The organism is Bacillus sp. PPSBB_11 (genome assembly GCF_038023285.1).
Lineage (GTDB): Bacteria > Bacillota > Bacilli > Bacillales > Bacillaceae > Bacillus > Bacillus altitudinis.
This window is the reverse complement of sequence record NZ_CP150633.1, coordinates 423105-519902: the sequence shown is the minus strand read 5'-3', so window position 1 is coordinate 519902 and position 96798 is coordinate 423105. Positions and strand designations below refer to the sequence as shown.

Here is a 96798-nt window from a genome sequence, read left to right as displayed (position 1 = left end):
ATCGTTCTGTCCATTTATTTTCTTTTTTGTCATTCCCTATGTGTTTTTTGATAAGTATTTGATAGATCCTTTTATTCTGACATCTGTTGTTTTGTTAATTCCTTTTTCACTTGTTTATCAATTCGTGACAAACAAAATTTATAATATGAACTTCTTGATCAGCAGACTGAGGTACTATGGATTTCTCGCCATTACTCCGACTATTTTTGTCGTTGTGATATTTTATATTTTACAGAAACCAGAAGACCTGAAGTACACACTTAAGCTCGCAATAATCACCTACACTTTAATGCTAGGAGTCTTTTACTTCAAAGAAATCATCGATTTCCGTTTTCGCCTGAAGCGTTTTTCGGAAAAGCATAACTATCAGGACAGTGTGTTTAAATTTACACAGCTTATTCGTGAGGCGTCGTCACTTCATCAAGTGCTGTTTCATTTGAAGTACACCATTTTGGAAGTGCTTGTGGTGAATAAAGCCTTTGTGCTTGAAGTGAAGGCAGATGGACAAATAGAAGAGATTGATGAATCGACAGATGACAGCAGCCTGTGGAAAGAGTATGTCGATCAATTTCAAGACATTTTAGGCGAAGTAGGGAAAATCATTGAGTTGGATAAAGGGTTTATGATGAAAATTGGTGAGCGGGGCGGTCACTCGTTTGTGATTTGCTGTTTATCTAATTTACGGACACCTAAGCTGACCCGCGATGAAATTTCATGGCTGAAAACATTGGCATTTTACACAAGTGTCAGTTTAGAAAATGTCGTCAAGATTGAAGAATTGATGGAGCATCTTGAGGATTTGAAACAGCGGGAAGCCAATCCCGCCTGGCTGAAGAAAGTCATGTTCGCCATGGAAGAAAAGCAGCGCTCAGATTTAGCGAGGGATCTTCATGATTCTGTGCTGCAGGATTTGATTTCACTGAAGAGACAGTCCGAGATGTTCTTAACCAATTTCCAAAACAACCAATGCCCAACATCTATTGAAAATTCGCTGATCTCTTGGAATGAACAAATGTCTAAGGTGATTCAAACCACGAGAGAAACATGTCATGAACTTCGGCCGCAGCTCCTCTATGACTTGGGGTTAGTGAAGGCAATTTCGAAGCTGACTTCGCAAATTCAAGAGGAAGCGCCATTTCATATTAGGCTGAATACAACCCGCTTTGATAAAGAACTGGACATTGATATTGACTCACAGCTGAATATTTACCGGATTGTGCAGGAGCTGTTATCCAATGCGTTGAAGCATTCTAAGGCCAGCCAAGTCTTAGTGATGCTCATTTGTATTAAAGATCAAGTTGTTCTCCATTATGAGGACGATGGAGTCGGATTTGATGCAAGCCAGCTTGATCAGCACACGATGAGCATGGGTCTTTCTGGCATAAGAGAACGAGTCAAAGCTCTAAATGGAAAGCTTCAAATTCACACAGCACCTGAAAAAGGGCTCAAGGTGAAAATTGAAATGGAATTGTAACGATTTCTTAAGGAATAAGACTTGGCATCTGCCAAGTCTTTTATATAAAATGGAAGTGAGTGATTTAAAGGGAGGAAGACATGAAGAAGATATTGGTCATTGATGATCATCCGGCTGTCATGGAAGGGACAAAAAGCATATTAGAATCAGATCAGCAGCTATCAGTCGATTGTTTAAGTCCTGATGCAGAAGGCGCCTTTTTAAAGACGCATGACTTTTCCATCTATGATGTGATCTTGATGGATTTAAATCTCGGGGATATCAATGGAATGGACATTGCCAAACAAATTCTAGAAACGAATCAACAAGTGAAAATTATCATTTATACAGGATATGAAGTAGATGATTATTTCGAAGAGGCCATTCGAGCTGGATTGCATGGTGCAATAAGTAAAACAGAGACAAAAGACAAAATTATTGAATACATACACCGCACATTGCAAGGAGAAGTTGTCATTCAGCTATCCTATTTAAAGAAATTAATTTCACAGCAGCAAGAGAAGCCAGAACAGGCGCAGCAGACGGATCATGAGCTGTTAACAGAGCGTGAATGCTTAATCTTAAGAGAAGTGGAAAAAGGGTACACAAACCAAGAGATCGCCGATGTGCTTCATTTGAGCAAACGCTCGATTGAATACAGTTTGACCTCCATCTTTAATAAGCTGAATGTTGGATCTCGAACAGAAGCGGTGTTAATTGCAAAATCGGAAAGTGTCCTGTAAACGTGTGAAGGGAGAGGGCCTTGATGGATGTGAGTGGTTCAAATACACTGCTTGAGGCACTGGGGATTGAGATTGTGGAATGCAATACGTCACGATGCGTGGCGACAATGCCAGTCGATCACCGAACAAAACAGCCATTTGGATTACTGCACGGAGGAGCATCAGCTGCTCTAGCAGAAACAGTGGCAAGCATGGGTGCTGCTGCTCATTTGGACTTAACTCAGCAGGTTTGTTCAGGTATTGAAATCAATGCCAATCATTTAAAATCTGTACGTGATGGAGTGGTGACAGCTACAGCTGTTCCTGTACATGTAGGACGGCGTACAATGGTATTCCAAATCGATATAAAAGATGATCGAGACCGTCATATCTGTACGTCAAGATGTACACTCGCTGTCATTGATCGCATATAAAAAAGCTCCCGGTGCAGCGGAAGCTTTTTTTAATACCCTTTTATGAACATGCGGGTAAAGTGAACAAGACCTGAATGTCAGGTTCTTCATTTATAAATAAGAGTCTTCTTTTCGTTTAATGACAAAGTTACGGAAACCGCCATAATCATCTTGGACACTTCGTTTGTCCATTTTCACACCAGTGTTGTAAGCGGCTCTTCCGATCAAATGAGCGCCGACTGGTGCGGTCAGAAAGATAAAGACAATCCCAAGCAGGATTTTCGCAGAGATGATCCCTGCAAGAAACCATTCATGAAAGAACACACCAACTAAAATGAGAACAACACCAAGTGTCGATGCTTTTGATGCAGCATGCATACGTGTGTAAACATCCGGCAGGCGAAGGACACCAATGGCTGAAATTAAACAGAGGATGGCGCCAAGCAGAATAAAGAAAATTACGATCGCTTTAGCGATGACGATCATTTTCAATCACTTCCCCTTTCTCAAGGAATTTGGAAAAAGCGACAGTGCCGATAAAGGCAAGAATACCGAGCAGTAAAATAATTTCAAAGAACGTCGTGGTTTTCAGTAAGATAGACACGATGGCTGTCATCCCAATTAAATTGATTCCTATCGCATCAAGCGCACTAACGCGATCAGGAATAGAAGGTCCTTTGATAACCCGTACGACAAAAAGCAAAGTAGACAGCGCAAGAATCCCAAGTGACATTTGCAAGATCAGTTCCATTACTTACCGCTCACCTCCTGAATCGCTTTTTCAAATGATACCCGAATATCGTGGATGGCTTTTTCAGCATCTTCAATATCCATCGCATGAATATATAAAATCGAACGATCATCCGAAATATCGATGACCAGTGTACCAGGTGTTAATGTAATCATATTAGCCAGTATGGTGATTTCCCAATCTGTTTTTAAATCTGTACGAAAGGCGAAAATACCAGGCTTGATCTTAAGCTTTGGAGATAACACCGTCTTGAGTACACTCAAATTGGCAAGAAGCAGCTCTCTGATAAAAATGATGACGAGCTTGAAAATCGCATAAAGGGCATAGCCGTAAAAACGTTGCGGGAAGAATCGCCGTAGCATAAAAATGGCGATCATCCCTAGTGCAAAGCCTGATACAAAGTCTGCAGCTCTGTATGTATCATTCATAAACATCCATGTAAAGGCGAGGAGAGCGTTTAATAATATTTGAAAGGCCATGTTCATCTACTCCTTCAGCACAGCTTGAATATATTTTTCTGGTGTTGATAGCATTTCCGCAGCTTGATTGATATAAGGTGCAATGAATTCTGTGCCTAATCCAATCGCAAGCGATAAGATAACAAGCAGTACCCCAGGATACACCATTCCTCTAATGGATGGCTTTCTTCTTCGCATATCCTGTTCCTCTCCCCAAAACGCGAGCATGAAAATCCTCATAACAGAATAAAGGACAAGAAGACTGGACAGTAAAACAAGGATAGAGAACGTCATGTACCCAGCAGAAAACCCACCTTCAACAATTTTCAGCTTGCCAACAAATCCACTTAGCGGAGGAATACCCGCAAGTGATAAAGCCGATATGAAGAACATCCAGCCGAGTAGAGGCTGGGATTGAATCAGCCCACCCATTTTTTTCAGATGATTGGTTCCAGCATACACAAACAGTGCCCCTGCGAGCATAAATAGAGCTCCTTTGATCACCATATCGTGAATGAGGTAATAAATGGCGCCTTGAAGTGATGCCGGTGTATTGGCCGCAATCCCAAACAAAATGACACCAACAGCTGTGACAATGTTATAAATCACAATTTTTTGCACATCAGAATAGGCGATAGAGCCAATGACACCGAATATAACCGTTAGAGCGGCTAGCCAGGCCATAATTGTATGTGTAAAACCTGTATCATGTATAAAGATGAGCGTAAAGACCCTGGCAATCGCATATAGCCCGACCTTTGTCAGCAGTGCGCCAAACAAAGCTGAAATCGCTGCCGGCGGTGCATGATAAGACCCTGGCAGCCAGAAATAAAGCGGGAAGACCCCAGCTTTTAAGCCAAATACAATCAGGAACAGAATGGCAATCACGGTGATTAACCCTGTTTGCCCAGATTCAGCTATTTTCACACTTAAATCAGCCATGTTCAGTGTGCCTGTGACTGCATATAAACACGCTACGCCAACAATAAATAATGCCGATGAGATAATATTAAACACAATGTATTTCAGTGATTCACGAAGCTGGGGCTTTGAACCACCCAGAACAATGAGCATATAAGATGCCATCAGCAACAATTCAAAGAAGACAAACAGGTTGAAAATATCTCCCGTTAAAAAGGCACCACTGACGCCAGCTAACAAGAATTGGACACCAGAATAATAGAAAAGCCGCTCTCTTTCTTTCCCAATCGTTTGAAAGGAAAAAAGAACTGTGACAAGTCCAACAATGGAAGCGGTCAGCACAAGAAGCGCAGCAAACTGATCGGCCACAAGGGCAATGCCAAACGGTGCTTTCCAGCCGCCCAAATAAAGGGTTTGTATGCCGTTTGTGAAAATCGTTTGGACCAAATAGACATTACAGATAATGGCTAAAAGAGATGCAAACACACTAAAGCCTCTCGACAGCATGGTGTTTTTATTCATAAAGATCAATAATGTAGCAGCTAGTAATGGTATTAATATAGGCAGGATCACGAGATTATTCATGCTGATCATTTCCTCTCATTTGATCCATGTCATCTGTTCTCAGCTCTTGGAAGGCACGGAAGGCCATCACGAGCAAAAAGGATGTTACACCAAAAGCAATGACAATGGCTGTTAAAATTAATGCTTGTGGCAATGGATCTACATAGGATGTGAGCCCCTCTTTCAAAATAGGAGGTGCTCCCTTTTTTAAGCCGCCCATTGTTAATAGAAGCAAATGGACGCCGTGACTTAAAACGGCAGTACCGACGATGACCCGCAGAAGGCTTTTTGAAAGCATTAAATAGGTCGCTGCCATAAAAATGATTCCGACGATAATAGACATTAGAAATTCCATTATTCCTTCTCTCCAATCGTTTGAATAATGGTCATGGTGACACCAACAACAACTAAATACACACCGATATCAAACAGGACCGCTGTCGCCAGTTCTGTTTTCCCTAGAAACGGCAGTTGGAAATAATCGAATGCATGGGATAGGAAAGGTGCTCCGAACAGAAAAGATCCCATACCTGTTAGGATGGCAACGAGCAAACCGACACCAGCCACATAAATAAAGTCAAATGGTAAAATGCGTCTGACTGTTTTAAGGTCGTAGGCTAAAAGCAGAAGAACGACAGCACCAGCACTCATCAAACCGCCAATGAATCCTCCGCCAGGATTGTTATGTCCTGCAAGAAATAGGTGAAGTGAGAAAAGCAAGATGATGAATGCTGTAATTTTAGTTGTGACTTGTAAGAGCATATCATTCGTATCAATCTTTCTCATCGCCGTACGCCTCTCTTCCGTTTTCCTTGTGCTTTTACCTTCAATAATCCATAAATACCGAGTGCCGCAATGGCCAGCACTGTAATCTCAAAGAGTGTATCAAAGCCCCTGAAATCGACAAGAATGACATTGACAATATTGTCTCCGCCAGCCAGTTTGTAGCTGTTTTCAATGAAGTACGTTGAAATTGTGTCAAGAGATTGCTGGCTTGTTGAAGCGAAAGCAAGACAGGTGACAACGACTCCAACACCTAATGAGATGATCAAATTTGTTAATTTAAATCTTCGTGTTTTTTGCTTCAGGCTCAGCTTTGGCAAATGATAGAAGCAAAGTAAAAACAGCGCGACAGAAATGGTTTCAATAATGAGCTGTGTCAGCGCAAGGTCAGGTGCTCTGAAAATCACGAAGAACAATGACAGCGTGTAGCCCATAACACCTAGCGCAATAATAGCTGTTAAGCGTGAACGAGCAAATACAGTAGTGACTGTCGCTGCGACCATCACAAGTGAAAGGATGACTTCGTACGTGCCGATTGAAGCAGCATGCTCAGTTTGAAATGAGAAGACTTGCTTGTAGAACATCACGCTGCCAAGCACGATAATCATAAACCCAAATACATAGACAAGATAGTCACGAAGGAATCCTGTCATATAGCTGTTTGTTAGGCGGTAAGCCCCTTTTTCTACACCTATAAGCGAACGATCATACAAAGCGTTAAATGACCATTTTTCCTTAAATATGTTGTACATTGGGCGCCATTTTGACAGCGTTAAATAGCCAATGGTACCGAGCGCAACTACACCAATTGTCATGTAAAGCTCTGGCTGGAATCCATGCCACGCTTCAATTTTTACGGCAAAGCGGCTTCCTGTTTGAATGGCTTCTGGAATGATCGCTTGAATGGCAGGTTCAATGACAGAATAGGCCAGAATATTAGGGAAAAAGAAGAACGTGACCACAAGTGCAGCTAAAATAATTGGCGGGATCAGCATACCAATCGGTGCTTCATGCGGTTTTTTCTCTAATTGATCGACATTCAGACGGCCTCTAAATGTTTTGAAGACGATCATCATACTGTAGATGAACGTAAACACACTAGCGAGCCAAGCGATAGCAGGGAAGACAGCCCCCCATGTTGACACATCCGTAAAGCTGATGTCAGAAATCCGGATCATACTTGTGAAAAATAGCTCTTTACTTAAAAACCCATTAAAAGGCGGGAGTCCAGCCATCGAGAATGTACCAATTAACGTAATCGTAAAGGTAATTGGCATGATGGTCATTAATCCACCTAATTTGCGAATATCACGTGTACCTGTTTCGTGATCGATAATCCCTGCTGCCATAAAGAGACTACCTTTAAAGGTTGCGTGGTTAATGAGATGAAAAATAGCAGCAAGAACGGCTGCGCCAAAAAAGGCAGGGTTGTTTTCATGAATGGCAGCTGCGCCTACTCCTAGCATGAGCATAATCATACCGAGTTGACTCACTGTCGAGAAGGCCAGAATGGCTTTCAAATCATTTTTCCGAACGGCGTGGAAAGATCCCCAGAATAGTGTGATAAGTCCGACAATCGAAATGGTCCAAAACCACACCTCTGATATAGCAAAAATCGGACTAAAGCGGGCAACCAGATAAATACCGGCTTTGACCATAGTAGCAGAATGCAGATAACTGCTTACAGGGGTTGGTGCTTCCATAGCATCAGGCAGCCAAATATAAAATGGGAACTGCGCTGATTTCGTGAAGGCCCCTAGTAAAATGAGAACCATCGCAGGGATGAAATAAGGTGATGCCATAATGAGCTGAAGCTGATTGACTGCTTCGCGAATACTGAATGAATCAGTGATCAGGTAAATGAGGATGAAGCCGCCAAGCATAGCTAATCCGCCAAACACAGTAATAAGCAGTGATTTGGTTGCTCCGTAACGAGAACGCTCACGCTTATACCAATATCCAATTAAGAGGAAGGAAGAGATACTCGTTAGCTCCCAGAACAAATAAAGTACGACCATGTTGTCAGAGAGGACAACACCAAGCATAGCGGTCATAAACATTAATAAATACGTATAGAAAGAGCCAAGCTGTTCTTTTTCCTTTGATAAGTAGAAAATACTGTACAGTACCACAAGTGCACCAATACCTGTGATGAGTAATGCAAATAACAGGCTGAGACCATCTACATACACAGTGAAATTCATCCCTAGAGAGGGAATCCATTCAGCTTGTGAGAACAACGTTCGTCCATTCGAGGTGATCTGGAGCATTTGGATGAAATAGGTAAATAAAAGAATAGGCAAGATGAGAACAAACCATCCTGTATGTATACGCCTTACGTATTTAAAGAGAAAAGGGACGACAAAGGCAAGTAAAAAAGGTGATAGGATGGCGAAGTGAATAAGCTGCAAGAAAATGAACCTCCTTTGATCAATATAAATTCACGTTCTAAAGAACTGGTAACTAAAATTATAGCGTAAATACAGACATAGTGCATTGGTTTGAACTGATTTACGGCAAATCGAAATTGTTTTGAGTTCTTTTGACCACAAAAAATATTTTATCAAAAATGAAACTCGTTGTATATTGTTTTGTATTTCGTACATGCTTTTCTTAAAGGAGCTGATCAAATGAAACGAAAGATCGCCATCAGCTTAAGCATATTCTGCACGATTTTAGGAGGAGCATTCTTGATTGAACGAAATGATCAAAAAAGGTGGCAGGCCGGGAGTGAATGGCCGCTATTTTCTGAACATCTCCTCCATATGACCTATCCGCAGGCGAAACAGTATCCTTTTCAGCCTCGGGAGTATATACGAATTGTATTAGCTGATGAATGAGGATGTATGGGAGAAAAGAAATATAAAAAAAGCATGTCCCTTATGAAAGGGACATGCTTTTTGTTTCTTTTTTAAGTAAACATTCTGAGTAAGATTGTTGCGCAAATAACGGTTGCTGCTCCGCCAAGACGTGTAGAGACTTGAGCGAAAGGCATAAGGCCCATTCTTCCAGAAGCTGAAAGAATCGCAACATCACCAGTACCGCCTAATCCACTGTGACAGCCCGTCACAATGGCAGATTCAACTGGATACATGTTCATGAATTTACCAACAAAGTAACCAGAACCAACCATGCCTAGAACAACAGCAATACATACACATACGAAAGGAATCGAAATAACAGTGGCCACATCATCAAGTGGAATGTATAGAATTCCTAAACCAACCATTAGAGGCCATGTAAAGCTTTTCGATACAAACTTGTAGAACTGCTGTGAGCCGTTTTGCAAATGCTGAGGCATCACGTTTAAGTATTTGATTAATGCAGCAAGAACAATCATTAAGATTGGACCTGGAATATGAACAAAACTTTCTAATAAGCCGCCAAAGATAAAAGTTGTACATGCAACAAGCACACCTGCACCCATTAAGCTGAAGTCAACTTTAGTATCCATTTCAGGCTGTTCAAAGATTTCATTTGCTTCTTTTGATTTAACAAGTCGTCCATTCCCGTTTAGTTCAGGACGTTTTTCACCAAGCTTTTTCATTGCGCCAGCACAAATGATGGCAATGACGTTCCCAATAACAGCAGCCGGAATCAATTGAGAAATTAATGACTCTGCTGATACACCAAGAATTTGTGAATAAGCAATTGATAATGGCAATATTCCTTCACCGACACCACCGGCAATAATCGGTACAATGATAAAGAAGAACGAATGATGCGGTGTGTAACCAACTAGAAGCCCCACTAGAATTCCAGCAGCCACAGCTGTAATTGTACCTGCAACAAGAGGAACAAACATACGAATAAGGCCTTGTACTAAAACAGTTCGTTGCATCCCAAGAATACTACCTACTACAAGAGCAGATATATAGAAGTATAGGAAGTTCGACGTTTTCATCAGAGACGTAACCGCTTCCAACGAGTTTGGATTCAGAACATGAAAAAAGACCAGGAACGATGGTACGAATAAAGAAAGAATCGCCGGTCCACCAATATCTTTTAAGATTGGAATACGTTGTCCTACATCTCCTAGGAAAATCCCCAAAATCATAATAACAGCGAAACCACCAAGCATATTTGCTGGAATTTTATTAAAATAAGCGGCAGTTAAAATAATCGCTGCAAGTACTATATACACAGGTAGATCAATAACACCAATTTTCCAAGAAAGAATTTTTCGGAAAACGCTTTTATTATTGTCAGAATCGTTTGTAATCGATTTCAATTGTTGTGTATTAGCCACATAAACACCCCCAAATGCTATTTGTCTCAATTGTAGAAGATTCTGTGACACTCATCTATTTATTAAACTAAATTAAGTGTAATAAAAGTAAAATAAACGGGGGTTTTGTCGTTTTTATCATACAAAAATCCCCTGAAGATAGTTTGTCCTTCAGGGGATTGATCATACATGGTATTTATTTATCGTTTTCCTTTTAAATAAGGGGTACCAAGTGCTTTTGGTGCGTCTGCTCGTCCAATGAAGCCAGTAAGAGCTAGGATCGTCAGCACATATGGTGCAATGAGCATGTACACGTTCGGGATATCTTGAAACAGCGGAAGCAGAGAGCCAATGATGCTTAAGCTTTGTGCAAATCCAAAGAATAAAGCAGCGCCCATAGCGCCAAATGGGTGCCATTTCCCGAAAACAAGGGCGGCTAACGCAATGAAGCCTTGTCCCGTAATGGTGGCGTGTGAGAAGTCAAGAGCGATGGTCGATGCATACACAGCTCCGCCAAGACCGCCAAATAGACCACTAATGAAGACGCCAATATAGCGCATCCGGTATACCTTGATTCCCATTGTATCAGCTGCCATTGGATGCTCTCCGACTGCACGAAGTCGCAAGCCAAACGGCATTTTAAATAAAACAAACCAAGCGACAACCGCAAGAACTAATGCGAGAATGGACGTATAATACACATCTTTAAAGAAAATATCACCAATGATCGGAATGTCACTTAAAAGGGGAATATCTCCTTTATAGAAAGGTTCTGTAATTTTATCCGTTTGTGCTTTGCCATAAATCAGTTTGACAACAAACAGCGTAGCACCAAGGGCAAGCATGTTAATCGCAACACCACTGACCGTTTGATCTGCTCTGAACGTAATAGTGGCCACAGCGTGAATGAGTGAGAACACGCCGCCAATGGCCATACCAACAAGTAGACCGAGCCACGGGGTCAAGGCACCAAACGTATCAGCAAACATTAAGTTAAAGATAATACTAGAAAATGCTCCGACGACCATCAAACCTTCAAGACCGATATTGACGACACCTGATCTTTCTGAAAAGACGCCTCCAAGAGCGGTTAAAATAAGTGGTGCAGCATATACAAGTGTAGCCGGGACGATGATTTCAAGAATTTGCAGAAATCCCACTTATTTTCCCCCCTTTTTCTTCAATTGTTGAATGACAAGACGGATGATATAGCTTGAGGCAACGAAAAGAATAATGATCGCAATCACAATATCAACGACCTCAGTCGGTACGCCAGATTCAAGCGGCATGTTTAAAGCACCGACTTTCAATCCACCAAGCAATAATGCAGCTAAGACGACACCAATAGCTGTGTTTCCGCCTAATAAGGCAACAGCGATTCCGTCAAAACCAACGCCAGTGAATGATCCTTTAATCGAAGCATATTCAAATGTTCCGAGTCCTTCCATCGCACCTGCAAGACCTGCAAAGGCACCAGAAATGAGCATCGCATAAATGATGTTGCGTCGAACGTTCATTCCAGCATAATGAGAGGCCTGCTGGTTCATCCCAACTGCGCGTAATTCAAACCCTTTAGAGGTTTTCTGGATAATAACCCACATGACAACAGCCGCAATAATGGCAACAAAAATCCCATTATGCATTCTTGAGAAATCAGTGATCTGCTCAAAAAAACCAGATCGAAGGGAAGCTGTTGCATCAATTTTTTCTGTTTTATCTTTATTGTTTGTTAAGACATTTGAAATCAAATAATTTGTGACATGAAGGGCAATGTAGTTCATCATGATGGTGACAATGACTTCATGTACGTAAAAACGAGCTTTTAAAAATCCGGGAATAAAGCCCCATATTGCACCAGCAACTGCTGCTGTGATCAGTGCAAGAGGCAGATGTATATACATAGGTGCATGGACAGTTGTGCCGATCCATACAGCAGCTACCCAGCCAATCAGCATTTGACCTTCTACCCCGATATTAAAGAGGCCTGTCCGAAATGCAAAGGCAACAGCAAGTCCTGATAAAATATAAGGCGTGACTTGTCGGATGGTTTCTCCCATATAATAGGTTTCACCGAAGACGCCATTCCAAAGGGCGCTATAACCTTCGATGACACTATAACCGCTTGCCAGCATAATGATGGCCCCAACGAAAAGACCAAGTACAATGGCTATAAGCGGAATCAGCAGATTTGTTAAGCGATTAGACATTTGCTTCTTTCCCCACTTCCTGTTGCGTACTTCCAGCCATTAACAGACCGAGTTCTTGCTCTGTTGTTTCTTTTGGATCAACAATGGCAATAATGCTGCCTTCGAAAATAACAGCAATCTTATCACTGACATTGATAATTTCATCAAGCTCAAAGGAGATGAGCAGAACAGCTTTGCCTGAATCCCTTTGTTCAATCAGACGTTTATGAACAAACTCAATGGCTCCGACATCAAGTCCACGTGTCGGCTGTGCGGCAATTAATAAATCAGGATTTCGGTCCACTTCACGGCCAATAATGGCTTTTTGCTGGTTACCGCCTGAGAGCGCACGTGCTTCTGTATATTCACTAGGCGTCCGTACGTCGTATTCAGCAATGATTTGTTTTGCTTTTTGATAAATATTTTTCATATTCATCAAGCCAAACTTCGAATATGGACGCTGATAATACGTTTGTAAGGAAATATTTTCTCCAATTGAAAAGTCAAGGACAAGTCCGTGCTTATGACGGTCTTGAGGAATATGACCGATACCAGATTCTGTGACCTTACGAGGCGGGAGATTTTGAATGGCTTTCCCGTTTAGCATGATCGTGCCAGATTCGGATTTTTTCAGACCTGTAATGGCTTCAATTAATTCAGATTGACCATTTCCGTCTACACCCGCAATTCCGACAATCTCACCAGCTTTCACTGATAAATTGAGCTGTTTCACAGCTTCAATTCCTCGCGCATCTTTGACAGTGAGATCTTGAATTTGCAAGACTTCTTCAGCAGGGGAGGCTGCTTTTTTGTCTGTTTTAAATGAGACTTCGCGGCCGACCATTAAGCTGGCAAGCTCGTCTTTGTTTGTGTGTTCCACATCAAGTGTACGAATACCTTGCCCTTTTCGGATAATGGTCACGCGATGACAGGCATCCATAATTTCTTTTAGCTTGTGGGTAATTAAAATAATGGATTTGCCTTCATTGATTAAGTTTTTCATAATTTGTATGAGTTCTTTTATTTCTTGAGGTGTTAAGACGGCTGTTGGTTCGTCGAAGATCAAGATGTCAGCGCCGCGGTATAGTGTTTTTAAGATTTCTGCTCGCTGCTGCATACCGACTGAGATGTCAGATACTTTAGCGGCAGGGTCTATTTTCAGTCCATAACGGTCAGAAAGTTCCTGCACTTGCTGAATGGCTTGTTCTTTGTCAATCTTTCCAAATTTCTTTGGCTCTTTTCCTAAAATGATGTTTTCAGCCACAGTAAATGTATCAACTAGCATAAAATGCTGATGGACCATTCCAATGCCTAAATCACTTGCATCATTTGGACTTGAGATTGTAACCGGTTTTCCGTGTACCTTGATTTCACCTTTTTCAGGCTGATAAAGTCCGAAAAGCACGTTCATAAGCGTTGATTTTCCAGCGCCGTTTTCACCAAGCAGCGCATGAATTTCGCCCTTTTTTAGCTGTAGCGTAATGTTATCATTTGCTACAATGCCAGGGAATTCTTTGCGTATATTCAACATTTCAATGACATAATCCACAGGTTTAACCGCTCCTTTTTTAGGGTGCTGATGAAGATAAAAACTAGCAAAAGAAAAGCTGCAAAACAAGGCTGCAGCTTTTCTTTTACCACCTTTTACGAATAAAGAGGAGGTAAAGGAGAGGCAAGGGGATAAGACGCGCTTATCCCGATGCACAAATTAAGCTTTAAAATCTTTTAGTTCATCACGTGTTGCAGGGATTTTCACTTCACCCTTGATGATTTTTTGTTTCCATTCTTCGATTTTCTTCAATACATCTTTATCAAGATTCTCTTGAGATGGAGAGATGTCAACGCCGCCTTCTTTCAGACCGTACGTGATGACTTCGCCACCAGGGAATTTACCTTCTTTTGCTTTTGTTGTTAAGTCTTGTACCGCTGTGTCTACTTTCTTAATCATAGAAGTAAGAGTGACACTTTGTTTTGTTCCAGGTACTTTACCTTCGTCATACTGGTCTTTATCGACACCAATGACCCACACTTTGCGGTCAGGATCAGCTTTTTTCAGGTTTTTCGCTTCTGTGAAGACACCAGTTCCAGTTCCGCCTGCTGCGTGGTAAATGACGTCAACGCCAGATTTGTACATACTTTCAGCTGTTGCTTTACCGATGTCTGCTTTATCGAATGCACCAGCATATTTCACTTCAACTTTTGCTTTTGGATTAGCTGCTTCAACGCCTGCACGGAAACCAACTTCGAATTTTCTGATTAATTCAGAATCAACGCCGCCAACAAAACCAATTTTGTTTGATTTTGTAGAAAGAGCCGCTGCAACACCTACAAGGAATGAACCTTCGTTTTCGTTAAATGTAATGCTTGCTACGTTGTCTTTTTTTACAACTGCATCAACGATGGCAAAGTGGTTTTTCTTACGTTGATTCGCAATTTCAGTAATAGAATCTTGCATTAAGAAACCAATTCCGTAAATCAAATCAAATTTCTCACGAGCAAGTGTGTTTAAGTTTGTTGTATAGTCAGCGTCTGATTTAGATTGTAAGTAATCAAAGCCGTTTTTACCTTTTGTTAAATTGTTGTCTTTCCCAAATGCTTGTAAACCTTCCCAAGCAGATTGGTTAAACGATTTGTCATCGACACCACCGACATCAGTTACCATTGCAACAGTGAATTGATCTTTATCTTTTTTGTTTTCACCGCTGTTTGAGCCAGAGTTGCCGCATGCTCCAAGGATGGTTCCTGCTGCTACGACTAAGGACAATGCAAGTCCAATTTTGCGCTTCTTCAAAACATAACCCCCTATAAAATTTAAAAGTTTCAGAAAAGTCTCGCGAAAAAAGACCGACTCTTGCCTTCTCCTATCCTTGTGAAAAGGGTATTTTATCCTGCATTCTTTTGAAATTGATGGAAACAGGAGAGAAGATGTAAGACATCAGACTTATATCTCGTTGAACTAATCAATCATAATTTATCATTTCCCATCGAATAAATAAATAGAAATTTGTTTTATTTTTAAAAAAATGTTAAAAGGCTAAATTCGATGTCTTTTTATGTGCTGAAATATGATATAATGCCGCTTTTATGATGTGCTCTACTACAGTGGAACCACTGATATCAAGGGGTTTGTGACATCGTATGCCATAAAAAAACATCTGGCCTTTGTGAAAGGTCAGATGTGTCAAATTAAAGATATTGCTGAATCAAATTCATGTTGCTTGTATTCAGTTTATATTGGAAAACAGGGCGGCCGATTGTCCCGTATGCCATCTCCACATCAACCACTTCGATATCCTCAAGAAATTTCAAATATTTTCTAATCGAAACTTGAGAGATTTCAGTATGATTGGCTAGGTCTTCGGTCGTGAAAGCCTGCTGACCGAATGATTGAATGCTTGTCCAGATGAGTTTGAGTGTGCTCTTCGTCAGGCCTTTTGGCAGCAGGACTTTTTCCGCCTCTGCTTTTTTATGAAAAAGCTTCGCGTCTAAATCATTTTGAGAGATGCTATTCATCGTTTGGTATAGGGCATGTTTTCTTTTATATTCTGCCAGTGCTGATTGGAAGCGTTCAAACTCAAAAGGTTTGATTAAATAGTCGACAGCTCCGTTTCGCATCGTTTGCTGTACGACATCCACTTCATTTGCAGCTGAAATGACGATGACGTCAACGGAATGATTTTGCTGACGAATTTCTGATAATAGGGCGAGCCCATTTTGTCCAGGCATATAAATATCAAGCAATACAAGGTGAATGATTTCTGATTTTAAGATGTCTAGTGCCTTTTGAAATGAGGTGGCAATCCCTTTTAATTCAAATCCTTCTATTTGGGTCAAGTAGCGTTTATTCAGCTCTCCGACCATTGGGTCATCTTCTACGATCAACACATTAATCATGTGAATCCTCCTTTTGTTTATATGGAATACGGAGACTAAAGGTCGTTCCTTCTCCTTTTTCGCTTGTGACGATCATATGTCCGTTCAGTTTTTTGATGCTTTGGTCAACAAAATAAAGGCCAAATCCTCTGTCTTCTCCTTTTGTTGAAAAGCCTTGATCAAACATAATGTCCTGTTCTTCTTTTGTCAGACCGACCCCTGTGTCTGTAATTTCAATATGAAGCTGCTCTTGGACATATCTGAATGAGATGGAGATATTTTTGTTCTCTGTATGGGAAACGGCATCGAGTGCGTTATTTAACAGATTACCGATGACCGTAATAAGGTCATGTGTGACTGCTGGGTCCTCCGAGTTTGGTACCTGTGTACTGCAATTGACTTCTAAAGCTGCGCCTTGTTCTCTGATGTAGCTTTGTTTTCCTAGTAAAAACCCGGCTAAGACTGAGTTTTTCACATGGTTGATGATTTCATTTGTTTCTGTCTGCTGATAAATCGCAATATCTTTAATATAGGTGCCAAGGTCATCATAGTTCTTTAGCTGGACCAATCCTAAAATGACATGGAGCTTGTTCATAAATTCGTGTGACTGGGCACGAAGTGCATTGGCATACATCTTCACCCCGCTCAGCTGCTCAGCCAGATGTTTGACTTCTGTTTTGTCACGGAAGGTTGCGATCGCTCCGACAATTTCCCCTTTTACCGTAATCGGCACCTCATTAAAGACCAGCTCCAGTCCGTTCATTCTGACATCGCGATCAAGCAGCGGTTTCCGTGTTTCGATTACTTGCTTTAAGCCGCTTGAAGGCAGAAGAGCCTGTACATCTTGTTCTCTAGGGTCAACCATAATGCCCATATTATGAAAAAGACGTTTAGCTTCTGCATTTGCCAGCTTGATTTTACCGTGCTGATCAACGGCAAGAATGCCTTCTTTTGTTGATTCTAGCATAGCGCTTCGTTCTTTTAATAATGTGGCAATTTCATCTGGCTCTAGTCCAAACATAATCTTCTTTACTTTACGTGCCACAATGAGTGCGCCGATAATGCCAGATAAAAGGCTTAGCGATGTGACAAAGTAGAGCGGGAGCAGGCTTTGATGAATAATTAAATCAATTTCCTTTAATGTAATCCCAACTGCCACAGCCCCGAGCTGCTTGCCATCTTGGTTATAAACAGGAACAAAGGCACGCATGGACTTGCCAAGTGTTCCAGATGCGGTACTAATATGTTCTTTACCCTGTAATGCCGGTTTTTCATCACCGCCAGCAAACCGCTTCCCAATCTTTTGCGGATTCGGATGTGTTTTGCGGATACCGTTCATATCCATGACGACAACGAATTCGGTTTTGGTAATACGCTGAACACTTGTTGTATATTTTCGCAGTGCTGTATATGATTGATCTTTTTCCAATGATTTTGCTGTGATCGGAGCCTCTGCGACCATTTTGGCAGTGGAGAGGGCGATATCACGTTCCTGCTGATGAATATTTTTGGCTGTTTCTGACCAGATCGTAAAGAATGTGATACAGAGGGAGATCAGGACAACAATACAGACAAAGATCGTCAGCCGTGTTTGCAGTCTTAAAGTTTTTTTCACGAGTATACCCCTAACGCGCAATTTTTTCGTAATAGTAATACTTTAACGGGAAAATGTAAGTTTGTGAAGGAATGTACGTGCAAAATCACAAATTTGATTTAGATTCCAGTTTACTTGGAAAGCATCTTGTCAATCCGTTTTAAGTGAGCCATAATAAAAATGAGCTTATGAGAAAGGATCTATTTATGAAAAATACATATTTGACTGGATATTTTCCGCTGATTTCGATTTTGCTATTCAGCTCTGCCTTTTCTATTTTTACAGTAGGTATCACGACTGACTTCTTGACCCAAGCAGGAATTTTAAAAGGAATGCTGGAATTTTTCTCTGAACAGGGCATTCGTCTTGCTTTATTTGCCGCATTTGCACTTGTTTATTTTATGATTTTATCTGCTTTAAAACTCATTGCAGATACGGTGTTAGAGTTGGCGCTGCTCTTTTTTGCAAAGGACCCTGAAGGGGAGAACTTAAAGAAAATTCGGATTGCATCGGTTGTCTATTTGTTTGCCAGCTTACTTGCATTTCTATTGACGCAGCAGCTCATTCTGCTTGTTGGACTTTTTGTTTTAGCAAGTCTCGTCTATTTTATCTGGGTTGTGGTACGCATTTATCAATCACTTTCCATGCTGAATTTAATTGGGTTTATGATGTTTATTCTGCTGTTTTGGGCCACGTTTTTGATCGGCATTTTGTACTTATTTATTAAGCTTTATAACAGTGTGATGGCGAGTCTGCCAGCTTAATCAGACGAAAGAAAGCATCCTCCGATGATGGAGGATGCTTTTTTTTATGGAAGAAACCGCTTCTGAATTTCTGGTGTAGGCATCATACAGGATGTTTTTTGACCAAACCATTTGTAGCGATTCTTTGCAATGAGCTGATAAAACCAGTCACGGATTGGACGAGGGATCGCGAGGAGTAAATAGCTCCATCTGTATATCCCTTTTAAATGCCGTGCAGCTTTTAAGATGCCTGTTGACTTCATATAAAGTGTCCCATTTTCAATATAAATGAATGAATTGAACTCATCTAAAGGCAAGCCGTTTTCTTTTAAAACACGCTGCCCTGTATCTGATTGTAAAGAAGCAAACATCATCCGCTCATTCGGGTCGCGCTTGATGATAAACTGAACAGCACCACTGCACACGTTGCAGACACCGTCAAATAAAATGAAGTGAGAGGGTTGTGTGGAATGCATCGCAATCAAACCTCCTGTTTATCTAGCGTATTGCATAGTTTGTTTCCAAATACGTAAGTGCGGGCTTGAACTATAAATCGATTCAACGGTTCCTCTATCTCTTCCGACCCATACACCCATTGTGTATTGATCTGTCAGGCCAACAAACCAAATGTCTTTGTAGTCATTGGATGTCCCTGTTTTCCCCCCAATGTAAGGAGAATTGAAATTCGCCTTTTTCCCTGTCCCACTTTTCACAACAGAGGCAAGCAGCTTGCGCATTGTTTCATTTGTACGCTGAGAGTAGATTTGCTTCGGCGACTCTTTCCACTTGTAAAGGGTTTTGCCGTTTAAATCTGTGACCTTTGTAATGGAGTGATTTCGCGTATAGGCACCTTGATTGCCAAACACGGTATATGCATCGGTTATTTCTAGCGGCGAGAAGCCTTTTGTAAATCCTCCAAGTGCAGAAGGGAGGCGGTAATCATCTGCGACAATATGTTCGAATGAGAACTTTTCTAAATAGCTGAAGCCTTTTTTGACACCGACTGTATCAAGCATACGAATCGCTGGTGTATTGTAAGAATTCTTAAAGGCTGTTTCAAGTGTTACAGTTCCATACGTTTTATGATTATAGTTTTGCGGGCAATATCCGCTACTGCAAAACTTGCCGGCACTGATTTTGCTTGATGCCGTGGCACCGGTTTGATCAATATAAGGGCCATAGTCTAACAGCGGCTTAATGGCGGAACCAGGTTGTCTTTGCGCTTGATAGGCGTAGTTGAAATCAAACTTTTTATAATTCTTCCCGCCAGCAAGTGCGACGATTTGATGGGTTTGGTGGTTAATGACTGCTGAACCGCCTTCCACACCTTGATAAGGCAATTGTGCATTGAGCTGATAAACCGCTCTTTGCTGTAAGGAAGGGTCTAGTGCTGTATAAATCTTCACACCATCTTGAAGCAATGCACTAACCTTTTCTGATAATTCTTTTTGAATTGCTTTTTTTGCGCCAGCTGTTTTGGCTTTTTTCAATCGTTTTGTAAAGCCTTCCTGATCAGACACCAGATCGGTAAATTCTTCATTGGCATATGTCACATAGTCAGGATAAAGATTTTTCTTTTCACTTAAGGACAAGCTGATTTTTTCTTTCACTGCTTTTTTGTATTGCTTCTTCGTAATGACACCATCTTTTTCTAAAATACCAAGCAGCCGTTCCTGGCGTTTCTTTGTATGTTTGAATTGTTTCAATGGGTCATACAGCGTAGGGTTGTTAGGAATCGCAGAAATAAATGCCATCTGTGCAAGTGTCAAAGAACTAAGCGGCTTATCAAAATAGTAATTAGCCGCAGAACCGACACCGTAAACCCCGTTACTGAAATAAATCGTATTTAAATAGCTTTCGAGAATTTCCTCTTTTGTAAATTTTCGCTCGAGCTCATAGGAATAGAGCAGTTCTGTAAACTTTCGGCTGAATGAACGTTCATGACTTAAATATAAATTACGGGATAACTGTTGTGTGATGGTGCTAGCGCCTTGGCTAATGCCATGGTTTTTCACATTTGCGGCAAGGGCACGAATCACGCCCATAAAGTCAATGCCTTTATGGTCATAAAAGTTGCGGTCCTCTGATCGGAGGAACAGCTCCTTGACGGAATCAGGAATTTTATCGTACTTCACGAAAACACGGTTCTCATCGTTTGATACGATCTCAGAGATAAGAGAACCATCTCGATCATACATATAACTGTTTTGGGAAAAGTCTACCTTTTCCAGCTTGATTTTTTGATCAAGCACTTCGTTAACAGGTTTTACACTTGCGGCTTCTTCCTTTGATAGATAAAAAGTCAGAACAAATAATGGAATGAGGGCAACAAGTAATAACCATCCAATGATTGCACGAAACATGAGGTCACTCACTTTCTTCGGATTTCTAGCCATATCGTACCATTCTTTTGCGATTACGAGAAGGTTATTTTTAGAAAAGAATAGACGTGAAGTCTAGTAAACAAGGCATTTAGACAGAAGAAAAGAGTATCTGATAATGGATCAGACACTCCTCTCTTTTGTCTTTGATTGTGAGCGGACCGCCCATAAAAATAATGCCCCGAAAAGGAAAATGCCGGCGGTGACATAAAAGACAGCTGGAATTCCGTAATGACTCGCCACAATACCGCCTATGACGGGTCCGACGACATTTCCAAGAAAGCGGAAGCTGACATTGTAACCAAGCACTTCCCCTTGCATAGAGGCAGGCGCTTTGATGCGAATATAGGCCGTCGTACAAGGAATGATGCCGCCTAGTGCCATCCCGTATAAGAAACGGAAGATCACTAACATCCCGTAGGAATCCGCCATCGCTTGCGGGATGAATAAAATGGAGGAGAGGATGAGAAGGGCTAGCAGCACCTTATCGTGACCAATTCGATCTCCAAGGTCTCCCCATTTCCGTGTAAACAGCAAATTGCCAAGCCCGGTTGCAGAAAACGCCAGCCCTGCATAAAAGGCAAGATTGACGGGGCCGTGTAAATCATGAATGTACAAGGCTAAAAGCGGCTGAATACTAAAGTTCCCGACTTGCGTAATAAATGTGAGCAGCATGGTGACGACCAGTAAAGGCTGTTTGAAAATATGGACAAGGACGTCCTTCCGTGAGTAAGAAACCCGTTTTGCTTCTTTTGAACGGATCGGCTGTTCTTTCACACCGAAGATAATGACAATCGCTGACACATATATGACAGCAGCTGTTAAGAAAAATGTATAAATGAATCCGACACTGTCTGCCATAAATCCACCCATTAATGGACCGAATAACCCTCCGGCGACATTACTCATCTGCATTGTACCAAGGGTCTTACCGGCTGTTGCCTTTTCGGTCTGTGCAGAAATCAGTGCCATCGAAGTCGAAATAAAGCCTGTCACAAGCCCCATGAAAAGCCGTAACGCAAATAGTTGATAAACGGTTTGAACAAGCCCCATTAATAAAATGCTTGTTGCAATCCCAATGCCGTTAATGAGCAAAATCTTTTTATAGCCATGCCGGTCACCAATCCGTCCCCAAATTGGAGAAATGAGAAAGGCTGTTAAAAACGTAACCCCAAAGACATAGCCGCTCCATCTTTGAACAAATTCATTCGAATAACTGCTATCAAGAGACTCTATGTAAAGTGATAAAAAAGGGACGATCATTGTAATGCTGGCAGATACAAAAAAGTTCACAAACCACATGATGTACAAGTTTTTCTTCCTGTTTGTGATAAAGACCACCTTCTTTATTTATTTCGTGTTCCTTAATAATTATAAAGGAAAATAAACGATCTTTCATCTGATGAATAGGTTGGGCATAGTGAATCTGCATTATTTTCACGAAAATGAAGTGATTTCAAAGTCCGTCTTAATATAATAGTAGCAGGATGGAAAACAGACGAGAAAGTGGGGTGAGACTGATGGAACAGAAGACGCTGCTTGTGGTCGATTTTGAATTTACGATGCCTGATGGGAAATATCATCCGCAAAATTTTTTCCCGGAAATCATTGAAGCTGGTGTCGTTAAAGCATCAAATGAAACGATCATAGACACATTCTCAAGCTATGTCAAACCGAAAAAGTTCCCGAAGCTGACAAAGCGCTGTAAATCGTTCCTTGGCATTACGCAGCAGGATGTAGAAAGCGGGATTTCTTTTGAGACGTTTATCGAGAAGCTCGTGTCACTCGATGGGGGAGAAGACTGTGAGATTATCACATGGGGAAATATGGACATGAAGGTACTGAAGCAAAACTGTATGCTCAATCATATTGGTTTTCCTTTTAAGGGGAATCAAAGGGATCTGGCTTTTGAATATAAAACCTTTTTTGGGGATAGAACACTCACAGGACTTCGGAAAGCAGCTAAGGAGTACGGCAGTGAAGGAGCTGGTAAGCATCATAAAGCACTTGATGATGCCATGACCACTTATCAGCTGTTCACCCTTTTTGAAAAAGATCGATCCTATGTGGAAAATCCGCAAACAACCAAAATTGGTGAACTCATTGACTTCTCTCACTTTTTTGATTCGGCAGATTAGCGGGCGTCTTCTGGAAAATAATCTTTTTCAAGAGAAGAGAGGCACGCTCTTGATTTTTCAGCCCACTTGGAATCATCCGCACTGAGCCCTTTTTTCAATTTGTCTACGGCGTCTTTCAGTGATACTTGATAATCAGGTATGTCGCCATCATAAGGCTTGACCATATGATGAGGGATGTTCGTCTGTTCCCTAAAGGCCAAAGCCCGTCTTTCCTGAAAAAAAGGTACGTCCGCTTCTTTTGGATGATGCAGGTCACCTTGAGTGGGGTGTGTTAAAACCGCTTTTACTTGAACGAGATAAGTAGATGGTTTAACGGCTGTCACTTCCCCAATGTAAACACCTGTTTTGTAAAAACCTTTCACGATTTGTCCAATCTGAATGTCTGTCATATGAAATTCCTCCATTTCCTTCGCATAAGAAGGTATTTCCTTTCTTTTAGCCAATATAGTGAAGTAAACGAGCAAAAGGGGGAAGAGCGGAACATGTCGTTCATCATATTCTTTCTACTGTATTTTCCTGAAGATAAAAGGGAGTATATCCCTGCGGCAATCACGACGGTGCTTTTCTTTGCTGCTGCATTTATTTGCTTTCGTCTGATCGTTCGTGCTTCTAAGAAGCAGGAGCAGATCGATGAAAAAAGGACAAAAAAAATGGATTGATCATTTTCTTCTTGTATCTTCAGGAAACTTCACGGTGACTGTTGTACCAGACTGCAATGAGCTTTTGAAACGAATCGTTCCATGATGATTTTCAATGATAGAAAATGTCACTGTCAACCCAAGCCCTGTTCCTTTATTTTTCAATGTGTAATAGGGTTCACCAAGCTTTTTCATTTGGCTTTCTGACATGCCTACACCGTTATCAACGAAATAAAGGCAGATTCGATGATTTTCTTTTGAAGCAAACAGTTCGATTTTACCTTCGTGTTCGGGCGCTGCTTCGATTGCATTTTTGATTAAATTAATCATGACTTGTTTGATTTTCGTTTCATCACCTTGGATGTATAAGTCTGGTTCAATCGATTGATGAATCGTGACCGACTTAAAATTCGCATAGGATGTCATCAGCGATGCACACTCTTCAAGTAATTTAGATAAATTGAGAGACTCTATTTGATAATAATTTTGTTTCGCAATATCAAGATAGCTCGTAATAATATCCTGCGCACGGTCAAGTTCAGATAAAACGAGATTTTTATAATCTTTATTGGTTGACGGCTCTTTCGTATTGTCACTTGAAAAGAGCAGTTGGATAAATCCTCTCACCACCGTCAGCGGATTGCGGACTTCATGGGCAACACTTGCTGCCAGTTCACTCACAATCGTCAGTTTCTCTGATTGGACAAGCTGTGTTCTCATTTGCGCATTCTCTTTCACAAACTCAATGGAATAAATACTCAGCACAAGAAAGAATATGTAGTAAAGAGTTGAGAAAAATAATTCGAGCAGCTTTTGTTGCATAATGAATGCAGGGCTGTACTCTATTAAGCTGACCACAAGCAGTCCAATGTAAATAAACATCCCTTTTGATAACGCAATCATGACTCCGTATAACAGCTTTCTCTGCTTAGAATATTGGCGCCATTTCCGGTAAAGCAGGAAAGGAATGAAAAAGTAAATCGGTACAACAATCAATCCAACCCATAAAAAAGAGCCATACATCACGAACTTTACGGTTGAACTAACTAAGATAGCGACGATTCCGGCGGTATATCCCCCGTATAAAATAGCCAGTACAAGGGGAATCGATTGAAGCCCAGTCTGCAAATCTAAAATCGAACCAACTGGATACATAATACATAGTGCTGATGAAATGGATGCAAATATGGTGATGAGCAGTTTATTCGTTTTAGGGAAATGAGCAGGGGTCCGGCTTAGCCATAGTGCATGATATAAAAAGATTGGAAATAGAATAAAAGATACATGGAGCAGAAAATCCTTGAACATTTCCATTTAAATGCTCTCCTCGTAAATAATTGTAATTCCTCTCATTATATCATTTCATGTACAAAGTAGATATGATAATAGGAGGGTTTTTTTCTTTAAAAAGAACACCCGTTAGGATGTTCTTTTGATAGAAATGGTTTTATTCGGATGATTGAGTGAATGCTTGATGAAGGCGCTTCAGACCTTCTTTCACTGTTCCGGCAGGACAGCCTAGATTCATTCGAATAAAGCCGTCTCCTTCGTGCCCATATACGTTTCCGAGCTCTAGTATGACCTTGCCCTTTTTCAGCAGATTACGTTTCAATTCTGCTTGAGTGAGCTCATAATTACGAATATCCAGCCACAATAGATAAGAAGCATCTGGTTTCATATAACGCATGCTCGGCAGATATTCATCAATATAATCCATTGCGATCTTCATATTATTTTCGAGATAAAGAACAAGTGAATCAAGCCACTCATCTCCGTGGCGATAGGCCGCCTCCATGGCAGGAATCGCAAAGGCATTCAGTTTAGACAATCCATTTCTTTGCACTTCATTGGTGAAAAGAGTTCTTTTTTCTTCATCAGAAATGATAATGGCAGATGCCTGAAGACCAGCTAAATTAAATGTTTTACTCGGTGCAATACACGTTACCGTGATGTTAGCTATCTCATCAGAAAGGCTGGCAAAAGGCACATGCGGCTGCCCGTAAAGCATCAGATCGGAATGAATTTCATCTGACACGACGGTGACACCGTACTGTACACATAGATCTCCTACACGCTTTAATTCCTCTTTTGACCAAGCTCTCCCTGAAGGATTATGCGGATGACAAAGAAACATTAGCTTTGCTTCTGGTCTGCTTAATTTTTTCTCTAAATCATCAAAATCCATCATGTAGCGGTTGTTTTCTATTTTTAAAGGATTGGTTGAGACGATACGTCCGTTTCTTTCAATCATTTGATAGAAGGGCGTATACACCGGTGACTGAATGACCACTTCATCATTCGGAGCTGTAAAGGCTTGTACCGCAAAACTAAGTGCTGTCACGATACCTGGTGTGAAGGTGACGGCATCTGTTTTTATCGTCCAACCGTGTCTTCTTTTGACCCAGTCAGCTACTGCTTGCTGCGTATCCTGATCCTGAAATGCATAGCCGAATACGCCGTGATCTAATCGTTCTTTTAAAGCATCAAGCACGACTTGGGGCGCTTTAAAATCCATATCTGCTACCCACATTGGCAGCGCATCTGTTGTCAGGAATAAAGACTCTGCTTGATCCCATTTGACTGATTTTGAACCTTTACGTATGATCTGTTCGTCGAAATTCATGAAACCCACCTCTAGCCGTTTTTCAACCATTCTTGGTTGTGCTAAAATAAACATCACAAAATTTATTATAAGCGGTGATCCCCATGAAAGATAGTCAAGCTGTAGAAGAGATGATTCAAATCATTAAGGCATGGGACCCTTTTCAATATGGAGAGGACTTTTACGAAACGGAGCCTGCTGACGTCATCAGTGCCTTATACGACGCAGAAGACCCATTATCTTTCGCGAAAGACATTCAAGCCATTTACCATCACTCATTTGATCAGCTTCTTCCGATGGAAAGCTGCCAGCATATCGCAAATCAGCTTTTTGTCATAAGAGAAGGTAACTCCTGCTCGCTTTAAGACAGGCTGAAATGACCAATTTGATCAGACACAAAGACCGGATTTTCCTCAGGGATGAGGTGCCCGGTTTTTTTTAATGCGTGCAAGGTTGAATGCGGTAGATCCTTGTGCAGTCTTTCGCCAATTTGAATAGGAACGATCCGGTCTTCCTCCCCCCAAATCAGCAGGACAGGTGTCTCCATTTTCTTTAAGACATCTGACGCTAAATCGCCTTCCCTGTGCCGAATCAAACGAAAAATACCTCTGAAAATTTGGTCATCTGAAAAAGGCTTTAAATATCCGTCCACCATCTCTTGATCAATAATCGAATGATCATGCACAACAGCGGTTAAATTCTTCATAATACCTTGCTTGAACAACTTTCTTTTTAAATAAAGATAAAAATAAGGAATATATGTGCTGTAAACAAGCGACTTTTTGGACTTATTCATATACCCTGAGCTGCACAAAAGAACAGCTTTTTCAAATAGGTCGGGACGCTCAGATGCAGCATATAAAGCAATTTGTCCCCCCATGGAATGCCCCACGAGGATCGCATGCTGAATCTGCAAATAACCAGCTAGTTCAATAATGATTTTTGCCATGTTGCGATAGCTGTAAATGAACGTATTCGATTTTTCGGACTGCCCGAATGGAGGCAGATCAATCGCAATTAAATTGAAGTCTTGTTTCAGAAGCGGGATGAGCTTTCGATAGCTGAAGGTAGATGAGAAAAGGCCGTGAATCAAAATTAATGTCTTCTTACCTTCATTTGGATAGTGTTCGTAATAGATATCTAAACCGAATTTACTTTTCATATAGGATGGCTGTACAATGTCCACACTCATCAACTCCGATATTTGATACTCACTCTCTGTTAGGTGACTGTATTGTACCCTAAAAAGTGGATTTTAGACTACGATTAGAATCTTTTCCCTGCTTAGCATAATGGGAAAAACGTGCTATAATGTTCAGAAGATTTTTTAAAACTAGCTTTTTACAATCAGAGGTGTGAAATCAATGAAACTAACCGAAAAAGAAACTGAAATATTAGAGATTTTAGATGAAAACAGCCGCGCCGATTTAAATACAATTGCAAAAATGGCAGGTGTGACATCAGAAGAAGCAGAAGCCATTATTCAAAAGCTCGAAGATCAAAAAGTCATTATTGATTATTCGACCATGATTGACTGGCGAAAAGTAGACGGACACGAAGGCGTTACAGCGATGATTGATGTGAAAGTGACCCCAAAAAGAGGCGTCGGTTTTGATGAAATTGCTGAACGCATTTACAGGTTCCAAGAAGTGGAGTCCGTGTATTTAATGTCAGGCGTGTATGATTTATCTGTTGTGATCAGAGGAAGATCCATGTCTGATATCGCCCGCTTCGTATCTGAAAAATTATCGACACTTGATTCTGTTGTTTCAACCACTACCCACTTTATTTTGAAAAGATATAAGCATGATGGGAAAGTCTTTGAAACAGGGGACGATGACAAAAGAATCGTGGTGTCTCCTTAAATGAAAAAGTCTTATTTATCTGAAACGGTACAAAGCATTCAGCCGTCAGGTATTCGGAAATTCTTTGATTTGGCAGCCACAATGGAAGGGGTTATTTCCCTCGGGGTCGGCGAACCGGATTTCGTGACAGCTTGGAATGTGAGAGAAGCCAGTATTATGTCTTTAGAGCAAGGACTGACCTCTTATACAGCAAATGCTGGGTTGCTCTCTTTGCGAAAAGAATTGAGCCATTATTTATATAAGCGGTTTCACATTGAGTACAGTCCTGAAGAAGAACTCATTATTACCGTTGGCGGCAGCCAGGCGCTTGATTTGGCCTTTCGCGCCATTTTAAACAACGGGGACGAAGTAATCATCCCAGAGCCTTGTTTCGTCGCATATGGGGCTCTTACGACACTTGCGGGCGGTGTACCGGTTTATTTAAGTACATCGGCTGAAAAAGATTTTAAAGCCGATTCTGCTGATCTTCGTACGAAGCTGACGCCGAAAACAAAAGCCATCTTGCTATGCTCTCCATCAAACCCAACAGGGTCTGTTTACTCGAAAGAAGAGCTTGAAGATATTGCTCAGTTTGCAAAGGAGCATGATCTTTTAATCATCACAGATGAGATTTATGCAGAGCTGACGTACGATGAAGCTTTTACGAGCGTAGCGGCGATTCAAGATATGAAGGAAAGAACGATTTTGATTTCAGGCTTTTCCAAAGGGTTCGCTATGACGGGTTGGCGCTTAGGCTATGTGGCAGCACCCCCAGTCCTCCGTGATGCCATGCTGAAAATACATCAATATTCTATGATGTGTGCACCGGCTATGGCACAATATGCCGCAGAAGAAGCATTAAAAAATGGACTTGAGGATGTGGAGAAAATGAAGAAAAGCTACAGAAGGCGCCGTAATTTGTTTGTCGGCTCTCTCAATGAACTTGGACTCACTTGCCACCAGCCAAACGGAGCGTTTTACGCTTTCCCGTCCATTAAAAGCACAGGCATGACTTCAGAACAATTTGCCGAGGAGCTGCTGCTTAGCGAGAAAGTAGCGGTTGTCCCTGGAAATGTATTCGGTCCAAGTGGTGAAGGACATATTCGCTGTTCATATGCATCATCACTCGATCACTTGCAGGAATCACTTTCAAGAATCCAGCGTTTTTTGCAGAATAGACAAGTGAAAGAAGAGGCACCTGCTATCTTAAAATAAAAAAAGGCATCAATCCATCTGGATTCATGCCTCTCAAATTAGGGGGGAATACTAGAAAGCATTCTTGTTTTCAGGTATTCCCCCTTTTGAACGGATCTAAACCCAATTAAAAAATATTTTGCGTAAAAGACCGTTCTGTGATATAGTTTTTAATTGCGTATAAACGAATATTAAAACATTTATTTAGGAGTTGTTATCATGGCGACAAAGTTTGAAGTAGGCAGTGTTTACACTGGTAAAGTAACAGGATTACAAGCGTATGGTGCGTTTGTTGCATTAGATGAAGAAACTCAAGGACTTGTGCACATTTCTGAAGTGACACACGGTTTTGTAAAAGACATCAACGAGCACCTTTCAATTGGTGACGAAGTACAAGTGAAAGTTCTTTCTGTTGATGAAAATGCTGGTAAAATCAGCCTTTCTATCCGTGCAACGCAAGAAGCACCTGAAAGAAAAGAAAGCAAACCAAAGAAACAAAGACCACAGCAAGTGAAAGAAGAAGCTGCTGCACCACAAGGTTTCAATACACTGAAAGATAAACTTGAAGAGTGGATTGAGCAATCAAACCGTAAAGACCTTATCAAGAAATAAAAAAAGCACCGCTTCAAACGGTGCCTTAGGCTGCCTCATAGGCAGTCTTTTTTTATGTCTTTTTCATTAGCGGACCTCTGGATTTGGCTCGTCACGGCGGACAGCTTCTTCACTAGGTTTGAACAACAGACCAAGATTGACAAGACCTGCAATTCCAACAAGACCATAAATAATACGTGATAATGCAGCACCTTGACCGCCAAAGATCGCTGCTACTAAGTCAAATTGAAAAAAGCCGATTAGTCCCCAGTTAATAGCACCGATAATCGTGAGCACGAGGGCAATACGCTGAATAGCACTCATCGTGATTCCTCCTTTCGCTACAGTATCAATACATTTATATTTTGCAGATTTTTAGCCAAACTATGCGTAAGAAAATGGATGAAAGCAAATTACTTTACTTTTGGAATGAAAGAGGCGCATAATGTAGCGCGAGGAGGAGATCACATGGATCGATTTACTTATTGGAACCCAACGAAATTAATTTTTGGAAAGGGAGAAGTATCAGCCCTTTCAGATGAACTAAAACACTACGGAAAAAACGTATTGCTTGTATATGGTGGAGGCAGCATTAAACGAAATGGCCTTTATGACCAAGTTGTCAGCATTTTAAAAGAATCAGGAGCTGCAATCACTGAGCTTGCTGGTGTTGAGCCAAACCCGCGCTTAACAACAGTTAGAAAAGGGGTTGAGCTTTGCAAAGAGAACCAAATTGATTTTATTTTGGCAGTCGGCGGCGGTAGTGTCATTGACGCAACCAAAGCGATCGCAGCTGGTGCGAAATACGATGGAGATGCTTGGGATATCGTCACTCGTAAGCATGTCCCAATGGAAGCCATCCCATTTGGTACAGTATTAACACTTGCCGCGACAGGTTCTGAAATGAACTCTGGCTCCGTCATCACAAACTGGGAAACAAATGAGAAATACGGATGGGGCAGTCCAGCTGTCTTCCCTAAATTCTCTATTCTTGACCCAGTCAATACATTTACTGTGCCAAAAAACCATACGATTTATGGCATGGTCGACATGATGTCTCACGTGTTTGAACAATATTTCCATCACACGGAGAATACACCTTACCAAGATCGTATGTGTGAAGGACTTCTTCGTACGGTCATTGAAACAGCACCAAAGCTGATCAATGATTTGGAAAACTATGAGCTTCGTGAAACGATTTTATTCACAGGCACCATTGCACTGAATGGAATGCTTTCAATGGGCGCACGCGGAGACTGGGCATCTCACAATATTGAGCATGCGGTATCCGCGGTGTATGACATCCCTCATGCAGGCGGACTTGCGATCTTGTTCCCAAACTGGATGAAACATGTCATTCAAGAAAACCCAGGTCGCTTCAAACAATTAGCAGTGCGTGTATTCGATGTAGACCCTGCGGGCAAAACAGACGAAGAAGTTGGCTTAGAAGGAATCGAAAAACTTTCTGCTTTCTGGACAAGTTTAGGAGCACCAAACCGTTTAGCTGACTATGACATCAACGATGAGAAAATTGATCTGATTGCAGACCGTGCAATGGCACGTGGTGAATTTGGCCAATTTAAAAAGCTGAACAAGGAAGATGTTCTAGCTATTCTAAACGCTTCTTTATAATCGAACATGGAAAAGATAGCTGCTTTTAAGCAGTTATCTTTTTTGAGTTCTGCATGTACATATGTTACAGTAGTCTTTCATGTTTTTGGATATATATGTTTTAAGGAGATGTAGAACAGATGGAGAACTTTATTTACTATAATCCAACGAAATTAATGTTTGGAAAAGGACAACTAGACGGACTAAAAAGCGAACTCGCTCGTTATGGAAAACGAGTGCTTCTTGTATATGGTGGAGGCAGTATTAAGAAAAATGGTCTTTATGATAAAGTAATCAGCGCTTTAAATGAAGCAGAGGCTGACGTATTTGAACTGTCAGGAGTTGAACCGAACCCTCGTCTCACTACAGTGCAAAAAGGGATCGATATTTGCCAAAATGAGAACATTGATTTCTTATTAGCAGTTGGTGGGGGAAGTGTCATCGACTGTACAAAAGCCATTGCAGCTGGAGCTGAATATGACGGGAATGTTTGGGATATTATTTCAAAGAAAACGACCGCTCAAAAAGCACTGCCATTTGGCACAGTATTGACACTTGCAGCGACAGGCTCAGAAATGAATCCGGATTCTGTGATCACGAACTGGGAAACAAATGAAAAGTACGTGTGGGGCAGTTCAGTCACGCACCCTGCTTTTTCAATTTTAGATCCTGAGCACACATATTCTGTGCCAGAGAATCAAACGGTGTATGGCATGGTTGATATGATGAGCCATGTATTTGAACAATACTTCCATAACGTCAAAAACACGCCTCTACAAGATCGGATGTGTTTTGCTGTTCTTCAAACAGTCATCGAGACAGCACCAAAGCTACTTGAAGACTTACAAAACTATGAGCACCGTGAAACCATCCTTTATGCAGGAACAATTGCTTTAAATGGCACGCTGCAAATGGGCTATTTTGGCGACTGGGCATCACATACGATTGAGCATGCAGTATCAGCAGTCTATGACATTCCGCATGCAGGTGGACTTGCGATCCTCTTCCCAAACTGGATGCGTCATACACTTGATCATAATGTCGAACGTTTTAAAAACCTCATGTTGAACATGTTTGACATTGAGACAGAAGGAAAATCGGATCGTGACATTGCATTAGAAGGAATCGACAAGCTGTCAGCCTTCTGGACAAGCCTAGGTGCACCGAGCCGTTTAGCGGATTATGATATTGGTGAAGATCAACTGGACAAAATTGCTGATATCGCAGCAAAAGAAATGGAATATGGCGGTTTTGGTAACTTTATGAAACTAAACCGTGATGACATTTTAGCGATTTTAAAAGCTTCTTTATAATTTGGATGGCCGCTTCTCTTTATGAGGAGCGGCTTTTTGCTGCATCAATGACGATCACTTGATTTCAATAGCTAGTTCCGCTAAAGTGAAAGGGACAGAACTAACGTAATGGAGGGCTTACAAGCGATGACACATATTCAATTTGACTACTCGAAAGCGTTACCTTTCTTTCAAGAACATGAGCTTACATATTTAAAAGATTTTGTGAAGGTGGCCCATCATAATATTCATGAACAAACGGGTACTGGCAGTGATTATTTAGGTTGGGTTGACTTACCGAAGCAATATGATCGCGAAGAATTTGCCCGCATTAAAAAAAGTGCAGAAAAGATTAAATCTGATTCTGATGTATTACTCGTTGTTGGAATTGGTGGTTCTTATCTTGGCGCACGTGCGGCCATTGAGTTTTTAAACCATTCTTTCTATAATAGTTTGCCAAAAGGCAAACGCAAAACACCGCAAATCATCTTTATTGGAAACAACATCAGTTCTTCTTATTTAACAGATGTAATGGATCTGCTAGAAGATGCCGATTTCTCCATTAATGTGATTTCAAAATCTGGTACAACAACAGAGCCAGCCATTGCGTTCCGTATCTTTAAAAAGCTCCTTATCGAAAAATATGGTGCTGAAGAAGCGAAAAAACGCATCTATGCGACAACTGACAAGGCACGCGGGGCACTCAAAACATTAGCAACTGAAGAAGGCTATGAATCATTTATCATCCCTGATGACGTCGGCGGACGCTATTCCGTCTTAACAGCAGTTGGTCTATTGCCAATCGCTGTAAGCGGTGCAGACATTGATCAAATGATGGAAGGTGCTGCGAAAGCAAGTGAAGACTTCGCTTCATCTGAGCTCTCAGAAAATGCGGCTTATCAATATGCGGTTGTCCGTAATGTTCTTTACAATAAAGGACGGACAATTGAAATGCTGATTAACTATGAGCCAGGATTACAATACTTTGCAGAATGGTGGAAGCAGTTATTCGGCGAAAGTGAAGGGAAAGATGAAAAAGGAATCTATCCTTCATCTGCCAACTTCTCAACGGATCTTCATTCACTTGGACAATATGTACAAGAAGGAAGAAGAGACTTGTTTGAAACTATCGTGAATGTAGATAAGCCACGACATGAACTTGTCATCGAAGCAGAAGAACAAGACCTTGATGGGTTAAACTATCTTGCAGGAAAAACGGTTGATTTCGTCAATAAAAAAGCATTTGAAGGCACAATGCTTGCTCATACTGATGGAAAAGTACCGAACCTGATTGTGACGATTCCTGAAATGGATGCTTATACATTCGGATATCTCGTGTACTTCTTCGAAAAAGCATGTGCGATGTCTGGGTATTTACTAGGCGTCAATCCATTCGACCAACCTGGAGTAGAAGCGTATAAAGTGAACATGTTTGCTTTATTAGGAAAACCGGGCTTCGAAGAGAAAAAGGCAGAACTTGAGAGCCGTCTCAAACAATCATAAGAATAAAAGGCACATCTTTGCATAAGATGTGCCTTTTTTTATGTTCTCATGGTGTCAGTGCAAGCCTCCCTAAGCTTTGTACATAGAATAATCAATGGAGGAGGTTGATGAAGCGATGAGAACAAATCATATTTATATCCATGACATTTCCGGGCAGGCCATCGTTAATTTTGGGAATGTTGGGCGGATTTGTCCAATGAGAGCTACGAAAGAAACATCAGGAGCGGGCAGTGCGAACGAAACAAATGCATCATCCAGCCAGGCCTTATTTGATGCTGCTTTTACAAACAATGTGCAAATCACGAAAGGCAAATGTATGAATTCCTCTCTTTAACGAACCCTATACAAAAAGGAGGGTTCTGTATGATTCATGTACCATCTAGGCTAACTGGTGAAAGCTTTTCACTGTACCATTTAGAAGAAAACATGAAGCCGCTCGGATATGTCATTAATGGGAATTGGGATTATGATCATGGATATTTTGATTATAAAATTGACAACCGTGACGGCTATACCTTTCTCAGAGTTCCGTTTACAGCCGAGAAAGGACAGCTGGATCAGCCAGGCGTTGTGGTGAAAATGGGACATCCATTTCTCTTAAAGCATGTCTATCAAGATAAATTAGATGACCATGCGATGGTTGGAAATGTAGGGGCATCTTTTAACCAATTCCAAGAACCGAAAGAGAAAGACGGAGATGTGTCAAAGGCTTATGCCGAAATTGGCTTTTCACTCGTCAAAGAATTAGAAGATGCACTGCTTTAAAAGCTGATCAGCTCATCCTCTGGATGAAGCTCATATCCAAAAGGAGGATTCATCATGGGTCCTTCTTTTTTTTGTACGCCTACAATGATGACATGGTGCTCTAGAAAGTGATGAAGTGCCGTTAAGAATGTCTCTCCAGCTAATGAAGCCGGTACTGGAATGATGGTGATCTGTTTATGGAGGGTCATGTTTCTTTTGATTTTTAACGCCATGAGCTGTTCTTTTAAAAGAAAATGCTCCACCATTAAATGATTCACGGCATCAGAAGTATGGATGACTTGATTGGCTCCAGCCCGCTCAGCATTTTTCACATAGCGATCGGTTAAAATTTCAATTAAACAATATAACGAAGGATTTAATCCTTTTGCCGCAAGCAAGGTTAAGACACTCTGCATATCAGCCGTCACTTCATTTTCATGCTGGTCGGCGGTAATCATCAATGTATCAGCACTCATAATATTTGCTCTGCGAAGTGTGGCATCCTCTGTACCATGGCCTTTAATAAAATGGACATTCTCTAAAAGAGGTCCTTCCTTTAAGGAATCATCAATGAGTACAATCGGCATGGCGGGATCAATGGTTTGAAACGATTGAAGCAGTTTGTTCGTTTTCTCATTCCAGCCGACAATGATGAGATGTCCCTTCCCCTTGAAAGCCACCTTCCCCTCTACATAATGGTGCTGTTTGCTAAATACAGCGGCAGCAAGCGTGGCAAAATAAGCCGTTACAAAGCTTGCCCCGATCAGAATTAGCGCCATACCTGCGATTTGTCCGGGCATGGTTTGCGGCACAAAATCACCATAGCCTACCGTCGCGACTGTAATGAGAGCCCACCAGATCCCATCAAAGATCGTATGATACTGCTTTGGTTCAAGTATGACGATTAATTGTCCAAAAAAGAGAAGCAAGAAACAGATGATGATCGCAATGCGAACATAAAGAGGCCATCTTAGCCATGAAATGAAGATACGGTTTGATTTCATCGAACTCGTCCTTTCAGGGAGACTGCTAATGTCAGTATGCCCGATTAGGAAACAATTTTTCATCATCGTCATGTATTGAAATAGAACCCATATCTTAAAATAAGAGAGAAGAAGGAGGGAATGCGAATGTCGTTTGTTCAAAAGACCGTACTTCTTTTTATCGGCGCCCACTTTTTATCATCTGCGGTGATTTTACTCGTGTTTGATTTAAATGCGGTGAACCATTTCATGAATGATTTCTCGTGGCTTCGTTTTTTTCAAGACCTATATGGAACGGTGACATTTTATACAGCATGCATCGGAATGTTCTTCTTTTTCATTGGTGTAGTGATTCCACTTAAAAAGACCTAGTGCTTTTTGCTGTACACGTTACATAAAAGTCATTAAAATTGTAAATAAATATATAAAATAAAAGGAAGCTGATGAGCATGCTGTTTTTTTATTTTTTAACATTTGCCGCATTGGGATTGTCTTTTTGGGCACAATTTAAAGTAAAGAATAATTTTGAAAAGTATTCAAAGGTTGAAGCTGCCAGTATGAAAACAGGTGCTGAAACCGCTCGATATATTTTAGATCGCAACGGGTTATACGACGTACCCGTTGAACCGGTAAGAGGAACTTTGACTGATCATTACGACCCGACGCAGCGTGTGGTTCGTTTATCTGAACCAGTGTATTATGGCCATTCCATTTCGGCCATTTCAGTCGCATCACACGAGGTTGGACATGCCTTGCAGCATCAGGAATCCTATGGTGCGCTTGTCTTGAGACATAAGATCTTCCCTGTCGTGAACTTTGCATCTGGTGTTGCCCCGCTTCTTTTCCTAGGTGGATTATTGCTCGGCAGCCTTAACTTAATCGGGCTTGGGATCGTTCTGTTCTCAGCTGCTGTGTTCTTTCAGCTAGTGACATTGCCTGTTGAGTTTAACGCAAGTTCTCGTGCAAAGAATATCATTGTTTCAGAAGGAATCATTAGAAGCAGTGAAGAAAGAGGCGTGAACAAGGTGTTAAATGCTGCAGCTCTTACGTACGTAGCAGCGGCCCTTGTCTCCCTGTTTGAATTGCTCCGTTTTGTAATGATCTTCCTAAATGGCCGTAATGATTAATTGACGCCAGAGGAGGTGAGCCCTTACCCGTGTTAGGTAAGGGTTTTTTTGTATATTTTAAACGTATTTTTAGTCCTATTACTCATTGCTGCGACAGCATTTTTTGTTGTCACTGAATTTGCGATTGTGAAAATTAGAGGCTCAAAAATCAATCAGCTGATTGAAAGCGGTGATAAGAGAGCCATTCATGTTCAAAAACTGACAACCAACCTTGATGAATATTTATCTGCCTGTCAGCTTGGTATTACCATCACGGCATTAGGCTTAGGGTGGTTAGGGGAGCCAACAGTGGAACATTTCCTGCATCCGCTTTTTGAAAAGGCAGGGCTTCATTCCGCTTTGACAGACATCATATCGTTTATCATTGCCTTTGTGATCATTACGTTTTTGCATGTTGTCGTTGGGGAACTTGCTCCCAAAACGATTGCCATTCAAAAGGCAGAAGCCGTCAGTCTTGTGACGGCAAAACCTCTTATTTTTTTCTATAAAGTCATGTATCCGTTTATTAAAGCATTAAATGGGGCTGCACGAGGCATTGTGAAATTATTTGGTTTTCATTCTGTCAAAGAACATGAAGTGGCGATCAGTGAGGAAGAATTGCGTCTCATCCTGTCTGAAAGCTACGAAAAGGGCGAGATCAACCAATCTGAATACAAATATGTCAATAAAATATTTGAATTTGATAACCGAGTGGCGAGAGAGATCATGATCCCGCGCACAGAAATCTCTGCCATTGAAATTGAACAGAGCTTGGAAGACGTGACGCATTATATGCTGAACGAAAGGTATACACGTTATCCTGTCATTAAAGAAGATAAAGATCATGTCATTGGTGTGATCAATAGCAAAGACGTATTTAAAGCAAGTTTTCTCAATCAAGAGGTGTCCATTGAAGACTTAATGCGCCCTGTTATTCGTGTCATTGAAAGTACACCGGTTCAAGAACTGCTGATTTTGATGCAAAAGGAACGGATTCATATGTCGGTGCTTGTAGATGAATACGGCGGAACAGCAGGTCTCGTCACAGTTGAAGACATATTAGAAGAAATTGTGGGGGAGATTCGGGACGAATATGATCAAGATGAAACCCCTCATATTGTGAAAAAAGGTGACTTTCATTATGTGATGGATGGGAAAGCCTTGATCGATGAAGTAAATGATTTATTGGATTTAGCGATTGAAAATGATGATGTTGATACAATTGCAGGGTGGATGATGACGCATAAAATTGATTTTGACATTGGAGATATCATTGAAGCAGAAGGCTGTGAATTTAAAATTGTCGATGCAGAAGATCATCATATTCGAACCATAGAAGTAAAAAAGGTTCACTTTTCCTAAAAACCTCGGAGCTATTGACGAGGTTTTTTTGCTTGGTAAACTTTAGGTAAGAAGATTTGTTTCTGCCAACCGGCAGTGATTGGTTTCACATAAAAAGGGTATGGTTTTATAGACATGATCAAAAGGAGCAGAGAAATGAAAAAAATCAACGTACAAACAGACAAACACGATGACATGATAGACATTACCCATGAAGTTCAGCAATATGTCCGGGAAACTGGGATTCAAAACGGAACGGTTATGGTCTATTGTCCACATACGACGGCTGGAATCACCATTAATGAAAATGCCGACCCAGACGTCAAACGAGATATGCTGCGCCGGCTTGACGAAGTCTTTCCGTGGGAACATCCAAAAGATCGTCATATGGAAGGCAACACAGCAGCACACATGAAAGCTAGTTATGTGGGGGCATCTCAGCACGTTCTTGTCCATCATGGTGATCTTGTGCTTGGAACGTGGCAGGGAATCTATTTTTGTGAGTTTGACGGACCGAGACATCGTCACTTTTATATACAGGTGTCAACTAACGAGTAAGGAGCGGGGAGAAGATGGGAGAATTCACAGCGTTACTTCAAATTGAACATGGCATCATCCAAGCACCAATGGCAGGAGGAGCGGTGACGTCGCAGCTTGTCGCCGCTGTTTCACAATATGGCGGTCTCGGTAGCTTAGCAAGTGGTTATGTACAGCCAGAAAAGATGAGGCAGCAAATCAGACAGGTCAAACAGCTGACATCTCGTCCATTTCAAGTGAATGTGTTTGTCCCTGAACCCATTTCAGAAACGAAAACAGAAGATGTATCATTTTGGACAGACCGGCTGCCTGTCATACAAGAAGCACAGATGATCCCTAGAGAAGAAGAATTATGGAAGGACTATGAACAAAAAATCAAGATTCTTCAAGAAGAAGAAGTCCCAGCTGTGTCGTTTACATTTGCCTGTCCAAACGAACAAACAATTCATCACCTGAAACAAAAGGGGATCTTTCTCATCGGAACAGCTACAACAAAAGAAGAAGCACTACTTTTAGAAGAAAAAGGAATGGATGCCGTTGTCCTGCAGGGAAGTGAAGCAGGAGGGCACCGAGGCACCTTCTTACCTTCAAAGGGAGATGCTCTGCAGGGACTTTTCTGCCTGATCAGTGATGTCAGATCCGTCTGTCATATCCCATTGATCGCCGCTGGAGGGATCACAGACCGGACCACTATGAAAGCAGCACTAGCACTTGGAGCGGATGCGGTTCAAATAGGGACACGATTTTTAGCGAGTCAAGAAAGTGCTGCGGCAGATGTTTACAAAAAGGCGCTGTTACAGGCAGAAGGCAGTGAAACAGCGATGACACGGCTTTTCTCTGGAAAAAAAGCCAGAGGCATTGTCAATCAGTGGATGGAGGAAGAAAGACGAAATGAAGACCGGGTTCTCCCCTATCCCATACAGCATGTATGGACAACACCGATGCGAAAAGCGGCAGCTGCTGCAGGAAACCGAGAACAAATGGCTCTTTGGGCAGGTCAGGGGGTTGGCCGCATTCTCTCGATTTTAACCGTTGAAGAGATCATGCATGAACTCACGCAGAAATAATTTGATAATGGGTGGTGTGACAGGATGGAAATCTTAAAACATTCATATCGGAAAAAAGGACAAATTGAATTTCTATTTGATGATTTTCCGCACTCCCCTGCCGTCCTTACCCCCATTCGTCATTACTATTTCGTTCGTTATGTCAAATGGAATCAGCACGACCCTCCAGTCACAAGAAACGATCTAGAAGAAATGGAAATCCTAGCAAACACAATGCTTGGCACGCTCCATGATTACCGCAAACGCAAGGCATACAAAGGCCCCTTGTCATAACCTATAGACAAGAGGCCCTTTTTAGCTACCAAACATTTGCCTGAGATAAATAACATCCATCCTAGTAGTCTGCGGCAGTAAATAAGCGGACTGAACAGCCCCTGGCCGTCTTCTGGCATTTAATTTATCGATAATCTCTGCAGCTGTTAAGATCCCAAGCCCATGCCCATAATATTGATCTTCCCCTAAGTAAATCACATTTTCTCCGCGCCATTGAGACTGTTGATAGCTAAACTCTGGATTCTCGAAATATAGGCAATCCCCATAAATAAAATCATTTCCGCGCTCTGTATAAATGGATAATGTATCATAGTGCCAGTCATACAGCGTTAAACTTCTAAGTCTTCGATTGAACTTCTCGTCTCCTACCGTTTGCAGGACTCCCATATAAAACACAATGACAATCGCTGTGGCACATTCAAAGGCATATTTTGAGCCATTTTCAAAGATGTCTTTAATCCCCGTAGATGGCTCGACTTGATAGCGCAGTTCTAACGCTCCGGCCTCTGATACACGCCAATAGGCGTCATTCGCACGGGACCTTTGAAAGATAGCAAATGAGGCACCGCTCTTGTTCAAATCTCTTGCCGCATTCATGATATTCGATCGTAAAGTCACCTCAAATAACAAATCAGATGCCTGCCTATAACGGAACGTATCATTTGAGGCTTGTAATTGCATCAAAATAATCCGCTTTTGTCCTTCTAGCTGAAACGATGCCAGCTGCTCATTTGTCACTGGCTGTCCTGAAAGGATAATCATATGAAAAGCGCCCCCTTTTGTATTAGCGTATGCGGGATGCTTGGGCAAGGAATCAATTTGTGAAAATAAACAAAAAGGCATCCTTTTTATTTGAAAAACATGAAAATAATATGAAGCTGTCCGATATAAAACATAACGTTTAAAAGGAGGAAAAACATGAAAAGTATCATAAAATGGTTGAAAAAACCATCGATTTCTAAAAGGCTGATTATTTCATTCACACTTGTTCTCGTCTTGCCTATCATTACACTCAGTACGATTTCATATCAGATTGCCAAAGAAGAATTAGATCATGAAATCATGTACGGAGCCAACGCAAGAGTCAATGAGCTGAATGACATGATCGAGCAAAAGCTCTTGAATAAGGAGAACGCAGTCAAACTGTTTACCGAAACATCCAGTGCTGCAGACTTTAAAAAGAAAAACCAGGACGAACTGTATGAGCATTTTGAGATATACAGTAAAATCAATGAAGATGATGTAGTTGGATTTTATGCAGCAAGTAAAAATCGTGATTTTATTCAGTTCCCTAAAGTGGACATGCCAAAAGGCTATGATCCAACAACTCGTGATTGGTATAAAGCGGCGATGCAGGACGAAAAAGGCGAACCTGTGGTCACCAATCCATACATCTCTGCCACAACAAACGGCATGGTTGTCACAATCGCTCAGCGTCTGAAGGACGGGTCGGGAGCCATTGGGATTGATATTGATGTTCAAGATATCGTCGATAAAATCAAAGATATTAAAATTGGACGAGAAGGATATCCAATTATTGCAAATAAAAACAAACAGATTGTAGCTCACCCAGAAGAAAAATCAGGCTCTGCAGTTACAGAAAATATTTCATCAATCCTTTACAGCGGCAAAGAAGGAACATCAACTTATGAGAATAAAGGAGAGCAAAAACGCCTCGTTTTTGTGACAAATGATTTAACAGGTTGGAAAATTGCTGGAACGATGTTTGTATCAGAAACAGAAGAAGCAGCACAGCCAGTTTGGAATTCTGCCATTATTCTTTTAATTTCTTCTTTTATCCTTGGCGGTATTGCGATCTTCTTTATCGTTCGCTCCATCACAATTGGACTTAGAAGGCTTGTTGATTTCTCAGAAAAGGTGAGTGAAGGGGATCTAACGGAAACCCTCGAAACCAAATCGAAGGATGAAATAGGAGACCTCACAAGAAGCTTTAGTAAGATGAGTGAATCTTTGCGTGAAGTTATTCGAGCGGTCCAGCAATCTGTCGACAATGTGGCTTCAGCTTCAGAAGAGCTGACTGCTAGTGCCAGCCAAACAAGTCAGGCGACAGAGCATATCACCATGTCGATTGAACAATTCTCAAATGGGAATGAAGCACAAAATGAGAAAGTCGAATCTAGCACGAATCAGCTTGTCGCAATGAATGAAGGATTACAAGGTATGTCACAAACTTCATCAGAAGTGACTGCTGTCTCCATTCAATCGACAGAAGCGGCTGGACAAGGCGGACGTATCGTTGAAAGCACAGCGAATCAAATGAAACATATCGACACATCTGTACAAGAAGCAGAACAAGTCATGAAAGAATTAGAATACAAGTCTAAAGATATTACGAGCATTTTAAATGTCATTAATGGCATCGCAGATCAAACGAATTTACTTGCACTCAATGCAGCCATTGAAGCAGCAAGAGCAGGTGAATCAGGGCGCGGCTTCTCTGTCGTAGCAGAGGAAGTCAGAAAACTAGCGGTCCAATCCGCAGATTCAGCGAAAGAAATTGAAAAGCTGATCCAAGAAATTGTGTTGGAAATTTCCAAATCTCAAGAGATGTTCAAAGCTGTTAACCGAGAAGTAAATGCAGGACTTGGGATGACAGAAGAAGCAAAAGAAAGCTTCCAAAACATCTATGAGGCGGCAGAAGGTATGTCGAAAAAGCTCACTCAATTAAATGATACAGCGGTTGACCTATCAAGCGGATCAAAACTTGTGTCACAAGCTATGCAGGAAATGCGTCAAGTTTCAAGAGAAAGTGCGGCGAACATTCAAGATATTGCGGCATCTGCTGAAGAACAATTGGCATCTATGGAAGAAATTTCGTCCTCTTCTGTCACACTTGCCAATATGGCTGAGGAGCTAAAAGAGCTGACAAGTCAATTTAAAATTGATTAAAAAACGATGAAAAAATATCCAGAATTGTCTGGGTATTTTTTTTATTTTTAAACGTCATTTCCAGCCCTCTAAAAATAAACCTTTCATCCGATAATAACTTTAGAGAAGTAAAGGGGGAAAGAGAAAATGGGAAAAATGATCCAATGGTTCAAAAAACCATCCATTTCTAAAAAATTAGTTATTGCCTTTTTGGTAGTCCTGATACTGCCAACTGTTGCACTGACCATTAGTGCGTTTTTCACATCAAAGACAGAGTTAGACAAACAGATTATGGGCAGTGCGATGAGTCAGGTCAATGCATTTGATACCTTAATCGATGAGAATATTGGGAACAAGGCAGAGGCTGTGACCCTGTTTACAGATGATCTCAAGGCGTCTAATCTTCAAGAAAAAAATAGAAAAGCTACCATTAAAGAATTGCAGCAATATGGAAAAATTAATGAAAAAGATGTCTCAGCCATTTATGCAGGTTCAGAAAAGGGCTTGTTCATGCAATACCCAGTTCAAAAAATGCCTGATGGCTATGACCCGCGAGAGCGTCCGTGGTATCAAGAGGCCATGAGTGCTGATGGTAAACAAGTCATCACGAAGCCATATGTCGCAGCATCTACAGGTAAAATGGTCATCACCATTGCCCAAAAAACGAAAGATGGCTCAGGGGTGATTGGTCTTGATATGGAAATTGACAGCCTCATTCAAAAGCTAAAAGAAATCAAAATAGGTCAAAAAGGATATGCTTTCATCATGGAGAAGGATAAAACCGTGCTAGCAGATCCAACCCAAAAGCCAGGAAGCAAAGTCAATGAGAATTTGGCGAACATTATTTTTAAAAACAAACAAGGAAACGGCAGCTATACACTCAATGGAACAGATAAAAAAGTGGCGTATGTCACCAATGAACTAACCGGCTGGAAAATCGGCGGCACGATGCTCGTATCAGAAGTAGAGGATGCAGCTAAACCCGTTTTCAATACAGCCATTATTGTGTTCAGTGTGACACTGATCGTAGCAGGAACCCTCATCTTCTTTATTGTCCGCTCTATTTCAAGTAGATTATCCAATCTGGCCCGTTTCTCGAAAAAGGTCAGCGATGGTGATTTACGTGATAAACTTCAGATTCAATCAGATGATGAAATAGGACAAGTTGGTAAAGGCTTTAATACGATGATTGACTCATTAAGATCCCTCATTGGTGCCGTCCAAACCTCCGTTGAAAATGTCGCTTCTTCATCAGAAGAACTGACCGCAAGCGCAGGACAAACAAGTAAAGCAACAGAGCATATTACATTAGCCATTGAACAATTTTCTACTGGTAACGAAAGCCAGAATGATAAAGTGGAATCAAGCTCAGAAGAGTTAGAAGAAATGAACAGAGGCCTTCAGCACATGAACGAGTCGGCTGAATCGATTACCGCTTCATCCATCAAATCAACAGAGATTGCAGGAGAAGGCGGACAGCTAGTAGAAAAAACCGCTTCTCAAATGAACGTGATTGATCAATCAGTGAAAAAAGCAGAGAATGTCATCAGTGCGCTGGAAAGCAAATCAAAAGATATCACCCAGATTCTTGGTGTCATTAATGGCATCGCAGATCAAACGAATTTACTTGCGCTGAATGCAGCGATTGAGGCAGCAAGAGCTGGCGAATCTGGTCGAGGCTTCTCCGTTGTAGCAGAAGAAGTAAGAAAACTTGCTGTTCAATCTGCCAACTCAGCGAAAGAAATTGAAAACTTAATCAAAGAAATCGTTCAAGATATTGATGTATCACAAGAAGTATTCACAGCAGTAAATCAAGAAGTTCAATCAGGCTTAAGCTTTACTGAACAAACGAAAGTCAGCTTCCACAATATTTTCGACATGACCAAAGAAATCTCAGATCAGCTCCAAACAATGAATCGAACAGTTGTCCAGCTGTCAAAAGGATCTGCACATGTTTCTGAGGCTGTCCGTGAAATTGCAGACGTATCACGTGAAAGCTCCGCCAATATTCAAGACATTGCCGCTTCAGCTGAAGAACAGCTGGCATCAATGGAAGAGATCAGCTCATCCTCTGCCACCCTTTCTTCAATGGCAGAAGAATTACGTGATTTGATTAGCAAATTTAAAGTTGAATAAACAAAATGAAAAGAACCTCCAGCTAGGGGGTTCTTTTTTGAACTGAACATAACGAAAGAAATAGGTAAATATGCTTATTTTGGTGAGTTTTCGAGCATTACACCTTGAAAAATAATCCGTATTACCTAAAAATAGAGGGGGATGATCCCAAATCATAAACCAAAAGGAGTAGAGTCATGAAAAAAATCAACTTTTTTAAGCACTTTACGATGTCAAAGAAATTAATTACTGCATTCTTAGCGATTCTCCTAGTGCCCATTCTTGTGTTGGCCGCATTTTCCTATGAAGTGGCGTCTAAGTCTCTCAATGATGAGATTATGTCTAGCGCTGCAAATGGTGTGAATCAATTAAATGAATTGATCAATAAAGATGTACAGCCTAAAATTGATATTGTTTCATATTTATCTAAATCGGTGAAAAAAAAGGAACTGGCCTCTAAAAATAAGGATTTACTTAAGGTGAAATTAGAGCAACTATCGGAAACAGACGACGATGTCGTAGAAGTATTTGTTGCAGATCAGAATGGTAAACTAACTGAATATTCCGAGATTCATAAAGGCAGTGCCAAAAGCGCAAAAAATGAACCATGGTTTCAACAATCAATGGGAGATGACAAACTCATCATTTCAGATCCTTTTACAGACAAGTCATCAGATGACCTGCTCATCACAATATCAGAACAGTTAGCAGATGGTTCTGGTGTCATTGGTATAAATGTACGATTGAACACGATTGTGAAAGATACAAACAGCATCAAAATTGGTCAAGAAGGTTATGCGTTTGTCGCTACCTCAGACCAACGTTACATTGCTCATAAAACGGAAAAGGCCGGGACGAAACTGACAGGCGATTTCATCGAAAAGATGTATCACAATAAAAAAGGAAGTTTCGAATATGAATTTAACGGACAGCCGAAGCAAATGTTTTATGACACAAATGAAGCGACAGGCTGGAAGCTTGCGGGAACAATGTATGTCAACGAAGTGAAGGAAGCCGCACAGCCAGTGCTTGACTTAACCATGATCATCCTAGCTGCTGCGATTGTCATCGGTGGAATCGCGATTTATTTTATTATTAAATCGATTCGAAAACCACTCATAGAGCTCTCTGAATCTGCTGAGAAAATCAGTCAGGGGGATCTCACCCAGCATATCGAGGTGCGCACACACGATGAAATCGGCAAGCTTGCACAGAGCTTTAACGATATGTCGGCAAAGCTGAAACAAGTCATTCAAGCCGTCCAGAATTCAATTGAAAATGTGGCTGCCTCATCTGAAGAATTAACAGCTAGTGCAGGACAGACAGCCCAAGCAACTGAGCATATTACCTCATCTATTGAACAGTTTTCAAACAGCAATGAACATCAAAATGAGATGATCGAAAAAAGCTCTGTCCAGTTAAACGACATGGATCGAAGCTTATCACATATGGTCAACACGACTTCTCATATGATGGAATCATCTATCGAGTCTAGCAAAACCGCTCAGGCTGGTGGAGAGCTCGTTCAAAAAACAGCAGGTCAAATGCAAACGATTGAACAAGCAGTGAAAGAAGCGGAGCTTGTGATTGCAGGGCTAGAACAGAAATCTAAGGACATTACAAGCATTCTTGGAGTTATCAACGGCATTGCAGATCAGACGAACCTCCTTGCTTTAAATGCAGCGATAGAAGCCGCACGTGCAGGTGAGGCAGGAAGAGGCTTCTCTGTGGTCGCTGAAGAAGTTCGCAAGCTTGCAGAGCAATCAGGCAGCTCTTCAAAAGAAATTGAAAGTCTGACGAACGAAATCGTAGATGAAATTGAAAAGTCGCAGAAGATGTTTAGACAAGTAGCAGGTGAAGTTCAATCTGGATTAAACATTACAGATGAAACGAAAGTGAGTTTTGAGAAAATCACCCATAAGACATCAGAAATGACAGAACAAATGAAACAAATGAATGGATCAGCCCAAGAACTTTCTCATGGCTCAAACGATATTTCACAAGCAGTCAATCAAATCAAAGAGCTTTCACGTGAAAGTTCCGCAGGTTTCCAAGATATTGCGGCTTCAGCAGAAGAACAGCTGGCATCAATGGAAGAGATCAGCTCATCTTCCGCCACTTTATCCCAAATGGCAGAAGAACTGAGAGAGCTCATCAAACAATTTAAAATATAAGAGTCATAGTGGAACACCTGACGTTTTGGCGTCAGGTGTTTCAGCGTGTAGACAAACCCTCGCATTCGGTGTCAGTCCTGCGTGCTGGTGCTCACGAATTCAAATTCGCTCCGCGCCAGTACTCGTCCTTCCTAGGGCTGGAAAGGTTTTCTATCACGCTGAAAAGAAGAAAAGGGCTAAAATCAAATTCATTTTAGCCCTTTGTCAATAATTTGGAACACCTGACGTTTTGACGTCAGGTGTTTTTCCGTTTTTTGCACATAATTTGGGTATTTTGGACTTATCTAGACTTTAATAAATTAAAAAAGTAAAGAACCTAGTAGTACTTCCGATATATATACTATCTTACTAAAAGGAGTTTTCTTTTTTATGAATTTCATACAGTATTTCAAAAAACCATCTATATCAAAAAAGCTCGTTTTCTCTTTCTTATTTATTCTTTTATGCCCAATTATCGTATTGGCATTCTCTTCATATCATACGGCGAGCACCTCTTTAAATGATCAAATCATGCAAAGTGCAAAGGAAAATGTAGAACAGCTGGACAAAAACATTACGAAGGTTGTGAAAGTAAAAACAGACGCAGCCGATTTCTTTAGCAAATGGATTACGAAGAAAAAGCTGGGGCAAAAAGGAACGACTGATATTCAAGGGCGCTTTGAGCAATTCATGAGCATGAATGATGACACAGAAGGCATCTTTGTTGCTTCAAGTGATGGAAAAGTGTTCTCAAGATATCCAAATCAAAAAATGCCTGCTGATTATGTCGCAACTGAGCGGGATTGGTACAAAGATGGCTGGGCGAAAAACGGTGAGCTGTCTGTTTCCGCTCCATACCCAACCGCATCAACTGGTACACTTGTTGTGACGATTTCTAAAAAACTAGAGGACGGTTCTGGTGTTATTGCCATGAACCTGGACATTGCGAATCTAGTAAAAGAGTCTAATAGTATCAATATTGGTAAAGAAGGTCATGCTTTTATCGGAAGCCCAGATCGAACATACGTGGCACATCCAACGAAAAAAGCAGGAACAAAATTAACAGGTGATTGGGTAGACAAGCTTTATACACAAGACAAAGGTTCAATGAGTTATATGTTTGAAGGGAAAGAAAAGCAAATGGAGTTCACAACAAACAAAGCGACTGGTTGGAAAATTGCCGGTACAATGTTTGTCAGTGAAGTAGAAGAAGCGGCGCAGCCAGTCTTCAACATGGCGGCCATTATATTAGCTGGTGCGCTCATCATTGGCGGTATTCTCATCTTTTTTATCATCCGTTCTATTACAAAACCACTTTCCATGCTTGTCTCCTCTTCTAAGAAGATTAGCGAAGGAGATTTAACAGAGAAAATTGATGTCCGGTCAAAGGATGAGATTGGTCAGCTCGGTACAAGTTTTAATGAAATGAGTGAGTCACTCAGAGATGTGATCCAAGCTGTACAGACATCTGTTGAAAACGTGGCGTCATCGTCGGAAGAACTGACGGCAAGTGCAGGTCAAACGACAAAAGCAACCGAACATATTACATCATCCATTGAAACATTCTCGAACGGAAACGAAAATCAAAGTGAAATGGTGGAACAAAGTGCAGCCCACTTGAAACAAATGAACGAAGGGCTAAATGAAGTTGCACAAACATCTGATGTCATTACAGAATCATCGGTTCAATCAAAAACAGTCGCAGAAACAGGCGGACAGCTTGTTGAACAGACAGTTGGCCAAATGAAAACGATTGATCATTCAGTGAAAGAAGCTGAAAGTGTGATCAACGGATTAGAGCATAAATCAAAAGATATCACCAACATTTTAGGTGTCATTAACGGTATAGCAGATCAAACGAATTTACTGGCTCTGAATGCAGCCATTGAAGCAGCACGTGCGGGCGAGTCAGGCAGAGGCTTCTCGGTTGTAGCAGAAGAAGTCCGTAAGCTGGCGGTTCAATCATCAGATTCTGCAAAAGAGATTGAAAAACTCGTCAAAGAAATTGTCTCTGAAATAGAAACGTCTCAAAATATGTTCAAATCTGTGAATGAAGAAGTAAAAAATGGCCTATCAATTACAGACCAAACAAAAGAAAGCTTCTCACAAATCAATCAGCAAACGGCAGAAATTGCGACAAGAATCAATGAAATGAATACGACAGTTCGTGAGCTTTCAAAAGGATCTGAGCAAATTTCTAAAGCAGTGAATGAAATTGCAGATGTATCGAGAGAGAGTTCAGCAAGTATTCAAGATATCGCAGCATCAGCAGAAGAACAGCTGGCATCAATGGAAGAGATTAGTTCTTCTTCGACGACGCTTTCCCAAATGGCGGAAGAATTGCGTGACTTAATTAAAAAATTCAAGATCAGTGAATAATGGAAAGTGGTTCTCCTCAAGGGGAACCGCTTTTCTTTTTAAGAGATGATCTCGTACAATAGAGGAAATCCGAAGAAAAGGAGAGATGTTATGCGTTTATCAAATAAGAAGGTCATTGCGTTAGTCAGTGATGATTTTGAAGATTTAGAGCTATGGTATCCCGTTTTGCGATTAAGAGAAGAGGGGGCAACTGTCCATCTCGTAGGCGAAAAAGCAAATCATGAATATATCGGGAAGTACGGAGTGCCAGCTGTATCAGATGCAGACTTCTATTCCATTCAAGCAGATGATTATGATGCGGTTCTCGTTCCTGGAGGATGGGCGCCGGATAAACTGCGCCGATATCCAGAAGTATTAGACATCGTTCGTACGTTTGATGCAAAGGGCAAACCGATCGGACAAATCTGTCATGCCGGATGGGTGCTCATTTCAGCTGGTATCCTGAAAGGTAAAAAAGTAACGAGTACACCTGGTATTAAAGATGATATGACGAATGCTGGAGCGGAATGGTTTGATGAAGCCGTTGTGACAGATGGTCATATTGTATCAAGCAGACGCCCGCCGGACCTTCCGCCATATGTGAAAGCATTTGCCGATGTATTAGCGGCAAACTAGTTTAACACGAACAAACAAAGGGCTGTAAAACGCCCTTTGTTCATTCAATGTCTCATTACATTTGTCTGTCGGCTGGATAGATAATGCCCATTTGTCTTCTCGCCTCGTCCATGACGGACATGGTTTGAACGGATAAGGCAAATGTATTGATTGGAGACTGTCCCTTTTTTTGCTTGATGCATTGAATGAAGTGATCGATTTCATAATACATAGCCGGTTGATCATCTTTGATAGAAATATCGGTTTGCTGTCCATTCCGATCATGGATGATGATACGAGAAGGGCGATGGAATTGATCAATCACCATCGTGGCATCCTCCCCTTGAATTTCAGCAGATACATGAGATGTTGAGATTTTTGAATGGAAAAGAAGTGCTTGATGTCCTTCATATTGTAAAAGTAATGAACCGCTCCCATCTACTCCAGAAGAAAGTGTATAGCCTCTCGCGGTGATTTGATGTGGCAGCCCGAATAAATAAATGATGGGAAAGACAAGATACACGCCGATGTCCATTAAGGAGCCATTGGATAATTCCGGCTTAAAAGCATTTGGAATCTCACCGTTTCGGTAGGCATCGTATCTTGAGGAATATTTACAGTAATGAGCGATCACTTGCCGAATGGGGCCTAGTTGATCAAGATGCTGTTTGATTTGAAGAAAATTCGGCAGAAATGTGGTCTTCATCGCTTCCATTAAGCACACCTGATATTTTTTCGCAGCAGCAATCATTTCTTCAGCCTCTTTCCGGTGAGAGGCCAATGGTTTTTCACATAATACATGTTTTTGATGCGCCATCATCAGCATCGCTTGCTCTTTGTGAAGGGCGTTTGGACTTGCGATATACACAGCATCAAACGCATCACTTGCCGCCATTTGTTGTAAATTAGTAAAGACGGTATCAATGCCATACTTGTCTGCAAATGCCTGTCCTTTTTCAGCAGACCGAGAATAGACGGCCGTACATGTAAAATCCGCCACTCCTTCACCAGCCTGTAAGAATCGATCTGTAATCCAATTCGTTCCGATGACAGCAAATCGAATCATCACATTCCCTCCTTCTGCTTTTCTCTGATTATACATGCTTTGAAAGCGTTTGTATGAAAGAATCTTCTTTTTTATTGAAAAGCGGATGAAACCTTTACCTTAGCTGATGCGTCTTACATAAAGAATATAAATGTACGAAAAGTGGATAGTTTCCTCCTTCATTCGGGTAATACTTGAGAAGGAGGGAGGAGGAAACGAACATGAAGCGCATCCTACATATAGGAAGTACATACGCATTCGCGCTTTTATTTATAGCAGCCGGTGTTTTTCATGTGATAGAGCCAAGCGGCTTTGCCCGCATGATGTCTGGATGGCCATTTCCCTATGGCATCATTTATGCCACCGCATGCTTGGAATGGCTGCTGGCCGTATTACTACTTCTTCCAAACGTAAGGATTGTGGCAGCAAAAATGATCGCTGTCTATCTGGTGCTCATTTTCCCTGCGAACCTATTTGCTGCGAGAGAAGGGATTTCATTTCCAGGGCAAGAGAGCACAGAACAAGCCTTGTTATGGATGAGGTTAATCGGACAACCGATTTTGATTGGATGGGCCATGTCCATTGCGAAACGTGAAAAAAAGCTAAAACAATGATCACAAAATGATGATCAAGTAGTGTACAATTTACTAATAAAATAGCCCGTGTTTGGAGGAAAGATATGAATTCTATGCAAATGTGGAGCAGTCGATTTAGAAAATTTTTTCTTGATAACAAGTTTGTTCTCTTTTTACTCATCCTGCTATTAATAGGGTTGAATATCCTTGTTTTCATGAAAGCATCTTTTATTTTCACACCGCTCATTGTACTCATCAAAACCATTGCCTTACCGATTATTTTAACGGGGGTTGTGTATTATTTATTAAATCCAATTGTGAATTTATTAGAGAGATTTAAGGTCAAACGGATCTTTTCGATTTTGCTTTTATATATCGTCATTATTGGGATCATTACAGTGACCATTGTATCTATTATTCCTTTTTTACAAGCACAAACGATGAGTCTGTTTCATAATCTGCCAAAATACGTTGATACGGTAGAAGAACAGATTAGACAATTAACTGGAAGCAACTTTATTAGTCAAGTGCAGAAAACGATGAACTTTAACGTCTCTGAATTGGTGAGTAAAGCGTCAAGTCAAGCGACGAAGATTTTGGAAAGTACTTTTACTGGAGTCGGCACTTTCTTAGGGGCGCTTACTGAAATTATCATCTCGATCGTGACGGTTCCGTTCATTCTGTTTTATCTATTAAAAGACGGCAAAAAACTGCCTGACTATTTCTTGAAATTTATCCCGAATAAGTTTAGAGACCATACTCATATCGTGCTTCACGAAATGAACCATCGTCTAAGTTCTTATATACGCGGGCAGATCATTGTCAGCTTCTGTATCGGTATTCTTCTTTTAATTGGCTATATGATTATTGGACTTGACTATGCGCTGCTGCTGGCGATTATTGCGGCATGTACAAGTGTAGTGCCATACCTTGGTCCAACCATTGCGATTACACCAGCGATTGTGATTGCGCTTGTGACATCACCAGTGATGCTTTTAAAACTCATCATTGTCTGGACAGTGGTTCAACTTATTGAAGGGAAATTCATTTCTCCTCAGGTCATGGGGAAAAACCTTCATATCCATCCGATTACGATTATTTTTGTTCTATTAACAGCAGGTAAATTGTTCAGCGTCGTCGGCATCATTGTTGCGATTCCGACGTATGCCGTTCTGAAAGTGATCACGACCCACCTGTTTGATTGGTTCAAAATGCGATCCAATTTGTATAAAGAAGAAAAGGTTTGATGTCATAATCTTTTTTAGAAAAAAATATAGTATCATAAAGACGAGCTTTCGAAAAAGAAAGCTTGTCTTTATGTGGACATAGATGTTTGCCTTCAAAAGATCAGAATTGAAAGGAAAGAAAATCATGAATCTATGGGATTTATTCGTGGCACTGGTTTTAGGAATTGTCGAGGGATTAACAGAGTATGCACCTGTCTCGTCTACAGGGCATATGATCATTGTTGATGATCTTTGGCTAAAATCAAAAGACATCATTACGCCAGAGGCTGCAAACACATTTAAAGTCGTGATTCAGTTAGGTTCTATTTTAGCTGTCATGATCGTGTTCAAAGATCGTATTTTGAACTTATTAGGCTTAAAGAAAAATATCACAGAAGAACAAAAACGCAGCGGACATAAGCTGACCATTGCTCAAATTGCTGTTGGACTCGTCCCAGCCGTCATTTTAGGATTCTTATTTGAAGATTATATTGATAAATATTTGTTTGATGTGAGAACGGTCGCCGTCGGTTTGATTTTAGGGGCTGTGCTGATGCTTGTCGCTGATTGGATCAATAAACGTAAAACAGAAACAAGCTCTGTGGATAATATGACGTACAGACAAGCGCTGTATATCGGGTTATTTCAATGTTTAGCACTATGGCCAGGCTTCTCGCGTTCAGGTTCTACAATAGCAGGTGGTGTTATTCTTGGTCTGAATCACCGAGCGGCGGCTGACTTTACGTTTATTATGGCCATGCCGATTATGGCGGGAGCAAGCCTCTTAACACTTGTTAAAAATGCCGAATATTTAACAACAGACATGCTTCCATTCTTTATTGTGGGCTTTGTGAGTGCGTTTATTGTGGCTCTCTTTGTTGTTCGATTCTTCCTAAAACTGATTAATAAAATCAAACTTGTGCCTTTTGCGATCTACCGAATCATCCTAGGTCTGATTTTATTTATCCTGTTTATGTAATGATGGAAAACTACTCTTTTAAAAGAGTAGTTTTTTTGTTGTTTTGCCCTTTTAAACAGTAAAAACAGCCTCTTAATTGGTAGAAAAAGAAGTTTTTTCTTAAATTAGTGTTTAAGTGACAAAGAAAAGGGTAGTACATAAACATACCAATTAAAGGAGGAGTTAGAAATAATGAGGAAAACAAGTAAATTTTTTGTTAGCTCTGTGATTGCTACGTCAATGGTTGCTGTCCCTTTATCTCTTACGACTTTTGGTCAAAAGGCTGAAGCTGCTACGACAACAGGTGTCGATGGAAGTGTCTCGATTGATCCAGTAGCCATTGCCGATAAAATTGAACAAGCAGTAAAATCATCTCAAAATCGTGATGGATTTGTAAAAAATGCGGCATACAGTGCATTTTATGAAGCAGGTCAAAATTACAACGTAGTTGTTCAAAACTTAAGCCAAGATCATGATTTTAGCGGACTGAACAATGTTGTCTATTATGATAGTGTTGAATATGACGGCATTACGTTTGGTATTTGGGTATTTGAAGATGGTACGTTTGTCAACAATGGTGACGGCGGCTATATTAACTGGACTTTTGTTGGCAGCTTTGACCGCGAAGAAGGAAGCGGTACTGTCGATTTCCATAAAAGATTCTAATCTCAACGTCAAAAGTCTGCCGATTCATCGGCAGACTTTTTTAAAGCGCACATTCTTCTATTTCAAAGCCTAAATCTTCAATGATGTGATGATCGGTTTGAACTTGCTGTCCTTTTGTCGTTAAATAATCGCCTACAAAAATAGAGTTCGCTGCATATAATGCTAGAGGCTGAAGCGTTCGTAAATTAAACTCTCTTCCCCCAGATACTCGAATTTCCTTAGCCGGGTTGATAAATCGCATCAGTGCCAAAACCTTCAACGCTTTGATCGGATGTGTGCGTTCTTGATGTTCAAGAGGCGTTCCTTCAATTGCATGGAGAAAGTTGACGGGAATCGAATCCGCATCAAGGGCTCTAAGCGCAAAAGCCATTTCGACAATTTGCTGATTGGTTTCGCCCATCCCAATAATAACTCCTGAACATGGTGACATCCCTGACTGTTTGACCTTCTCAAGGGTCGATACGCGGTCATCATACGTATGGGTCGTTGTAATTTGAGCATGATGATCTTGATGTGTATTGAGATTATGATTATACCGATGAACACCCGCTTCCTTCAGCCGCTTCGCTTTTTCTTCATTTAATAACCCAAGGCATGCACACACCTTCAAAGGCATCGTCTCAGTAATTTCCTTTACTGCTGCGGTGACTTCATCTAATTCACGGTGCGAAGGTGCTCTCCCGCTTGCTACAATACAATAAGTCCCTGCTTTTCTTTTTAACGCCTCACGCGCACCGGCCACAATGGTTTTTTGGTCAAGCATTGTATATCTCTCAAGCAGAGCTGTTGAAATCACCGATTGTGAACAATAACCGCAGTTTTCAGGACAATATCCGCTTTTGGCGTTAAAGATCATATTTAACTTCACCTTTTTTTGAAAAAAATGAAATCTCACCTGATAAGCTGCATGCATAATAGGTAACAACTCTGCGTCGTCTGCTTCAAGTATATTTAGACCTTCTTCCATCGTAATCGGTTCATGATTGATGGCTTTCTTCACGATCGTTTCCCAAGACAAAGACGTTATTTTTCCCATCATAAGCCCCTCTCAATATGTAAACTTATTTTTATTAAAAGTTAACATAATAGATAGAGATTGGCAAGCACTGGTAAGCAGCTTAAAAGTAAAAACACAAAAAGGCGATGAACATGTAGTCATCGCCTTTTCATATGAAAAAAATCGCTTAACGAACAGTAATATAGTTAATGACGAGCTCACCTAGTGAATTATAGTAAGAAACTGTAACAGAACCGCGTTGTACAGCACGGATCCAAGTGAAATTTGGAGCAGTTTGGTCTAATTGAATGGCATACGTTGCGCCTGATACAGAAATTTGGCTAGCTGGAAGTGAGACAGCAATTGAAGAACCTACAGTAAGTGTGCGGTTCACTGTAATCACTTTATTCATAATAGGAGCTTTTGCTATAACTGGTTCTTTAGGCTGTGCAGCTGCATGAGCACCTTCAGTTTGGAAGAACGTAAGAGCACCTAAAGCAGCTAAAGACAATGTACAAGCTTTCATTAATTTTTTCATCGGTAACACTCCTTTTTTTGGTATATACATATATTAATAATAATAGAATTATATGTCAATCAAAATAAGTGGAAAAATGAGTATTTTTGGTGAAAATTGTCACATATTATGTAGGGGAAGACGATTTTACCCAAAAAACACATGATTTTTTATTCATATGTCATTCTTTTTTAGGAGGAAAAAGAGACATAAAAAAAGCTGGGTATCTACCCAGCTATGTGATGCTTTATAAAAAGAGATCTTTTATTTGTCGTCTGTCTGTTTTGGCTGACGGCCTTTTTGTTTCTCTTTCTCTCTAATGTAGTTAATAAAGTCGATGGTTTGTCTTCGTGCTTCTTCAGAAAAATCGGAGGCAGCTTTAAACGCAATTTGCAAATCAGGATCATCTGCAAGATCGTCATCAGAGGCGTTTTTGTCTTTACCTGTGAGAAGATAATCTGTTGAGACCCCGTATAACTCGGCGATTTTCACAATCATTTCACCATCTGGCTTTCTCAATCCATATTCCCAGTTAGCATAGGTTGACATCGCCTTTAATCCGAGTTTTTTGGCAACGGTAGACTTACTCCATCCATGTTTCTCTCTTAATTCAGTTAGAATCTTTCCAGTCAAATTATCCATCGGAAACACCTTTTTTTCATATTATGTGTAAATTTTATCATGAATTACACGGAAAAGATAAATAAATACACAAAAAGAATAAAAATTTGATTGACTTACTCGTTTTGTGTATATTATCATAATAAATATAACTTACACATAATGAGTAAGAGGTGGAAACATGAAACTTGAAAATTTACGAGAAGAACGAATATTACAAGGAAAAACACAAACGTATATGGCGAAAAAACTTGGATATAAGTACACGAGTGGCTATGCAAATATAGAAAGGGGCCGAACAAAGCCCAGCTTAGAAATAGCCAAGCATATTGCAGATTTGCTAAATATCGGTGTTCAAGAGCTTTTTTTTGGTCAAAAGTTACACAAAAAGAGTAATAGTCGTAAGGAAGACCGTTCTTAAAAAGGGGAGACAAACAGAATGAATATCGAACATCCGATGGTGACACAAATGAATGATTTCGGCTATCCAAAACGTTACTGGCCATATGAAATGTCCCGAAATGGTTATCGATTAGAGGACGAGAACCGTGAGAAAGGATTTGATGATGATGAGACATCAGATGACATTTGATGCCCGAAAAGAAGCACAGCATTGCCTAGTACAAGCTGGCGGCTGGATCACTTTTCATCAAAAAGAGCCGATGTTTGCTTTCCCCACGGCAGAAGAAAAACGCACATACATGACCCTCATGGCAGAAAAAGACGTTGATGACAATAAGAAGGAAAGGATGAATGCGACATGAATCGATTGAAGCAAATCATGACATTCCTGAAATGTTTGCTCAATGCGGGTCAAAACGAACAAGACATTCGGCAGTGGGCGAAGGATGACGGGAGATCGTAGCATGGTCCTTCATTTTATCATTGAAAAAGAACATTTATGCAAAAAAGAGACATTGATAAACAGAATTCAAGCAGCCGCAAAAGCGCAATGCTCAAGCAGAATAAAAGGCGCATTATCACTCGACATTCGCTTATTTTACAATATGCCCATTGATCTAGCGAACAGCCAAGACACGCGTACATCTGCTGAAAAAGGCTTGATACGCCCAGTACACATCAGCATTCTTCAACCAAGTTTGCAGTATATACAAGAAGCACTTCATGCCATTGCCGATGACGCCTCTTTACAGATTGTAGAATTAAGAGTTTCACAGTTTTATAGCATGCGTCCTCGAATGGAAATCATCTTAAATACGATGGGTGATGATATGAGATCCTCACCACCAAATAAGGAGACAAGCATATGAACGAGCCAAAACAACTCATGATTCAAGAAAACCAGACATTTGTCGGTGAAATGGAAAAAGGAAAGATTCAAGTCATTGTGTTAGATGGAAACGTAGGAACGGCTTATATGATGGATGTACCTGAGCATGGAAAAACGATTATTCAAACAGCAAAAGGACATTTTGCAAGAGTCGATCACGAGATTGGTTTTAAAATCAGCTAGCCTGATGAACAAGAATAACTGAATAAGTCCAAGACGGAAAGCCTGCGGACACTGATCAAGACCCTATAAAAAGGGGCTGATTGGTGTCCGTTTTTTATTTTCTTAAAAAAGGGAGAGAGCACAGATGCAAGATTTACTGATCGAATATAAAAGAAGTTTAAAAGATGCCAGAAAACGATATGAACAATTGAAAGACAAAGAAGAGAAACAGATGTCAGATCAGGACAAACATGATCAAAAAATGATCGCCAGTATGGTCAGCGATCTAGAATACGTGGTGGAATGGCTTCAAATCGGTAGAGAGCCAGGCGCACGCAGAGGATTAGACAGAAGATCTGTGTATCAGCGCACCATTCTTGCCAATCCAGAAGTATTAGAGGCTTTATCACATGAATACACCCTCATTCAAGAGAAAGAAAGAGAGGTAAGTGAGCGAGACAAAAGGCGAATCGATGAAGCTTTGTCTGTTTTAACAGATCGAGAGAAAGACGTATTTTTTATGCACACAACGCAGGGTCTGTCATTTAGCGAGATTGCGATTATGCTAGATGTAAAAAAAGGAACAGTCCAAAAACATATGGAAAGAGCTCGGACCAAAATGTCCAAAAAAGTACAAGAACGCCTATTCAAAGCTGCTGAATAGGTGTTTTTTCTTTCATCACTCAATCTTCAAAAGCTTGTCTTACAGTTGCCACCTATAGTTAGAAAGACCAAACGAATGTTTGCTAGCCCGGCACAAATGATTCCTCTTCAGGGAATCATTCGAACTAAAAGGAGGCGGCAGGTGAATGTAAATGAAAGATAAACGGATAGAGGCTAAGCAGGATTATATGAAAGGGATGACGTACCAGCAGCTAGCGGATCATTACAACGTCTCCATCCATACCGTCAAATCATGGAAAAGACGATACGGCTGGCAAAGACAAAAAACACCGTCAAAGCAGGCGCACTCGATTTTTCATCAATTTCTTTCAGATGAAACGATTGAAATCATGGAAAAAATGGATGGGCGCACATCTCTTGATATCATCTGGGATCAAATTCAAATTCAATACGCAGCCATTATTCGAGCGCAGCGCATCATGCATGTAGCAGATCAAGATGACATGATCAAAGAACTGAAAAAGGCGACGTACTTGCCTTCTTCATTAGAGGAAGAAACAGGTGAAGGCATTCATCCAGAGCCAGAGATCACGGCAGAGGAATTTTCGTTTCAATTTTCATGGGATCGGCATGCTACTTTTTTAAATGCCCAATCTCGTGCAATGGGAGAGCTAAGACGGCTGATTAAACAGTTTGAAGAGCTCGCTCATGCGAAAGATGAACGAAGATTAAGGCTGAAGCAAATTGAGCTAACAATCGAAAAAACAAAAAAAGCAGTTCGTGAGGAAAAAGAAGAAGATCTTCATATCATGATCAAAAGAAAAGAGGACGATTCATGACGCCGTTGATTGAAAAAGAAGTCAATCCTCACTTTGAACACTTTTTGTTCGATTGGAATCAAAAGTTTCAGTTTTTAGTAGGCGGCTATGGCTCATCCAAAAGCTATCACATTGCTTTAAAGCTGATCTTAAAGCTGCTTGAGGAAAAACGGACAGCACTTGTCATTCGAGAAGTGTATGATACGCACCGGGAGTCGACCTATTCTCTTTTACAAGAAATCGTCAGCGATCTTGGCATCGATCATCTAGTAAAGTGCCGCAGTTCACCGCTTGCTCTCACTTTTCGCAATGGGAGCAGCATTTTATTTAAAGGACTGGACAAGCCTGAGAAATTGAAGTCGATCAACAACATCTCAATTATTTGGATTGAGGAGTGTTCCGAGGTTTCTTATGAAGGGTTTAAAGAACTGCTTGGAAGGCTGAGACATCCGGTTTTACCTCTTTATATGATGTTATCGACGAATCCCGTTGGTCAGGATAATTGGACGTACAGACATTTCTTTCGAGATGAGCAGCTGAAACGTTTTGTCCTTGATGACGAAACCTTATACAAACAGCGAACCATCGTGATAAAAGATACGTACTATCACCACTCAACAGCAGAAGACAATCTATTTCTTCCTAAAAGCTATGTCAAGCAGCTGGATGAGCTGAAAGAATACGATCCAGATCTTTATCGAATTGCAAGGAAGGGATACTTCGGTATCAATGGCACAAAAGTGTTTCCGCAATTTGAGGTCAGACAGCATGCTGACGTATTAGAAGCGATCGGGCAGATTGAAAGACCGCTGAAACGGGCGGGGATGGATTTTGGATTTGTCGAATCCTACAATGCGCTCATTCGGTTAGCTGTCGATCATGAAAAAAAGTACTTATATATTTATTGGGAATATTACGACCGCGGGAAAACGGATGATGAAACAGCTGTTGATCTGAAAGAATTTGTTGAATCAAAGGAACTCATTAAGGCAGACGCAGCAGAACCTAAAACGATTCACTATTTTCGGCAGCGCGGATTTCAAATGGTCGCTGCACATAAGTTCCAAGGCTCACGTTTGCAATATACAAAGAAAATCAAACGATTTAAGAAAATCATTTGTTCTGATGCTTGCCCTTATACCATCTATGAACTTCAATCACTAACCTATAAGGCAGATAAGAACGGCCGCTTAGAGGAAGATGAATTTCAAATCGATCCACACACATTATCCGCCATTTGGTATGCGCTAGATGATTATGAGGTGACCGATTTGAAACAGACTGCTTCAGAGCGTGTCCGTCCAAACCGAGAGAGGAGGTCCATACAATGAAACAATTAAAAGCAACGATTATGAAGGCCAACATGTCTGATCATACAAAACAAATGTATGAGGATGAATTTTCATACGAAAAAGATGACATTGTCCCCCCGCCCTACCATATCAATGAATTAAAAAGCATGGCAGAATACTCAACGATTCTTCAGCAATGTATAGATGCGTATCGAACAAACATTTTAGGTTTTGGATTTGGGGTGGAATACGCCTTTGATTTTAATGCGGAAGATGTGAAACCGGTCAAAAAGAAGACAGCCGAGAAGGAATGGACAAGACTCGAAGAGTTTACGAAATACATGAACTATGATGAGTCTGCTGACGTAATTCTTGGTTATGTCCTAGAAGACCGGGAGAAAACAGGAAATGGCTTTTTAGAGGTGCTGCGGGATGGACAAGGAAAGCCGGCAGGAATCGAGTATTTGGATGCACTCCATATCCGCATTTGCAAGCTAAGTGAGCCAGTCGACGTCGAATTCCGCTACACAGAAAACGGCGAATTAAAGACGATGAATCGCAAGAAACGATTCCGAAAATATGTGCAGGTCATCAATGAGAAGAAAGTCTTTTTCAAGGAGTATGGTGATCCGCGCATATTAAATTGTGAAACAGGCAAGTACGATGATGCTACACCAGAACCGCTTCAAGCAACAGAAGTCATTCATTTTAAAATTGGCAGTGGGACGTATGGGATTCCCCGCTGGATTGGCAACATCGTCAATATGTATGGCGCACGAAAAGCAGAAGAGCTGAATTATCTTTATTTTAAGCAAGGACGGCATGTACCTGGTGCCATCATTGTCGAAAACGGCATGCTGTCAGAGACTTCTTATCAGCAGCTACAAGATTATATGGATGATATTGAAGGCTCTGACCATGCGCATAAGTTTTTATTGCTTGAAGTAGAAGGGCTTCCGACAGAAAAAGGATTAACAGGTGAAGAAGATGTATCAAATGTCAAAGTGAACTTTAAATCCTTGGCGGAAATCCTGCAAGAGGATGCGCTCTTTTTAGAATACGATGAAAAGACGAGAAACAAAATCCGCTCCGCTTTTCGTCTGCCGCCTATTTACACAGGAGAGTCACAAGATTATAACAAGGCCACAGCAGATACCGCGCGTAAAACAACGGAGGAGCAAGTATTTCAGCCAGAGCGGCATCTTATTACAGGGAAACTCAATACTCTTTTTCTCCCGGATTTAGATATATGGCATGTCCGCTTTCTATTAAATGGCCCTGACTTTAGAGATCCATTAGAGATAGCGAAGGTTCTGACACCATTTATTCAGGCTGGGGCAGTATCGCCAAATGATTTACGAGATCTTGCGGGGCGTATTCTTGGCAAGACGTTAGAGGAATGGCCGGAAGAATTCTACCACCGACCTTTAGAAAGCCGCATAAAAACAGCTGATGGGCTGTCTCCATCTGAGCCAAACCGGCTAGAGAAATAGAAGGACGTGAGCTTTTTTTGAAAGGGGGTGAACATATGCCAAGGGAATTAAAAAACGCAAAAATTACGCATGTTTCCTATGTAGACAGGGCCGCCAACCAAAAGAAATTTTTCTTGATGAAAGCAAAGAAAAAGCAGCCTGACTTTCAAAAAGAAGTCAGTGTCCTGACGAAGGCAGAGGATGCCCATCGCCTCGTATATGGCGTCGTGTATGAACCAAATACACCTGATGCACATCAAGACTTTATGTCGGCCAAAGAAATTGAAAGAGCAGCACACGGTTTTATGAAAGATGCCCGTCACATTGATAAACAGCATGATTTTCAAGACGGTGTTGGCGAAGTCGTCGAATCATACATTGCCCCAGCGGATTTTGAAGTAGGCGGGGAGCTGATTCAAAAAGGATCTTGGGTACTTGTGACAAAGGCATCACAAGATATTTGGGACCAAATTCAGCAAGGCCACATTACAGGCTACTCAATGGCTGGAACAGCAGACATCATCGCAATAGAGGAACACGATCAGCTCCTATCTCAAGAAACGAACGAGAGAGGGCTTTTTTCTTTGCTGAAAAATTTCTTTTTGAAAGAGGAAGGTGCAAATATGCCACAACAATTTTGGAGCGTTTTAGATCATCTGCTGGAAACGTTGCAGTCAAGTGATGGTGATGAATCTAGCGTAAGAGCGGCACTTGAACAATTGATTCCAATTGTGCAGGATGTGTTGAAAACAAATGATGTCCTCCAAACGATTGGCGAAAGACCAGCATCCGTTCAAAAGCAAGATGCCGGATTAACGACTGATCAAGTACGCGAACTAGAAAAAGCAAAAATGGCCATCGACAACGTTTTACAACAAGCGGATAAACAAGGGACAGATCAAACAGGTGAAGAAGAACCTGTACAAAAAGTGCTGGAGCAAGTGGTTGCGCCAATTCGCCATCAGCTCTCTTCCTTAGAGAAATCAGCAGGCAGAGAAAAAGCAGCGATTCAGGATGTGCTTCAGCAACAGCTACTGCCTATTTCAGAGCGGATACACATGCTTGAAAAAGCGCGGGGCATTTCTAAACAAACAAATCACGATACACAAAATGATATGACAAAGCCCATATGGGATGGCTTACTATAAGCCTAAATAAGGAGGAAAAAGTGTGAGAAATCAAGAGTTGATTCGCAAGGCTGAAATGACACTTGCCAGCTTAAAAACAGGCGGTCTCATGAACGCAGCCCAATCCAACACATTCATTAGAATGATGCAAAATACACCAACCGTTTTAAATGATGCACGTATCATTCCAATGGAAAGTGATTCACAAAAAATCGAAAAAATCGGCTTCGGTCAGCGCATTTTACGCCCAGCAGAAGAAGGCAAAGCGCTTGATGCAAAAGACCGTGTTGTCCCAGCGACAAGCACTGTTCAGCTCAATGCAAAAGAAGTCATTGCTGAGATTCATATGACGTACGACAGCATTGAAAACAACATTGAAAAAGACGGGATTCAGCAAACCATTATGCAAATGCTGGCGGAACGAGCGGCAGTCGATATTGAAGAACTGATCGTCAACGGTGATACAACATCACAAGATCCATTTTTAGCTCAAATGGATGGCGTACGAAAACAGGCAGTTTCTCATATTGTCGATGCGAATGGAGCGGAAATTAGCCGTCAAATGTTCAAACAAGGCTATAAAGCGATGCCGTCAAAATATTTACGTGTACCTCAGGATTTCCGTTTTTATACATCCCCAAGTTTAGAGGTCGAGTGGAAAGACCAAGTAGCAAACCGTCAGACAGGTCTCGGAGATGCGGCGATTCAAGGCGGCCTTTCTTCTGCATTCGGTGTTCCGGTCAAAGGTCTTGCCAATATGCAGCCATATGATGAAGAAGGAACAGATGTATCAGATATTTTACTGACACATCCGAAAAACATTATCGTAGGGTTTTCTCGCAATATTCGCATTGAAGTAGAAAAAGATATTCGCAGCCGTAAGTTTATCATTGTTCTGACAGCGAAGCTCGACAGCAAATTTGAGGAAGAGGATGCTGTAGCCAAAGTCATGAAAGTGAAAGAGTAGGTGACAGCAGGCTATGATCATTTCTGCTGAGGAACTACAAGCCTATTCTGTATTTGATCGCGTGAAAAATCGTTCTGTAGAGAGACTAGCGGCAGATATTATTGAAGCAGAAGCAGCGGTATTTCAAATGGTCGGGCACGATTTTACGCATGAAAAATATCAGCCCATTCCTGAAAAAGCAAGGATCGCCTTATTAAAAATGGCCCAGTATTTTGCCATGCTGAATGATGATGAATCCATGATGAAAGGCTTGACTTCAGAAAAAATGGGTGATTATTCATATGCAAAGGCAGCGGACAAAGTGAAAGGCAGACCTTATGTGTATGCCCTTCTTGTTGATTATATTGAACCGTCATTAACTGGCGGCAGCGCCAATTTAAAGGTGAGATCATTATGAGCTATGATTCTCTATTAACGGATCGCTGTGATCTTTTTCACTTAGAGAATGAGGGGGCAGTCCGTGGCAAATTTGGTATACCAGCAGGGGATCTGCAAACGGACCTCACTTATCCTGATACACCAAGTATGAGAGATGTGGCTTGCTATGTTGTAGAAAAAAGCCAGTCACTCGTGCAAGAAGAACCGAATACAGTTATCTATCAGTCCTATCTCGTCCATTTCCCTTTAGCAAGCGACATTCGCTTGCATGACAAAATGGTGTGGAACGGCATCTCACTCAAGTTGCAGCAGCCAAAAAGAGTGAAAAATCATCACATGGAAGTGATGGCCGTCAGAAAGGAAAACTTATGAAAATTGATGGACTTGACCGGCTGCTATCCCAGCTCCAACAGGCAAATAGTATCGGCTTAACGGCGCAATATCAAGAGTGGTTACAGGAAATGGGCTTACAGTTTTTAGACATCATTCAAGATGAAATCATCAAAGAAAAGGCTGTTGATACAGGCCGTCTCCTCAATTCCTTTCAAAAAGGTGACAAGGAGAATTACTTTCTCACTTCCCGAGGCGGGCTCACGCTAGAAGTGGGGACACAGCTTGATTATGCCTCTTACGTGAACGATGGACATGCCATTTCTTCAAATGGAGAACGAAGATGGGTGCCTGGCAGATGGAACGGCAGCCGCTTTGAATATGATCCGAACGCCAGTACTGGCATGATGCTTTCATCTCAATGGATTGAAGGAAATGGGTACTGGGATCATGCCGTCATGCTCTATGAACAAATGTTTGAACACTCGCTAGATCGAAAGCTTCAAAGCTGGATCGATCGACATTTTGGGAGGTGATGGAATGAATCAAGAAGTCGGGGCAATCATGCATTATATATACACACGCTTTCCTGTGAAAATGTATGATCGTCTTCTGCCAGAGCGTTTCCAAGTGCCATCTGTTTATGTGCCGCCAGTGACTGTCATTAGTGGTCCAGATACAGTGTCTACTTTTATGAAATCTTATTCGCTGCAAGTGAAAGTGTTTCATATGGATACAGAAAAAGCGCATGATGCGGCGGAAACAATCGTCGATGCATTGCTTGCTGATCGTCAAATCATTCAGATGATCAGTGAAGATGGAGAGGTGCTTGATGATTATGTCCGCATAAAAAGAGTGGAAACAAGAATCATAGATCAAGGTGTAGCAGCGATTGTCCTGACGTGGGATAGCAGCTATTGGTACAACCGAGATAAACAGCCAAGCCTAGAAGATATCAATTTTTCAGATGGGGTGATCAAACGTGAGCAAGACTAAAAAAACACAGCTCGATCAAACAGCGGGCGAAGAAAAAGAATTTGGCTTTTCATTTGAAGCCTTAAAAGAGCACAGCAAGGATCTTTTTGGGGTAAAACCAGAAATCCTTGAAGGTGCTCTTTTTTATATCAAACATCAACCAATTACAAAAACAGAAGCAAAGAAGCACATCGATGCTTTTTTGTCCAAGGAGGTTTAAAGGATGAACGGAGGCACTTTTACACCAGGTACAGAGAAAAAGCGTCCTGGCATTTACTTTAATTTTAAAACAACAGCAGAGCAGCGAATTACTTTAGGCGAGCGAGGAACAGTTGCACTTCCTCTTGTCATGAGCTGGGGAGAACCAAAAACCTTTATTTCCGTTTCCGATATGGAAGACTTAAATAAAAAGGTCGGGCTTAACATTGATGATAAGTCACTTCTTCTTTTCCGTGAAGCGAAGAAAAAAGCGCAAACGGTCTTGCTTTACCGTCTAAACGAAGGAGAGCCAGCCAAAGCGGAAATCGCAGAAAACTTTGTGGTCACAGCCAATTATGGTGGTCAAAAAGGAAATGAGATCACCATTCAAGTGGCAGAAAATGTACTCGACAGCACAAAACGTGACGTCATCACCTATCTTGGAACAGATATTGTCGATAAACAGGTGGTCAAAGATGTCAAAGATCTTGTGAAAAACAAATACGTTCAATTTTCTGGTGAAGGCGAAGCGGTCATTACTGCTGGAGCGGCTTTAAGCGGCGGGAAAAACGGTGTGGCAAGTGTCGCAGATTATACAGCTTTCCTAGAAGCAGCTGAAACGGAATACTTTGATGTCATTGCACTACCAGTCGATAATAGTGAGCAATTAAAAGCAACATTCGCGTCATTTATTGAGCGTTTACGTGATAAGCAAGGACGTAAGGTGCAAGGCGTTGTGGCTAACTATGCAGCTGATCAAGAAGGAATCATCAATGTCACAAGCGGTGTTGTTTTAGAAGACGGAACAGAACTCGCGCCTGCTCAAACAACAGCTTGGGTCGCAGGAGCAAGTGCAGGAGCGACTTTTAATCAGTCACTGACCTTTGTTGAATACGAAGGCGCAGTCGATACATTAGAGCGTCTTGATAATGATCAAGTAGAATACCGTTTATCACAAGGAGAGTTTCTTTTCACTTTTGATGCAAGAGACCGCACGGTGAGCGTTGAAAAAGATATTAACTCTTTGACAAGCTTCACGGTTGAAAAGAACCAGCAAATGGCGAAAAACAAAATCATCCGTGTGCTAGATGCAATCAACAATGATTTAACATTTGAACTGAAAAATTTGATTAAATTACGCAAAGCCAATGGCAATGACATTCCAGCATCTGATGATGGAGTGCAGCTTGTGAAAACACTGATTACACAGTATCTCACACAACTTCAAGATGGAAGCGGCATTACAGGCTTTAACTCAGAAACAGACATCGTCATTGGCCTCAATGAAGATCGTGATGGATTTATCATCGATTTAGCAGTACAGCCAGTAGACGCAGCAGAAAAATTCTATTTCAATGTGGAGGTGAAGTAAGATGGCTTTTAAAGCGCAAAATACAATCTCAGGTAAAGAAGGTCGTCTTTTCTTAGAAGGTGAGGAGCTTGCCTTTATCAAAACGTTTGAAGCAAACGTGGAGAAAAATAAATCAGAAGTGAACGTAATGGGCCGCCGAATGACTGGCCATAAAACAACTGGGGCAAACGGAACAGGAACGGCAACATTCTATAAAGTTACGTCACGTTTCGTTCAACTTATGCTCAACTATGTGAAAAAAGGGGAAGATCCTTATTTCACTCTTCAAGCGGTAATTGATGATAAATCATCAGGCCGAGGCACAGAGCGTGTGACATTATTCGATGTCAACTTTGATTCAGCTAAAATTGCTGGACTAGATGTCGATTCAGAGGCACTTGAAGAAGAAGTTCCATTTACATTTGAAGACTTTGATCTGCCTGAAAAGCTGAAGAATTCTTTCTAAGAAATGTGGAGGAAATTAGCTAATTAATTAGCTAAATAAAAACCAAATATGCTATAATGCAGATGTAATGAAAAATGAATGCATTTGTAATGCACATTGCATTCAATAACACACAAAATGATGTTTACATGCAAAGCGATTTGCATACAATAAAAAGAAGCCAGGATGCGCTAACATCCCGGCAATGTACAATGAGGCCCTTCAAGGGGCTGGCTTATCAATTAGATAGTTTTAAGGATAGACTTTCCCTTTCACCTACCAAAGCTCAAGGGGAGTCTATTTTTTGTTTATATACGTCAACAAAGCAAGGATAAACATCCCGAATAAAAGCATTAGGGAAATCGCTTGGAACGTTGACATGAGCATCACCCCCTTCCTATCGGGGATGAGCCAGACACCCTTGAGCAAGCCGTTCAATTGTACGAGTTATATTATACATGAAAAGATTGGAAAGCACATTCAAAAAATGGATGTGCTTTTTTGTATTCAAAAAAACAAACAAAAGGGAGTTTTTAAACATGAGCGAAAAACAAACATTTGATCTTTCATTTTTTATGCCAGGACAAACAGTAGAAGCGGAAGAGGTCAAAGTACCAATTTCTAAGCGTTTTGTTGATAAAAAAGGGAATGTCATTCCTTTTGTCTTCAAAGCGATTACCACGGAACGTATTGATGAACTGGAAAAAGAGAACACCACGTTCAAAAATGTCAAAGGCAGAGGCCGTGTGAAAGACTTAGACAGCCAGCGCTTCTACGCACGAATTGCCATTGAATCGACGATTTATCCAGATTTCCGCTCAAAGGAATTAAGAGAAGCCTACAGCACACAAGATCCAGTTGAAGTTGCAAAACGTGTTTTATCTGTCGGCGGTGAATATGCAAACTGGTTAAACAAAGCCATTGAAATCAATGGATTTGAAGACGAAATTGAAGATTTAGAAGACGCAGCAAAAAACTAATAAAAGATGGGGATAAGGAAGCGGTGTTTTTATATTACGCCATGCATGAGCTTCACTATTCCCCATCAGAACTTCTCGATTTATACGAAGCACCAAGACAATTTAAGGCATTCTTATTCGGACTCATCAGCTACAAACTCGACATGCTAGAAAAAGAAGCAAAGAAAGGAGGGAAATAAACTGGCGAAGCTCACTGCACGATTTGAATTAGAAGACAAAGTATCAAAGAAGCTGTTGCGCATTCAAAAACGATTTCAAACGTTTGAGAAGCAGCTCAAACCATTTAGAAAACCGGTGAAAATAAGCCTGGAAATGGATGAAAAGAAGCTAAGGAACCTCAATTTATCGATGAGAAGGTTTTCTGTATTATCCATGAAGCTAGATCAAGGAATCTATCGTGATCTCAAATCATTAACAAACCAGCTGAACATGATACCGAAACAGATGGTCATATCGATTCAAGCAAAAGGACTAGATGTCATTAAATCCAGTATAGATCGCTTGAAACAATCACAAGCAAGTCCAATCCTGCTGACGTTCAAACTGAATGATCAGTTGTCAGGAAAAATGTCATCAATCAAAAAATCAATCCTTCAGCTCATGAACAGAACGTACTATATGAGATTAAACATGGTTGACCAAGCCACCGCTGCCATTCAACGAATCAAAAAGACACTCAAAAGCTTGACAATGGCTAAACACGAAATCAGAGTATCTGTTCAAGACAATGCAAAGAGTAAGTTGAAAAAACGAGATCAGGCAGAGTCAGTTGTGAAAGAACAAAACATAAAAAAAGAGCCTGAAGCTGTTAGTCCGCCAATTAAAAAGGATGAACCCAAACAGGGTTGGCTCCAGAGCCTTGCTAATAAAGGGTTAAATGAAATTCAAAAATATGCAGGTGATGTTGCAGACAAGCTGAAAGAAAAATTAAGTCCTAGAAAGTTTTGGGACGAAAAGGCACTTCCTTGGGTTGAAAATAAAATGGAAGAGTACAAGCAAGATGTGATCGGAAGAATAAAAGAGAAGATTAAATTTAATCCTGAAAAAAAACTAGATGAATTGGTGACCAATGTATTAGACCGTCTCTTTGGTGCAGGTGATCAATCGAATGGAAGTAGCACTCCAGCGCCAACAACAGCGCCAACAACAGCGCCAACAACAGCGCCGACAACAGCGCCAACAACAGCGCCAACAACGGCACCAACAACAGCACCAACAACAGCACCAACATCCACACCATCAAATTCAGCTCCCAATAAGAAATCTAAGCCGCGAGGTGGTAAAGGTTTGTTTCGCAATAGTTGTTGTCCTTGTTGTGCAAGAGGTTTAAGCAGGGGAGGATCTACTAAAACCAAAAATAGAAATGGTCAATCACCAAGACAACCTAGAAATCCAAATGCCACAACAAGAACCGAAATGAATAGAAGACCTCCAAGTAAATTAGGGGATGCGTTGAAAAATATCGGTAAAGGGAGCGGCAAATTATTAAAGAAAGTACCTATTTTAGGCAGTGTACTTAGTGCAACAAATCTAATTGGTATGAAAAAAGAGAATGCTGGTGAAAAGATCGGTGCGACTGGAGGCGGCATCGCCGGAGGGATGGCAGGTGCAGCAGCAGGTGCAGCTATTGGAAGTGTAGTACCAGGAGTAGGCACAGCCATCGGCGGCCTAGTAGGCGGCATCGCTGGCAGTATGGGCGGAGAATCTATCGGTGAAACAATTGGAAAATGGTTTGATGGCGGTGGATTTGAGAAGATTGGCCAAAAAGCCATTGAAATCAAAGATCAAATTGTTGAAGTGTGGTCTACAGTCGCAGACTGGTTTATCCAAAATGTGTGGACACCATTAAGCAGCACGGTTGGCACGGTAGCAACCACGATCTGGACAAGTCTAGTCAATGCCTGGACATGGATACAAGAAACATTCAGTGCAGTCGCAGGCTGGTTTATCGAAAACGTCTGGACACCACTAAGTGGTACAGTCGTTACAGTAGCAACCACGATTTGGACAAGTCTAGTCAATGCATGGACATGGATACAAGAAACATTCAGTGCAGTTGCGGGCTGGTTTATTGAAAACGTTTGGACACCGCTAAGCGACACAGTCGTTACGGTAGCAACCACGATCTGGTCAAGTCTAGTCAATGCATGGACGTGGATACAAGAAACATTCAGTGCAGTAGCAGGCTGGTTTATTGAGAATGTGTGGACACCGCTAAGCAGCACAGTTGTCACAGTCGCTACGGGGATTTGGACAGCATTATCAAATGCGTGGAAAACCATTCAATCAATTTTTGGAGCAGTATCCTCTTGGTTTATGAACAATGTATGGAATCCGCTTGTAGAAACGGTTGGAACCATCAAAGATAGCATTGGGAAGAAGTTTGAAGAAGCGTATAAAGTGGTGACAGATATATGGGATGGATTATCCAAATGGTTTAAAGATAATATTCAGACACCGATCGTAAAAGTGGCAGGTGCCATAAGTGATGGTTTTTCTGCAGCATTTGGTTGGGTTCAAAAGATTTTTGAAAAAGCAGGCGGTATTGTAGATGTTGTAATAAATTGGATCGTTGGAAAGAAAAAACCTGATAATAATGCAACAGGCGGCTATATCACCCAGCCTACCTTATCATGGATTGGTGAAGCGGGTAACGAATTTGTCATTCCAACTCAAAATAACCGGGGCCGTGGGAAGATGTTGCTTGCACAAGCTGCTTCTCATCTTGGAATGTCTGTTGTGCCAAGCAGCAGCGGAGCAGCAAGTCCAGTTTCTAGCTCTCCAGCTTCAATAACGCCGAATGCTCCAGCAGCTCCAACTGCTTCTGCCGGTTCAATTGGTGGAACGGTTTCAATGAATGGAAACATCCAATCTGCCAGCATAGGTGAGCAATTTAATCATGATTTTGAACAAGGGCTGAATCAAAAGGTGGTTTCACTTGATCAATGGAAGCAAAAAAACATTCAGCAGCCATTTAATCAAATGACATCAGATTCAGGAAAGTACGGACAACAAACGGTATCGGCATTTGCTACTGGCCAGCAAATGACACCAACAGGAACTGATAGCTTTTTGCAAAGTTGTGTAAAAGCACCATACCAACAAGTGATGACAGCATCACCAACTTGGGGTTCTGGAACTGTTAGTGGCTTTGCAACAGGTCAAAATGCCACATCAATTGGCACAAGCCAATACGTAGACCAACACGTCAAACAACCATTCCTGCAAGCCAAACAAGAATCACCAGGATGGGGTTCAGGAATGATCGACGCCTTCAATAGCGGCATGCGTTCAAAAGCAAGTGAAGTCACACAAGCTGCCAAAGAAATGGCGAAGAAAGTGGAACAGGCGTTTAGAGAAGAACTAGATATTCATTCTCCTTCACGTGTCATGATGAGTCTAGGGAAATTCGCATCGATTGGTGTCGTCAAAGGGCTCGATTCAGTTGATGTGAAAAAGTTTGCTGAAAATCAAGCGGGTTCATTAATCGGAGCGTTCAGCGGTATGGGTGCTTCAGGTCTTAGTGTTCAGCAATGGCTCATGGCAGCTCTGATGGCGACTGGCACATCGATGAGCTGGCTTCCAGGTCTTATGACAATCGCTCAGCACGAATCAAATGGTAACCCGAAAGCCATCAACTTGTGGGATTCCAACGCCAAGAAGGGAACGCCTTCTAAAGGGTTAATGCAAACCATTGGGCCGACCTTCCATTCCAATAAAGGCAAGGGCATGAATGATATTTGGAACCCAATTCATAATGCCGTAGCAGCCATTAACTACATTAAGGGCAGATATGGAACAGTCTTCAATACACCGGGATTACGGAGTATGAGAAGAGGCGGTCCTTATAAAGGCTACGCCAATGGCGGATTGATTACTCAGGAGCAGGTAGCTAGAGTCGGTGAAGGAAACAAACGCGAATGGATTATTCCAGAAGAAAGAGGCATTCGCGGGAGATATTTATTGACGCAGGCAGCCAAGGCACTTGGGATGCAAGTCTATGATCCATCAAATGCATCTGCTCCTTTACCAGAATCACAGATGCAGCAAGTCACCTCAGCACAGCGAGCTGGGACTGCAACAACGTCAGGCAATAAACAAATCACCATCCAGTTCAATGGTGATCAGCATTTCCATAATGGACAGGATCAGCAATCGCTTGTCGAAAAAATTAGACAAATGCTTGTAGACGAACTGGAAGTAGAGCTTCAGACAGGAACGAAAGGGGTCGTGATCGATGAGTAAATCAGTGTATCAATTGTGGATTTCCCAAGGCAAGGAGAAGTTGCGATTCCCTGTGCTTCCATCCGAACTTGAGATCACAAATAACGTACAAAATGAAACGGTGAAGGTCTCCTCTTTTGGAGAACTGACTTTTATTGATGTACCATCGGCTAAACAAGTATCATTCACCTCATTATTTCCTAAGAAATATTCGCCAATTGCTGAATATAAAAGCATTCCATCACCAGAGAATGCAATAGCGAAAATTGAACGAATGATGCGTTCAAAGAAGTCTGTGCGACTGATTGTGACAGGGACTAAAATCAATATGACGTGCAGCATTGAGAGCTTCACACACAAGGAAGGGTCTTATGACATAGGGGATCGTGAATTTACGATCGAGTTAAAGGAATATAAAACCGCATCGCCTAGGAAAATCAAACGAAAGAAAAAAGCAAAACAAACCAAAAAGAAAAGACCCTCAAAAACACCACCAAAATTGTACACTGTCAAAAAGGGAGATACTCTGTGGGCCATTTCAGGCCGTTTTTATGGCGATAGTACAAAATGGCGGCGTATTTGGAATGCCAATAAAGCAGCGATGATCAAACGAAGTAAACTCAATATTAAACAGCCGGGATATTGGATTTTTCCAGGGCAAAAATTGAAAATACCACAATAGGGGGGCTGACATTGATTGAGCTTTTTGCCATCAGAAGCGGCACGATGTATGAGCTTGTCACAGAGAGTGTGACACTTCAGGGGCAAAGGTATCAGGCCCCTCGCTCTATTCAGGCGAATATTATCACAAAGCAAGGCAGTCAAACATATTACCGTGTCTCAGAAGGAGACACGGTTCTTTTTAAATGGAAAGGAAAAGAGCTGTTCAGAGGCATCGTGTTTTCTAGGACGCCTGTTGAAGGAAAGCTGACCTTTACCGCATACGATATGCTCCAATATTTAGTGAAAAACCAAGATGTATATGTTTTTTCAAATCAACGGGCAGATCAAATTTTGAGGCGGATCGGGGCAGACTTTCAAATTCCTATGACATCCATCGCAAATACAGGACATGTCATGAAGTCTCTCGTTTTTAAAAATGACACGAGTTTATATGACATCATTTTAAAAGCATTGAAGGAAACGAAGCGGCAAACCGGTAGAAATTATCAAATTTTTTCTGCTAAAGGCAAGATGGGGCTGAGAGCTTGGCCCGATCCAGAGGACGTGTGGGTCATTGAATCAGGCGTCAACCTCATCGGTTATCAGTACAGCACCTCCATTGAAGAGACAGCAACACGTGTGAAGATGCGCACGTCTGTAGACGAACAGGGGAAGAATAAGAAAAAAGGTAGCAAATCAGATATTGTGGTGATCGAACAGGATAAAGCGGGTCAGAGTCAGTACGGCATTTTACAGCATGTGGAGACGGTCACAGGTCAAATCAACCAGCCGCAGCTTCAAAAAAGAGCGAAAGTACGCCTAGCTGAGAAAAAAGGCGTCAAACAAGAAGTGAAAAGCATACAAGCACTCGGAATCCCTGAACTGCAAAGCGGTCTGCCAATCTATTTGAAAATCCCTGAAATCAACATCAAAAAAACCTACTGGATCGATCAAGACAAGCATGAATTCAATGGAGTGAAGCACACCATGACAATTGACGTCGTTGAGAAAAATTCCATGCCAAAGGGTGATCAAGCATGAGATTAAGTGAAGCAATTAAACGACTCGCTGTCAATGCAGTAGATGCAGCTTCTCCAATTGATCTGGTGATTGGAGAGGTCACAATGGCTTCGCCTCTTCACATCCGATTAAATGAAAACAGTAAGCTGATCATTCCGGAAGAACTGCTTATTTGGCCTAAACGCTTAAATAAGGGTGAGGATGATGAGTTGAAAAGGGGAGACAGCATTATGGTACTTGCAATGGCAGGAGGGCAGTCCTTTTACATCATCGACAAATTGTAAGGGAGGTGATGAACGTGGCACTTTCACCAGAGGAAGAAATCGAGGAAACAGAGGAAGATGAAGAGGTAGAAACCTCGACGACGTATCGCATAGATTTTGAAAATGGCAGGCTGACAAATGAAGCCATTACAGGCATTGAATCGATCCGTCAATTTATTTATATGACATTGCGAACAGAGCGCTATGCACATCCCATTTACAGTCACGACATTGGCACTGAAATTCAGGAGCTATTGACCGATACAGAAGCAACAGATGAATACAAAGAAATGGAGATTCCAAGATTGCTAGAAGAAGCATTGGTCGTTGATGAGCGGATTGATCATATTGAAGAGATAGAGGTCACGAAGCAAAATGATGCCTTTCAAGTCAAACTAGCCATTGTCACAGATGAAGGCACATTAGAAATAGAGGAGGTGATGGAGGGAGATGTTTGAGGAGCAAACGTATGAGGCGTTGATGGAAAGAATGCTGGATAGGCTGCCAGATGACATAGATAAAAGAGAAAACAGCGTCATTTGGAATGCCTTGGCGCCTGCTGCTGCTGAACTGGCTCAGTCGTATATTTGGCTTGATCAAGTGTTTGAGCTTGTCTTTGCTGATACAGCACAGGGGGAATTTTTAGATCGACGAGCGGCTGAAGTAGGGATTGAACGAAAGCCAGCCACCAAAGCGGTCTGGTCCGTAACCATTCAACCAGAGAACGTAAACATTCCAGCAGGATCAAGATTCTTTATTGAAGATGTTTATTTTCAATTTTCAAAGGACGGTACACTAGAATGCGAGACAACAGGTACAGCCGGCAATGGGCAATTAACAGGTCAGCCGCTACTATCGCTTGATACAATTCCGGGTCTAGAGTCGATGATCATGAAGGAATTGGTGATACCAGGGCAAGAGGAAGAAGATGATGCGTCATTATACGATCGGTATTTAATACGCGCAAGGCGAGAGGCTGTCAGTGCCAACAGAGCACATTACAAAAAGTGGGCCGAGGAAGTGGTTGGTGTCGGCAGAGCGAAAGTGTTCCCGCTATGGAATGGAGAGGGAACGGTCAAAATTGTCATCACAGACGGCAATCTAGATGTAGCCTCTGAGCTTCTTGTCAAAAGGGTCCAGGAGTATATTGACCCTGTACCGGGAGAAGGAGAAGGGCAAGCTCCTATTGGTTCAAAAGCAACCGTGGAAAGTGCCAAGTGGCTAGATATTGACATAGAAGTGTCCGTCGAACTTCAGATGGACTGGACACTTGAAGGTGCGCAAAAAGAAATAGAAGAAAAGGTCAAAGCACTGTTAAAATCAATCGCATTTGAAAAAAGTACGATTCGAATGTCCGCCTTAAATGATATTTTGTACCATTCAGAGAGCGTGTCCGATTATGCAAACGTCTTATTGAATGGGGAGTCAAAAAACTTAGTATTACAAGACATTGAGATACCACGTCTGAGGCAGGTGAAGGTTATTGAGCAAACTTGATGAAATGAAAAACTACTTGCCGCCATATTTCACAGAGATTTATGATGTGGATCATTTACTAAAAACGGAGGCGCCAGAGTTTGAACAATTGGACGAATCCATTTTTGATGTAACGGATCAGTTCTTCCCTTTAACAGCGACGTGGGGATTGAATCGGTGGGAGAGAATGCTCAAGGTGCAGCGAGAGTCAGATGATTCGATTGAGCTGCGCAGGGCACGATTACTCAATATGATGTCGAACATTCCACCAATTACGTATCTGTCATTAGAGAAATCTGTGAATCGATTTCTTAAAAATCCGAGTGCAATCATCCGTCTTACAGTCAACCGTTATCATTTTGCATTGCGTGTCAACCTGGACGACCTGCAAAACACAAGATATATCGTCGAAATACTCGAAACGTTAAAGCCAGCGCATTTGGCGTATACGTTCACCGCCATTCATCATACAGATGTTCATGAAAAAAATGATCATCACCAGCGGCTCACACTGCGAAGCAGAGTGGGCTTTTTCGATCATATTCCAATTTTACTCAATGGTGAATTCGTATTAAATGGAACGTTCTATCTTAGCGGGATACGAGGTACTACGGAGGTCCCAGCTCGTTTTCGGCATTCATTAAAGATGAGAATGCCGCTTCAACAAGAGAAAGAAACAGCATATCGTCTGAATTATGTCATGACTGGAGCATCGTATGAAACGAAGCAAGCAGCTACGCTGACTTTGCGCGCAAAGAACCAGCTTTCACATCACGCGAAAAAGAGGATGACGTTCCGCTTACCAGTACATGTTCAAAATGAACAAGGCGGCAGTTTACTGATCAAGGAGCATTACTGGATTCTCGATGGATCCGTTCCGCTTGATGGATCAAAAATGCTGGCAGCAACTTCTAAAAAAATAGATCTATAAGGAGGATCACAATGGCTGATCAATTAACCGTAACCACACTATATGCACGTCAACAAATGGCAAAGGCACGAGCAGAAGGAACAAAACTCACAAAAGTCGTCAAAATGGCGTTCGGAAATGGAGGAACAAAGGATGGAAAACCGATCTCTCTTGACGGAACCGAACAAGCACTCAAAAAAGAATTGATTCAAAAAAATATTGATTCGTTTACCTTCATGGAACCGGCAAAAATCCGCTACACCTGCACCATCGCTGAAGGAGAACTAGCAGGCGAAGTCATCAATGAACTAGCCCTTGTCGACGAAGCCGGCAAATTCACCGCCATCCGCACCATGACAGACAAACAAAAAGACGGCGACATCGAATTTGTTTTTGAGATTGATGATATTTATTAATGGAGGGGAAAAGAAGTGGACATAAAAACACCTTTACCGTTTGAAACCTCTGACAAAGCCCATGCCAACTTATTTAACCGGATGGTCGATACACTTGTGGAGAATGACAATGCGCTCAGTCAACAAATAGCAGGGATCACGAATGAAAGTTTATTCAAATTAACAGGCGATCAAGCCATTCAAGATGCATCAGTCAGCGGCGAGGAATATCCAATAGGTATTACGTTTATGGATATTGGACAAGCGAATGATACCGGTTATCCTACGAGATTTGGCTTTGTGAAAAATGAAAAATATAGTAACTTTCGATTTATTCAATATTACTATGGAACTGGAAACGAAGCAGGCAGCTATTTTGATAGTACAGGTACGTGGTGTCGTCACTGGTGGACGGGGTCTGGCTGGACTGAATGGCACAAAATCTCAGGGTTTTGTCATGCCAATATAGGTACAACTGGAAAGCAGTTATTAACCAAAGGAGAGTATCAAAAAGTCCTTTTTAATCGAAAAATTAAAGACAGTCATAACAATTTTGATATCAAAAATAATCGGTTCATCTGCCCTGAAAACGGAATGTATTCAGTGAATGCAGGTGTTTATATTGAAAGCTTTCAACGATACGCGAACTTTGAATTATCGATCTATTTGAATGGAAAAAGATATAAAAATATTGCTCACCATAGACAAAGCCCTGCAAGCCCATCTGATACATTGAGCTTAAGTACCGGGCTTTATGGTGCTGCCAATGTGCCAGCGAATAAGGGAGACTATTTAGAAATGTACCTATATGTAGGGTATGACGGAGACGTTAGTCGATATGTGTCGGAAAATTCAGGCTGGTACAACTATTTCGACATTACAGAAATAGGCGGACGAAATTTCCCGAGAGTATAGGAGGATTCTGATGATTTTATATGAAGCCATTAAGTATAAATACCCCGATGCAGACCCGCAAAAAGATTTTGAACTTAGAAATGACGGAGACGGTTCGTATATAAACGAGTGGCATCTAGATGTGCCCGAGCCAACGGTAGAAGAATTGAAAGAATGGTGGGAGGAATGTCAAATCAATCCAAGATATCAACCACCTCTGCCGCTAGATTATCTAGCACAAGAAGTAGCTAAAGAAAAGCTAATGAGAAAACAGCTTGAACATCAATGTGATCATTTAACAAGCGAACTAAAGAAGCTAAAAAATGAGATCCTTTTATTTAAAGGAGATAGTGAATCATGAATTATTGGGTAATGGCATTATATTTTAAATGGGTGACCCCTGAATTGGTCAAACAAGCAGTCGAACTAGGTGATTGTTCAATGGAAGATTTAAATGAAGGATATGAGCAAAGAATTCTTACTCTAGAGCAGCTGAAAGAAATGGCACCAAGCATCAAAGAAAGGGAGTGAAAATTGAATGGAAGTAAAAGAACCAAAGCCTTTTGAAGTAAATGATAAAGCACATGCTGATTTGTTTAATGACATGGTCAAAGTACTTCTTGAAAATGATCATAGATTAATAGAGCAGTTCTTAAAACATACAAATGATGCGAAAGTACACGCATCTGAAATAGAAAAGAAAAAATGGAATGATTCACAGAGCTATAAAATCACAGCAGATAGTGGAAGACAGCTGATCAATGTGTCAACTGACGGAAGAATATTTGATGCGATAAAAGATAAAGGAACTTGTACATTTTATGCAGCTGCTGGTGTGGAGGATTCCCCGGCTTCATCGAATGTTTCAATCAGGGGACTGCAGACAGTAGGACAAGAAAATATCGGCACTGGCTTTGCGGTGGATAGTTCTGGGATTGCTTATTCCTTTTATTATCAGACCGGTCATACATCGATTACTTGGACAAAGCTGCCTACAGAAAGCGATAGAAACAGGTGGGATAACGGTCAATTAGTAAAAATCACTCAAGATAATGGAAAGCCCTTTTATCATGGATTTTCTAGCGAGACAGACTACAATACCCTTACTGAGACAGGGATGTATCTCATATATAATACAGGAGTAAACGGTCCCTCTTCTTCCTTGAATCGAGTGTTTTTATTGGTCATGAGTTATGGCAATACATTAGTTCAAATAGCTTATGAATCTGTTTATGGGAAGAACACCTACTTTAGAGTTCTTAAACACAATGCAGAATCATGGACACCTTGGGAGAAGCAAATAACGCTTTCCGATTTATTAGATGGTGCTTGGGAAACACCTAAAGAAATTAAAGGCAACTGGCAAGAATATGATCCTGTTAATTTACCAGTTAAATATCGAAAGAATCTCTTAGGGGAAGTCGAGATCGTAGGTGCGATAAAAGGTGGGATTTTAGGAAATAATCCAGTGTTTAACTTGCCTGCACCATATCGGCCGCAGCAAGCGATGCATTTTATAGGAGTTGCTTCAAGTATAGGAACACCAGGAGTACCTCAATTTCATCGTACATTAATAGATAAGAATGGAAATGTATGTGTGCAGTCGTCTTCAAATAATGCCAATCCTACTGAGTTTATTACATTTGGTTTTAAGTTCAGTACAAGATAATGTAATAAAACTGAAATGTGGAAGGAGAATCAGATGGAGATAAAGACGCCTCGTACTTTCAAAACCAGTGACAAAGCCCATGCGGAACTGTTTAATGACATGGTTAAAGTAATTCTTGAAAATGATACTAGACTACTGGATCAAATCAATCAACACAAAAATGACACGACATCTCATGCATCCGAAACAGAAAAGCAGAAATGGAATCAATCCCAGCTCTATAAAATGACGAATGATAACGGGGCCCAGTTGGTCAATATCCCTGCTGGCGGGAGTATTTATAATGGAATTAAATCTTTAGGTGCCTGTTCTTTTTATGCGCCAGGAGGTTCTGGAGTAGTCGATTCTCCCGCAATCGGGAATGCGGCTTTAAGAGGCTTTCAGTTAGTAGGTCAAAATAACATCGGTGTAGGAATTGCAATTGATACATCGGGCAACGCATTTTGTTTTTCCTATCATGTGAATGATGTCAGAATCAACTGGCTTCAATTACCTACTCAAAATGAAAGAAATAAATGGGATGCAGGACAATTATCTAAAATTACTGCTGATGACGGAAGGGCTTACGAAAGAATTAATGCAAATGATCCTAGTATTTTAGATAAGCTCACAAAATTACCAGGCGTCCATTCGTGGTATATCCATGAAGCACACCCTGATCTGCCAACAAGAAGTTCTATGAGAGCCTTATCTGTTTTTAGTGAAAATACCTATGGCTGGATTATAGGGGCAAATAATACAGGTGATATGTACATCAATCGATCAACGACTGATGTCACGGGCACTCAGCAAGAATGGAGCGGGTGGAAGAGGCTGAACGATCATCCATTATTAAATGCAAATGGAACTAGAATGCTTATTCCAACTGGCACAGATATACTCACCTTGCCCTCTGGTTTTTATTATGTCTCTGGAACGAATGCAGTGAATATGCCAACGACGACCGATGCCTCGTGGTTTAATGTAGATATTCTAGAAGCAGCCGGTAAACGTAAGACTCTTCATATCATTAGAAGTTATGACAATATGCATTGGTTTGGAACAGTGCATACTGATGGTGTTTTTACTGGCTGGAAACGTTTGTTAACCGACACAGAGAAAATAGAATGGAAGTCCCCAACCACTCTATTAAACGGATGGAAACAATATGGCACTCAAAAAGTGCAATTTTATAAGAATCCATTTGGAGAGGTGGAGTTAATTGGAGCTATGACAGGAGGTACTATAGGTTTTGAAGTACCTGCTTTCACATTGCCAAGTGGTTATCGTCCTATACAGGGGATGCATTTTATAGGGGTAGCATCAAGTATTGGTGCTGCTTCAACACCGCAAACACACAGGACACATATTAATACTGATGGTAATGTGTATATACAAAGCGTTTCCAATACGACAAATACAAATGAATTTATTACTTTCGGCTTTAAATTCATATCGGCACAGGAGGGATAAAATTGAAATGGATATATAAATACGATGATAAATTCAATTACATCCCGGGAGAAGAAATAGAAATTGAAGAAGGCGAAGACATCCTAAAAGGGCATACAGATGTAAGACCTCAAGATGGTTTGTATAAAGGTAAATACAATGAAGAGAAAAGGGCATGGTATGAGTCGGCAACTCTAGAATACATTGATCACTTTCAGGTAAAGCCGCTGCCAACATCAGATATGGATCTATTAAAACAGCAAAACGCCGATTTGCTTGAGCAGCTGGCCGAGTCAGAAAAGAGAGCAAAAGAACAATCAAAAACAACATCAGAACTTGTCATGCTGCTGACTGAAAAGGGGGTTATGTAATTGGATTGGTTCCGTAGTATTTCATTGTTCTATCAATGGAAGTGTTATGAAAATGAAGATGTAGCAAAATTTGTTCGTTTCGAGAAGATTACGCCGGAACAATACAAAGAAATAACAAACGAAGAATATGCAACTAACGCTGAATAGGCGTTTTTATTTTGCCTTCTTTAGAATGTGCAAAGTGAGGGAGTAGGTGAGTGTAGTGGAAATGGATTTGACTCAATATTTAATGACACAAGGACCGTTTGCGGTGTTGTTCTGTTGGGTGCTGTTTTACGTATTAAACACAACAAAGGAAAGAGAAAACAAACTCAATGAGCAAATCGAGGCGCAAAATGATGTGTTAGCAAAGTTTAGTGAGAAGTATGACGTCGTGATCGACAAGCTCGATAAAATTGAACGGAATTTAAAATAGGAGGAAAACATCATGAAAACATTCGACAAAGGCACTGTGATTCGCACAGTGCTTCTTTTTATTGCGCTTATCAACCAAACGCTTGTCATGTTTGGACAAACGGTGCTGCCGATTAGCGAGGAGCAAGTGCAAACCGTAGGAGAGGCACTATATGTGGCAGGTTCCACAATTTTCACTATGGTCACTGCCGTGATCGCTTGGTTTAAAAATAATTATGTGACCTATAAAGGTCAATTGCAAAAAGATGCCCTGAAACAAAGAGGGTTAACAAAATAATTTTTGAAGGAGAAACAATATGGTGAAGATCATTCAAGCACTCATCCCAAAACAAAATCGCAACAGGCCAGGAAACAGTATGAAGCCGCTCTATATTACGGTGCATAATACATCGAACACTGGACGGGGGGCTGATGCGGCAAATCATGCAGCATTTGTTGCTCGGGCAAGTACCGGGGTTAGCTGGCACTACACGGTCGATGATCAGGTCATTTATCAGCATTTGCCACTAAACGAAAATGGCTGGCACGCAGGAGATGGCAGGGGAACCGGCAATATGAAATCAATTGGAATTGAAATTTGTGAAAATGCAGGCGCTAATTTTGAACAGGCTGTTAAAAACGCCCAATGGCTTATTCGGAAACTGATGGGGGATTTAGGAATTCCTTTATCAAACGTGGTGCCACATAAGCATTGGAGCGGGAAGGAGTGTCCGCGTAAGCTGTTAAATCGGTGGGATGGCTTCAAAGCTGGTATTGCATCAGCATCTACAAGTCAAATGACAACAGCTAAACCTGTGAAAGAAACATCTATCAAAACCATATCAACGAGATCAACATCTAAAACCAACAAGGTCAAAAAAACATACAGTTTGCCTGCAGGTATTTTAAAAATGACGAAGCCTCTTACAAAAGGGTCAGCTGTAAAAGCTGTACAACAAGCCTTAGCATCGATTTATTTTTATCCTGATAAGGGAGCGATCAACAATGGAATCGATGGGTACTACGGACCCAAGACTGCGAATGCAGTGTCTCGATTTCAAATGATGCATGGGTTAACCCCGGATGGCATATATGGTCCAAAGACCAAAAAAACATTAAGTAAGGTCATAGAAAGTTAACACATATGGAATGAATCAACCCTTATCTATTATAAAAAAGTAAAATAAAACCATTTTTGGCGTTATTTGTTGTATAATGGTAAAAATGAATGGAGGGGTTGTATGAAGCGGATATGTGTAATGATGTCTCTTTGTTTCATTGTCATGTTCCATTTTAATATGGAAAAGGTTGCAGCTAAGACCATTTATCGAGAAGTAGAAGTTGATTTCATCATGACGGAACAGGAAAAAGATCTGTGGGTACCAGGAGGTCAAAATAATCCTGAACAATATCCATCTACTTATGGCTACCAATTTTCTATACTAAATGCAGAGGGTTGTACTTTAGAGGTGACACTCTACAGAACATCCTTATCAGGAACGGATTTTCCGTCATCAGTCAAAGAGTATACAGGTAACCAATATGATCTAAGTGCAACAGACCGAATTTTATCAAGTGGGCGCTACATTTATAGACCCCATGGTATTAAACTGACCAAAAAAGAAGGCTGTGGGGATGTTGAGATAAAAGGAGTCTTTGGTTATCAAATTCAAGAACCAGACAAATAAGCTTTTATGAGTAAAATCAAATGAAAAAGCCTATCCATCATTGGATAGGCTTTTGATAATGGAGCATAGCGGGATCGAACCGCTGACCTCTACGCTGCCAGCGTAGCGCTCTCCCAGCTGAGCTAATGCCCCGAAGCATTACGACATAACTTATTATAATCAATCCTCCTGTAAAATTCAAGCTGTAAAACACAAACACTCCGGCTATTTTTCTTTCTGATCAATCGGAATATAGTCAAAGATTTCTCCCGAATGAACCGAGTGGGCTAATCGTCTAAGCCAGTCGTAGTAGGCTTTTGAGCTTTCAAGCTGTTCAATGAGCTGTTTCGCTTCCTCTCTTTCATGTTCCTCCGCCTGATCATCACGAGCTACACCTTGAAGGCGTTCTTGCGCTTCTTCAATCGCTGCTAGATTAACCTCGACCTCTCGTTCCCATTTTTGCGGGAAGAAGTTCATGAAAAACTTAAAAAAGTCTTTCTCAGCAACAAAGCTGTGTTTTCTTCGGCCGCGGTGAAAGGTCTTTTTGACAATATTCATGTCTTGCAGTTTTTTCACACCCGTACTCATACTAGGCTTACTCATTTGCAGCTCTTCACGCATTTCATCCAGCGTCATTTCCTCATTTAAATACATCGTCCCATATAGAATACCCGCACTTCTAGTAATGCCATAGAGATCCATTGTTTCAGCGATGGAATCAATGACGAGATCTTTAGCAGCTAAAATGCGTTCTTCTGCTTGTGGCTGTTCCTGCTTTTTCATCTTGTCCCTGCTTTCTATTAAGTGAATTCAATACGTTCAAAAAAATCTTTATGGACTATATGTTAACGAAAGAATGCAAAATGTCAAAATAAAAGAAGCATATCCCCCTTTGACAGAAAAATTTGAACATGTTAAGTTAATTATGTTCAAAACATTAAATTTTTATTTAACAAACTTACCAAAGAGAATCAGAGGAGGTTCCTTCTATGAGTCAAACACTATTTATCGATGGACAATGGGTTGGCGCTAAGAGTGGCGACACAAGAGATATCATCAATCCATTTAATCAAGAAGTGATCGCGACAGTCAGTGAAGGATCAAGAAATGACGCGCAGTTAGCCATTAAGGCAGCGAGAAAAACCTTCGATCAAGGTGATTGGGCAAACATGCCTGGACTTGAAAGAGGAAATATTGTGTTTAAAATTGCTGAATTGATTAGGCGAGACCTAGATGAATTAGCCAAATTAGAATCACTTGATACCGGCAAAACATTAGAAGAAAGCAAAGCGGATATGGACGATATTGCGAACGTGTTCCAATATTATGCGGGGCTTGCTGATAAGGATGGCGGGGAAATCATTGCATCGCCTATTCCAAACTCAAAAAGTGAATTAGTCCGAGAACCTGTCGGTGTATGCGGTCAAATCACTCCTTGGAACTATCCATTGCTTCAAGCGAGCTGGAAAATCGCTCCTGCACTTGCAGCTGGAAATACAATCGTACTAAAGCCAAGTGAAATTACACCATTAACCACGATCAAAGTTTTCAAACTTATGGAAGAAGCGGGTGTTCCAGCAGGCGTTGCCAACTTAGTACTTGGACCTGGAGCAACTGTTGGAGATGAGCTGGCTGTCAATGACCAAGTCGATTTAATTTCATTCACAGGCGGTATTGAAACAGGTAAGAAAATCATGCAGGGAGCCAGCGGGAATGTGAAGAAAATCGCCCTTGAGCTCGGCGGGAAAAACCCGAATATCGTCTTTCAAGATGCTGATTTAGACGTAGCGGTTGACCAGGCAATGAATGCTGTGTTTTTCCATGCAGGGCAAGTGTGTTCAGCAGGTTCACGCTTGTTAGTGGAAGAATCTATTCATGATGAATTTTTAGAAGAACTGGTGAAGCGTACGAAAAAAATCAAGCTAGGCAACGGCTTTGATGAAGGAACCCAGAGCGGACCGCTCATCTCAGCTGAGCATCGAGAAAAAGTAGAAAAATACGTCAGCATCGGTTTAGACGAAGGCGCAACATTAGAAACAGGTGGGAAACGACCTGAAGCAGAGGAGCTTCAAAAAGGGTTCTTCTACTTGCCGACGATTTTTTCAGGCTGTACATCAGACATGCGAATTGTACAGGAAGAAGTGTTTGGACCAGTCCTCACTGTCGAATCCTTCCGATCAGAGGAAGAAGTCATCGAGCTGGCAAATGACACGATTTATGGTTTAGCAGGAGCGGTGTGGTCTTCTGATATCGGCAAAGCCGAACGAGTGGCTCGTCAATTAAGATTAGGCACGGTATGGATCAACGACTTCCATCCTTATTTTGCCCAAGCACCGTGGGGCGGGTATAAACAATCAGGTCTTGGACGTGAATTAGGACGTACGGGCCTTGAAGAATATACGGAACTAAAACATTTATATCGAAATACAAAACCAGAAGCGGTTCATTGGTTTAAATAAATATCACTTATCTGGAGGAGATTCTATATGACTTTAAATATGAAAATTGAAAGCATGCAAAAATTCCATACGTTTGAAATTCCGACTGTCATCAAGCATGGCATTGGGGCAGTGAAACATGTTGGGGAAGAAGTGAAAGCATACGGCGTTTCAAAGGTATTGCTTGTCACAGATCCTGGTATTTATCAAGCGGGTGTTGTAGATCCAGTGATTGCTTCATTAAAAGAAGCACAAGTTGATGTGGTTCTATTTAATAAAGTAGAACCAAACCCGCCAGTCCGTTTAGTGAATGAAGGATCTGCGTTATATGAAAAAGAAGGCTGTAATGGTTTAGTCGCAGTAGGCGGCGGAAGCTCAATGGATACAGCGAAGGCTATTGGTGTGGAAGCGACTCATGAAGGATCAGTTCTTGATTACGAAGCGGCTGAGGGGAAAAAACCGCTTGAAAATAGAATCCCTCCGTTAACCACCATTCCGACAACGGCTGGTACAGGTTCAGAGGTCACGCAGTGGGCAGTGATTACTGACGAAGAAAGGGAATTCAAATTCAACACAGGTGGCCCACTCATTGCAGCTCACCTAACAGTGATTGACCCTGAGCTTCATGTATCTATGCCGCCGCATGTGACGGCTATGACGGGTATCGATGCGCTTGCGCACGCGATCGAATGCTATACGATGAAGTTTGCTCAGCCAATTACAGATGCGGTAGCGCTCATGGCCATTGAATATGCTGCTCATTATATTCGCCGTGCCTTTGCTGATGGAGAGGATTTAGAAGCAAGATATGGAATGGCACAAGCTGCGATGCTTGCAGGACTTTCCTATGGAAGTGAATCAGCTGGTGCAGCCCATGCGATGAGTCAAACGCTTGGGGGTATTATTCCTGTCGCACATGGCCAATGTGTAGCGGCAATGATGGGACCTGTCATGGAATATAACTGGAAAGGGTACCCAGAGAAGTTCGCTCGAATTGCGCAAGCATTCGGAATTGATACAAGCAGAATGACAACAGAGGAAGCTGCAAAAGCAGCAGTGAATTGGATGTATGATTTAGTGGAAGACCTAGAAGTTCCTTCATTAGAAGAACAAGGTGTACCAAAAGATATGATCGACCGTTTATCTAAAGAAGCAATGAAAGATCCGCAAACAGTTGGAAACCCAAGAGACCTGAACGAAAAAGCATACAACTGGATTTACGCCCGCTGCTTTGATTTAACACCTAAAACAGTGTAATAATGAAAAAAGGCTCCCAAAAGGGAGTCTTTTTTATATCTTATAGCTGTTCTTTAATTTCTTTAATTTGATGAATATGGCGCTTTTCATGTGCGCCGATAAAATCAAGGTATTGCTTTAATGAAAGCTCTTCAAACACAGGATGTGCAATCACGCGTTTGAAATCTTCATCTGTAAACGTTGATAAAATTTGATTTAATTTCTCACGAGCTGTATCAAGCTCATCTTTTAAATGTGTAGGTGTCACATGCTTGCGCTCTGGTTCAACAATACTAGGCGCGGTGGCTTTTTTTGAACGATCCTCTGCCATTTCAACTGGTTTTGGCTTATATTCTTTGATTGGTGCTTTTTTCCCCTCGGCAGCTAGATGTTTTGCTGAAATTAGGTCCATTTTCTTTAAATGATCTGCAACCTCTTGAATGCTCCAAGTATCATCAGATAATTTTTGATTCAATTGTTCTTCGTTCAAACCTTGCAGCTCTTGCCACAATTCTTGTCTTGCATCATGTAATAAACTCATTTCTCTCACCTCAAGATCAAATTTTATCATACTGGTACAAGACAATCATTCTTTAGCTATCCGAGAAATCCTTTAATGAATTGTGATGAAAAATGAAACCTTTACAAAAGTGGTTCGTATTACCTGTTAGAAGGAATACACTTGGATGTGAGCATGGTCTAAATGAATGAAAGGCTGCTCATTTCATAAAGAAAGGGTGAGGAAGATGGATGTGTTTGGGCTGCCTCTTCAGACGCTGTACTTATACATATTGATGGTATCAGGAATCCTGACGCTTGTTTTCGTCTTTTTTGGCGATGTATTTGATGGATTGTTTGAAGCGATTCCTGTCCCGTTCCTTCAACCAACATTGATCCTCGCATTTCTTACCTTTTTCTCGGCTGGAGGATTTATCTCTGAAAAAACAGCAATTGTAGGAAGTGGACTTGGCGCAGTATTATCTGCCATCCTCGCAGTGGTTCTCGTTACTTGTTTAAATGTATTTGTCTTGGTCCCGCTTTCCTCTGCTGAAGAATCTCTTTCATATACGGAGGCCGACCTAAAAGGAAGAACTGGGGAGATCATTGTATCTGTACCAAAAGATGGGTTTGGAGAAGTGCTGTTAATTAGTAACAGCGGGAAAATCTCAAAGCCTGCCGTCAGTTTCGACGAAGAGGAGATTCCATATGGAACCCGGGTGCTGGTCGTCGAAGTGAACAAAGGCGTGTTATCTGTTATACCAAATGAAGAAATCTAGGAGGGAATGCTATGCCAGGAACAACCATATTAATTATTATTGGAATTGTGCTTGTGATTCTCATTGCACTTATTGGTGTATTTGTTTCGAAATACCGGACAGCTGGTCCAGATGAAGCATTAATCGTCACAGGAAGTTACCTCGGAAGTAAAAATGTCCACGTGGATGAAGGTGGAAACAAGATTAAGATTGTAAGAGGTGGAGGTACCTTTGTACTCCCTGTTTTTCAACAAGCAGAGCCGCTCAGCTTACTATCTAGCAAGCTAGATGTTTCAACGCCTGAAGTCTATACTGAACAAGGTGTACCAGTCATGGCCGATGGAACGGCGATCATTAAAATTGGCGGATCAATTGAAGAAATCGCCACTGCAGCAGAGCAGTTTTTAGGGAAAACAAAAGAAGATCGTGAAAATGAAGCAAGAGAAGTACTAGAAGGACACCTTCGCTCCATTTTAGGGTCAATGACAGTTGAAGAGATTTATAAAAACAGAGAGAAATTTTCTCAAGAAGTACAGCGTGTCGCTTCTCAAGATCTAGCGAAAATGGGTCTTGTCATTGTATCGTTTACAATCAAAGATGTCCGTGATAAAAATGGCTATTTAGAATCACTAGGTAAACCTAGAATTGCTCAAGTGAAACGCGATGCAGATATTGCAACAGCAGAAGCAGATAAAGAAACACGTATCAAACGTGCAGAAGCAGATAAAGATGCGAAGAAATCTGAGCTTGAGCGTGCCACTGAAATCGCTGAAGCAGAAAAAATCAATGAGCTGAAAAGAGCAGAATTCAGACGTGAACAAGATACAGCAAAAGCAAGCGCCGACCAAGCGTACGATCTTGAAACAGCTCGTAATCGTCAGCACGTAACTGAACAAGAAATGCAAGTCAAAATCATTGAACGTCAGAAGCAAATTGAATTAGAAGAAAAAGAGATACAGCGTCGTGAGCGTCAATACGATTCTGAAGTGAAAAAGAAAGCAGATGCGGACCGTTATGCTGTTGAGCAGTCGGCTGCGGCGGAAAAAGCGAAGCGTCTTGCAGAAGCAGATGCGAAGAAATACAGCATTGAAGCAATGGCAAAAGCAGAAGCAGAGAAAGTTCGGATTGACGGGCTTGCCAAAGCGGAAGCCGATCGCGCAAAAGGGGAAACAGAAGCAGAAGTCATTAGGTTGAAAGGACTTGCGGAAGCAGAAGCGAAAGAGAAAATTGCAGAAGCATTCGAACAGTATGGTCAAGCGGCGATTCTTGATATGATTGTGAAAATGCTACCTGAATATGCGAAACAAGTATCTGCTCCACTTTCTAACATTGATAAAATTACAGTTGTTGATACAGGCGGTAACGGGGAAGGCAGCGGTGCCAATAAAGTGACCGGCTATGCGACAAACCTTATGTCCAGTCTTCAAGAAAGTCTGAAAGCTTCTTCTGGAATTGATGTTAAAGAAATTATTGAGAATTTCTCTGGCAAAGGCAATGTGAAACAAAGCATCCAAGAACTGACGAATGAAATCAAACAGCCAAGAAAAAAAGAAATCGCTGATCGTCAAATAGAAGAATAAAAATCAAAAGACACCTTCTGATAGAGGGTGTCTATTTTACTTGGGGCACATGCCGGTCTCTTTTGATAGATGAAGAAAGATTCACAAGAATGCCTGCGGATATCATCATGAACACCAATGAAGATCCGCCGTAGCTAATAAAGGGAAGAGGAATGCCTGTAATGGGGAGAAGCCCAAAGACAGCTCCTAGATTAAAGACTGCTTGAATCATGATTTGAAAAGTAAGCCCGATCGTTAATAGCTTTCCAAATGGATCTTGTAAACCTTGAACGATTCGAACGGCGCGATACATGATGAGTAGGTAGGCACCCAACACAAACGACAGCCCCATGATTCCCAGCTCTTCACTGATGATGGCCATAATAAAATCTGTATGGGCTTCAGGAAGAAATCCTAGTTTTTGAATGCTTCCGCCTAAACCATTCCCGGTAAACCCTCCTGAATTCATGGCGAGATAAGAATGGATCAGCTGATAACCATCTCCATCCTCATACATGAAAGGATCACGAAAAGAAGTGATTCGTTTCAAGCGATAAGGAGCGGTCACAGCAAAAAAAGTGATCCCTGCCGCAGCCGTCGAACCTAGTAGAATGAGGTGGCGTGTTTTAAGTCCAGCACATAATAAGACGATACCACAGCTCAATAAAATAGAAACTGCTGTACCTAAATCTGGCTGTTTTAAAATCAATAAAAAAGCTAGACTTAAAAGAAGAAGTGGAGGCAGTACTCCTTTTTTAAAGGATGTAATGTACGCTTGTTTCCTTGCATATACATAGGCAAAATAGATGATCATCACTAATTTCACAGCCTCAGACGGCTGGATGATCAGAGAGCCCAATTGAATCCATCGCTGTGAATTGTTTTTGACAACACCAATTCCAGGAAGCAGGACAAGGATAAGACATAACAATGACAGCATCACAAGCCACCGAATCCATTTACGGTAAGCTTGATATGGAACCAGGGCCGCAGCGATAAAAAAGAAGAACCCAATCAAAAGCCATTGCCACTGTTTCATGAAGAAGTAGCTGCCCTGTCCATATTTTATTTCGCCTAAAGGATAACTCGCACTGTACACCATCAGCAATCCAAAGAAACAAAGACAAACAATCGTCCCAGCAAGAATGTGGTCGATTTTTTTTAGGTGAGAAAGAATCAATGACATCACCTTCAATCCCAGTTACGTCCAAACATGTAGGATGAGGACCTCAGATTGACACTAAACACAAGGCCAATGGCGATCATATTGGTTAAAAGCGCACTGCCCCCATAGCTGATAAAAGGAAGGGCAAGACCAGTCACGGGCATTAGCCCTACTGTCATCCCTACGTTTTGGAAGACTTGAAAGACGATCAGTCCAACCACCCCAGCACATATATACAGCCCATAAAGGGTATTCGCATGCATAGCCACATGAATCATTCGATAGATCATCATAAGATATAAACAGATCAATAGGGAGGCGCCGATAAAACCAAACTCCTCACCAATAACTGCAAATATAAAATCTGTATGGGCTTCAGGGATATTTCCCCCTTGTACTTGATTTCCATTTGTATAACCGCTTCCTGATAATTGTCCTGACCCAATGCCAAGCATTGCTTGTTTCAGTTGATACCCATATGTCGAATCAAATTCATCAGGAGAGAGCCATCCATAAATGCGATCAAGCTGATGAGGTTTAATCACTTTTGTAAAGTGCTCAAAATGTTCATTGTGCAAGTAGGTCAAAAATGCAAGAAGCGCGAGAAAAGAAGCGATTAATGCAGCGATCATCTTACTTGAAATGCCTGACACAAGCATCAGTGTAAAAGCGATAGACAAGATCACAAGTGCCGTCCCCAAATCTGGCTGAATTAAAATCAGGAAAAAAGGAACAGCGGTCCAGCATATAATTTTCATTGTGGGAATCATGCTTTCTTTAAATGCAAAGCGCTGATGTTTGTATCGATTTAAAATAGCCGCTAACAGAAGAATGACAAAAATTTTCATAAATTCTGATGGTTGCACTTTCATGGGCCCCAAGCTGATCCATCTTTGGGAGCCATTTTGATTCGTGCCAAAAAAATGAACGAGAATGATGAGAAAGAGACCACCTGCAAATAATCGAAAAGATAACCGCTCAAGCAGTTCATAATCAAAGTAAGCAACTGCCGCCATAAGGCCAAAGCCGACGATATACCAGAAAACTTGCCTTTTGACGAAATAAAACATATCTTGCGTTTCATACTGTCCCGATCCGCTATACACAGCTAGTAGGCTGATCACAAAGAAGCAAATGACAGTGAATAATAATGCGAAGTCAATGCTGTTCTGTTTTTTCATGTCTCCGTCACCTGCTATGACCTATTTGTCAGCTGGTTTAATACGACCTGCACCGCTGCAGCGTCATCAATATAGCCGATCGGAAAAATATAATCTGGTATTAAATCAACGGGCATAATGAAGTAAAGTAATGCGCCTCCCATCAACATCAATTCTCGAGAAGTCCCCCGTCCGCTCATGAACGAGTAGTACATGCTTTTCAATTGATCAAGAAATGGTCCAACACCGCTTATCGTATCTATCTTTTTTTCAAAATTTGCTGAGATTGTTTCTTTTCCCTCATCTGATTGACTATAGATCTCATATTCATTTAACTTCTGTTTCAATTCATTCTCGCTGAACGTCCCGTCATAGACATCATGATCTTTCAGCGTTCGCTCAATCTCTTCTACGGCTTGAATGAACGTATTACCGTGAACTCTTTCGTTTTTAATTGAAAATCCAGCCGTGGCCAATAGATGATCTAAAGAAATGTGTAGAGCATCTGAAAGCCGCTGTAAATGGTTCAAAGTCGGTTTTCTTTTTCCGTTCATGATTCTAGACAGTGTGGCTTTATCAATTTCTGTTTGTGTACTGAGTTCTCTTAATGAAAGAGAACGTATTTGCAGTTGTTCTTTTAAAAACTGCCGAAGCTCAGTTGTTTTAAATTCCATCTCTTCTTTCCCCTTTTCATAAAGTTCAACTCTTCAATAGAAGAAGTCGTACCCAATATATAGGGGTGTTGACAAAATGTCAACGAATATCCATTAGGGATTGAATTTTATAAAATAGCAACTTATCATATGAAACATAGAGTAGGAAATTGCTAAAAGGGGTGTTCAGATGAAGGTTAGACATGCAGTACATAATGATATTCCTAAAATTGCCGAAATTCATGTGAAGAGCTGGCAAACGACTTATCACGGCATTATTTCACAAGAGTATTTAGATGCTTTGAATGTAGAGGAGCGGGAAGAGAGCTGGAGAAGCAGGTCGCTTGAAGGCACGTTTGTCGCAGAGGATGCTGACGGAGTATTTGGTTTTGCTTCCTTCGGAAAACAGCGTGATGAGAGATATTCAATATATGATGGTGAGCTTTATGCCATCTATTTGTTGCAGAGAAAACAGAAATCAGGAGCGGGTATGGCTTTGATTGCAAAAGGTGTGGATTATTTAATAGAGAAAGGCTATCAGAATATGCTGCTCTGGGTATTTGAGCAAAATTCAGCAAAGCAATTTTATCAAAAGCTTCAACCCAGTTTTGCCGTCACCAGCCAGTTCGAGATGGCTGGTGAGAAACATGAGGAAATAGGGTATGGATGGGAACTGTCTGTACTAAGTGATCATGTTCAACAAATTATATCGTCAGCTTCCAATAATAATGAGAGAAAAAAGTAAAAAGGGTGGCGAGTAAAATATAAGATATAAAAGGAGAAGCCTCTACTTTCCCTTTCACACCTGCTATTTTTAATGCCTCATAGAAACTTGCCAAAAAGTAGGCGAGACTGAGGATGTAACAGCACAGCATAATGGAGTAAGGATTCATTGTCGTACCTCCAGCATGAAATCTTCTACTATTAATAGATTCAATAGAGCAGCAAATTATGCATAAAAAAATAACCCGCTGAAGCAGCTGGGTTATTTTTGTTGAGGGAAAACCAAACGAGACGCACTAGGGATGAGTAAACAAAGAACAATACTACAAATGATAAATGAAGGAACCATATATGTGCTGTTATAAACTAATGAATACACCCATCCTGGTGTTCCTTTTGGTGCATATTGAGAAAAGAAAACTACGCCTGAAATAAAGAACGTCAGCAGCCTGAAAAAACTGGCGACAAATACAGCTAGGATAATATAGAAGAATTGTTTCTTTCGCTTTTTATCCTGAATGGCTTTTTTAATTGATCCTGAGAATAGCCCGCTTAAACAAATCACAACAGATGCGACAAAGTAATCGAGAAATCCTTGTACAGGTGTAGCAATAATAGGATTGTTCATCAGCTGCAGTCCTGCGATTAACACACCGATGATAAATCCAGCAGACACGCCCCATCTAATGGACATGAGGATGACAGGAATCATGATCAGTGCAATTGACCCGCCGTTTGGCATTCTTAAAAAGAGACCTGATAAATAATCTAAAACAAGTGCAAGAGAAGTCATGATGGCGATCTCCATCAGTCGTACTAATTGATTTGATTGCTGCATAAAAAAATCCCCTTTTCACGAATTGTGCAAGGAGAGACCATGTCAGGATGAGTATGTGATTCATAGAAAAACATATCGGCTTGCATACATGCATGTATGCAAGTGATTCCACATTCCTACTTCAGTATTAACTGACAGGTTCAAAGGGTCAGAACAACGAATTGTTCACTCTCAGCACGAGGCTCCCCCTGCGGTTATTAAATTTCAATCTATTATAAATATACTAAAGACCTACAGGATCAACAATAGTGAATTATGGAGTTAAGCCCTTTTTGTACGAATATATAGGAAGAGATCAGGAAAAATAAATTATTTAGAAAAAATACTTGTTTCTTCTTTTAAAAGGTGTTATATTTGTATTCGCCGCTGAAACAGCGCGGTTGAGAAATAACATTCAAGAAAAAAGTTGTTGACTTCATCTTGATAGAATGTTATATTAATAAAGTCGCCTCTGAGCGAAAATGAAGATGATCTTTGAAAACTAAACAAGACAAAACGTACCTGTTAATTCGAGTTTTTATAAAAAAATCCTATGATACTTCATAGGTAGTCAGTCAGACTGACGAGGCAGGAAATGATCACATGCTAAGTTCGCTACATCGTGTAGCAACGCATGTGTGATATGCATCCTGCATACCTCGGAGAGTTTGATCCTGGCTCAGGACGAACGCTGGCGGCGTGCCTAATACATGCAAGTCGAGCGGACAGAAGGGAG

General features: G+C 41.1%; 110 protein-coding genes, 1 tRNA gene and 1 riboswitch. Of the genes, 75 read left to right on the top strand and 36 right to left on the bottom strand.

Annotated features, from left to right (window positions below):
- From V7L95_RS02635 to V7L95_RS02625, 3 genes are all read left to right on the top strand, one after another.
- Positions 1-1474, top strand: a 1474-nt coding sequence (locus V7L95_RS02635; protein WP_340967938.1) for a sensor histidine kinase, incomplete at its 5' end; no start/stop codon positions are given.
- An 80-nt stretch (positions 1475-1554) separates the two neighbouring features.
- On the top strand, positions 1555-2196 hold the full coding sequence (locus tag V7L95_RS02630) for a response regulator transcription factor (protein WP_007500477.1): 642 nt from the start codon (positions 1555-1557) through the stop codon (positions 2194-2196).
- 23 nt (positions 2197-2219) lie between these two features.
- A complete protein-coding gene (locus V7L95_RS02625; RefSeq protein ID WP_008345855.1) occupies positions 2220-2609 on the top strand; it encodes a hotdog fold thioesterase in 390 nt (129 codons plus the stop codon).
- Between the two features lie 90 nt (positions 2610-2699).
- On the opposite strand, the gene mnhG is transcribed toward V7L95_RS02625, so the two are convergent.
- The 7 genes from mnhG to V7L95_RS02590 are packed head-to-tail and all read right to left on the bottom strand — an operon-like array spanning position 2700 to position 8476.
- Positions 2700-3074 (bottom strand): monovalent cation/H(+) antiporter subunit G, encoded by a 375-nt coding sequence (mnhG, locus tag V7L95_RS02620; protein WP_003213369.1) that lies wholly within the window; start codon positions 3072-3074, stop codon positions 2700-2702.
- Positions 3058-3339 carry a Na(+)/H(+) antiporter subunit F1 gene (locus V7L95_RS02615; RefSeq protein ID WP_035389259.1) on the bottom strand — a complete coding sequence of 94 codons (282 nt, stop codon included), beginning with the start codon at positions 3337-3339 and terminating at the stop codon, positions 3058-3060. Before V7L95_RS02615 ends, mnhG begins: the two co-directional genes overlap by 17 nt.
- On the bottom strand, positions 3339-3818 hold the full coding sequence (locus tag V7L95_RS02610) for a Na+/H+ antiporter subunit E (protein ID WP_008345848.1): 480 nt from the start codon (positions 3816-3818) through the stop codon (positions 3339-3341). The genes V7L95_RS02615 and V7L95_RS02610 overlap by 1 nt, the downstream gene beginning before the upstream one ends.
- A 6-nt stretch (positions 3819-3824) precedes the next feature.
- Positions 3825-5303 (bottom strand): Na+/H+ antiporter subunit D, encoded by a 1479-nt coding sequence (locus V7L95_RS02605; protein ID WP_019744043.1) that lies wholly within the window; start codon positions 5301-5303, stop codon positions 3825-3827.
- Positions 5296-5637 carry a Na(+)/H(+) antiporter subunit C gene (locus tag V7L95_RS02600; RefSeq protein ID WP_003213576.1) on the bottom strand — a complete coding sequence of 114 codons (342 nt, stop codon included), beginning with the start codon at positions 5635-5637 and terminating at the stop codon, positions 5296-5298. Before V7L95_RS02600 ends, V7L95_RS02605 begins: the two co-directional genes overlap by 8 nt.
- Entirely contained in the window at positions 5637-6068 is a 432-nt protein-coding gene (locus V7L95_RS02595) for a Na(+)/H(+) antiporter subunit B (RefSeq protein ID WP_008345843.1), read from the bottom strand. Before V7L95_RS02595 ends, V7L95_RS02600 begins: the two co-directional genes overlap by 1 nt.
- Positions 6065-8476 (bottom strand): Na+/H+ antiporter subunit A, encoded by a 2412-nt coding sequence (locus V7L95_RS02590; RefSeq protein WP_017367958.1) that lies wholly within the window; start codon positions 8474-8476, stop codon positions 6065-6067. Before V7L95_RS02590 ends, V7L95_RS02595 begins: the two co-directional genes overlap by 4 nt.
- 219 nt (positions 8477-8695) lie before the next feature.
- On the opposite strand from V7L95_RS02590, the gene V7L95_RS02585 reads away from it, so the two are divergent.
- On the top strand, positions 8696-8905 hold the full coding sequence (locus tag V7L95_RS02585) for a hypothetical protein (protein ID WP_017358947.1): 210 nt from the start codon (positions 8696-8698) through the stop codon (positions 8903-8905).
- Positions 8906-8976: 71 nt separating this feature from the next.
- On the opposite strand, the gene V7L95_RS02580 is transcribed toward V7L95_RS02585, so the two are convergent.
- The 7 genes from V7L95_RS02580 to malK form a co-directional block, all read right to left on the bottom strand.
- Complete coding sequence (locus V7L95_RS02580) at positions 8977-10314, bottom strand: 2-hydroxycarboxylate transporter family protein (RefSeq protein WP_008345838.1); 1338 nt, start codon at positions 10312-10314, stop codon at positions 8977-8979.
- Positions 10315-10493: 179 nt separating this feature from the next.
- The gene (locus V7L95_RS02575) at positions 10494-11453 is read right to left on the bottom strand and encodes an ABC transporter permease (RefSeq protein ID WP_008345835.1); all 960 of its coding nucleotides are present in this window, start codon (positions 11451-11453) and stop codon (positions 10494-10496) included.
- Positions 11454-12500 (bottom strand): ABC transporter permease, encoded by a 1047-nt coding sequence (locus V7L95_RS02570; RefSeq protein WP_171465711.1) that lies wholly within the window; start codon positions 12498-12500, stop codon positions 11454-11456.
- Positions 12493-14028, bottom strand: coding sequence for an ABC transporter ATP-binding protein (locus V7L95_RS02565; RefSeq protein WP_024719725.1), 1536 nt, complete (start codon positions 14026-14028; stop codon positions 12493-12495). The genes V7L95_RS02570 and V7L95_RS02565 overlap by 8 nt, the downstream gene beginning before the upstream one ends.
- A gap of 159 nt (positions 14029-14187) precedes the next feature.
- Positions 14188-15270, bottom strand: a complete 1083-nt coding sequence (locus tag V7L95_RS02560; RefSeq protein ID WP_035389251.1) for a BMP family protein — start codon at positions 15268-15270, stop codon at positions 14188-14190.
- 395 nt (positions 15271-15665) lie between these two features.
- Positions 15666-16373 carry a response regulator gene (locus tag V7L95_RS02555; protein WP_050826562.1) on the bottom strand — a complete coding sequence of 236 codons (708 nt, stop codon included), beginning with the start codon at positions 16371-16373 and terminating at the stop codon, positions 15666-15668.
- The gene (malK, locus tag V7L95_RS02550) at positions 16366-17967 is read right to left on the bottom strand and encodes a malate sensor histidine kinase MalK (RefSeq protein ID WP_017367953.1); all 1602 of its coding nucleotides are present in this window, start codon (positions 17965-17967) and stop codon (positions 16366-16368) included. The genes V7L95_RS02555 and malK overlap by 8 nt, the downstream gene beginning before the upstream one ends.
- A 185-nt stretch (positions 17968-18152) precedes the next feature.
- On the opposite strand from malK, the gene V7L95_RS02545 reads away from it, so the two are divergent.
- Positions 18153-18710 (top strand): YufK family protein, encoded by a 558-nt coding sequence (locus V7L95_RS02545; RefSeq protein WP_008345822.1) that lies wholly within the window; start codon positions 18153-18155, stop codon positions 18708-18710.
- A gap of 44 nt (positions 18711-18754) precedes the next feature.
- Here V7L95_RS02545 and V7L95_RS02540 read toward each other — a convergent pair whose 3' ends face one another.
- The 3 genes from V7L95_RS02540 to V7L95_RS02530 all read right to left on the bottom strand — a co-directional run bounded on the left by V7L95_RS02540 (position 18755) and on the right by V7L95_RS02530 (position 22372).
- Entirely contained in the window at positions 18755-19165 is a 411-nt protein-coding gene (locus V7L95_RS02540; RefSeq protein ID WP_035389247.1) for a thiol-disulfide oxidoreductase DCC family protein, read from the bottom strand.
- Positions 19166-19183: 18 nt separating this feature from the next.
- Entirely contained in the window at positions 19184-21085 is a 1902-nt protein-coding gene (locus tag V7L95_RS02535; protein ID WP_024719722.1) for a transglycosylase domain-containing protein, read from the bottom strand.
- 108 nt (positions 21086-21193) lie between these two features.
- Positions 21194-22372 carry an MFS transporter gene (locus V7L95_RS02530; RefSeq protein WP_220482436.1) on the bottom strand — a complete coding sequence of 393 codons (1179 nt, stop codon included), beginning with the start codon at positions 22370-22372 and terminating at the stop codon, positions 21194-21196.
- A 218-nt stretch (positions 22373-22590) separates the two neighbouring features.
- Between V7L95_RS02530 and kapD the strand changes: the two genes are divergently transcribed.
- On the top strand, positions 22591-23208 hold the full coding sequence (kapD, locus tag V7L95_RS02525; protein WP_025207898.1) for a 3'-5' exonuclease KapD: 618 nt from the start codon (positions 22591-22593) through the stop codon (positions 23206-23208).
- On the opposite strand, the gene V7L95_RS02520 is transcribed toward kapD, so the two are convergent.
- Positions 23205-23597: a kinase-associated lipoprotein B gene (locus V7L95_RS02520; RefSeq protein WP_017358956.1), complete on the bottom strand. Its 393-nt coding sequence runs from the start codon at positions 23595-23597 to the stop codon at positions 23205-23207. The genes kapD and V7L95_RS02520 overlap by 4 nt on opposite strands.
- A 93-nt stretch (positions 23598-23690) precedes the next feature.
- Between V7L95_RS02520 and V7L95_RS02515 the strand changes: the two genes are divergently transcribed.
- Positions 23691-23867, top strand: coding sequence for a hypothetical protein (locus V7L95_RS02515; RefSeq protein WP_008345810.1), 177 nt, complete (start codon positions 23691-23693; stop codon positions 23865-23867).
- On the opposite strand, the gene V7L95_RS02510 is transcribed toward V7L95_RS02515, so the two are convergent.
- Both V7L95_RS02510 and V7L95_RS02505 read right to left on the bottom strand, forming a co-directional pair.
- Entirely contained in the window at positions 23868-25160 is a 1293-nt protein-coding gene (locus V7L95_RS02510; RefSeq protein WP_024719721.1) for a HAMP domain-containing sensor histidine kinase, read from the bottom strand.
- Between the two features lie 133 nt (positions 25161-25293).
- Entirely contained in the window at positions 25294-26469 is a 1176-nt protein-coding gene (locus tag V7L95_RS02505) for a MalY/PatB family protein (RefSeq protein WP_046526556.1), read from the bottom strand.
- A gap of 83 nt (positions 26470-26552) precedes the next feature.
- Here V7L95_RS02505 and V7L95_RS02500 point away from each other — a divergent pair, with 83 nt between their 5' ends.
- On the top strand, positions 26553-26813 hold the full coding sequence (locus tag V7L95_RS02500; protein ID WP_340967930.1) for a YugE family protein: 261 nt from the start codon (positions 26553-26555) through the stop codon (positions 26811-26813).
- On the opposite strand, the gene V7L95_RS02495 is transcribed toward V7L95_RS02500, so the two are convergent.
- The gene (locus V7L95_RS02495) at positions 26810-27634 is read right to left on the bottom strand and encodes an alpha/beta hydrolase (RefSeq protein WP_017367944.1); all 825 of its coding nucleotides are present in this window, start codon (positions 27632-27634) and stop codon (positions 26810-26812) included. The genes V7L95_RS02500 and V7L95_RS02495 overlap by 4 nt on opposite strands.
- Before the next feature lie 178 nt (positions 27635-27812).
- Here V7L95_RS02495 and V7L95_RS02490 point away from each other — a divergent pair, with 178 nt between their 5' ends.
- From V7L95_RS02490 to yugI, 3 genes are all read left to right on the top strand, one after another.
- On the top strand, positions 27813-28313 hold the full coding sequence (locus tag V7L95_RS02490; RefSeq protein WP_007500517.1) for an Lrp/AsnC family transcriptional regulator: 501 nt from the start codon (positions 27813-27815) through the stop codon (positions 28311-28313).
- A complete protein-coding gene (locus V7L95_RS02485; RefSeq protein WP_039169726.1) occupies positions 28314-29507 on the top strand; it encodes an aminotransferase in 1194 nt (397 codons plus the stop codon).
- A 198-nt stretch (positions 29508-29705) separates the two neighbouring features.
- A complete protein-coding gene (gene yugI, locus V7L95_RS02480; protein WP_008345795.1) occupies positions 29706-30098 on the top strand; it encodes a S1 domain-containing post-transcriptional regulator GSP13 in 393 nt (130 codons plus the stop codon).
- Positions 30099-30164: 66 nt separating this feature from the next.
- Here yugI and V7L95_RS02475 read toward each other — a convergent pair whose 3' ends face one another.
- Positions 30165-30401, bottom strand: coding sequence for a DUF378 domain-containing protein (locus tag V7L95_RS02475; RefSeq protein WP_008345792.1), 237 nt, complete (start codon positions 30399-30401; stop codon positions 30165-30167).
- Between the two features lie 144 nt (positions 30402-30545).
- On the opposite strand from V7L95_RS02475, the gene V7L95_RS02470 reads away from it, so the two are divergent.
- From V7L95_RS02470 to V7L95_RS02450, 5 genes are all read left to right on the top strand, one after another.
- Positions 30546-31709, top strand: coding sequence for an iron-containing alcohol dehydrogenase (locus V7L95_RS02470; protein ID WP_017358962.1), 1164 nt, complete (start codon positions 30546-30548; stop codon positions 31707-31709).
- A 119-nt stretch (positions 31710-31828) separates the two neighbouring features.
- The gene (locus tag V7L95_RS02465) at positions 31829-33001 is read left to right on the top strand and encodes an iron-containing alcohol dehydrogenase (RefSeq protein ID WP_125589742.1); all 1173 of its coding nucleotides are present in this window, start codon (positions 31829-31831) and stop codon (positions 32999-33001) included.
- Positions 33002-33127: 126 nt separating this feature from the next.
- The gene (locus V7L95_RS02460) at positions 33128-34483 is read left to right on the top strand and encodes a glucose-6-phosphate isomerase (RefSeq protein WP_024719715.1); all 1356 of its coding nucleotides are present in this window, start codon (positions 33128-33130) and stop codon (positions 34481-34483) included.
- Positions 34484-34598: 115 nt separating this feature from the next.
- A complete protein-coding gene (locus V7L95_RS02455; RefSeq protein WP_048003081.1) occupies positions 34599-34817 on the top strand; it encodes a spore germination protein in 219 nt (72 codons plus the stop codon).
- A gap of 29 nt (positions 34818-34846) precedes the next feature.
- Positions 34847-35248 (top strand): YugN-like family protein, encoded by a 402-nt coding sequence (locus V7L95_RS02450; RefSeq protein WP_008345780.1) that lies wholly within the window; start codon positions 34847-34849, stop codon positions 35246-35248.
- Here the strand turns inward: V7L95_RS02450 and V7L95_RS02445 are convergent.
- Complete coding sequence (locus V7L95_RS02445; protein WP_017367942.1) at positions 35245-36231, bottom strand: potassium channel family protein; 987 nt, start codon at positions 36229-36231, stop codon at positions 35245-35247. The genes V7L95_RS02450 and V7L95_RS02445 overlap by 4 nt on opposite strands.
- Before the next feature lie 126 nt (positions 36232-36357).
- On the opposite strand from V7L95_RS02445, the gene V7L95_RS02440 reads away from it, so the two are divergent.
- The 6 genes from V7L95_RS02440 to V7L95_RS02415 all read left to right on the top strand — a co-directional run bounded on the left by V7L95_RS02440 (position 36358) and on the right by V7L95_RS02415 (position 40534).
- Positions 36358-36582: a hypothetical protein gene (locus V7L95_RS02440; RefSeq protein ID WP_008345775.1), complete on the top strand. Its 225-nt coding sequence runs from the start codon at positions 36358-36360 to the stop codon at positions 36580-36582.
- 80 nt (positions 36583-36662) lie between these two features.
- A complete protein-coding gene (locus V7L95_RS02435) occupies positions 36663-37337 on the top strand; it encodes a zinc metallopeptidase (RefSeq protein ID WP_024719711.1) in 675 nt (224 codons plus the stop codon).
- Positions 37338-37385: 48 nt separating this feature from the next.
- The gene (locus tag V7L95_RS02430) at positions 37386-38678 is read left to right on the top strand and encodes a hemolysin family protein (protein WP_007500537.1); all 1293 of its coding nucleotides are present in this window, start codon (positions 37386-37388) and stop codon (positions 38676-38678) included.
- 135 nt (positions 38679-38813) lie between these two features.
- On the top strand, positions 38814-39215 hold the full coding sequence (locus V7L95_RS02425; protein WP_008345770.1) for a secondary thiamine-phosphate synthase enzyme YjbQ: 402 nt from the start codon (positions 38814-38816) through the stop codon (positions 39213-39215).
- Between the two features lie 14 nt (positions 39216-39229).
- Positions 39230-40261 (top strand): nitronate monooxygenase, encoded by a 1032-nt coding sequence (locus tag V7L95_RS02420; protein WP_017358965.1) that lies wholly within the window; start codon positions 39230-39232, stop codon positions 40259-40261.
- 24 nt (positions 40262-40285) lie between these two features.
- Complete coding sequence (locus V7L95_RS02415) at positions 40286-40534, top strand: hypothetical protein (RefSeq protein WP_017358966.1); 249 nt, start codon at positions 40286-40288, stop codon at positions 40532-40534.
- Between the two features lie 21 nt (positions 40535-40555).
- On the opposite strand, the gene V7L95_RS02410 is transcribed toward V7L95_RS02415, so the two are convergent.
- Positions 40556-41296 carry a protein-glutamine gamma-glutamyltransferase gene (locus tag V7L95_RS02410; RefSeq protein ID WP_008345763.1) on the bottom strand — a complete coding sequence of 247 codons (741 nt, stop codon included), beginning with the start codon at positions 41294-41296 and terminating at the stop codon, positions 40556-40558.
- A gap of 156 nt (positions 41297-41452) precedes the next feature.
- Between V7L95_RS02410 and V7L95_RS02405 the strand changes: the two genes are divergently transcribed.
- The 5 genes from V7L95_RS02405 to V7L95_RS02385 all read left to right on the top strand — a co-directional run bounded on the left by V7L95_RS02405 (position 41453) and on the right by V7L95_RS02385 (position 50685).
- Positions 41453-43444, top strand: coding sequence for a methyl-accepting chemotaxis protein (locus tag V7L95_RS02405; protein WP_008345759.1), 1992 nt, complete (start codon positions 41453-41455; stop codon positions 43442-43444).
- A gap of 126 nt (positions 43445-43570) precedes the next feature.
- Positions 43571-45559, top strand: a complete 1989-nt coding sequence (locus V7L95_RS02400; RefSeq protein WP_046526559.1) for a methyl-accepting chemotaxis protein — start codon at positions 43571-43573, stop codon at positions 45557-45559.
- Positions 45560-45735: 176 nt separating this feature from the next.
- Positions 45736-47712: a methyl-accepting chemotaxis protein gene (locus V7L95_RS02395; RefSeq protein WP_007500548.1), complete on the top strand. Its 1977-nt coding sequence runs from the start codon at positions 45736-45738 to the stop codon at positions 47710-47712.
- A gap of 369 nt (positions 47713-48081) precedes the next feature.
- Positions 48082-50070 (top strand): methyl-accepting chemotaxis protein, encoded by a 1989-nt coding sequence (locus V7L95_RS02390; protein WP_046526560.1) that lies wholly within the window; start codon positions 48082-48084, stop codon positions 50068-50070.
- Positions 50071-50160: 90 nt separating this feature from the next.
- Positions 50161-50685, top strand: a complete 525-nt coding sequence (locus V7L95_RS02385) for a type 1 glutamine amidotransferase domain-containing protein (RefSeq protein ID WP_046526561.1) — start codon at positions 50161-50163, stop codon at positions 50683-50685.
- A gap of 55 nt (positions 50686-50740) precedes the next feature.
- Here the strand turns inward: V7L95_RS02385 and V7L95_RS02380 are convergent, their stop codons facing one another.
- On the bottom strand, positions 50741-51730 hold the full coding sequence (locus V7L95_RS02380; protein ID WP_019743561.1) for a Gfo/Idh/MocA family oxidoreductase: 990 nt from the start codon (positions 51728-51730) through the stop codon (positions 50741-50743).
- A 200-nt stretch (positions 51731-51930) separates the two neighbouring features.
- On the opposite strand from V7L95_RS02380, the gene V7L95_RS02375 reads away from it, so the two are divergent.
- The 4 genes from V7L95_RS02375 to V7L95_RS02360 all read left to right on the top strand — a co-directional run bounded on the left by V7L95_RS02375 (position 51931) and on the right by V7L95_RS02360 (position 55134).
- Complete coding sequence (locus V7L95_RS02375; RefSeq protein WP_017358973.1) at positions 51931-52323, top strand: MauE/DoxX family redox-associated membrane protein; 393 nt, start codon at positions 51931-51933, stop codon at positions 52321-52323.
- A 65-nt stretch (positions 52324-52388) separates the two neighbouring features.
- Positions 52389-53531 (top strand): AI-2E family transporter, encoded by a 1143-nt coding sequence (locus tag V7L95_RS02370; protein WP_007500555.1) that lies wholly within the window; start codon positions 52389-52391, stop codon positions 53529-53531.
- A gap of 124 nt (positions 53532-53655) precedes the next feature.
- Positions 53656-54489 (top strand): undecaprenyl-diphosphate phosphatase, encoded by an 834-nt coding sequence (locus tag V7L95_RS02365; RefSeq protein ID WP_024719699.1) that lies wholly within the window; start codon positions 53656-53658, stop codon positions 54487-54489.
- 171 nt (positions 54490-54660) lie between these two features.
- Complete coding sequence (locus V7L95_RS02360) at positions 54661-55134, top strand: hypothetical protein (protein ID WP_008344156.1); 474 nt, start codon at positions 54661-54663, stop codon at positions 55132-55134.
- 40 nt (positions 55135-55174) lie between these two features.
- Here the strand turns inward: V7L95_RS02360 and bioB are convergent, their stop codons facing one another.
- The 3 genes from bioB to V7L95_RS02345 all read right to left on the bottom strand — a co-directional run bounded on the left by bioB (position 55175) and on the right by V7L95_RS02345 (position 57290).
- Positions 55175-56170, bottom strand: coding sequence for a biotin synthase BioB (gene bioB / locus V7L95_RS02355; RefSeq protein WP_025207878.1), 996 nt, complete (start codon positions 56168-56170; stop codon positions 55175-55177).
- Between the two features lie 148 nt (positions 56171-56318).
- Positions 56319-56669, bottom strand: coding sequence for a hypothetical protein (locus V7L95_RS02350; protein WP_003213146.1), 351 nt, complete (start codon positions 56667-56669; stop codon positions 56319-56321).
- A gap of 243 nt (positions 56670-56912) precedes the next feature.
- Positions 56913-57290, bottom strand: a complete 378-nt coding sequence (locus V7L95_RS02345) for a helix-turn-helix transcriptional regulator (RefSeq protein WP_007500560.1) — start codon at positions 57288-57290, stop codon at positions 56913-56915.
- Between the two features lie 160 nt (positions 57291-57450).
- Between V7L95_RS02345 and V7L95_RS02340 the strand changes: the two genes are divergently transcribed.
- The 18 genes from V7L95_RS02340 (at position 57451) to V7L95_RS02255 (ending at position 68720) form a co-directional block, all read left to right on the top strand.
- Complete coding sequence (locus V7L95_RS02340; RefSeq protein ID WP_035389219.1) at positions 57451-57690, top strand: helix-turn-helix transcriptional regulator; 240 nt, start codon at positions 57451-57453, stop codon at positions 57688-57690.
- 18 nt (positions 57691-57708) lie between these two features.
- A complete protein-coding gene (locus tag V7L95_RS02335; protein ID WP_008344135.1) occupies positions 57709-57861 on the top strand; it encodes a hypothetical protein in 153 nt (50 codons plus the stop codon).
- A complete protein-coding gene (locus V7L95_RS02330; protein ID WP_223255589.1) occupies positions 57839-58033 on the top strand; it encodes a hypothetical protein in 195 nt (64 codons plus the stop codon). The genes V7L95_RS02335 and V7L95_RS02330 overlap by 23 nt, the downstream gene beginning before the upstream one ends.
- Positions 58034-58135: 102 nt before the next feature.
- Entirely contained in the window at positions 58136-58540 is a 405-nt protein-coding gene (locus tag V7L95_RS02325) for a hypothetical protein (protein WP_008344131.1), read from the top strand.
- On the top strand, positions 58537-58743 hold the full coding sequence (locus tag V7L95_RS02320; RefSeq protein ID WP_008344129.1) for an XtrA/YqaO family protein: 207 nt from the start codon (positions 58537-58539) through the stop codon (positions 58741-58743). The genes V7L95_RS02325 and V7L95_RS02320 overlap by 4 nt, the downstream gene beginning before the upstream one ends.
- Positions 58744-58867: 124 nt before the next feature.
- Positions 58868-59386 carry a sigma-70 family RNA polymerase sigma factor gene (locus tag V7L95_RS02315; protein WP_007500562.1) on the top strand — a complete coding sequence of 173 codons (519 nt, stop codon included), beginning with the start codon at positions 58868-58870 and terminating at the stop codon, positions 59384-59386.
- A gap of 151 nt (positions 59387-59537) precedes the next feature.
- Positions 59538-60185: a phage terminase small subunit gene (terS, locus tag V7L95_RS02310; protein ID WP_008344125.1), complete on the top strand. Its 648-nt coding sequence runs from the start codon at positions 59538-59540 to the stop codon at positions 60183-60185.
- An 8-nt stretch (positions 60186-60193) separates the two neighbouring features.
- Complete coding sequence (locus V7L95_RS02305) at positions 60194-61495, top strand: PBSX family phage terminase large subunit (protein WP_160758062.1); 1302 nt, start codon at positions 60194-60196, stop codon at positions 61493-61495.
- Positions 61492-62949, top strand: a complete 1458-nt coding sequence (locus V7L95_RS02300) for a phage portal protein (protein WP_035389215.1) — start codon at positions 61492-61494, stop codon at positions 62947-62949. Before V7L95_RS02305 ends, V7L95_RS02300 begins: the two co-directional genes overlap by 4 nt.
- 35 nt (positions 62950-62984) lie before the next feature.
- Positions 62985-64076: an XkdF-like putative serine protease domain-containing protein gene (locus tag V7L95_RS02295; RefSeq protein WP_035389213.1), complete on the top strand. Its 1092-nt coding sequence runs from the start codon at positions 62985-62987 to the stop codon at positions 64074-64076.
- A gap of 22 nt (positions 64077-64098) precedes the next feature.
- Positions 64099-65022 carry a phage major capsid protein gene (locus tag V7L95_RS02290; RefSeq protein WP_017358986.1) on the top strand — a complete coding sequence of 308 codons (924 nt, stop codon included), beginning with the start codon at positions 64099-64101 and terminating at the stop codon, positions 65020-65022.
- 13 nt (positions 65023-65035) lie between these two features.
- Complete coding sequence (locus tag V7L95_RS02285; RefSeq protein WP_007500574.1) at positions 65036-65419, top strand: DUF3199 family protein; 384 nt, start codon at positions 65036-65038, stop codon at positions 65417-65419.
- Positions 65416-65772 carry a YqbH/XkdH family protein gene (locus V7L95_RS02280; protein ID WP_017358987.1) on the top strand — a complete coding sequence of 119 codons (357 nt, stop codon included), beginning with the start codon at positions 65416-65418 and terminating at the stop codon, positions 65770-65772. The genes V7L95_RS02285 and V7L95_RS02280 overlap by 4 nt, the downstream gene beginning before the upstream one ends.
- Entirely contained in the window at positions 65769-66266 is a 498-nt protein-coding gene (locus tag V7L95_RS02275; RefSeq protein ID WP_017358988.1) for an HK97 gp10 family phage protein, read from the top strand. Before V7L95_RS02280 ends, V7L95_RS02275 begins: the two co-directional genes overlap by 4 nt.
- 4 nt (positions 66267-66270) lie before the next feature.
- Complete coding sequence (locus V7L95_RS02270) at positions 66271-66726, top strand: DUF6838 family protein (protein ID WP_017358989.1); 456 nt, start codon at positions 66271-66273, stop codon at positions 66724-66726.
- On the top strand, positions 66713-66925 hold the full coding sequence (locus V7L95_RS02265) for a hypothetical protein (protein ID WP_008344108.1): 213 nt from the start codon (positions 66713-66715) through the stop codon (positions 66923-66925). Before V7L95_RS02270 ends, V7L95_RS02265 begins: the two co-directional genes overlap by 14 nt.
- Before the next feature lie 3 nt (positions 66926-66928).
- Positions 66929-68275 (top strand): phage tail sheath family protein, encoded by a 1347-nt coding sequence (locus V7L95_RS02260; RefSeq protein ID WP_017358990.1) that lies wholly within the window; start codon positions 66929-66931, stop codon positions 68273-68275.
- A gap of 1 nt (position 68276) precedes the next feature.
- The gene (locus V7L95_RS02255; protein ID WP_003213309.1) at positions 68277-68720 is read left to right on the top strand and encodes a phage tail tube protein; all 444 of its coding nucleotides are present in this window, start codon (positions 68277-68279) and stop codon (positions 68718-68720) included.
- Between the two features lie 276 nt (positions 68721-68996).
- Here the strand turns inward: V7L95_RS02255 and V7L95_RS02250 are convergent, their stop codons facing one another.
- Positions 68997-69053, bottom strand: coding sequence for a putative holin-like toxin (locus V7L95_RS02250; RefSeq protein ID WP_229200408.1), 57 nt, complete (start codon positions 69051-69053; stop codon positions 68997-68999).
- A 185-nt stretch (positions 69054-69238) separates the two neighbouring features.
- Here V7L95_RS02250 and V7L95_RS02245 point away from each other — a divergent pair, with 185 nt between their 5' ends.
- The 21 genes from V7L95_RS02245 (at position 69239) to V7L95_RS02145 (ending at position 85076) form a co-directional block, all read left to right on the top strand.
- A complete protein-coding gene (locus V7L95_RS02245) occupies positions 69239-69679 on the top strand; it encodes a phage portal protein (RefSeq protein WP_008344099.1) in 441 nt (146 codons plus the stop codon).
- 41 nt (positions 69680-69720) lie between these two features.
- Complete coding sequence (locus V7L95_RS02240) at positions 69721-69858, top strand: hypothetical protein (RefSeq protein WP_008344097.1); 138 nt, start codon at positions 69721-69723, stop codon at positions 69856-69858.
- A 55-nt stretch (positions 69859-69913) separates the two neighbouring features.
- A complete protein-coding gene (locus V7L95_RS02235) occupies positions 69914-73924 on the top strand; it encodes a transglycosylase SLT domain-containing protein (protein ID WP_340967916.1) in 4011 nt (1336 codons plus the stop codon).
- A complete protein-coding gene (locus V7L95_RS02230; RefSeq protein WP_340967914.1) occupies positions 73917-74585 on the top strand; it encodes a LysM peptidoglycan-binding domain-containing protein in 669 nt (222 codons plus the stop codon). The genes V7L95_RS02235 and V7L95_RS02230 overlap by 8 nt, the downstream gene beginning before the upstream one ends.
- A gap of 11 nt (positions 74586-74596) precedes the next feature.
- Complete coding sequence (locus tag V7L95_RS02225; protein ID WP_052320655.1) at positions 74597-75607, top strand: hypothetical protein; 1011 nt, start codon at positions 74597-74599, stop codon at positions 75605-75607.
- A complete protein-coding gene (locus tag V7L95_RS02220) occupies positions 75604-75870 on the top strand; it encodes a DUF2577 family protein (RefSeq protein ID WP_017358996.1) in 267 nt (88 codons plus the stop codon). The genes V7L95_RS02225 and V7L95_RS02220 overlap by 4 nt, the downstream gene beginning before the upstream one ends.
- A gap of 14 nt (positions 75871-75884) precedes the next feature.
- A complete protein-coding gene (locus V7L95_RS02215; protein WP_041507673.1) occupies positions 75885-76307 on the top strand; it encodes a DUF2634 domain-containing protein in 423 nt (140 codons plus the stop codon).
- Positions 76300-77346 (top strand): baseplate J/gp47 family protein, encoded by a 1047-nt coding sequence (locus V7L95_RS02210; protein WP_007500587.1) that lies wholly within the window; start codon positions 76300-76302, stop codon positions 77344-77346. Before V7L95_RS02215 ends, V7L95_RS02210 begins: the two co-directional genes overlap by 8 nt.
- Positions 77333-78256 carry a YmfQ family protein gene (locus V7L95_RS02205; RefSeq protein ID WP_076820990.1) on the top strand — a complete coding sequence of 308 codons (924 nt, stop codon included), beginning with the start codon at positions 77333-77335 and terminating at the stop codon, positions 78254-78256. The genes V7L95_RS02210 and V7L95_RS02205 overlap by 14 nt, the downstream gene beginning before the upstream one ends.
- A gap of 11 nt (positions 78257-78267) precedes the next feature.
- Positions 78268-78651: a phage tail protein gene (locus V7L95_RS02200; RefSeq protein WP_017359000.1), complete on the top strand. Its 384-nt coding sequence runs from the start codon at positions 78268-78270 to the stop codon at positions 78649-78651.
- A 15-nt stretch (positions 78652-78666) separates the two neighbouring features.
- Positions 78667-79545 (top strand): hypothetical protein, encoded by an 879-nt coding sequence (locus V7L95_RS02195; protein ID WP_076820988.1) that lies wholly within the window; start codon positions 78667-78669, stop codon positions 79543-79545.
- A 10-nt stretch (positions 79546-79555) separates the two neighbouring features.
- On the top strand, positions 79556-79885 hold the full coding sequence (locus V7L95_RS02190; protein ID WP_008344076.1) for an XkdW family protein: 330 nt from the start codon (positions 79556-79558) through the stop codon (positions 79883-79885).
- Positions 79882-80055, top strand: coding sequence for a phage portal protein (locus V7L95_RS02185; RefSeq protein ID WP_017359001.1), 174 nt, complete (start codon positions 79882-79884; stop codon positions 80053-80055). The genes V7L95_RS02190 and V7L95_RS02185 overlap by 4 nt, the downstream gene beginning before the upstream one ends.
- 7 nt (positions 80056-80062) lie before the next feature.
- A complete protein-coding gene (locus V7L95_RS02180; protein ID WP_008344072.1) occupies positions 80063-81193 on the top strand; it encodes a pyocin knob domain-containing protein in 1131 nt (376 codons plus the stop codon).
- 33 nt (positions 81194-81226) lie between these two features.
- A complete protein-coding gene (locus V7L95_RS02175) occupies positions 81227-82645 on the top strand; it encodes a hypothetical protein (RefSeq protein ID WP_340967906.1) in 1419 nt (472 codons plus the stop codon).
- A gap of 2 nt (positions 82646-82647) precedes the next feature.
- Entirely contained in the window at positions 82648-82995 is a 348-nt protein-coding gene (locus V7L95_RS02170; protein WP_008344067.1) for a hypothetical protein, read from the top strand.
- On the top strand, positions 82996-83142 hold the full coding sequence (locus tag V7L95_RS02165) for an XkdX family protein (protein ID WP_008344064.1): 147 nt from the start codon (positions 82996-82998) through the stop codon (positions 83140-83142).
- A gap of 55 nt (positions 83143-83197) precedes the next feature.
- On the top strand, positions 83198-83410 hold the full coding sequence (locus V7L95_RS02160; protein ID WP_008344062.1) for a BhlA/UviB family holin-like peptide: 213 nt from the start codon (positions 83198-83200) through the stop codon (positions 83408-83410).
- 12 nt (positions 83411-83422) lie between these two features.
- Positions 83423-83686: a phage holin gene (locus V7L95_RS02155; RefSeq protein ID WP_008361671.1), complete on the top strand. Its 264-nt coding sequence runs from the start codon at positions 83423-83425 to the stop codon at positions 83684-83686.
- Between the two features lie 19 nt (positions 83687-83705).
- Positions 83706-84527 (top strand): N-acetylmuramoyl-L-alanine amidase, encoded by an 822-nt coding sequence (locus V7L95_RS02150; RefSeq protein ID WP_017359002.1) that lies wholly within the window; start codon positions 83706-83708, stop codon positions 84525-84527.
- Between the two features lie 102 nt (positions 84528-84629).
- Positions 84630-85076, top strand: a complete 447-nt coding sequence (locus V7L95_RS02145) for a hypothetical protein (RefSeq protein ID WP_017359003.1) — start codon at positions 84630-84632, stop codon at positions 85074-85076.
- 59 nt (positions 85077-85135) lie between these two features.
- Here the strand turns inward: V7L95_RS02145 and V7L95_RS02140 are convergent.
- Together V7L95_RS02140 and V7L95_RS02135 are read right to left on the bottom strand one after the other, a co-directional pair.
- Positions 85136-85208 (bottom strand) — tRNA-Ala (locus V7L95_RS02140).
- Between the two features lie 72 nt (positions 85209-85280).
- Positions 85281-85838: a GbsR/MarR family transcriptional regulator gene (locus V7L95_RS02135; RefSeq protein ID WP_017359004.1), complete on the bottom strand. Its 558-nt coding sequence runs from the start codon at positions 85836-85838 to the stop codon at positions 85281-85283.
- Positions 85839-86044: 206 nt separating this feature from the next.
- Here V7L95_RS02135 and betB point away from each other — a divergent pair, with 206 nt between their 5' ends.
- Both betB and V7L95_RS02125 read left to right on the top strand, forming a co-directional pair.
- Positions 86045-87514: a betaine-aldehyde dehydrogenase gene (betB, locus tag V7L95_RS02130; RefSeq protein ID WP_008344052.1), complete on the top strand. Its 1470-nt coding sequence runs from the start codon at positions 86045-86047 to the stop codon at positions 87512-87514.
- A 27-nt stretch (positions 87515-87541) separates the two neighbouring features.
- Positions 87542-88750, top strand: a complete 1209-nt coding sequence (locus V7L95_RS02125) for an iron-containing alcohol dehydrogenase (protein ID WP_008344050.1) — start codon at positions 87542-87544, stop codon at positions 88748-88750.
- A gap of 40 nt (positions 88751-88790) precedes the next feature.
- Here the strand turns inward: V7L95_RS02125 and V7L95_RS02120 are convergent, their stop codons facing one another.
- Positions 88791-89270, bottom strand: coding sequence for a DinB family protein (locus V7L95_RS02120; protein WP_017359005.1), 480 nt, complete (start codon positions 89268-89270; stop codon positions 88791-88793).
- Positions 89271-89475: 205 nt separating this feature from the next.
- Here V7L95_RS02120 and V7L95_RS02115 point away from each other — a divergent pair, with 205 nt between their 5' ends.
- Complete coding sequence (locus V7L95_RS02115; protein ID WP_017359006.1) at positions 89476-90006, top strand: hypothetical protein; 531 nt, start codon at positions 89476-89478, stop codon at positions 90004-90006.
- 11 nt (positions 90007-90017) lie between these two features.
- Entirely contained in the window at positions 90018-91565 is a 1548-nt protein-coding gene (locus tag V7L95_RS02110; RefSeq protein WP_008344044.1) for a flotillin family protein, read from the top strand.
- 31 nt (positions 91566-91596) lie between these two features.
- On the opposite strand, the gene ftsW is transcribed toward V7L95_RS02110, so the two are convergent.
- From ftsW to V7L95_RS02095, 3 genes are read right to left on the bottom strand one after another with little or no spacing between them, the layout of a single operon-like run.
- Entirely contained in the window at positions 91597-92739 is a 1143-nt protein-coding gene (gene ftsW, locus V7L95_RS02105; RefSeq protein WP_340967896.1) for a putative lipid II flippase FtsW, read from the bottom strand.
- Complete coding sequence (rodA, locus tag V7L95_RS02100) at positions 92736-93890, bottom strand: rod shape-determining protein RodA (RefSeq protein ID WP_340967894.1); 1155 nt, start codon at positions 93888-93890, stop codon at positions 92736-92738. Before rodA ends, ftsW begins: the two co-directional genes overlap by 4 nt.
- 14 nt (positions 93891-93904) lie before the next feature.
- Positions 93905-94543 carry a DUF1232 domain-containing protein gene (locus tag V7L95_RS02095; RefSeq protein WP_048003075.1) on the bottom strand — a complete coding sequence of 213 codons (639 nt, stop codon included), beginning with the start codon at positions 94541-94543 and terminating at the stop codon, positions 93905-93907.
- A 169-nt stretch (positions 94544-94712) separates the two neighbouring features.
- Here V7L95_RS02095 and V7L95_RS02090 point away from each other — a divergent pair, with 169 nt between their 5' ends.
- Positions 94713-95267: a GNAT family N-acetyltransferase gene (locus tag V7L95_RS02090; RefSeq protein ID WP_060781331.1), complete on the top strand. Its 555-nt coding sequence runs from the start codon at positions 94713-94715 to the stop codon at positions 95265-95267.
- A gap of 240 nt (positions 95268-95507) precedes the next feature.
- Here V7L95_RS02090 and thiT read toward each other — a convergent pair whose 3' ends face one another.
- Positions 95508-96083 carry an energy-coupled thiamine transporter ThiT gene (thiT, locus tag V7L95_RS02085; RefSeq protein WP_060781330.1) on the bottom strand — a complete coding sequence of 192 codons (576 nt, stop codon included), beginning with the start codon at positions 96081-96083 and terminating at the stop codon, positions 95508-95510.
- 96 nt (positions 96084-96179) lie between these two features.
- Positions 96180-96282: riboswitch (TPP riboswitch) on the bottom strand.
- Positions 96283-96798: the final 516 nt, after the last annotated feature.

Coding starts and splice junctions, on each gene's coding strand:
- V7L95_RS02180 (WP_008344072.1), top strand. CDS start 80,063: ATGGAAGTAAAAGAACCAAAGCCTTTTGAAGTAAATGATAAAGCACAT.
- V7L95_RS02500 (WP_340967930.1), top strand. CDS start 26,553: ATGAAAGATAGTCAAGCTGTAGAAGAGATGATTCAAATCATTAAGGCA.
- V7L95_RS02405 (WP_008345759.1), top strand. CDS start 41,453: ATGAAAAGTATCATAAAATGGTTGAAAAAACCATCGATTTCTAAAAGG.
- yugI (WP_008345795.1), top strand. CDS start 29,706: ATGGCGACAAAGTTTGAAGTAGGCAGTGTTTACACTGGTAAAGTAACA.
- V7L95_RS02520 (WP_017358956.1), bottom strand. CDS start 23,597: ATGACAGACATTCAGATTGGACAAATCGTGAAAGGTTTTTACAAAACA.
- V7L95_RS02335 (WP_008344135.1), top strand. CDS start 57,709: ATGAATATCGAACATCCGATGGTGACACAAATGAATGATTTCGGCTAT.
- V7L95_RS02115 (WP_017359006.1), top strand. CDS start 89,476: ATGGATGTGTTTGGGCTGCCTCTTCAGACGCTGTACTTATACATATTG.
- V7L95_RS02245 (WP_008344099.1), top strand. CDS start 69,239: ATGAGCGAAAAACAAACATTTGATCTTTCATTTTTTATGCCAGGACAA.
- V7L95_RS02270 (WP_017358989.1), top strand. CDS start 66,271: ATGAATCAAGAAGTCGGGGCAATCATGCATTATATATACACACGCTTT.
- V7L95_RS02095 (WP_048003075.1), bottom strand. CDS start 94,543: ATGGAATTTAAAACAACTGAGCTTCGGCAGTTTTTAAAAGAACAACTG.
- V7L95_RS02300 (WP_035389215.1), top strand. CDS start 61,492: ATGAAACAATTAAAAGCAACGATTATGAAGGCCAACATGTCTGATCAT.
- V7L95_RS02190 (WP_008344076.1), top strand. CDS start 79,556: ATGATTTTATATGAAGCCATTAAGTATAAATACCCCGATGCAGACCCG.
- V7L95_RS02410 (WP_008345763.1), bottom strand. CDS start 41,296: ATGATTATCCTTTCAGGACAGCCAGTGACAAATGAGCAGCTGGCATCG.
- V7L95_RS02285 (WP_007500574.1), top strand. CDS start 65,036: ATGATCATTTCTGCTGAGGAACTACAAGCCTATTCTGTATTTGATCGC.
- V7L95_RS02350 (WP_003213146.1), bottom strand. CDS start 56,669: ATGAAAAAATTAATGAAAGCTTGTACATTGTCTTTAGCTGCTTTAGGT.
- V7L95_RS02155 (WP_008361671.1), top strand. CDS start 83,423: ATGAAAACATTCGACAAAGGCACTGTGATTCGCACAGTGCTTCTTTTT.
- V7L95_RS02260 (WP_017358990.1), top strand. CDS start 66,929: ATGAACGGAGGCACTTTTACACCAGGTACAGAGAAAAAGCGTCCTGGC.
- V7L95_RS02345 (WP_007500560.1), bottom strand. CDS start 57,290: ATGGATAATTTGACTGGAAAGATTCTAACTGAATTAAGAGAGAAACAT.
- V7L95_RS02460 (WP_024719715.1), top strand. CDS start 33,128: ATGACACATATTCAATTTGACTACTCGAAAGCGTTACCTTTCTTTCAA.
- V7L95_RS02415 (WP_017358966.1), top strand. CDS start 40,286: ATGGAAATCTTAAAACATTCATATCGGAAAAAAGGACAAATTGAATTT.
- V7L95_RS02485 (WP_039169726.1), top strand. CDS start 28,314: ATGAAAAAGTCTTATTTATCTGAAACGGTACAAAGCATTCAGCCGTCA.
- V7L95_RS02545 (WP_008345822.1), top strand. CDS start 18,153: ATGAAAAATACATATTTGACTGGATATTTTCCGCTGATTTCGATTTTG.
- V7L95_RS02530 (WP_220482436.1), bottom strand. CDS start 22,372: ATGTGGTTTGTGAACTTTTTTGTATCTGCCAGCATTACAATGATCGTC.
- V7L95_RS02475 (WP_008345792.1), bottom strand. CDS start 30,401: ATGAGTGCTATTCAGCGTATTGCCCTCGTGCTCACGATTATCGGTGCT.
- betB (WP_008344052.1), top strand. CDS start 86,045: ATGAGTCAAACACTATTTATCGATGGACAATGGGTTGGCGCTAAGAGT.
- V7L95_RS02515 (WP_008345810.1), top strand. CDS start 23,691: ATGTCGTTCATCATATTCTTTCTACTGTATTTTCCTGAAGATAAAAGG.
- V7L95_RS02210 (WP_007500587.1), top strand. CDS start 76,300: ATGTTTGAGGAGCAAACGTATGAGGCGTTGATGGAAAGAATGCTGGAT.
- V7L95_RS02615 (WP_035389259.1), bottom strand. CDS start 3,339: ATGGAACTGATCTTGCAAATGTCACTTGGGATTCTTGCGCTGTCTACT.
- V7L95_RS02595 (WP_008345843.1), bottom strand. CDS start 6,068: ATGAGAAAGATTGATACGAATGATATGCTCTTACAAGTCACAACTAAA.
- V7L95_RS02200 (WP_017359000.1), top strand. CDS start 78,268: ATGGCTGATCAATTAACCGTAACCACACTATATGCACGTCAACAAATG.
- V7L95_RS02090 (WP_060781331.1), top strand. CDS start 94,713: ATGAAGGTTAGACATGCAGTACATAATGATATTCCTAAAATTGCCGAA.
- kapD (WP_025207898.1), top strand. CDS start 22,591: ATGGAACAGAAGACGCTGCTTGTGGTCGATTTTGAATTTACGATGCCT.
- V7L95_RS02605 (WP_019744043.1), bottom strand. CDS start 5,303: ATGAATAATCTCGTGATCCTGCCTATATTAATACCATTACTAGCTGCT.
- V7L95_RS02465 (WP_125589742.1), top strand. CDS start 31,829: ATGGAGAACTTTATTTACTATAATCCAACGAAATTAATGTTTGGAAAA.
- V7L95_RS02390 (WP_046526560.1), top strand. CDS start 48,082: ATGAATTTCATACAGTATTTCAAAAAACCATCTATATCAAAAAAGCTC.
- V7L95_RS02510 (WP_024719721.1), bottom strand. CDS start 25,160: ATGGAAATGTTCAAGGATTTTCTGCTCCATGTATCTTTTATTCTATTT.
- V7L95_RS02585 (WP_017358947.1), top strand. CDS start 8,696: ATGAAACGAAAGATCGCCATCAGCTTAAGCATATTCTGCACGATTTTA.
- V7L95_RS02625 (WP_008345855.1), top strand. CDS start 2,220: ATGGATGTGAGTGGTTCAAATACACTGCTTGAGGCACTGGGGATTGAG.
- bioB (WP_025207878.1), bottom strand. CDS start 56,170: ATGGGAAAAATAACGTCTTTGTCTTGGGAAACGATCGTGAAGAAAGCC.
- V7L95_RS02330 (WP_223255589.1), top strand. CDS start 57,839: ATGAGACATCAGATGACATTTGATGCCCGAAAAGAAGCACAGCATTGC.
- V7L95_RS02420 (WP_017358965.1), top strand. CDS start 39,230: ATGGGAGAATTCACAGCGTTACTTCAAATTGAACATGGCATCATCCAA.
- V7L95_RS02610 (WP_008345848.1), bottom strand. CDS start 3,818: ATGGCCTTTCAAATATTATTAAACGCTCTCCTCGCCTTTACATGGATG.
- V7L95_RS02135 (WP_017359004.1), bottom strand. CDS start 85,838: ATGAAAAAGCAGGAACAGCCACAAGCAGAAGAACGCATTTTAGCTGCT.
- V7L95_RS02125 (WP_008344050.1), top strand. CDS start 87,542: ATGACTTTAAATATGAAAATTGAAAGCATGCAAAAATTCCATACGTTT.
- V7L95_RS02340 (WP_035389219.1), top strand. CDS start 57,451: ATGAAACTTGAAAATTTACGAGAAGAACGAATATTACAAGGAAAAACA.
- V7L95_RS02255 (WP_003213309.1), top strand. CDS start 68,277: ATGGCTTTTAAAGCGCAAAATACAATCTCAGGTAAAGAAGGTCGTCTT.
- V7L95_RS02535 (WP_024719722.1), bottom strand. CDS start 21,085: ATGGCTAGAAATCCGAAGAAAGTGAGTGACCTCATGTTTCGTGCAATC.
- V7L95_RS02365 (WP_024719699.1), top strand. CDS start 53,656: ATGAATCTATGGGATTTATTCGTGGCACTGGTTTTAGGAATTGTCGAG.
- V7L95_RS02230 (WP_340967914.1), top strand. CDS start 73,917: ATGAGTAAATCAGTGTATCAATTGTGGATTTCCCAAGGCAAGGAGAAG.
- V7L95_RS02540 (WP_035389247.1), bottom strand. CDS start 19,165: ATGCATTCCACACAACCCTCTCACTTCATTTTATTTGACGGTGTCTGC.
- V7L95_RS02240 (WP_008344097.1), top strand. CDS start 69,721: ATGCATGAGCTTCACTATTCCCCATCAGAACTTCTCGATTTATACGAA.
- V7L95_RS02400 (WP_046526559.1), top strand. CDS start 43,571: ATGGGAAAAATGATCCAATGGTTCAAAAAACCATCCATTTCTAAAAAA.
- V7L95_RS02320 (WP_008344129.1), top strand. CDS start 58,537: ATGAACGAGCCAAAACAACTCATGATTCAAGAAAACCAGACATTTGTC.
- V7L95_RS02370 (WP_007500555.1), top strand. CDS start 52,389: ATGAATTCTATGCAAATGTGGAGCAGTCGATTTAGAAAATTTTTTCTT.
- V7L95_RS02555 (WP_050826562.1), bottom strand. CDS start 16,373: ATGATTAATGTGTTGATCGTAGAAGATGACCCAATGGTCGGAGAGCTG.
- rodA (WP_340967894.1), bottom strand. CDS start 93,890: ATGAAAAAACAGAACAGCATTGACTTCGCATTATTATTCACTGTCATT.
- V7L95_RS02440 (WP_008345775.1), top strand. CDS start 36,358: ATGTCGTTTGTTCAAAAGACCGTACTTCTTTTTATCGGCGCCCACTTT.
- V7L95_RS02450 (WP_008345780.1), top strand. CDS start 34,847: ATGATTCATGTACCATCTAGGCTAACTGGTGAAAGCTTTTCACTGTAC.
- V7L95_RS02380 (WP_019743561.1), bottom strand. CDS start 51,730: ATGATTCGATTTGCTGTCATCGGAACGAATTGGATTACAGATCGATTC.
- V7L95_RS02325 (WP_008344131.1), top strand. CDS start 58,136: ATGGTCCTTCATTTTATCATTGAAAAAGAACATTTATGCAAAAAAGAG.
- V7L95_RS02185 (WP_017359001.1), top strand. CDS start 79,882: ATGAATTATTGGGTAATGGCATTATATTTTAAATGGGTGACCCCTGAA.
- V7L95_RS02375 (WP_017358973.1), top strand. CDS start 51,931: ATGAAGCGCATCCTACATATAGGAAGTACATACGCATTCGCGCTTTTA.
- V7L95_RS02600 (WP_003213576.1), bottom strand. CDS start 5,637: ATGGAATTTCTAATGTCTATTATCGTCGGAATCATTTTTATGGCAGCG.
- V7L95_RS02110 (WP_008344044.1), top strand. CDS start 90,018: ATGCCAGGAACAACCATATTAATTATTATTGGAATTGTGCTTGTGATT.
- V7L95_RS02220 (WP_017358996.1), top strand. CDS start 75,604: ATGAGATTAAGTGAAGCAATTAAACGACTCGCTGTCAATGCAGTAGAT.
- V7L95_RS02175 (WP_340967906.1), top strand. CDS start 81,227: ATGGAGATAAAGACGCCTCGTACTTTCAAAACCAGTGACAAAGCCCAT.
- V7L95_RS02395 (WP_007500548.1), top strand. CDS start 45,736: ATGAAAAAAATCAACTTTTTTAAGCACTTTACGATGTCAAAGAAATTA.
- V7L95_RS02360 (WP_008344156.1), top strand. CDS start 54,661: ATGAGGAAAACAAGTAAATTTTTTGTTAGCTCTGTGATTGCTACGTCA.
- thiT (WP_060781330.1), bottom strand. CDS start 96,083: ATGCAGCAATCAAATCAATTAGTACGACTGATGGAGATCGCCATCATG.
- V7L95_RS02145 (WP_017359003.1), top strand. CDS start 84,630: ATGAAGCGGATATGTGTAATGATGTCTCTTTGTTTCATTGTCATGTTC.
- V7L95_RS02455 (WP_048003081.1), top strand. CDS start 34,599: ATGAGAACAAATCATATTTATATCCATGACATTTCCGGGCAGGCCATC.
- V7L95_RS02315 (WP_007500562.1), top strand. CDS start 58,868: ATGCAAGATTTACTGATCGAATATAAAAGAAGTTTAAAAGATGCCAGA.
- V7L95_RS02275 (WP_017358988.1), top strand. CDS start 65,769: ATGAAAATTGATGGACTTGACCGGCTGCTATCCCAGCTCCAACAGGCA.
- V7L95_RS02385 (WP_046526561.1), top strand. CDS start 50,161: ATGCGTTTATCAAATAAGAAGGTCATTGCGTTAGTCAGTGATGATTTT.
- terS (WP_008344125.1), top strand. CDS start 59,538: ATGAAAGATAAACGGATAGAGGCTAAGCAGGATTATATGAAAGGGATG.
- V7L95_RS02280 (WP_017358987.1), top strand. CDS start 65,416: ATGAGCTATGATTCTCTATTAACGGATCGCTGTGATCTTTTTCACTTA.
- V7L95_RS02490 (WP_007500517.1), top strand. CDS start 27,813: ATGAAACTAACCGAAAAAGAAACTGAAATATTAGAGATTTTAGATGAA.
- V7L95_RS02150 (WP_017359002.1), top strand. CDS start 83,706: ATGGTGAAGATCATTCAAGCACTCATCCCAAAACAAAATCGCAACAGG.
- V7L95_RS02295 (WP_035389213.1), top strand. CDS start 62,985: ATGCCAAGGGAATTAAAAAACGCAAAAATTACGCATGTTTCCTATGTA.
- V7L95_RS02445 (WP_017367942.1), bottom strand. CDS start 36,231: ATGAAATCAAACCGTATCTTCATTTCATGGCTAAGATGGCCTCTTTAT.
- V7L95_RS02630 (WP_007500477.1), top strand. CDS start 1,555: ATGAAGAAGATATTGGTCATTGATGATCATCCGGCTGTCATGGAAGGG.
- V7L95_RS02470 (WP_017358962.1), top strand. CDS start 30,546: ATGGATCGATTTACTTATTGGAACCCAACGAAATTAATTTTTGGAAAG.
- V7L95_RS02425 (WP_008345770.1), top strand. CDS start 38,814: ATGAAAAAAATCAACGTACAAACAGACAAACACGATGACATGATAGAC.
- mnhG (WP_003213369.1), bottom strand. CDS start 3,074: ATGATCGTCATCGCTAAAGCGATCGTAATTTTCTTTATTCTGCTTGGC.
- V7L95_RS02570 (WP_171465711.1), bottom strand. CDS start 12,500: ATGTCTAATCGCTTAACAAATCTGCTGATTCCGCTTATAGCCATTGTA.
- V7L95_RS02505 (WP_046526556.1), bottom strand. CDS start 26,469: ATGAATTTCGACGAACAGATCATACGTAAAGGTTCAAAATCAGTCAAA.
- V7L95_RS02120 (WP_017359005.1), bottom strand. CDS start 89,270: ATGAGTTTATTACATGATGCAAGACAAGAATTGTGGCAAGAGCTGCAA.